Here is an 81254-nt window from a genome sequence, read left to right as displayed (position 1 = left end):
CGCCCCGTCAGACCCGCCGCCCCAAGTACTCCTCGAACGTCCCCTTCCCCACCGCCCGCCCCGGCGTCAGATGGCCGCCCGAGCGGAACCCCCGGTAGCCCTCTCCCCACAGCGGCACGCTCACCACGGCCCGCTTTCGGCCCGTCGCCTTGAGGTACGCGCGGGCCAGTGAATCGAAGGTCCGCACTTCAGGGCCGCCCATGTCCTCCACCCGCCCGGCGGGGGCTGCCAGGGCCAGTTCGGCGAGGCGGTCCGCGACCTCCGCCGCCTCCACGGGCTGGTCCTTCACGCCGGCCGGGAGCAGCATCACGGGCAGCTTGGACAGGATTCCGAACAGCCGTAGCAGCAGGTCGTGGAACTGCGTCGTCCGCAGCACGGTCCAGCCGAGCCCCGACTCCTCGATCAGCGTCTCCACGGCGAGCTTGGTCTTGTAGTAGCCGAACGGCACCCGGTCGATGCCCACGATCGAGATGTAGACCAGGTGCCGTACGCCCGCCTTGCGTGCCGCCGCGATCAGATGCGCCGCCGCCTCCTGGTCACCCCCGCCCGGCGTAGTCGCGCAGTGCACGATCGTGTCCACGCCCTCCACCGCCGCGTCCAGGCCGGGGCCGCCCTTGCGCAGATCGACGGCGTACGGCTGGGCGTGCCGGCTGAGCACCCGCACCTCGTGCCCGTCCGCGCGCAGCCGCTCGGTGACGAGCCGGCCGAGCGTTCCGGTACCGCCGGTCACCAGGATCGTGGTCATGTCGTTCAGTCCCTTCGGACGCCGGGCGCTCCCGGATGGAGCGCCCCTCGTCAGCCTTGACCGAGTACCCGGTGCGGAATGTGACAGACGGCCGTGGAGCCCGTCGTCAAAGGCCCTGCGCCCCGCCCAGCTGACGGCCCGCGAAAGCCAGCTTGTCCGGGTTCACCACGGCTCGGGCGTGCACGACGAGCCCGTCGCTCAGCTCCAGCGCGACCACGCCGAGGAGCGTGTCGCCCGCCCATGCGGCCACCGCCGGCTCGCCGTTGAGCTCGGCCGTCGTGAAGTGGACGCCCTGCATGAACCGCTCGACCAGGCCCACCAGGAAACGGGACACCTTCTCCCGGCCCTCGACCGGCCGCCGGGCCGCCGAGACCTTGCCACCACCGTCACTCGACCAGACCACGTCGGCCGCCAGAAGCTTCTCCAGCCGGGCCAGATCACCGTCCCGGGCCGCTGCCACGAAGGACGCGACGAGTTCTACCTGCCGCTCGGGAGCCGGCTCGAACCGCGACCGCGCCTCACCCACCCGTTGGACCGCCCGCCGGTACAGCTGACGGCAGTTGGCCTCGGTCAGATCCAGCACCTCGGCGATCTCCCGGTGCCCGTACGCGAACGCCTCCCGCAGCACGTACACGGCCCGCTCGGTCGGCGTGAGCCGCTCCAGCAGCACCAGCATCGCCATGGACACGGCGTCGCGCTGCTCGGCGGACTCCAGCGGTCCGAGTGTGCCGTCCGAGGTGACCACGGGCTCGGGCAGCCAGGGCCCGATGTACTGCTCGCGCCGGGCCCTGGCCGAAGTCAGCCGGGTGAGACAGAGGTTGGTGACCACCTTGGCAAGCCAGGCCGCCGGGTGCTCGATCCGCGCACGGTCGGCGCCACTGAACCGCAGGTATGCGTCCTGGACGGTGTCCTCGGCCTCCTCGGCGGAGCCCAGCATCCGATAGGCCAGGCCGAACAGCCGGGGCCGGTGGGTCTCGAACTCGTCGGCGGTCGCGGTCGTCATGCCGTTCACCCTGCCAGAACCACGGGAAGCGGCACCTGGGAGGCCCGGCGGCGGGCAAGGGCCGTCGTCACCGCCGCCGGGCCGTCTGCGCGGGGCTCGGCGGGCTCCGAGGCCCTGCCACCCACCCCGGTCACCGATGTCCGTGCGCTCTCCACTGGAAGAGGCCGCGAAGGGCGACGGGGTTCCCGACCTCCAAAGTCGTTCCTGTCCAGGGAAGTTGCGCCGACCCTAGGGAGGACTAGACCAGTGAGTCAATAGGTATGGACCAACCCTGAATCGGAGAAATCCAGCCAGCCGCCCTGTGAGGCACCCCACAGCATTCGCCCGCATGGACGCGGATCAGGCGTGGCAGACTGGCCGTGTACCAGAAGCAGCGCACTCCGGGGTCGGTGAAAGTCCGAACCGGCGGTTACAGTCCGCGACCCGGTCGCCTCCAGCGGCCGGTTGACCAGGTGAAATTCCTGGACCGACGGTTAAAGTCCGGATGGGAGGCAGTGCGCGGCGGGCGGGCATTCGTGCGCGCCGCCGTACCGGTTCGTCCTTGAGGCGAGCCCTGTCCGGCGTCGCCCCGGTGTCTCTGCTCGTACATTCTGTCGTCATCGACAGCCCCGGAGTCCGTGCCCCTATGCGGCAGGAGGACCCGGGAAGTGTTCACCGGAATCGTCGAAGAGCTGGGCCACGTCACGGCCGTCGAGACCCTCGACGACGCCTGTCGCTTCCGACTGCGCGGTCCCGTCGTCACCGAGGGCGCGAAGCACGGCGACTCCATCGCGGTCAACGGCGTCTGCCTCACGGTCGTCGACCACGAGGGCGACGAGTTCACCGCCGACGTCATGGCCGAGACCCTCAACCGCTCCAGCCTGGGCGTCCTCACCGTCGGCTCCCGCGTCAACCTCGAACGCCCCATGGCCGTGGGCGAGCGCCTCGGCGGCCACATCGTGCAGGGCCACGTCGACGGCACCGGCGAGGTACTGGAGCGCAAGCCCTCCGAGAACTGGGAGATCGTCAAGATCTCACTCCCCGCGGACCTCTCCCGGTACGTCGTCGAGAAGGGCTCCATCACCGTCGACGGCATCAGCCTCACCGTCGTCGACGCCGGGCCCGACTACTTCACCGTCAGCCTCATCCCGACCACCCTCGACCTGACCACGCTCGGCCTGAAGCAGCCCGGCGACCCGGTCAACCTCGAGGTCGACGTCATCGCCAAGTACGTCGAGCGGATGCTGGGCGACCGGCTCTCCTCCGAAGGGGCGACGGCCAAGTGAACTCGCTGAACTCCGAGGCCTTCGCCCTGTTCGGCCAGCACATCCTCTGGTCGGACATGATCGGCAACCTCTTCGGCCTGGCCGCCCTCGCCCTCGGCTGGCGGCGGTCCATATGGACCTGGCCCGTGCAGTTCCTGGCCGGCCTGATCCTCTTCGGCGCCTTCTTCGGCCACCTCACCGGCAGCGCGGGCAAGCAGGCGGTCGTCATGCTCGTCGCCCTGTACGGCTGGTGGCAGTGGCAGCGCGGCAAGGGCCGGACGGCGGACGGCCACATAGCCGTACGGTTCGCGACCTGGCGCGAGCGCGGCGCGATGGTCGCGGCGGCCACCGCCGGCACCGTCGCGGTGGCGCTGCTCTTCAAGGCGTACCCGACCCTGTCCTGGGACCCCTGGCCCGACGCCTACATCTTCGTCGGCACCGTCGTCGCCATGTACGCACAGGCACGCGGCATGGTCGAGTTCTGGTTCGCCTGGCTGCTCGTCGACCTGGTCGGCGTGCCCCTGAACTTCGCCAACGGCTACGCCTTTTCCGGCTTCGTCTACGTCATCTACGGCGCACTCGTCCTGTGGGGCATGCGCGACTGGTGGCTGCGCTCCCGCGAGGACGCGCGGCCCGTCCTGGAAGGAGCGCCGGCATGACCACGGCACCGATTCTGTACAGCACCGACGGCTTCGAGGACCTCACGCTCGACCCGATCGAGCGGGCCATCGCCGACATCGCGGCGGGCCGCCCCGTCGTGGTCGTCGACGACGAGGACCGGGAGAACGAGGGCGACCTCGTCGTGGCCGCCGAGCACGCGACCCCCGAGATCGTCGCCTTCATGATGAGCGAGTGCCGCGGCCTGATCTGCGCCCCCATGGAGCCCGAGGAACTCGACCGGCTGGGCCTCCCGCAGATGGTCGACGACAACACCGAGTCGATGAAGACCGCGTTCACGGTGTCCGTGGACGCCTCGGGGGCGCACGGTGTGACCACGGGCATCTCGGCCTCCGACCGGTCGACCACGCTCCAACTCCTCGCGAGCGGCACGGCGCAGGCCTCGGACTTCGTCCGCCCCGGCCACATCTTCCCGCTGCGCGCCAAGCCCGGCGGCGTCCTCGCGCGCAACGGCCACACCGAGGCCGCCGTCGACCTCGCCCGCCTCGCGGGGCTGCGCCCGGCCGGCGCCATCGTCGAGATCGCCGGCGAGGACGGCGAGATGCTGCGGCTGCCCGAGCTGATCCCGTTCGCCCGCAAGCACGGCCTGACGATCATCTCCATCGAGGACCTGATCGCCTACCGCCGTTCCGCCGAGCCCACCGTCCGCCGCGAGGCCGAGACCCGGCTCCCCACGGCCCACGGCACCTTCAGGGCGTACGGCTACCGCTCCACCGTCGACGGCGTCGAGCACGTCGCCCTCGTGCACGGCGAGATCGGCGACGGCGAGGACGTCCTGGTCCGCGTCCACTCCGAGTGCCTCACCGGCGATGTGTTCGGCTCCCTGCGCTGCGACTGCGGCCCCCAGCTGGACACCTCCCTGCAGCGCATCCAGGCCGAGGGCAGGGGAGTGGTGGTCTACCTGCGCGGCCACGAGGGACGCGGCATCGGCCTGCTGTCCAAGCTGCGCGCGTACGAACTCCAGGAGCGCGGCCGCGACACCCTCGACGCCAACCTCGAACTCGGCCTGCCCGCCGACGCCCGCGACTACGGCGCCGGCGCGCAGATCCTGACGGACCTGGGCATCACCAGCGTCCGCCTGATGACCAACAACCCCGACAAGAGCGACGCCCTCGTGCGGCACGGCATCAAGGTCACCGACCGCGAGCCGATGCCCATACAGGCGGGCGAGCACAACCTCCACTACCTGCGCACCAAGCGGGACCGGATGGGACACGACCTGCCCTGGCTGGACACGGCCCCCGTGTCCACCTGCAGCAACCAGTAGCACTACGAGGAGACACAAGAACGTGAGCGGCAAGGGCGCACCGGAGCTGTCCGTACGCAATGTGGGCGACCTTCGGGTCGCGGTCATCGCGGCGCAGTGGCACGAAAAGGTGATGGACGGTCTGGTCGACGGCGCGCTGCGCGCCCTGCACGACCTGGGGATCGACGAGCCGACCCTCCTGCGGGTCCCCGGCAGCTGGGAACTCCCGGTCGTCGCCAAGGTCCTCGCGGGCCGCGGCTACGACGCGATCGTGGCCCTCGGCGTCGTCATCCGCGGCGGCACCCCCCACTTCGAGTACGTCTGCCAGGGCGTGACCCAGGGCCTGACCCAGGTCTCGGTCGAGACCGGCGTCCCCGTCGGCTTCGGCGTGCTGACCTGCGACACCGAGGAACAGGCCCTGGACCGGGCGGGCATCGAGGGCTCCAGCGAGGACAAGGGGCACGAGGCGGTGACCGCGGCGGTGGCGACGGCGGCCACCCTCCGCTCAGTATCTGAACCCTGGCGCTGACGAAACCGGTACTTGGCATAGGCTGAGCGTCACCATGTCCAAGAAGACGTTCGAGGAGCTCTTCACCGAGCTCCAGCAGAAGGCCGCCGACGGCGACCCAGCCACTTCCCGCACCGCCGAACTGGTCGGCAAGGGCGTCCATGCCATCGGCAAGAAGGTCGTCGAGGAGGCCGCCGAGGTCTGGATGGCCGCCGAGTACGAGGGCAAGGAAGCGGCCGCCGAGGAGATCTCGCAGCTGCTGTACCACGTCCAGGTGATGATGGTCGCCCGCGGGATCTCCCTGGACGACGTGTACGCCCACCTCTGAGCACCGACAACCCGCACACCGTAAGAGCGAACGAAGGAAGCCGACCTCATGCTGCGCATCGCCGTCCCCAACAAGGGTTCACTGTCCGGCCCTGCGGCGGAGATGCTGCATGAGGCCGGCTACCAGCAACGCCGCGAGTCCAAGGAACTGCGGATCGTCGACCCGGAGAACGAGGTCGAGTTCTTCTACCTCCGCCCCCGCGACATCGCGATCTACGTCTCCTCCGGGCAGCTCGACATCGGCATCACCGGCCGTGACCTGCTGATCGACTCCGGCGCCAACGCCGAGGAGATCCTGCCGCTGGGCTTCGCCCGCTCCACCTTCCGCTTCGCCACCAAGCCGGGCACCGTCGGCGACGACCTGACGGACCTGAACGGCAAGACGGTCGCCACCTCCTACGAGGGCATCGTCGCCAAGCACCTCGCCGACAACGGCATCGACGCCTCCGTCGTCCACCTCGACGGCGCCGTCGAGACCGCCATCGAACTCGGCGTCGCCCAGGTGATCGCGGACGTCGTCGAGACGGGCACCTCGCTGCGCAACGCCGGCCTGGAGGTCGTCGGCACGCCGATCATGAAGTCCGAGGCCGTCGTGATCCGCCGCACCGGTGCGGACGGCGAGGAGCCCAAGGTGCAGCAGTTCCTGCGCCGCCTCCAGGGTGTCCTGGTCGCCCGGACGTACGTGATGATGGACTACGACTGCCGCGTCGAGCAGCTCGAGAAGGCCGTCGCCCTCACCCCGGGGCTGGAGTCCCCGACCGTCTCCCCGCTGCACAACGAGGGCTGGGTCGCCGTCCGGGCCATGGTTCCGGCCAAGGAGGCCCAGCGGATCATGGACGACCTGTACGACATCGGCGCGCGGGCCATCCTGACGACGGCCATCCACGCCTGCCGCCTCTGACCCGAGGGGCCGTACACCGATGTCCTCCGAACTGCCCAACCTGCCCGTCACGTTCCGGCCGGGCCGCACCCGGGCCGTCCTGCTCACGGCCGGGATCGCGATCTTCGTCGTCATCACGGCGGTCGCACTCCTGCTGGAGAAGCTCGGCCCGGGCGAGCGTCTCAGCTTCATCCTCACCGGCGCGCTCATGTTCGGCGTGCTGGCCATGCTGGCGCGCGTCAAGGTCGTCGCCGACGAGTCCGGCGTCACCGTGGTCAACATCGCCGGCAAGCGCCGTCTGGAGTGGGCCGAGATCGTCCAGGTGAACCTCCGCCCGGGTGATCCCTGGGTGTTCCTCAACCTCAGCGACGGCACCAGCCTGCCCGCGCTCGGCATCCAGCCGGGCATCGCCAAGCAGCGGGCCATCGCCGACGCGCGCGCACTGCGGGCTCTCGCCGAGGCCCGCGCCATCAACGACCCCGAGGGCCGTCAGGGCTGACTCGGGGGCGTTCACCCTGCCGTAAATCCCCATGTCTTGATTAATCTGTTGGCGGAGGCGTTTTCGTGGCGCCTCCGCCGCTGATGTTCCCACCGGTCTTCAGAGGCCCCCCTGCTACCCGAGGAGTGATTCCCTCCAGCGATGGACGGATCGTCCTGTAGTACCTGCGCCGCCCCCTCCCGACATACCGGGGCGGCGGCATCATGAGCACCCCCTTGCTGCTTCTGGCAGCCGCGTTCCTCCTGATCCTCGCCAACGGCTTCTTCGTGGCCGCCGAGTTCGGCCTGGTCACGGTCGAGGCCACGGACGCCGAAAAGGCCGCGGCCGACGGCGACCGACGGGCCCGCCGGGTCGTCGAGTCACTCAGGGAACTGTCCTTCCAGCTCTCCGGCACCCAGCTCGGCATCACCATCACCTCCCTCGTCGTCGGCATGCTCGCCGAACCGGCGCTCGCGGAGCTGCTGGGCGGCCCCTTCACCGCGATCGGCATTCCCGAGGGCGCTGGGTCCGGGGTCGCCGTGGTCGTCGGCATGCTGCTGGCCTCGGCCGTGCAGATGGTGATCGGTGAGCTCGTGCCCAAGAACTGGGCGGTGTCCCGGCCGATGCAGGTCGCGCGCTTCGTCGCCGGCCCGCAGCACGTCTTCGCGCGCCTGTTCCGGCCGGTGATCGCCGCACTGAACTCCGTCGCCAACCGCCTCGTCCGCGCCATGGGCATCGAGCCCGCCGAGGAGCTGGCCTCCGCCCGAACCCCCGGCGAACTCGTCTCCCTGGCCCGGCACTCCGCGCAGGCAGGTGCCCTGGAGCAGGACACCGCGGACCTGTTCGTACGGACCCTTTCGCTCGCCGAACTGACCGCGCAGCACGTGATGACCCCGCGCGTGAAGGTCAGCGCGCTGCAGTCGTCGGCGACCGCCGAGGACGTGGTGAACCTGACCCGCGCCACGGGCCTGTCCCGCTTCCCGGTCTACCGGGAGAGGATCGACGAGATCGTCGGCATGGTCCATCTGAAGGACGCGCTGGCGATCCGTTCGAGTGATCGTCTGCGCACCCCGGTCGGCCGCATCGCCCGCCCGGCGCTGCTCGTCCCCGAGACCCTGCCGGTCCAGCCCCTCCTCGCCCAGCTGCGCAGCGAGCAGCCCATCGCCGTCGTCGTCGACGAGTACGGCGGCACGGCCGGGGTCGTCACACTGGAGGACATCGTCGAGGAGATCGTGGGCGAGGTCCGCGACGAGCACGACGACGTGCTCAACGAACCGCCCGAACTCGCCGCCGCACCGCCGGAGGACGGCCGCCCCGCCTGGGACGCCGACGGCAGCTGCCGCGTCGACATCCTGCAGCGCATAGGACTCGACGTGCCCGAGGGGCCGTACGAGACCGTCGCCGGCCTGGTCGCCGACCTGCTCGGGCGTATCCCGGCCGTCGGCGACAAGGCGGAACTGCCGGGCTGGCGGCTGTCGGTGCGCCGGGTCGGCCACTACCGGGCCGAACGGGTCCGGCTGGTCAGGACCGGGGCCGTGGTGGAGGTCGCCCGATGAGCGTGCTCCAACTCCTCTTCGCCGCGTTGCTCGTGCTCGCCAACGGCTTCTTCGTCGGCGCCGAGTTCGCCCTCGTCTCGGTCCGCCGCAGCCAGATCGAACCGCTGGGCACGGCGCGGGCCCGCCAGGTCCTGTACGGCCTGGAGCGGCTGCCGCAGATGATGGCGGCGGCCCAGTTCGGCATCACGGTCTGCTCGCTGACGCTCGGCGCGGTCGCCGAACCGACGGTGGCGCACCTGCTGGAGCCGGTGTTCGAATGGATCCACCTGCCGCACGGCCTGATCCACCCGCTCACCTACGTCATCGCGCTCGCCGCGGTGGTCTTCTTCCACCTGGTCATCGGCGAGATGCTGCCGAAGAACATGGCGATGGCGGCGCCCGAGAAGGTCGCGCTGTGGCTCAGCCCCGGCCTGGTCTGGTTCGCCCGCTTCTGCCGGCCGATCACCCTGGCCCTCGGCGCGGTCGCCAAGGCCATCCTGCGGCTGTTCCGTGTCGAGCCGAAGGACGAGGTCGAGGCGGTCTTCACCAGCGAGCAGCTCAACCGCCTCGTCGAGGACTCCGGCCAGGCCGGCCTGCTCGACCCCGAGGAGCAGGAACGTCTGGAGGACGCGCTGGAACTGGGCTCCCGCCCAGTGACGGACGTGCTCCTCAAGCGCGAGTCCCTCATCACGGTCAGCCCGTCGGTCACGCCCGGCCAGATCGTCGCGCTCACCGCCCGCACGGGGTACTCCCGTTTCCCGGTTGCGGCGGAGACCGGCGCCTTCATGGGCTACCTGCACGTGAAGGACGTACTGGACCTGGAGGAGTCGGAGCGGGCGGTGCCGCAGCAGGTGTGGCGCCCGATGACGACGCTGCGCTCGGAACTGCCGCTGGACGACGCGTTGACGGTGATGCGCCGCGCCGCGACACACCTGGCCCAGGTGGCCGACGCGTCCGGCAAGGTGCTCGGGCTCGTCGCGCTCGAGGACGTACTGGAGCTGCTGGTCGGCGAGGTACGGGACCCGGCACACCGGGAGCTGCCGGAGGTGCGGGTCACGGGACCGCGCGTGAGCAGCGGCGAGCCGGAGGAGGCCCTGGCGGGCTGAGCGACGCCGCCGCCCCTGAGAAGCGGGCAGCCGCAAGAACACCGACCGACCGAGACGCGCCGCCCCTTGGCCAAGCGAGCCACAGGGGCGGCGCCCACTCGACGGCGTTTTCATCCCACGCTGCCTGCGGACGTCGTGGGGCTGGGGCGGTGCGCACCGGGCGCGTCTGGATCCCACGCAGTCTGCGCGCCGCCATGCCGCTGGGACGATGCCCACCCGGGCGGTGCCCACCTGTACCTTGCGTCTGAGGGCGGTCGTGTCGGCGGGCGGTGGCCCGTGGCGGCGTCTGCACCCGGGCGCTGTCTGAGGGCGGTCGTGTGGGGCTGGGGCGGTGCGCATCCGGCGGTGTCTGGATTCCGCACAGTCTGCGGGCGGTCATGCCGTTGGGATGATGTCCATTCCGGTGGTGCCCACCTCTGCGTGTCCTGCGGCCTGAGGGCGGTGGTGCCGCCGGGGGGTGGCTCGTGGCGGCGTCTGCATCCGGCGCTGTCTGCGGGCAGCCATGCCGTTGGGACGATGCCCGTCTCGGCGGTGCCCTCTGCGTGCTCTGCGCCTGACGGCGGTCGCGCCGATGGCTGTGGCCCGTGGCGGTGTCTGCATCCCGTGCAGTCTTCGGGCATCCGTGCCGTTGGGCCGCCCGGCTCCCGGCCCAAAGAGGGCGGCGCCCCGCCGGTGCGGGCGAGCGTCCCCACTCCGGCACCGAGGGCTGCCCGACGTCCGTCACATCGCCGACGGATCCTGCGGGCCCCTTCCCGACAGGACCTCCCCGTACGCCTGCATCAGATCCGGCAGTCGAAGTGTCGACAAGTCGTCCCTCGTCAGCGCGCCCGGATAGGTCGTCAACCGCAGATCCCGGTACGCACAGCTCTTCTCGTACAGCGTCCGCAGGAACCGCCCGTTGCCCAACTCGTCGATCCACCCCTGGTCGACGACATGCCCGGCGATCGATCGCAGCTCGTCCAGTGCCTCCTCGTCCCACACGTCCCCGTTCTCCGCGGCGAGCACCTCGCCGATCGAGGTGAGTTCGAGGGGCCGGTAGGACGGGAAGTCGACGCGGGTCGTGAAGCGGGACGACAGGCCTGGATTGGCGGCCAGCAGACGGTCCATGCCCTCGGGGTAACCGGCCAGGATCACCACCAGGTGGTCCCGGTTGTCCTCGGCCCGCTTCAGCAGCACCTGGAGGGCCTCGTCGCCGTAGGCGTCGCCCTTGCCGTAGCCGGAGTTGGAGAGGGAGTACGCCTCGTCCACGAACAGGACACCGCCGAGCGCGGAGTCGATGAGCTCGTTGGCCTTCACGGCCGTCTGGCCCAGATACTCGCCGACCAGATCGGCTCGCTGGGCCTCCACGAGATGGTCGCCGCCGAGAAGGCCGAGGGCGTAGAAGACGCGGCCGAGGATGCGGGCGACCGTGGTCTTACCGGTGCCGGAGGGGCCGGAGAAGACGAAGTGCCGTTTGGGCGGCTGCACCGGCAGACCCTGCCCGGTGCGCAGACGGGCCATGTTCAACTGCGCGGACAGCGCCTTGACCTGGCGTTTGACGGGTTCCAGCCCCACCATGCGCTCGAGCTCGGCGAGCGCCTCCTCGAGTAACCCGGGGTCGGTGGGCCCGGCGGGCAGCGGCTGCCCCGGTACGGCGGTCTTCTCGCGCACCGTCGGATCGACCACCGACGGCAGCGGACCGGCCGGCGGCAGGTCGGGGTCCGGCAGTCTCAGGTCCCGCCCCTCCATGCCGAAGAGCGGATCGAACCCGTCGGGACCGTCGGCCACGTCCTGTCCGACCCCGGTGAGGGTGATCGCCGCGAGGTCGGCGGAGTCGTCGTAGCCGTCGCCCTCGGCGATCGCCGCGAGCCGGGCCGAGGTGTCCATGAAGGCGGGGTCGACGCGGTGCACGGCACGGTAGAGCGGGAGGGCGGCCGCGGACCGCCCCGTGCCCTCATGCGCCCGGGCCAGCCAGTACCGCAGCTCCTTGCGCTGTGGCTGCTCGCTGCGGCAGCGCATCAGCGCGGCCGACAACAGCGGCTCGGCCTGCCCGTACATCTCCAGCCGTACCCGCGCCATCCCGCCGAACAGGCCGGCCTCGATGCCGAGCATGGTGTCGTTGAGCAGCGGGTCGGTGTGCCGGACGAGCTGTTCCCAGTCCTTGACCAGATAGGCGCGGCAGGCGTGCAGGAAGCGGACCTGGTGGTCGGTGTCCACGGGCGGGAGCCCGGCCAGCGCGCGGTCCAGCTCCGGGACGTGCCGGCCGTCCAGCCAGTGCGAGGCGTGGGCCAGCAGCAGATCGCGCGGGCTCTCCAGGACCGGCTGCACCCACCAGCCCAGCCAGTACCAGGAGTTGAGCGTCCGCCGGTGCCGGGTGCGCTGTTCCCCGAAGCGCTCCCGGTGCCGGAACATCCGCAGCAGCGCGGTCGTCGTGTCGACGCGCAGCGCGTGCAGCCCGAGCCAGCCGTCGGCCATCCCGGGATCGATCCGCACCGCGGTACGGAACTCCTCCTCCGCCTGTGGATACGCCCCCATCGTGTAGGCATCCACACCTCGCAGCCAGGCGAGGTCGGCCGGGGCCTCGGGGCCCTGCATGCCGAAGTCCATCACGTCCCCCACAAACCGTGCCCCCGTCAGTTGGCCGACCGGTCGCGCGTCGACCGCCTTGATCGAACCGCCGTGCCGCGGACCGGAGTTGCAACGGTGCGCAGAGCAGCCGTCCGTAGGGCGCACCAAGGGCATCGTACCTGCGCGGGTGTGGCCCGCCCCAGGGTGCCGCACGGGCCGTTTGGCGAGGTGGGAGCAGATCAGGCGCACCGCGCTCGATGACCGAGGGTGAGCGAATCACGTCTCTCGGCGCCCGGAAAAAGGGGGGCAGGGCAGAACGAAGCCCCCGATCACGGGGGAACAACCGGGGGCTTCGCGTGTGTGGGCGGCTTCGAATGGCCGCTCATTGAGAACGTAAGTCCTGTACGGCCCCCGGGTCAAGCCGAGTTGAAGCACTCCGAGAACTTCTCCCGCAAGGCTCTTCACAAGTTCAGCACATTGCCGATGGCCCGTCACTCTGTGTGATGGACTGGTCCGGTCCAACGGTCCCGGCAGGCCCAGGAACCACCTCATATCCCTTGCCGCACTGCCGAACCAGGAGATCGGCGAACGGCCGGGACGGGTCGTCGGCGAAGTGCTTCCGCTCCGCCCTGACCCACCCCTCCCAGAACTCCCGCTGCTCCTCCCCGTCCCGCGAGCGCCCCCGGGTCCACGACTCCTCGCGCGCCAGCTCCATCCACAGCAGCCGGGCGAGATACGGACGCAGTGCGCGGCGGCCGGCGCCGACGCCCTCGATGACGATCACCGGGGCGGGCGGCAGCGCGAGGGGCGGTCCGAAGCGGCGGGCCCGCCAGTCGTAGGGGGTGTAGTGGGCGGTCTCGCCGTGTGCGAGCGGTTCGATCACCTGGGTCAGCAGGCGCTCGGTCCACTCGAACAGCTCGTCGTGGCTGGCGATGTCGTCGAGGCGCAGCACCGGGGCGTCGCCGAGCGCGCGGGCCAACTGCCCGGCGAACGTGGACTTTCCGGAGCCGGCGTGCCCGTCCACGCCGATGAGGCGGACCGGGCCGCAGGACGGGGGAAGGCGGCGGAGCCGCGTGGCGAGGTCTTGAATCGTTTTTTCCTGAGGTGCGGCGCGGGCATATTTCCTTGGAACATTCTAGTAGCGGGTGAATGCGGGTGGTACGGCGGGATGAGAAAAGGTGTCGCTTTGAACTAGCTGCCGGAGGTCCGCAATGCCGCCGAAAAACTCCGGCCGCCACAGCGAAATGTGCGTTCCGGTTGAGTCCCATGCTGAGTAAGGTGCCTGGTGCGCAACTGTGAGGTGCCGTAACGGGGGATGGGCTGGGACAGATGGCCGCGGGGTTATTCGAGGGGCAGTATGTGTGGCATCCGGCGGCCGACGACCGCCTGCTCGCGAGCGTATGCGTCGATGTACGCGCCGGCCGATATCTGAGCGCCCGCGACGCGCTGGCCGAAACCCATGGCGACTTCGGTCTGCGCGCCCACCGCTCTCTCGTGCTCGCCTCCGAGGCCGCCGACTCCGACCTCGTCGAGCGCTGGCTGGCCGAGGAACCCGGCCCCGAGGCGGCGCTGCTGTGGGCGCGGGTGGCCGTGCTGCGGGCACTGCGCGCGGCCGACGCGCGTGACCCCCGGGCCGAGGCGCTGGAGCGGATAGCGCTGGCCGCCTGCGAGCGGGCCGCGACGGCGGACCCCGCCGATCCCACGCCCTGGGTGGCCAAGCTGGCGATGGCCCGACTGCACCGGCTGCGCGACCAGGCGCCGCGCGGGCTGCTCACGGCACCGCCCGGGCCGTGGCGCCTGTTTGCGCACGTCCTCTCGCTCGACCCCTGGCACCGTGAGGCCCACCACCGCTTCCTGGCCTGCTTCTTCACCCGGCACGGCGGCTCCGTGACCGCCGCCTGGGACGTCGCCGCCTTCCTCGGCCAGCGCGCGCCCGCCGACTCGCCGCTGCGCCTGCTCCCGCTGGTCGCCCTGGTGGCGAGCTACGACCCGACCCAACTGCTCGCCGACCGCGTCTGGGAGCAGCCGCAGTGGCGCTCGACCGCCCTGGCGATCCACCAGAACTGGCTGCCCACGGTGGCCGAATACCGCTTCACCCCGGTCCTCGACCTGGCCTACCTCGCCCACGCCCTGGTCATGGCCCGGCGCGAGGAGGAGGCCCGCGCCGTCTTCGCGGCGATGGGGCCGTACGCCTCCCGGATGCCCTGGTCCGCCTTCGGCGATCCGGCCGAGCAGCTCTCCCGGGCGCGCCGCGCCTGCGGTCTGCCCGTGCCGAGCGTCTGACGGACCACAACCCCCCACCGAAGAGAAAGGTCCGACCCGTGTCAGAACGGATATCGGCTCCGCGTGCCAAAGCGCGCGGGGGAGCGGTTCCGATCGCGCTCGACGACGATGCCACCCTGCATGCGATGGGTTATCCGAGAAAACTCACGCGGCGCTTTCAGGCGTTCGACAATTTCGCCATCTCGTTCACCATCATCAACATCATCTCGGGTATTTTCTCAGGCTTTGGATTCGGTCTGAACGCCGGCGGCCCGAGTATTCTCGTCTTCGGCTGGATCGGCGTCTCCGCCATGGTGCTCTTCGTGGGAGCAGCGATGGCGGAAGTCGCCTCGGCCTATCCGACGAGCGGCGCGCTGTATTTCTCCGCCGGAAAGCTCGCCAAACGGCACAAGGGTGCGTGGTCCTGGTACACGGGCTGGCTGAATTTCGTGGGCCAGGTCGGCGGCACGGCCGCCACCGGGTACGCCGCAGCCACCTTCCTCCAGGCGTTCATCGCCCTGCAGTGGCCCTCGTACGAGCCGACGCCGCACCGGACGGTGCTGATCACGGCCCTGATCATCGTGCTCCAGGGGCTCGCCAACACCTACACCGTGCACCTGGTGGCCGTACTGAACCGGATCTCCGTGTGGTGGCTGCTGAGCGGACTCGTGGTTATCGTGAGCGCCCTGATCGTCATGCCCGAACATCATCAGTCGGCCTCGTTCGTCACGCATTTCGCGAACAACACCGGTTTCACGAGCGGGCTTTACGGCGGGATGCTCGGTCTGCTGGTCACCAGCTGGACCTTCACCGGCTTCGACGGCAGCTTCCACATGTCCGAGGAAACGGTCCGGGCGACGGTCAACGCGCCGAAGGGGATCACGCGGGCGATCGGATACTCGGCGATCGCCGGGCTGCTGCTGATGCTCGCATTGGTCTACAGCATTCGTGACTACGACCGTGTGGCGAGCGCCGACGCGCCTCCCGTACAGATCCTGATCGACGGGCTCGGACTGGGGACCGCCAAGGTGGTGCTGCTGATCGTCATCGGCGCCATGCTCTTCTGCGGGCTCGCCAACCTCACCAGCAACACCCGGCAGATCTTCGCCTTCTCCCGGGACGGCGCGATGCCCGGCTCCCGCTGGTGGCACTCGGTCTCGCCGCGCACGCGCACGCCCGTCAAGGCGGTGTGGCTGGCGGTGGCCTGCTCGCTGGCGCTGGTGGTGCCCGGCTGGTGGTCGCACACGGCGTTCACCGCCATCGTCAGCGTCAACGTCGTCGGACTCTTCCTCGCGTACGCCGTGCCCATCCTGCTCCGGCTGCGACTGGGCGACGAGTTCCAGCCAGGGCCCTGGCACCTGGGCCGCTGGGGGCGGCCGGTCGGGGTCGTCGCGGTGACCTGGATCGTGCTGAGCAGTGCCCTCTTCATGCTGCCGCAGGCCTCACCGATCACCGCCCACTCCTTCAACTACGCGCCGATCGCGCTGGCCGTCGTCCTGGCCGCGGCCACGGTGTGGTGGTTCGCCGCCGCCCGCCGCCGCTTCCACGGCCCGGTCAGTTACGGCCGTCCCGACGAGGTCGCGGCCATGGACCTGGTCTGACGACACGTCACCGGTAGGAGCCGTCAGGGTCAGGGTCTCGGCGTACACCGCGGCGGAGGTGTACGCCGAGGCTCAGGCCATGCCAGTGGTCGACACCAATATTGTTGGGCGCGCCAGGGACCGAAGTGCTGGCAGGCGGGACCGCCTGCGGCCATAGTTGGCGGACAGCCGTGCATTGGACCCGCCCGACTCGGACACCTGGGGGTCTTACGCCCATGAGCAGAGCCGAACAGCCGTCCCGCAGAACCGTCCTGGCGGCCGCGGTCGCCGCAGCCGTCGCCGGCGGTGGCAGTGCAGGCCCGTCGGTCGCCGCCGACACCACCGCCGAGGGCACGGACCCCGCGCAGGCCCCGGCCCGCACCGTCGACAACCGCGCCTGGACCACGTACACCGACTGGCGCAGCGGCGCCGCCAACGGCACGCGTGCCGTCGCGGGAGGCCGCCCCGGCATCGTCATCGCCACCCCTTCCGGCACCACCGACTACACAGATCCGCACACCGGCAAGAGCGCCCGCTGGGAGCATGCGACCTGGACCTCGCCCGTCCACCGGCTCTCCGTCCCCTCGACCGAGGCGATCGCCTGCTGGAACGCGCACACCCCCGCGGGCACCTGGCTCCAGATCGAGCTGATGGGGACCTACTCCGACGGCACCGCCACCCCCTGGTACGTGCTGGGCCGCTGGGCCGCCGGCGACCAGGACATCCGGCGGACCTCGGTCGACGACCAGAGCGACGGCAAGAGCAGCGTCTGGACGGACACGCTCGCCATCGACGCCCCGGCCACCGGGCTGCGCCTCACCTCGTACCAGCTGCGGCTGACCCTCTACCGCAAGCCCGGCACGAAGCTCACCCCCACCGTCTGGCGGGTCGGTGCGATGGGCTCCGACGTCCCCGACCGCTTCACCGTCCCGGCCTCCGCCCCCGGCCTCGCCCACGAGCTGATCGTCCCGCGCTACTCGCAGGAGACCCACGTCGGCCAGTACCCGGAGTACGACAACGGCGGCGAGGCGTGGTGCAGCCCCACCTCCTCGCAGATGATCATCGAGTACTGGGGCGGGCGCCTCACCCCGCAGCAGCTGGCCTGGGTCGACCCGGCGTACGCCGACCCGCAGGTCTGCCACGCGGCCCGGTTCAGCTACGACTACCAGTACGAGGGCTGCGGCAACTGGCCGTTCAACGCCGCCTACGCGGCCACCTTCAAGGGCCTGCAGGGCGTGGTCACCCGGCTCGGCTCGCTCTCCGACCTCGCGAGGCTGATCGCGGCCGGCATCCCGGCCATAACGTCCCAGTCCTTCCTGGAGGAGGAGCTGACCGGGGCGGGATACGGCACCGCCGGGCATCTGATGACCGTCATCGGCTTCACCGCCGAGGGCGACGTGATCGCCAACGACCCGAACTCACCGAGCAACGAGGCGGTGCGGCGCGTCTACAAGCGGCGCGAGTGGGAGAACATCTGGCTCAGGACCAAGCGGTACAACGCCAGCGGCAAGGTCGTCTCCGGCACCGGCGGCGTCTGTTACCTCTACTTCCCGGCGTCGCTGACACCGGGACAGCGCGCCGCGCTCGCGGCCGTGGGCGTGCGCTGAGCCGCCGGACGCAGACGCACGCAGGGCCCCGGGAAACCGGGGCCTTTGTGCTGTGAGCAACGTCTCTGCCGCAAAAGCCGTCCCCGCTGGCAAGGTGGGCATATGACCGCGCACTCAGCCACCGCCACCCACGTCCGCACCGGCGGCCCCAAGGGGGACGGCCCGAAGCTCGTGGAGCACGTCATGGGCTGGACCCTCGTGGTGGTCGTCGCGATGCTCGTCACCCAGCTCGGCCTGCTGTGACCTGACACACACCGGACGCTTTGATCGGACATATGCCGACCGTTTTGTCGAGCGTTCCATCAAAGTCGATCAGACTCGAACGAGCAGCTGGTGCACGTCTGCCATACTGCCGATGTCCCGCCGCCCGTTGGAAATCCAGGGTCTAAATTGAATATTAGTCAACAGCGAGACGCGGCCCGTCCCCGGGCCCGCGGCACCGAGCGCTCGGTGGCGCGCCGTGCCGAACTCATCACCATCGGGCGGAAGTTGTTCGCCGACACGTCGTACGACGCGCTCTCCATGGACGACATCGCCCGGCAGGCCCATGTCGCCAAGGGGCTCATCTACTACTACTTCCAGTCCAAGCGCGGGTACTACCTGGCGATCATCCAGGACTCCGTCGCCGATCTGGTCACCTTCGCCGCGAGCGGGCTCGAACTGCAGCCGGTGGACCGGGTCCACCGCACCATCGACAGCTATCTCCGCTACGCCGAGCACAACCAGGCCGCCTACCGCACCATCGTCAGCGGCGGCGTCGGCTTCGACACCGAGGTGCACGGCATCCGGGACGGCGTGCGCGAGGCGATCGTGGCGACCCTCGCCGAGGGGGCGTACGGCCGCACCGACATCGCCCCCCTGGCCCGTATGGGCCTGCTCGCCTGGGTGTGCAGCGTCGAGGGCGCCACCCTCGACTGGATAGACCGCCCCGAACTGTCCCGCGACACCATGCGCGAGCTGCTGGTGAAGACACTGGGCGGCGCCATGCGCGCCATCGAGGAGATGGACCCCGCCTACCCGGCCCCGGAGCCCGCGCGCCGGGAAGACTGACGCGGCAAGGGGCGGAGGCTCGTGGTCCTCCGCCCCAAGTCCCCCGTGGGCCCCGCTACTTGATGGACCTGATCAGCTCGCCGCCCGCGGTGTCCCCGCTCAGCTCCCAGAAGAAGGTCCCGCCCAGCCCCTGCCGGTCCTTGTACTTCATCTTGGTCGCGATCGTCGCCGGGGTGTCGTAACTCCACCAGTCGTCCCCGCACTTGGCGTACGCGGTGCCGCCCACCGTGCCGGTCGCCGGGCAGGTCCGCTCGAGCACCTTGTAGTCCTCGAAGCCGTCCTCGTAGGTGCCCTTCGCCGGACCGGTGGCCGTACCGCCGGGTGCCTCCTGGGTGACGCCGGTCCAGCCGCGGCCGTAGAAGCCGATGCCGAGCAGCAGCTTCGAGGACGGGATGCCCAGGCCCTTGAGTTTGGCGATGGTGGCGGCCGTGTTGTACCCCTCCTCGGGGATGCCCGGGTAGGAGTGGAGCGGGGAGTGGGGTGCCGTGGGGCCGGTGGCGGCCCAGGCGCCGAAGTAGTCGTACGTCATCGGGTTGTACCAGTCGACGTACCGCGCCGCGCCCGCGTAGTCCGCCGCGTCGATCCGGCCGCCCTCGCTCGCGTCGGCCGTGATCGCCGCGGTGACCAGGTTCCGCTTGCCGAACTTGGCGCGCAGCGCCTTCATCAGCTCAGGGAAGGCCTCCCGGCCGCTGGTGTCGCAGGTCAGGCCGCAGGCGCCCGGGTACTCCCAGTCGATGTCGATGCCGTCGAAGACGTCCGCCCACTGGGAGTTCTCGACCAGGTCGTAGCAGGACTGGGCGAAGGCCGCCGGGTTCTTGGCCGCCTCTCCGAAGCCGCCGGACCAGCTCCAGCCGCCGAACGACCAGACGACCTTGAGGTTCGGGTGGAGCTTCTTCAGCTCGCGCAGCTGGTTGAAGTTGCCGCTCAGCGGCTGGTCGGCAGTGTCCGCGACACCGTCCACGGACTCCGCGGCGGTGAACGGCTTGTCGGTGTCCGCCCAGGTGTCGCCGATCGCGCACTTGCCGTCGACGACGTTGCCGAAGGCGTAGTTGATGTGCGTGAGCTTCTTCGCCGAACCGGACGTCTCGATGTTCTTCACGAAGTACTGGCGGCCGTAGATGCCCCAGTCGGTGAAGTAGCCGACCACCTTGGAGCCGGCCGCCTTGCGGTCGCCGTCCTGGTCGGGGCCGCTCTGGTCGGCGGTCGCCTGGCCGGCGCCGGTGAGCAGGGCGGCGGCGAGGGCGGCGGAACAGGCGGCGGCCGGCAGCGCGCGGCCGCGAGCGCGGGAGGGGAGCGGGGTGTGCATCGGGTGTCTCCTCGCGGGGGACAAGAGGGGATCGCACGCCGATTGGCATGAACGCGGGGAAGCGTTGACCCGAAACGGTAGGAGGACTAGACCATTTGGTCAATGGTTCGGACCAATTTCGGAGGGTTGAAAGTTTCTTGGAGTAAGCGGTCGTTAACTGGTGACTCGATGTCCCCGATCGGGCATACTCACCGCAGAGCCGCTGGTCAGCAGCTTCCGCGATCCGGGAGCGGAGCATCGGCCGGTACCCGAGAGACCAGGCGGAGCCGCCCCACCCAAGGTGTGCGACCGCCGATTCCCGAAAGGGAGGAGAGCGTCGCCATGCCCGACCGCGCCCCGCAGCCGGTGGACCGTCAACTGCCCACGGACGAGGCCCGGGATCTGATCTCGCTCGTCCGCGACATCGCGCAGCGCGAGATCGCCCCGAAGGCGGCCGAGGAGGAGGACGCCGGACGCTTCCCGCGCGAGGTCTTCACCCTGCTCTCCGAATCCGGGCTGCTCGGCCTGCCGTACGGCTCCGAGTACGGCGGCGGCGACCAGCCGTACGAGGTCTACCTCCAGGTCCTCGAGGAGCTTGCCGCGGCCCGGCTGACCGTCGGACTCGGCGTCAGCGTGCACACCCTGTCCTCCTACGCCCTCGCCACCTACGGCACCAAGCAACAGCAGGTCGAGCACCTGCCCGCGATGCTCGGCGGCGGACTGCTCGGCGCGTACTGCCTCTCCGAGCCGTCGTCGGGATCGGACGCGGCGTCGCTGCGCACCAAGGCCGTACGGGACGGCGACGCATGGGTGATCACCGGCACCAAGGCCTGGATCACGCACGGCGGCATCGCCGACTTCTACACGGTCATGGCCCGCACCGGCGAGGAAGGGCCGCGCGGGATCTCCGCGTTCCTGGTGCCCGGTGACGCGGCGGGGCTGAGCGCGGCGGCGCCCGAGAAGAAGATGGGCATGAAGGGCTCGCCCACCGCCCAGGTCCACTTCGACGGCGTCCGCGTCTCCGACGAGCGGCGCATCGGCGACGAGGGTCAGGGCTTCGCGATCGCCCTGTCCGCGCTCGACTCCGGGCGGCTCGGCATCGCGGCCTGCGCGATCGGCGTGGCGCAGGCCGCGCTGGACGAGGCGGTGTCGTACGCGACCGAGCGACGGCAGTTCGGCAAGCCGATCGCCGACTTCCAGGGCCTGCGCTTCATGCTCGCCGACATGGCGACCCAGATCGAGGCGGGCCGCGCGCTCTATCTGGCGGCGGCACGGCTGCGCGACGCGGGCCGGCCGTTCGCCAAGCAGGCGGCCATGGCCAAGCTGCACTGCACCGACGCGGCGATGCGGGTCACCACCGACGCCGTCCAGGTCCTCGGCGGGTACGGCTACACCGCGGACTTCCCGGCCGAGCGCTATATGCGCGAGGCCAAGGTCCTGCAGATCGTCGAGGGCACGAACCAGATTCAGCGGATGGTCATCGCCCGTCACCTAGCAGGTCCCGAGGGACGCTGAACTGACCGTGCTTGACCTGCGGCGCCGCCAGCCGGATCCACTCCGGGTCGTGGCGCCCGGGCAGGGTGCGGCCGCGGTCGGCCCAGGTGCGCATCAGCTCGCGGTAGATGGGCGGATCCGGCTGCTGCGGAGGCGCCGGCGGAAGCGTTCCTGCGGGCCGCGGAACGAAGATGCGGCGTTGCGGCTCGGTCGCCGAATAGATGGGGGGCATACCAGGGCAACGCGGAGGTGGCCGGACAAGTCACCGCCAGCTGGAATCGGGCGTGAGTTCACGGACGTCCGGCTCCCTCTCTGGTCAGGTCACGTCGCCTGACGTACCGTCAGGCCACCCGCTTCCAGGGAGGCTTGCCGTGGCCGACGACGACCGCCCGGTACCGCTCGACGAGTACCCGGTGCACCAGGTGCCCCTGTCCATGAAGTACGTCGCGACCAGCGACCGGAACGCCTACGACCGCTGCATCTTCCACGTCCTCGACCACGAGGGGCGTGCCCTGCTGATCCTCGGCCTCGGGGTGTATCCGAACGCCGGGGTGATCGACGCGTACGCGACGCTGCGGGTCGGCAACACCCTGCACGCGGTCCGGGCGTCGGACGCGCTCGGCGAGGACCGGATGCGGCTCGCCGTCGGGCCGCTGCGCATCGAGGTCGGGGAGCCGCTGCGGCGGCTGCGTCTGACGTGCGACGACGAGGCGTTGTCGTACGACATCACCTGGACCGCCGACTTCCCCGCCCTCTGGGAACCCCACCACCTGCAGCGACGCGGTGACCGGCTCAGCCTCGAAGGGCGCCGCTTCGTGCAGGCGGGTGGCGTGGCGGGCGTCGTGCGCGCGGGCGGCGCGGAGTTCCGCGTCACCCCCGCCGAGTGGACTGGCACCCGTGACCGCAGCTGGGGTGTGCGACCCATACCGGGGGAGGAGGGCGGGCGGTTCGCCGAGGAGCATCCGACCGAGGGCTTCCACTGGATCTGGTCCCCGGTGCGCTTCGAGGACCGGTTCCTGATGGTGATCGTCCAGGAGGACGCGGACGGATACCGCTCACTGAGCGAGGCGACGATGGTTCGCCCGGGCCACCGGGACCGCCAACTCGGCTGGCCCCAGGCCGAGATCACCTACCGCTCGGGCACCCGACACCCCGAACGCGCCCTCGTCCACCTCGGTGACGTACGCAAGCCGCAGGAGCTGGAGGTGGAGGTCCTGACCTCGTCCCCCCTCGCCATCGGCGCCGGCTACCCGCCCGCCGACGACTGGCAGCACGGCACCTGGCGAGGGCGCGGCTGGACCGACCGCCGTACCTACGACCTCTCCGACCCCGCCGCCCATCCCCTCGCCGCGTACGGAGTCACCGACCACGCCGCGCGCTTCCGGCTGGACGGCCGGGTCGGGCACGGCATCTTCGAGCACGGCTCGTTCGGGCGGCACGACCCGAGCGGGTTCACGGGCTTCGACTCGGTTGCGTCGTAAGGGAGTTGAGCCCATGGCCGCGGTACCCCGCCCTCGTACGACGACACGCGATCCGGACGAACTCGCCCACCGCCTCACCGCCTGGCTCGGCATACGGCTGCCCGGCGCCAAGGCCGTCGACGTCACCGTCCCCGCGTCGAACGGCATGTCCAGCGAAACCCTGCTCTTCGACATCGAGCCGCCCGAAGGCGCCGGGCACCGCGAACCACCCCTGCGCGCTTGCGCGTTGCGGCTCGCGGCGGATCCGGCGGCGTACACGGTGTTCCCGGTGTACGACATGGCCCGCCAGTACCGCACGATGCGACTGGTCGCCGACCGGTCCGACCTCCCCGTACCGAAGGTGCTGTGGCTGGAGGAGGACCCCGGCCCGCTGGGGGCGCCCTTCTTCGTCATGGAGCGAGTCGCCGGGCGGGTGCCGCCGGACGTCATGCCATACACCTACGAGGGCAACTGGCTGCACGCGGCGAGCGACGGGGAACGCGAGCGCCTCGAGGCGGCGACGATCGGGCTGCTGGCCCGGCTCCACGACCAAGTACCGGCAGCCGAAGTCCAGTTCCTCGCCCTTCCAGGTGAAGGTGACGCACTGCGTCGCCATGTCATGGCGCAACGCGCGTACTACGAATGGGTGGTTGACGGACTCGCCCGCTCACCGCTCATCGAGGACGCGTTCGACCGCATCGAGGAACTGTGGCCCCGCGATCCGGGCACGCCGGTGCTCAACTGGGGCGACGCGCGCATCGGGAACGTCATCTACGACGGTTTCGAACCCGCGGCCGTCCTCGACTGGGAGATGGCGGCACTCGCCCCGCGCGAGGTCGACCTCGGCTGGACCGTCTACCTGCACCGCTTCTTCCAGGACCTGACGGTCGCCTTCGGCCAGCGCGGACTGCCGGACTTCCTGCGCCGGGACCGGATCGAGGCCCGCTACGCCGACCTCACCGGTCACACCCCGCGTGACATGGACTTCTACACGCTCTATGCCGCGCTGAGGCACGCCGTCGTCATGTTGCGCATCGCCTACCGCCAGGCCCACTTCGGTGAAGTCGCCGTACCGGCGGATCCGGACACACTGATCCTGCACCACGGCAGCCTGCGAGCCATGGTGCAGGGCAGCTACTGGGATCGAGCGACGTGACGCCGGCGCTGTGCGCTCAGGCGGCGTCGCGCCGCATGACCGGGACCCTGATGGGGCGCGAGCCCGGGCCGCCGACGTGCGAGAACGGCTGGGTCCGCCAGTCGAGACCCTGAGGGAGCGTCAACAGCAGGGCGGTGTCCTGCTGTTGAGGTTCCGTCGACTCGTCGGCCGAGCGGGCCTCGGAGGCCGCGCGACCCGTACCGGCACAGACCGTGAGGCCGAACGGGTTCCACGGCGAGGCGCACAGCGCGTGCTCCGGCAGGACCTCCTCGTCCGCCAGCAGGGCGATGGGCTGCGCGCAGTCCGGGCAGATCACCCGGTACATCTCGAAGGTGTCGTACGCGTCGAGCTCCTCGTCGTCGAAGGCGTCGGGTTCGACGCCCTCCGGAGCGGGCTCGTCGACCGGCTGGAGCCGCTTGGGTGCGGTACGACCAGGGCGCTTAAGACTCTGCATGGATTTCTCCCCCTCGGGCTGGGCCGTGAAGGCGCTGCGGCCTCGACCACAGCAAGCACTTCCCGTCCGGTCTCGGCGGTAATCACGAGAACATCACGGAGCCTGTTCGAGGCCTGTGGCGTTCGTCACATGCCGCCCGCAGGTGCCCGGCCCGGCCGGTTTGTCCCTCAGTCGGCCCACAGACGCCTCTCTGCCACATCACAAACCGGGCATGACCTGGGCGGCTCAGGTATCCGAGGAGATCAACCGCACTGTAGGTTCTGCGTCATGGAGGAGCTGGACCGACAAATTGTGCAGCTGCTCGTCAAGGACGGGCGGATGAGCTACACCGACCTGGGCAAGGCCACGGGGCTGTCCACGTCGGCCGTGCACCAGCGGGTGCGACGGCTGGAGCAGCGGGGCGTCATCCGTGGCTACGCCGCGGTCGTCGACCCCGAGGCCGTGGGGCTGCCCATGACCGCCTTCATCTCGGTGAAGCCGTTCGACCCCAGTGCCCCCGACGACATCGCGGACCGCCTGGCCGGCGTCCCCGAGATCGAGGCCTGCCACAGTGTCGCGGGCGACGAGAACTACATCCTCAAGGTGCGGGTGTCCACGCCGCACGAGCTGGAGGAGCTGTTGGCCCGGCTGCGCTCGCTGGCGGGGGTCTCGACCCGGACGACAGTGGTGCTGTCGACGCCGTACGAGGCACGGCCACCGCGGATCTGACCGACCTGCGTGCCAGGGGGTGCGCGCCAGGCGCGAGACTGTTCCCCATGAGTGAGCCCACCGCCCAGCCGAAGACCGTCCTGCTCCGCCGAGGAGAGGTCCACAGCCCCGCCGACCCCTTCGCCACCGCGATGGTCGTGGAGCGCGGCCAGGTCGCCTGGGTCGGCTCGGAGGGCGCCGCCGACGCCTTCGCGGACGGCGTGGACGAGGTCGTCGACCTGGACGGTGCCCTGGTCACCCCCGCGTTCACCGACGCCCATGTGCACACCACCGCCACGGGCCTCGCCCTCACCGGCCTCGACCTGTCCGGCGCCCCCTCCCTGGAGGCGGCCCTCGCCCTCGTGCGGGAGTTCGCCGCGGCCCGCCCGCACGACCGGGTCCTCCTCGGCCACGGCTGGGACGCCTCCCGCTGGCCCGGCGGCCGCCCCCCGACGCGCGCCGAGCTCGACGAGGCCACCGGCAACCGCCCTCTCTACCTCTCCCGCATCGACGTCCACTCGGCCGTCGTCAGCACGGCTCTGCTGGACATGACGCCGGGTGACCTCGATGCGGTGGACGCCCCGCTCGTCGCCGGCGCCCACCACGCCGTACGCGCCACCGCGCTCGCCGCGATCACCCCCGCCCAGCGCACCGAGGCCCAGCGCGCCGCCCTGGCCCACGCCGCCTCCCTCGGCATCGGCGCCGTCCACGAGTGCGGCGGGCCGGACATCTCCTCCGAGGACGACTTCACCGGCCTGCTGCGGCTCGCCGCCGAGGAAGCCGGTCCTCGGGTCGTCGGCTACTGGGCGGAACAGGATGTGGAGAAGGCGCGGGAGCTGGGCGCGATCGGCGCGGCCGGTGACCTCTTCGTCGACGGTGCCCTCGGCTCGCACACCGCCTGTGTGCACCAGCCGTACGCCGACGCCGCCCACACCGGCACCGCCTACCTGGACGCGGCCGCCGTCGCCGCCCACGTCACCGCCTGCACCGAGGCCGGCCTCCAGGCGGGCTTCCACGCCATCGGCGACGCCGCCGTGGCCGCCGTCGTGGAGGGCGTGCGCGCCGCCGCCGAGAAGCTCGGCCTCGCCCGTATCCGCGCCGCCCGCCATCGCGTCGAGCACGCCGAGATGCTCACCCCCGAGACGATCGCGGCCTTCGCCGAGCTGGGCCTGACCGCCTCCGTGCAGCCCGCCTTCGACGCCCTGTGGGGCGGCGAGGACGGCATGTACGCCCAGCGACTGGGTGCCGAGCGTGCCCGCTCGCTGAACCCCTTCGCGGCCCTGCTGCGCGCCGGCGTCCCGCTCGCCTTCGGCTCCGACAGCCCTGTCACGCCCCTCGATCCCTGGGGCACGGTCCGTGCGGCCGCTTTCCACCGCACGCCCGAGCACCGGGTTTCCGTGCGCGCCGCGTTCACGGCGCACACGCGCGGCGGCTGGCGGGCGACCGGGCGCGACGACGCGGGCGTCCTGGTGCCGGGCGCGCCCGCCGACTACGCCGTGTGGCGCACCGACGAGCTCGTGGTCCAGGCCCCCGACGACCGGGTCGCGCGCTGGTCCACCGACCCCCGCTCCGGCACCCCCGGCCTGCCCGACCTGAGCCCGGGTCGCGAACTCCCCACCTGCCTCAGCACGGTGGTGGGCGGACGAACGGTCTTCGTACGGCCGGGCGAGTGATCTCCCGGGGTGGCGCGAATCCGATCGGTCCGCACCACCCCGTCGTGCGACCTGCGCATCCTCCGCGCTGACCAGGGGATTGAGCGAATAGCCGCAGGTCAGACGGCTGTTGACAGGCGGAGGCCCGGGGCCGATAGGTTCGGCCGAGTCCACCACCGGACGCCCGACCGGGGAACCGCGGAACTTCCCCGAACCCGTCGCAAAGCCGCTGGGTCAGGGACGGTGTGCCGCACCGGGGCACCGCCACTGGGAGCCAGGCTCAGCGCTCGCGCGGCGACGACGGAACGTTCCGGCCGGTCGGGGAGGTGTGACCCGGGTGGGGCCCGGGCGCTCAGTAGACAACGGCTTTCGGTCGACCCGCAGCCAGCGGGTCCCAGGTCGGCCCGAAGGGCGCCGGGCCCCCATCCGCAGCAGAAGGCGCGCGTCGGCGCACGGTCACACAAAAACCCGTACTTACCCCGCTCTTGTGGAATCGACACCACCATACGAACGTGTGGTCGCGTCAGTGCAGGCCGCGACCACTATGGTGGACGTCTGCGTACGGACATGAAGGGGCAGCAGTGAACGACGGCGACGGGACCCTCGCGGCACAGGATCGGGGGAGGCAGTTCGGGCCGCTCGGCACGGCGTTGGTGATCATTCCGACCTACAACGAGGCGGAGAACATCAAGAGCATCGTCGGCCGGGTCCGCAAGGCGGTCCCCGAGGCTCACGTGCTGGTGGCCGACGACAACAGCCCCGACGGCACCGGCAAGCTCGCCGACGAACTGGCTGTCGAGGACGACCACGTCCAGGTCCTGCACCGCAAGGGCAAGGAGGGCCTGGGCGCCGCCTATCTCGCCGGCTTTCGCTGGGGCATCGAGAAGGGCTATGGCGTCCTGATCGAGATGGACGCCGACGGCTCCCACCGGCCAGAGGAACTGCCCCGCCTGCTGACCGCCCTCAAGGGCGCCGACCTGGTCCTCGGCTCCCGCTGGGTACCTGGCGGCCGGGTCGTGAACTGGCCGAAGTCCCGCGAGTTCATCTCCCGCGGCGGCAGCCTCTACTCCCGCCTCGCCCTGGATCTTCCCCTGCGGGACATCACCGGCGGCTACCGCGCCTTCCGCCGCGAGACCCTCGAGGGCCTCGGCCTGGACGACGTCGCTTCCCAGGGCTACTGCTTCCAGGTCGACCTCGCCCGCCGCGCGGTCAAGGCCGGCTTCCATGTCGTCGAGGTCCCGATCACCTTCGTCGAGCGTGAACTCGGTGACTCGAAGATGAGCCGCGACATCCTGGTCGAGGCCCTGTGGCGGGTCACGTCGTGGGGAGCGCGGGAGCGGGTCGGCAAGCTGATGGGTCGCACGAAGCCGTCGTCGCCGTCGCGGCCGTCACAGTCGTAACCTGCGGACCGTCGGGGCACCGCCCGCGGCGGGCCCGCCAGTCCAGCCGTCACGGCGGTCGGCCCATGACCCGCAGTCACACTTGTCACAGTCGTCACCTACGACCGCACAGGCGGCGTCGGCGTCCCCTTATCCCGCTCTGAGCCGGGCCCAGGCACACTGGACGCATGACGACTGGCGCACCGACCCCCACCTACCCCGCCCGGCCCCGGCGCTCCCGGCTGCGGACTTTCCTGCCGCTGGGCATCGCGGCGTGGCTGGTGCTGGAGATCTGGCTGCTGACCGTGGTCGCGGACGCGGCGGGCGGGCTCTTGGTGTTCCTGCTGCTGCTCGCCGGCCTGGTGCTCGGCTCGGTGGTGATCAAGCGGGCGGGCCGCCGCGCCTTCCAGGCGCTGAACGAGAAGCTGCAGCGCGGCGGCACCCCGGCGAGCGGCGGTGGCAACGGCCTGATGATGCTGGGCGGCCTGCTGATCATGCTGCCCGGCCTGATCTCGGACGCGGTGGGCCTGCTCCTGCTGATCCCACCGGTCCAGAAGGCCCTGAGCGGCTATGCGGAGCGGACGTTCGACCGCAAGCTGCGTGAGGCGACCCCGGGGTCGTTCGGGGATGCCTACCAGCAGTCTCGTATGCACCGTCCCGACGGCAAGGTCGTGCAGGGTGAGGTCATCCGGGACGAGCCGGGGGATGCGCCGGAGGGCCCGCGCCCGCCGCTGACCCGCTGACCCGCTGACAGGCATAGAGGCATAGCGGCATAGAAGGAAACCCGGCGCCACCGAGCGCCGGGTTTCTTTTTTTGCACAGCAATTTTTTGCACAGGAGATTTTGGGCACACCAAACCGCGGGCGCTGTACGTCGACTTCACGTACAGCGCCCGCGGTTACAGGCATTGCCTGGTCAACCCGCCCGAGCCCCGAAGGAGCTCGCAGGGGTTACGCCGACTTGCGGCTGTCCCGGGGATGAACCGCGATGTTCATCGCCCCGGAGCGCAGAACAGCAAGGCGCTCCTCGAGGACCTCTTCGAGTTCCTCACGGGTACGCCGCTCCATCAGCATGTCCCAATGCGTGCGCGCGGGCTTGGCCTTCTTCTCCTCTGGGCCGTCGCCATCCACGAGGAGTGCCTGGGCCCCGCAGACCTTGCACTCCCACTCCGGCGGGATCTCCGCCTCGACCGAGAAGGGCATCTCGAACCGGTGCCCCTTCTCGCATGCGTACTCCACGGCCTGGCGCGGGGCCAGGTCGATGCCGCGGTCCGTCTCGTAGCTGGTCACCACGAGGCGCGTGCCGCGAAGAGCTCGCTCACTCATGAATCGTGCCTCCCGGGCTTGTCGCCCACAGGACAGGTGTCGCTGTCGTCGTCATCCGGTCAACGTCCGGTCGGCGGTAAAGATTCCCGTTCCGTGTCCCGTTCCGGGTGATGCGTCGCCGTCGTAGCCGCAGCCTTGCTGACCAATGTCGTACCCACCGGCGCCCGGTTTGTCACATCTGCTAGCAGATGTGACCCAGCGTTTCGGCATCTTTGACGCGCAGTAACGGTACGCCTGGCAGGCCAAACGCGTACACTACCGCCCTTTCACTCGGAACGCTAAATCGTTGTCGGCACCGGATTGCCCGCGTCGCTGATCGCCCGGCGCACCGGCACCCTCGCGAGCAGGGCGAATCCGATGACGAAGAAGGCCACCAGCGAGATGATCGCGTCCCGATAACTTCCGGTCAGCTGGTAGGTGAGCCCGAAGAGAAGTGGGCCGAGCCAGCTCATGCCGCGGTCGCTCATCTCGTACGCCGAGAAGTATTCGGCCTCCTTGCCCGGCGGGACGAGATGGGAGAACAGGGACCGGGACAGGGCCTGGCTGCCGCCCAGGACCAGCCCGATGCCTGCCGCCAGCGCGAAGAACCACACCGGCGCCCCGGCCGGCAGGAAGTACCCGGCCGCCAGCGTCACCGTCCACGCGACCAGCGAGCCGAGGATCGTCCGCTTCGCGCCGTAGATCCGGGCCAGCCGCCCCATCGCCAGCGCGCCCACCACCGCCAGCACCTGGACCAGCAGGACGGCGCCGATGAGCGTCGACTGCTCGAGGCCCAGTTCCTCGGAGCCGTAGATCGACGCCTGGGAGATCACGGTCTGGATGCCGTCGTTGTAGATGAGGTAGGCGAGGAGGAAGGCGAGGGTCAGTGGGTGGCGGCGCATGTCGCGGACGGTCGCCGCGAGTTGCCGGAAGCCAGGGGCGGTCGGCTTTCTGGCCGCCTCCTCGTCCATGCCGCTCGCCTCCGCCGTGTCTTTCGTGTCTTTCGTCTCCTTGGCGGACCTGCGGTCGCGCAGCCGTCGTAGCGGGATGAGCGCGAAGGCGCCCCACCACAGGCCCGCCGACGCGAGGCAGATGCGGACGGCCATGCTCTCGGAGACGCCGAAGGAGTCGTGGGCCAGATACAGGACCAGGTTCACGATCAGCATCAGCGAGCCCGACGCGTAGCCGAAGGCCCAGCCCCGGGAGGAGACCGCGTCGCGTTCCTCGGGTGGGGCGATCTGCGGGAGGTAGGAGTTGTAGAGCATCATCGCGACCGACTGCGCCGCGTTCGCGACCACCAGCAGCAAGCCGCCGAGCAGATAGCGGTCGCCGTCCAGGAAGAACATGGCCGCGGTGGCCGTGGCACCCACATAGGCGGCGATCCCGAGGAGGGGCTTCTTGCGGCCCGTGCGGTCGGCGGCCGCGCCCACCAGGGGCATGACCAGAACGGCCACGATCACCGACAGGGACACCGAGTACGCGAAGAAGGATCCCGCGCGCACCGGGATGCCCAAGGGGTGGACGAACCCGTCCGCGTCCGCCGCCTCCTCGGCGACCGATGTCAGATAGGGGCCCAGGAACACGGTGAGCACGCTCGTCGAGTAGACGGAGCACGCCCAGTCGTAGAAGTACCAGCCGCGCTGCTCGCGCCGGCGCCCGGCGGCCTCGTCGGCCGCCTCGGTTCGCACGGTTCCGGTGCCCACCCGCGCCCTCGCTTCCCCGTGATGATCCCGCGCGCGGGTGGAGACGGGGACGGGGGTCAGACCCAGACGCCGCGGTCCTCCATGACCTTGCGCAATGTGTCGATGTGATCGGTCATGATGCCATCGACTCCCAGGTCCAGGAGCCGGTGCATCGCATCGGGATCATTGATGGTCCACACGTGCACCTGGAGCCCGCGCGCGTGGGCGGCCCGTACGAAGCGATGGTCCACCACCTGGATCCCGGACTGCGTCTCGGGAACCTGGGCGGCGACCGCCGAGCGGCGCAGCGCGGCCGGTACGCCCCACGAGCGCAGCCGCAGATTGAGCACGCCCCGGGTGCCGTACGACGTCGCCAGGCGCGGTCCGGCCAGGCGCTGGGCGCGGATCACCCGGGCCTCGGAGAAGGAGCCGACGCAGATGCGGTCCCAGGCGCGGGTGCGCTCGATCAGCTCCAGGAAGGGGTGGAGCGCCGGCTCCGCCTTCAGGTCCACGTTCCAGCGCACCTCGGGGAAGGTCTCCAGGAGCTCTTCGAAGAGGGGCACCGGCTCCTTGCCCGCCACGCGCGCGTGCCGTACGTCGTCCCAGGGCAGGTCCGCGATGCGGCCCGCCCCGTCCGTCACCCGGTCCAGGGTCGCGTCGTGGAAGGCGACGATCTTGCCGTCGCGTGTGGTGTGGACGTCGGTCTCGATGTACCGGTAGCCCATTTCGACCGCGCGCCGGAACTGCAGAACGGTGTTCTCCAGTCCGTCCGCCGCCCCGCCCCGGTGGGCGAAGGGGATCGGGCCGGGGTGGTCGAGGTAGGGGTGGCGTATCCGCGTGGTGCTCACGGACGCAGTATCGCGCGCCGGGGTTGCCCGGTGGCAACGACCGTGCTGCCGTCCGATGCCGGGGGAACGGCGAACACGCGCAGGAAGAGCTGGGCGAGCGGGCCGATGGACACCGCGTAGAGGAGGGTGCCGACGCCGACCGTGCCGCCCAGGGCGAAGCCGGTCACGACGACCGCGATCTCGACGGCCGTGCGCATCAGGCGGATCGAGCGGCCGGTGCGCCGGTGCAGCCCGGTCATCAGGCCGTCCCGGGGGCCCGGTCCGAAGCGGGCGGCGATGTAGAGGCCGGTGGCCACGCCGTTGAGCACGATGCCGGCCAGGAGGAGGGGGATTCGTACGGCCAGGGTGTGCGCCTCGGGGACGAGGGCGAGGGTGCCGTCCATGGCGATGCCGACCACGAAGACGTTGGAGACGGTGCCGAGGCCCGGGCGCTGGCGCAGCGGGATCCACAGGAGCAGCACCGCCGCGCCGACGAAGATCGACACGACGCCGATCGTCAGACCGGTGAGCTCGGCGAGGCCCTGGTGCAGCACGTTCCAGGGCTCCAGGCCCAGGCCCGCCTCGACGAGCAGCGCCGAGCTCGCGCCGTACAGCGCGAGCCCGACGTAGAGCTGTGACAGCCGCCGTATGAGATGCCCTTGCGTGAGCCGCTTTGTGGGATGCCCCTGCGTGGACAAGACGTGCCCCCCTGTGGTGGTAGTGGACTGATGCATGACACCCTGCGGCTTGGGAAGCAACGCCCTCCATGGCCAATTCGGGGAAGGTGGACTGGAAATCATGGCGCAGTGGACTTCTGCGGTGGGTGCCGCGCAGCTCGCCCGGCTCCTCACCTCCCAGCAGGACCGCCCCGCCGGCCCCGGCAGCAAGCGCCCGCCCGCGTACCGGGCGCTGGCCGACGGCATCCGGCTGCTGGTGCTGGAGGGGCGCGTCCCGGTCGCCGCGCGGCTGCCCGCCGAGCGTGAGCTGGCCCTCGCGCTGTCCGTGAGCCGGACGACCGTGGCGGCCGCGTACGAGGCGCTGCGCACCGAGGGGTTCCTGGAGTCGCGGCGCGGGGCCGGGAGCTGGACGGCCGTACCGGCCGGGAACCCGCTGCCCGCCCGTGGTCTGGAGCCACTGCCACCCGAGGCGCTCGGCTCGATGATCGACCTGGGCACCGCGGCGCTGCCCGCGCCCGAGCCGTGGCTGACCCGTGCCGTCCAGGGCGCCCTGGAGGAGCTGCCCCCGTACGCCCATACCCACGGCGACTATCCGGCCGGGCTGCCCGCGCTGCGCGCGATGATCGCCGACCGGTACTCGGCGCGCGGGATTGCGACCATGCCCGAGCAGATCATGGTGACGACCGGGGCGATGGGCGCCATGGACGCGATCTGCCATCTGTTCGCCGGGCGCGGTGAGCGGATCGCGGTCGAGTCGCCGTCGTACGCCAACATCCTCCAGCTGATGCGGGAGGCGGGCGCCCGGCTCGTGCCCGTCGCCATGGCCGAGGGCCTGGCCGGCTGGGACGTGGACCGCTGGCGGCAGGTGCTGCGGGAGGCCGCGCCCCGGCTCGCCTATGTCGTCGCCGACTTCCACAACCCGACCGGGGCGCTGGCCGACGAGGACCAGCGGCGGCGGCTGGTGGACGCGGCGCGGTCGGCGGGGACGGTGCTGGTCGCCGACGAGACGATGAGCGAGCTGTGGTTCGACGACGATCTCGAGATGCCGCGACCGGTGTGCGCCTTCGACCCCGCCGGGTCGACCGTCATCACCGTCGGGTCGGCCAGCAAGGCATTCTGGGCCGGGATGCGGATCGGCTGGGTGCGGGCGGCGCCGGATGTGATCCGCTCTCTCGTGGCCGCGCGTGCGTACGCCGATCTGGGGACGCCTGTGCTGGAGCAGCTGGCCGTGAACTGGCTGTTCGGCACGGGGGGTTGGGAGCAGGCGGTGGAGCTGCGGCGCCGACAGGCCCGGGAGAACCGGGACGCCCTCGTCGCGGCCGTACGGCGGGAGCTGCCCGAGTGGGAGTTCGAGGTGCCGAAGGGCGGGCTCACGCTGTGGGTGCGCACGGGGGGCCTGTCGGGGTCGCGGCTCGCGGAAGTGGGGGAGCGGGTGGGGGTCCGGGTGCCGTCCGGGCCTCGGTTCGGGGTGGACGGGGCCTTCGAGGGGTATGTGCGGTTGCCGTTCACCGTGGGGGGTGCGGTGGCGGAGGAGGCCGCGGTGAGGTTGGGGGCGGCGGCGCGGTTGGTGGAGAGCGGGGCGAGTGGGGCGGGGGAGTCTGTGCGGCCGTTCGTTGCGTGACCGGCGTTGCTGCTGACGCGGGGTCGGGTCGCTCGCCCGGCGCCGGCCGGGTGCCGCCTTCTTCGGGACGGGCGCCGCCCCAGCGGCACGACTGCCCGCAGGCTGCGCCGACCTTACGAGGTCTCGGCCGCCACAGCCTCCGCCGGCACAGGCTCCGGCTCCTGTTCCGTCTTTTCCAGTCGTCCCAGCGATTCCGCCTCCACCGGCGTCGTCCGCGCCGGCAACAGGTCCAGTACCGCCTGCCGGTGCGCCTCACTCGTGGCGTCGTCGTACGGGTCCGGGGTGGCCGGGACCTGGAGGCGATGGACCGGGCCCGTGCCCAGGCGGGCGTAGCCGCGGCCGGGCGGGACGTCGGCGACCGGGGTGGTGTGCGGGGGAGCGCCCAGGACCGACTCCAGTTGCTGCGCCGTCGCGGGGCCGAGCACGACACGCGCGCGTGTGTGCTGCCGTACGGCATCGCTGAGCGCGTCCATGCTGTCCCACTGTTCGGCCAGGACCACCGTGACGTTGGCCGCGCGGCCGTGCCGGAGGGGTACCTGGAGCAGGGACTGCGGGTCCTTGCGGTCGTCCGCTGCGGCGAGGTGGGAGAACACGGTCGGGCGGTCCAGGAGGATCCACAGCGGGCGCTTGGTGTCCTCCGGCGGAGGGTTGCCCGTCTGGCGGGCCCGGTTCGTGGCGATCAGGCGCCGTTCCGTCTCGGTGGCCGCCCACTCCAGGCTCGCCAGCGCCCCGGCCAGACCGCACTCGACGGCGAGGACGCCGTCCCGTCCGATCAGGCAGGCGTACTCGCCGGTGCTGCCGCCCTCGACGATGACGATGTCGCCGTACTGCAGGGCCTGCAGGGCGATCGAGCGCAGCAGGGTCGAGGTGCCGCTGCCGGGCTGGCCGATGGCCAGCAGGTGGGGCTCGGTGGAGCGGATGCCGGTGCGCCAGACGACCGGCGGGACGTCGCGCTGCTGGTCGCCGTGGGTGAGGGGGAGTGTGCGCTGGACCTGGGTGGGGTCGGTGAAGCCGAGGACCGTTTCGCCGGGGCTCGTGACGAAGCGCTGGGCGGCGACGCCGGTGGGCAGCGGGGCGAGGACGGTGACGGTGAGCTCGTTGCCCTCCTCGTCCCAGGCGAAGTGGTACTCGCGGCCACGGCCGGACTTCGTGGTCAGCAGGTGCTCGATCCGCGCGCGGGCCTGGGCCTCGCCGTCGGTGAAGTAGGCCGGGTAGCGGACCAGGAGACTGCTGACGCGTCCCGTGCCGTCGAACTCGTACTCCGGGAAGGCCTTTTCCCACTCGCCGCCGTGGGCGTACAGCGGTGCCGGGTCCTCGGCGGCGGAGAAGTACGGGACCAGCGCCTCGTACAGCGACCTCAGCCGCTCCGTCTGCGACTCATCGGGGCCCTTGGGTGTCGACGGCCCCCGGTCGCGGCCCTGCCAGGCTGCCGCCGCCATCAGGGTGATGACGGCGAGCAGCGGCCCGTACGGCACCAGTGCCACGACCAGGATCACCGAAGCCACCAGGAACAGCAGCGGTCCGCGCCTGTCCTTGGAGGTGTCGGCCCACTTGCGCCGCCCGGCCGAGGCCAGCCGGCGCAGTCCGCGGGTGATCGTGATCAACGGGTGGAGGACATCGGAGGCGCTGTCGGCCGCCGTCCGGGCCAGCTCCCGGCTTCGGGCGATCTGCGCCCGGGCCAGTTCGCGGTTCCGGGCGATCTGCGCGCTGCCTGTGCTCAGGATGCGGGGGAGGGGGCGGCGGGCCACTGCTGTCTCCTGGTGGTGCGTACGGGCGGGAGGGGCGGCGTCAGAACTGGATGCCGCCCAAGAGGCTTGCCAGGCTCTCGCCGCCGGCCTTGATGCTCGGGGCGATGGCCGTGCTGGCCAGATAGAAGCCGAACAGGGCCGAGATCAGAGCGTGCGACGCCTTCAGTCCGTCCTTGCGGAAGAAGATGAAGACGACGATGCCGAGCAGAACGACGCCTGAGATGGAGAGGATCATGTGAGCGCTCCTGGTTGGTGGGGACAGTCACCATGAGTACTTCCAGGCTCACAGGATGTATCCATACGATAAAAGGTGCAACTGGGTGAAATTCGTTAGATTTCCGTCGAATGGTGGAGTGTCGCAGATCGGATGAGCGGGGCTGATGCGTCCGGCCGTGTCTGCGATGATCTTTGCCGCGGGCGCATCGGGTCATGTGCGGCGCGAGCCAGTACCCTGGCGAATCACTCGTACGGCCGACACCGCTCGCCGGCCGTACCCGTGCTCCCCGCAGTTCCCGCAGTCCCCGTGTGTGTAGTGAGAGGCGGTCCGGCCGATGACTGAAGCCCCCGACCCCGAGGTCGTGGAGCTGGCGACCAAGATCTTCGATCTGGCCCGGCAAGGGCAGACCGAGGCGCTCGTGGCGTACGTCGACGCCGGCGTCCCGGCCAACCTCACCAACGACCGCGGCGACTCCCTCGTGATGCTCGCCGCCTACCACGGCCACGCCGACGCGGTGCGCGCCCTGCTCGCCCGGGGCGCCGAGGCCGGCCGCGTCAACGACCTGGGCCAGACACCGCTCGCCGGTGCCGTCTTCAAGGGCGAGACGGAAGTCATCAAGGCGCTGCTGGAGGCCGGCGCCGACCCGGCCGCCGGCACACCGTCCGCCGTGGACACGGCCCGGATGTTCGGCAAGACCGAACTGCTCGAACTGTTCGGCGCGAACTGAGCCGAGCTTTCTGACCAGCTAAAACACGGAAAACGGGGGAGGCGGTACAGGGCCGCCGAAATTTCGGTCGCGGCAGATGGAAGTGCCGAGTCATCATGACGTCGTGATTCACGGACACGATGGCTGGGCAGGTGTTGCCGCACCGCGTGGGCCGTGATGCGGTCCGCATGGGCCACCGACGAGAGGCAGAGGAAGATGGTCTACAGCAAGCAGGAAACGGCGGGCGCCCCGACGTGTTGTCACGCGGCCAGGTGAAGCAAGATCCCCGGTTGCGTCGACGCTTGATGTGAGGCTGTTTCCCATGTTCGAACCGGTCATAGCGCCCAGCGGTACGCTGCTCGGCCTGCTCCAGCGGGGCCGCGGCGACGGCACACTGCACGCGCTCACCGCCCCGCGCGCCGAAGCGCTCGCGGCCCTGAACCACTGTGTGCTGCGGGACCCCCGCCACGACTGGCAGGTGGAGAACCGCTCCCTGTACTACGCCCGTCTCTACCTCGACCTCAACGGCGACCTGGACGAGATCGAGGCGCACCTCTTCGACGTCGAGGACGTCTTCGACACCGAGGAGTCACGCACCGGGCTGGCCCTGGCCGTCCTCGGCCACCTCGCCTCCTACGGCAGGCGGGACGCCCTCGAACTGCTGCGCAGGTACGCCGCCTCGGGCTCCAACTGGGCCTGGGCCCTGGACGAACTGGCGCTCAGGGACGACGACGCCGGGCTGCGTGCGCTTGCCGCACCCGTCCTGGCCCGTTTCCCGTCCGATCCCGAGGGCGAGGCCGAGCTGGCCGTCGTCGTACGCGATGCTTTTGAGCCACGGCCGTGGCGGCTGTGGGCCGAGGATCCGCGCGAATCGATCGCCACGCGCGTGCGTGCCGCTCAGGAGGCCGGCTGTTTCGACCGCTGGCAACGGCAGATGCGACCTGCCGGGCCCCGTCCGGGGTGGAGCGTGCAGGCCGTCTTCGAGTGGGCCCAGCAGGGCATCGAGCGCGGTGCCGCGCTGCATGTGCCCGCCGCTCGATGTCTCACCGCTGTCGCAGGTCCCGAGGACCGGCCCGAGATCGTCGCCGCCGCCAAGGACGGCACCGACGGAGCCCGCTGCACCGCCCTGCGCTACCTCGCCGACAGCAACGATCCGGACGCCCTCGACCTGATCGAGGCGGCCGTGGTCACCGGGTCGGGGGCCGTCGTGGAGGCCGCCCTCGACGCCTTCGAACGGATGCGCAGCATCGCCGCCGTCGACCGCGCGCGTGGCTGGGCCCGACGGCCCGACCCGCTCGGCGCCGCCGCCGGACGCATGCTCGCCTGCCGGGGCGGAGCCGGGGACCAGGATCTCGTCCTCGCGGCGCTGCGGGAGGCTGTACGGGGCGAAGGACCCGACGCGCCGACCCTGTGGACGCTCGTCGACGGCACCGGACGGCTCGGCATCGCCTGTGCCGCCCCCGTCCTGCGCCATATCTACCGCGAGACCGCCTCGTCCCATCTGCGCGGCCGCACCGCCCGCGCCCTCGCCGCCACCGACCCCTCCTTCGCGTCCGGCTTCGCCGTCGAGTGCCTCTGGGACTGCGAGGAGTTCACCCGTGAGATCGCCGCCCGGCACGCCGAGACCGGTGACACGCGGGTCGTCGAGCGGCTGCGCCGGCTCGCCGCCGACCCGGCGGAGGAGGCCGAGGTGCAGACGGCCGTACGCAGCCGGATCGGGCCGGATACGACCACCGGCTGATCATCGGGCGGGACGTGTGTTCACGCTGTGAAGGTCGGGGAGATCCGCCCGCCGGGTGAACACGGGATGACCTGCGGGTCAGGCGCGCATGGACGTGATCTGACCCGCTAGGGGGCGCAGCGGAACGCTCATGGGACGTTTGTCGTTCGGAAAGATCCACTTTGACGCGGCCACGTCCAGCACGGCGACAACACCGGTATGCGTGTCGTCATCGTGACCGAATCCTTTCCCCCCGATGTGAACGGCGTGGCCCACTGCGCGCTCCAGACCGCCCGACACCTCGTCGATCGCGGTCACGCTCCCCTCGTCGTCGCACCCGCTCCCGCTCCCGGGAACAAGGCAGCCGCCTCTCTGGCGCCCTGCCCCGTCGTCCATGTCCCCTCCCTTCCGCTCCCCGGCTATCCCCAGGTCAGGGTCGCTCTCCCCAGCCGGCGCCTCGCCGCCGCGCTGATCCAGCACCAGCCCGACATCGTGCACCTGGCCAGCCCCTTCGTCCTCGGCGTCCGCGGCATGGCCGCCGCCGCCCGGCTCGGCATCCCCGCCGTCGCCGTCTACCAGACCGACCTGGCCGGATATGCGCGCACCTACATGGGCGCCGGCGAGGCCGCGGCCTGGCGGCGCATACGGTCCGTCCACTCCGCCGCCGACCTCACCCTCGTCCCGTCCAGTGCGTCCATGCGCGACCTCGAGACCCACGGGGTGCCCCGGCTCAAGCTGTGGGCACGCGGCGTGGACACCGCCCGCTTCCGCCCCGAACTCCGTGACGAGGCGCTGCGCCGTGAGCTCGCCCCCAACGGCGAGATCATCGTCGGCTACGTCGGGCGACTCGCCCCGGAGAAGCACATCGAGCTGCTCTCCGGCGTGTGCGGCCTGCCGGGCGTGAAGGTCGTGATCGTCGGCGACGGGCCGAGCCAGCCCGCTCTCGCGGAGGCACTGCCCGGCGCGGTCTTCCTCGGCCGGCGCGGCGGAGACGACCTCGCCCGGATCTTCGCCTCGTTCGACGTCTTCGCCCACACGGGCCCGTTCGAGACCTTCTGCCAGACCGTGCAGGAGGCCATGGCGAGCGGCGTGCCCGTCGTCGCGCCCGCTGCCGGCGGCCCGCTGGACCTGGTCGACCACGGCCGCACCGGGTTCCTGGTGCCGCCGCGCGACGCCGACGCCGTACGGGACGCCGTGCGGGCCCTGGCCGCCGACCCCGCGCTGCGGGCCGCGTACGGGGTCGCCGCACGCGCCACGGTCGAGGGCCGGACCTGGGCGACCATCGGCGATCAGCTCATCGCCCACTACGAGGCCGTGCTCAAGGCGCGGAGGCCGGCGGTGGCGGTATGAACAGCTCGCCCCGCAACGGTATGAACGCCTCACCTCGGACCGGCACGAACACCTCGCTGCGCATCGTCCGGCTGGCGAACTTCGTCGCCCCCGCCTCCGGGGGGCTGCGCACCGCGCTGCGCGAACTGGGCAAGGGCTTCAAGCTGGCGGGCCACGACCCCGTCCTCGTGGTGCCGGGCGAGAAGTACAGCGACTGCGAGACCGAGCAGGGCCGCGTGATCACCCTGCCCGGCCCGATGCTCCCCGGCACCGGCGGCTACCGCGTGCTCGTCGACAAGCGGCGGGTCGCGGCCCTCCTGGAGGAGCTCGCTCCCGACCGCCTCGAGGTCTCCGACCGCACGACGCTGCGGTGGACCGGCAAGTGGGCCCGCCGCGCCCGGGTCCCCGCCGTGATGGTCTCCCACGAGACCGCCGACGGCGTGCTGCGCACCTGGGGCCTGTCGGAGAACCTGTCCCGGCGTGCCGCCGACGTCCTCAACGTCCGTACGGCCCACACGTACTCGAAGGTCGTGTGCACCACCGAGTTCGCCGAGCGGGAGTTCGTGCGGATCGGCGCCCGCAACGTCGTCCGGGCCCCGCTGGGCGTCGACCTGATGAACCGGCGTCCCACCCTGCGCGACACGGCGCTGCGCGAGACACACGCGCGTGCCGACGAGAAGCTGCTCGTGATGTGCTCCCGGCTGTCCGTGGAGAAGCGGCCCGGCACCGCGCTGGACGCCCTGGAGTCGCTGCGCGGACGCGGTGTGCGCGCGGTGCTCGTGGTGGCCGGAAACGGCCCCCTGCGGGCGCGGCTCGAACAGCGGGCGCAGGAGCGCGACCTGCCGGTGACCTTCCTCGGGCATGTCGCCGACCGCAGCCTGCTCGGTGCGCTCCAGGCCTCCGCCGACATCTGCCTGGCCCCCGGGCCCGCCGAGACGTTCGGGCTCGCCGCGCTGGAGGCCATGGCCTGTGGCACGCCCGTCGTGGCGAGCGCGTCCTCCGCGCTGCCGGAGGTGATCGGCTCCGCCGGGGCCACCGCGGCCGACAACGGGGACGCCTTCGCGGACGCCGTGGAGATGCTGCTCGACCGTCCCGAGCGCGAGCGCCGGGAGACGGCACGCGCGCGTGCGGAGTGCTTCGGCTGGGGCACGGCGGTGGACGCCTTCCTCACCGCGCACGACGCGGCGGTGCCGGTGCGTCCCTTCGTGCGTGCGGAGGGCGCGGCATGAGACCGCTCCGCTACGTCGCCCTCGGGGACTCGCTGACCGAGGGGGTGGGCGATCCCGTGGGGAACGGGTGGCGCGGCTGGGCCGCGCTGCTCGCTGACGGGCTGTCCGAGCCGTCCGCCGCGTTCACCAACCTCGCGGTCAGCGGGGCACAGACGCGGGACGTGCTGGAGAGTCAGCTGCCCGCCGCGCTGGCCCTGCGGCCCGACGTCGCATCCGTCCTTGTGGGCGTCAATGACACGCTGCGCAACACCTTCGACATAGAGAGGATCGCCGAACGCCTGGACAGGGTCTACGCGTCGCTCACCCGACAGGGCGCTGCCGTGCTCACGGCCTGTCTGCCCGATCCGGGCACGATGTTGGGCCTGCCGGGGGTCCTGGGCAACCCGCTGGCCCGCAGGCAGCGGGCCGTCAACACGGTGGTCCATACGTTGTCCGAGCGGTACGGGGCGGTGCATCTGCACGCGGTCGACGACGCCTGGATCATGGACCGTTCGATGTGGAGCTCGGACCGGCTGCATCCCGGGGAGCGCGGGCACCGGCAGATCGCCCTGCGCTTCCACGCGATGCTGGCGCACAGGGGCATCGCGACGGAAGCGGCGCCCTCGCCCGAGCCCGAGTTCCCGCCGCCCACCAAGTCGGCGAGCCTGCTGTGGCTGGCCACCGCGGGCACCGCCTGGGTGATCCGGCGGTGCAACGACCTGCTGCCCCAGCTGCTCCGCCTCGCCGCAACGGAGATGCGGCACCGCGCGAAGGGCACCTGCGGCCGGCTCGACCTGCGCGCGACACAGGCGGCGTCCATGGCGCTGGCCTCGTTGTCGGTGCCGGCGCCGATGCCGGAGCAGCAGTCGGTGCCCGAGTACCGGTCGGTGATTGAGCGTCCTGTGCCTGAGCGTCCCATGCCGGAGCCTCGGCCCCTGGCGGGGCAGTGGCCCCTGCCGGAGGGGCTGTCGGTGCCCGGACAGCGGTCGGTTCCGGGGCACCAGCCCGCACCGGAGGCGGCGTAGCGCACGCAGGGGTGGCAGAGATGGCAGGGGTCAGCGACGGCGTACGGCCACGAAGCGGACCGGGGTGCCCGGCACCGCCTGGGCGGCGGCCGGGAGGTCGGCCGCGCGGACGACGGCGATCACCGGGTAGCCGCCCGTCGTCGGGTGGTCGGCCAGGAACACGACCGGTCGGCCGTCGGGCGGCACCTGGACCGCGCCCAGGACGACGCCCTCGCTGGGGAGTTCACCGGTCAGCGCCCGTTCCAGGGCGGGGCCCTCGGTGCGCAGCCCGATGCGGTTGCTCGCGGGGGAGACGCTGAACACGTGGGCCGTGAAGGCACGCACGGCCTCTGGCGTGAACCAGTCGTCGCGCGGGCCCAGTGTCACGCGCAGGACCAGTTCGGCCGGGGGCGCCGGCTGCGGGGCGACGTCCACGCGTGCGTGAAGCCCTGCCGGCCGGCCCAGGGGCAGCACCGCGCCGTCCGTGAGGGGCGGCGGGCCGAGGCCCGACAGGAGGTCCGTGGAGCGGCTGCCGAGGACCGGCTCGACGGTGATGCCTCCGGACACGGCCACATAGCTGCGTACGCCGGACATGGCCCTGCCGACTTCCAGGAGCGCTCCGGCAGGCACGCGCACCGGAGCGCCCCAGGCGACCGGCCGTCCGTCCACCGTGACGTGGCAGGGCGCGCCGCCGACCGCGACGGTCACCGTCGAACGGGGCCGCACCGCACAGCCGCTCAGCGTGGTCTCCAGCACGGCCGCCTCGGGGGCGTTGCCGACCAGACGGTTGACGAGCCGCGCCGCGGGCCCGTCCAAAGCCCCCGAGCGGGGCACGCCGAGGTGGGCATGCCCGGGACGGCCGAGGTCCTGCACGGTGGTGAGCGCCCCGGCGTGTACGACGGACAGCGCGCGGTCGCTCATGCGTTCCCCACCGGAACGAAGCGCACGCGCGTGCCCGGTGACAGCAGCGCCGCCGGCACGCGCGTGTGGTCCCACAGCACCGTGTCCGTGGTGCCGATCAGCTGCCAGCCACCCGGCGACGAGCGCGGGTACACACCTGTGTAGGGGCCTGCCAGTGCCACCGCACCTGCCGGTACGGCCGTGCGCGGAGTGGCCCGGCGAGGGACGTCGTAGCGTGGCGGCAGGCCGGTGAGATAGCCGAATCCGGGGGCAAAACCGCAGAATGCGACGCTGAATTCGGTGCCCGCGTGGATGCGGGCCACCTCGTGCGGGGTGACACCCCAGTGCGCGGCGACCTCGGCCAGGTCCGGGCCGTCGTAGCGCACGGGGACTTCGACGGCCTCACGCGCGCGTGGGGGAGCGGGAGGCACTTCGGCTGTGGTCAGTTCGGAGGCAAGGCGGGCCGGGTCGGCGAGGCCGTCGAGCAGGACCGTGCGGGCGGCGGGGACGATCTCGCGGACCGACAGCGAGCCCTCCGTACGGCGCTGGAGGAACTCCGCGTGCAGCGCCTGGGCCTCCTCGCCCGAGGACACCTCCACGAGCAGGGCGTCGTCGCCGACCGGCAGGGCCCTCATACGAAGGCCTCCACCCGGACACCCGACTCCTCCAGCCGCGCCCGCACCCGGCGGGCCAGCTCGACGGCGCCGGACGTGTCCCCGTGCAGGCACAGGGAACGCGCGCGTACCTCGACGGGAACTCCGGAGCGCGAGGTGACCACGCCCGAGTGGGCCAGGCCCACCGAGCGCTCCACGACGGCATCCGGGTCGGTGACCACGGCGCCGTCCTGGCCGCGCGGCACGAGCGTGCCCTGCTCGGTGTACGCGCGGTCGGCGAACGCCTCCGTGACGGCCGGGAGTCCGGCCTTGGCGGCCAGATCCAGCAGTCGCGAGCCGGGCAGGCCGAGCACGGGCAGCGTGGCGTCCGCGAGGAGCACCCCGTCGACGACCGCGCCGGCCTGCTCCTCGTCGTGCACGACGCGGTTGTAGAGCGCGCCGTGCGGTTTGACGTACGACACGCGCGTGCCCGCTGCCCGCGCGAAAACCTCCAGGGCGCCGATCTGGTAGGTCACTTCGGCCGCCAGCTCGGCGGGCGGCACGTCCATCGCGCGCCGCCCGAACCCCGCCAGGTCCCGGTAGGAGACCTGGGCGCCGATCCGTACCCCGCGCTCGGCCGCCTGCTCGCACACCCGCCGCATGGTGGCCGCGTCCCCGGCGTGGAAGCCGCAGGCGACGTTGGCGCTGGTGACGACGGACAGCAGCCGTTCGTCGTCGGTGAGCTGCCAGCGGCCGAAGCCTTCGCCGAGGTCGGCGTTGAGATCGATCGAGGTCATGGGTCCTTCGTGTCTCCTGTCAGGTGACTTGGGCTGATTTCAGGCGGCTTTCAGGCGATGCGGTACTGCTCGTCGCGCGCGTCGGTCAGGAACATCTGGCCCGGTGCGTGAGTGAGGGCGAACGGCGGGCGCGAGGCCATCACGGCGGCCTGCGGGGTCACTCCGCAGGCCCAGAACAACGGGATGTCGTCCCGTTCGGCGTCCACCGGATCGCCGAAGTCCGGGCGGCCGAGGTCGGCGATGCCCAGCGCCGAGGGATCGCCGCAGTGCACGGGGCTGCCATGCACCGCCGGGAGGAGGCCGGTCTCCCTCAGCGCCGCCGCCACGTGCTGCGGCGGCACCGGACGCATGGAGACCACCATCGGGCCGTGCAGCCGCCCCGCCGGCCGGCACGGGCGGCTGGTCACGTACATCGGGACGTTGCGGCCCTGCTCGATGTGGCGGATCGGGACGCCCGCCTCGGTCAGCGCCCACTCGAAGGTGAAGCTGCAGCCGATCAGGAACGACACCAGGTCGTCCCGCCAGTGCGCTCGCACGTCCGTCGGCTCGTCCACCAACTCGCCGTCCCGCCACACCCGGTAGCGGGGCAGATCGGTGCGCAGGTCGGCGCCGTCGGCGAGGACCGTGGTCCAGGAACCGGCGTCCGTGACATCGAGGACCGGACAGGGCTTGGGGTTGCGCTGGCAGAACAGCAGCATGTCGTACGCCCAGTCGGCGGGCACCGAGATCAGGTTGACCTGGGTGTGGCCCGCCGCGACCCTGGCCGTGGGGCCCGTGAGGCCCTCCCGGAAGCGGGCGCGTGCGGTTTTCGGGCTCCACGCGTGCGCGTGCTCGTCGACGAGGGTGAGCGGGCGGTCATCGGTCACGAGGGTCGGCGCGCGGTCATCCGTACCGTTCACACCAGCTCCTTCCCACGCGTCTCCGGCAGCCCCAGCAGGGCCAGCGCCGCGATGCCGTAGCCGATCGCGCCGAAGACCAGCGCACCGCCCACACCCCAGCTGTCGGCCAGGAAGCCGACCGTCGTGGGGAACACTGCGCCCACCGCGCGGCCGGTGTTGTACGTGAAGCCCTGTCCCGTGCCGCGCACCGCCGTCGGGTACAGCTCGCTCAGATAGGACCCGAAGCCGCTGAAGATCGCCGACATGCAGAACCCGAGCGGGAAACCGAGCATCAGGAGCAGGGTGTTGGCGCCGTCCGGGATGTTCGCGTACGCCAGGATGCAGACGGCCGACAGCAGTGCGAACAGCCAGATGTTGCGCCGGCGGCCCAGCCGGTCGGTGAGGTAACCGCCGGTCAGATAGCCGATGAAGGCGCCGGAGATCAGGAACGTCAGATAGCCGCCGGTGCCGACGACCGACAGCTCACGCTCGGTCTTCAGATAGGTCGGCACCCAGGTGGCGAGGGTGTAGTAGCCGCCCTGGACGCCGGTGGACAGCAGGCCCGCGAAGATCGTCGTACGCAGCAGGCCGGGCTTGAAGATGGCCGCGAACGAGCCCTTCTCCGTGCTCTGTTCACGCACGGCCACCGCCTCGGGGGCGTCGTGCACCCGGCGTCGCATCCAGATGACGAGCAGCGCGGGCAGCGCGCCGGTCCAGAACATCACACGCCAGGCCAGGTCGTCGCCGGCGAGCGAGAAGACCAGGGTGTACATGATCGCGGCCAGCGCCCAGCCGACGGCCCACGAGCTCTGGATCGCGCCGAGGGTGCGGCCCCGGTGCTTGGCACTCGCGTACTCGGCGACCAGGATCGCGCCGACCGCCCACTCGCCGCCGAAGCCGAGGCCCTGGAGGGCGCGGAAGACCAGCAGCGTCTCGTAGTTGGGCGCGAAGCCGCAGGCGACGGTGAAGACCGCGTAGGTGATGACCGTGATCATCAGCGCCCTGACCCGGCCGATCCGGTCAGCGAGCACGCCCGCGACGGCGCCGCCGATCGCGGACACGACCAGCGTGACGGTGGTGAACAGGCCGGTCTGGCCGCTGTCCAGGCCGAAGTAAGCGGCCAGCGCCACCATGCTGAGCGGCAGGGTGAAGTAGTCGTACGAATCCAGGGCATAGCCGCCGAAAGCGCCCGCGAAGGCGCGGCGGCCGCGCGGTCCCAGGGCGCGCAGCCAGGCGAACGCGCCGTCGTCGGCGGCGCGTTCGTCAGGGGTGGGGTGAGCGTCTGTCAGGGCCTGCGGTGGAGGGGTCGTGCTCATGGGCACCTCGCAGAGGGAGGACGGAGGGTGCTGTGCAGTGAGCCGTGCCGTGCCGTGCGGGAGCGGTCGGCGCCGTGTGGGGGGAGGCGGCGCCTTGCGTAGCACCGTAGAGGATCGTTCAACGATCCCTCAATACCCATGTTGTTTCGTTCTTGTAATCTGCGATTGAATTCCGGCATGGCAGAGCAGCTGAACTCACTCGCCGAGGACCGCGTCCTCCTGGGCCGCACCAGCACCGCGGAGCGGGTCTCGGACATCCTCCGCAGCCGCATCGCCGAGGGGTTCTTCCCGCCCGGCACCCGACTGTCGGAGGACGGCATCGGCGGCGCGCTCGGCGTCTCCCGCAACACACTGCGTGAGGCATTCCGGCTGCTCACCCACGAACGCCTCCTCGTGCACGAGCTGAACCGCGGGGTCTTCGTCCGGGTTCTGACCGTCGAGGACGTTCAGGACATCTACCGCACCCGCGCCCTTGTCGAGTGCGCCGTCGTACGCGGGCTCGGTGAGCCGCCGTACGGCTTGGGCGCGCTCTCCGAAGCCGTCGACGAGGGGCAGCGGGCGGCGCGTGAAGGTGACTGGAAAGGTGTGGGTACCGCCAACATCCACTTCCACCGGGAGCTGGTCTCCTTGGCGGGAAGCGCCCGTACCGACGAGCTGATGCGCAGTGTCTTCGCCGAGCTGCGACTCGCCTTCCATGTGGTGGACGACCCGAAGCGGCTGCACGAGCCCTATCTCGCGCGTAACCGGCAGATCTTGCAGGTGCTGGAGGCGGGCGACAAGGCCGAGGCCGAGAAGCTGCTCGCGGTGTATCTCGATGACTCCTTGGAGCGGGTCGTGGAGGTCTATCAACGCCGGGTGACGAGGGCCCCCTAGGGGTGCGGGGCCGCATCGATATGCGGCTCCGCCGCGTATGCGCGAGCAACCACGGACGACCCGCAGACAAAAGACCACCGCAGTCCCGGCTACCCCGGCCGAGCGCCGTCGTTTGGGTCGTTGTCAGACCGAGGACCTAGTCTGTGCACCGTGACTTCACCCGCATCGACGGACCGTGTTCCGCCCCAGCTCAGCGCGGGGCCGCGCCCTGCTCCGGGCCCGGCCGCCGACGAGGGACTGGCGCGGCGGCTGCGCGCGCTCGCCTGCACCGCGCCGCTGCACGACCTCGACGCGCGCAAGGCCAACCTGGCGGGCGAGTACTCGGTGTACGGCATGGCGGAGGTGGCGCTCGCCGCCATCGACCTGGTCACGCTCAACATGGACTTCGACACGGGCGCCGACCACGACCAGATCGTCGCCCGGCTCATCCCGCGCATCGCCGCCCAGGCCCCGCAGCGCCCCGTCGCCGAGCACGAGCGGGTGGCCTGCTGGGTCCTGGAGAACCTGATCAACGTCGGCAGTGTGGACCGCGGCTTTCGTGCCGTGTACGGCACATTCGCGCCGGATGGTAGTTATGTCCGCCGTGACTATGACTTCAAGCTGATCGAGGAGGTGCCGGGGCCGGGCGGCACGGTGTACCTCCGTACCACCGACGAGGCGGTCAACGTCCTGGTCGGCGCCCTCGACACCGACGTCACCAGCGCGCAGATCGCCGCCGAGGTCAAGCTGGAGGTGCTGATCAACCGTGGCCGGCTCGCCGACGCGCAGCTGGCCGCCGAGCAGGCCCGGTACCGGACCGTGCAGTACTCCGAGACCCTCCGCCGGGCCCTGGACGCGACCCGGCGCAACGTCCGGGCGGTCGACTGGCTGAACGCCGTACCCGACATGATCGCCGAGGCGCTCGACCACGTCGCCGACCGGTACCGCCATGAGAACGCGATCCTCACCAACATCCGCAAAGCGCGCGACGAGACCGAGGACCCGGAGCACAAGCGCCGCGCCGCCGAGCTCGTCGACATCGTCAAGGACTGCATCCGACGGCACACCCAGCTGCAGTCCCGTCTGCTGGAGGCCGGGCCGCTGTTCCGCGCCGAGCAGGACCGGCAGGCCTTCGCGACGCCCATGACGACGTCGGGGACAGACCTGTACGGGCACCTCCTGGCCCCTGTCCTGCCGTTGCCCCTGGAGCAGGCCGTCCGGGTCACGGACGCCTTCTTCGCGCGCGGGGCGGGGATGCGGACGCCGGTGTCCGTGCGGGTCGCCGATCTCGTCGACATACTGCTGACGCCGCCCGTGGAGCGGGAGCACCTGGGCGCCGAGATGCCCGAGCCCGACCTCATCGCGACGCCGGACGACAGCCGGTTCAGCGAGGAGCAGCTGTCCGCGGCCATGGAGCTGCTGGATCTGCCGGCGGACGCGCCGCGGCGACTGTCCGGGCTGCTGGCTCAGGCGCGGCGCCAGGACCCTGAGCTGCCGTACCTGGTGGCCTTGTTGGCGGTTCACGCGGCCAGTCCGCCGGTGGGCACGGCTTATCGGCAGGGCGAGGAGAAGCTGCTGTTCGCCGTGGACGACGGGACGGAGCTGGACGATCCCGAGTTCGGCGGGGCCGACCTGATCGTGGGGACGGCTCTGCTGGACGCGGCGGGAATGGCCGCCGGCAGAACGGAAGCAGCGTGAGCCGCGCCGAGAACCGTACGTACGAGCAACATCGCAGCGTCGCGCCACACCGCAACATCGAGCAACACCGCAACATCGAGCAATATCGCAACGTTGCGCAACACGGCAGTGTCGCGCCACACCGCAGCAAGGAGCCGAAACCGTGACCGAGCACGTCGATCGGAGTGAGCCGGAGGCCGCCGCCCCGTCGGCGACGGCCTCCGTCACCCCCGCCGACGCCGCCGACGCGGCTCGGCTGGTCGCCTTCGGGCTGCAGCCGAAACTGCAGCCCGCGCGGGACCAGGAGTACACGGAGCTGCTGCGGCGCTACCGGGAGGACCCCCCGTTCGCGCGGCTCGCGGACGCCGTGGCCGCCGGTCTTGGACTGGTCGTGCTGGAGGTGTCCCCGCGCGCGGGGATGGCCGTGACGGCCGCCGAGGACTCCGTGTTCGCCGTCCGTATGGGCGACTACTCGCGTCGTACGTCCGCCGACGGCAGCGACCGCTTTCTGCACGGGCTGGCGCATCTCGCCATCGCCGCCATGGCGTTCCCGCGGCCCGAGGACCTGGCCGACGACGGCTACATCGGCCGCGTGACGGTCAACGGTGTCGACGCCTTCGTACGCCAGGCCTGCCGACGGCTGGAGGAGCGTGCCGATGAGCAGGGCGAGAACACCGATCCCGCGACGGACGCGCCCGGCCTTGAGGCCGCCTGGCGGATCTGGGTGAGACGCAGCGCGACCGGCGCCACCAAGGACGCGCGCAGACTCGCCGGTTCGACCACCGGCATCGTCGGCAAGGCGGCCGCCTTCCTCACCGACTCCGGGTTCCTGCAGCGCACCGGCGACGACAGCGGCGGGACGTACCGCACCACGGCCCGCTACCAGCTCCAGGTGCGTGACATGGCGGGCACTGCCGCCATGGCCGAACTGCTGGAGCTGGGCGTGGTCCCGGTCACCGACGGCACGCCGAGCCTGCTGCCCGCCGAGGACACGGAGGACCTGGAGCTGGTGGCCGATGCCGGGCTGCCGTTCCACTCCTCCTGAAGCCCCGAACCTCCCTGATCCGACCAAGACTTAGACGAAGACTTACGAGAGTCCGCCATGTACGAGCTGTCCCGGGTCCGCCTCTACTCCATCGGGCCGGCCGGTGCGCGCTACGCCGACACCGTGCTTGACCTGCGCGGTGTCGGCGGGCCCGTGCCCGACCCCGCGCCGACGCAGGCGGAGTTCTTCGAGGAGGAGCCCGTCGGTCCGCCGCGCCGGCCGGCGCCCGCCGGGGTGCTCTTCCTGGAGAACGGCGGTGGGAAGTCGGTACTGCTCAAGCTGATCTTCTCCGTGATGCTGCCGGGCCACCGCAACACGCTCGGCGGCGCCAGCTCCGGTGTGCTGCGGAAGTTCCTGCTCGCCGACGACTGCGGGCATGTCGCGCTGGAGTGGCAGCACACGCTCACCGGCGAGTGCGTCGTGGTCGGCAAGGTGAGCGAGTGGCGCGGGCGCCAGGTCTCCAACGACCCGCGGAAGTTCGCCGAGGCCTGGTACTCCTTCCGCCCGGGACCCGGGCTGAGCCTGGACAACCTGCCCGTCGCCGAGTCCACCGTCGTACGGCCGCCCGTCGAGGGCCAGTCGGGCGCACAGGGGCGCCGCCGCACCATGAAGGGCTTCCGGGACGCCATCACGGAGGCGGGCAAGGCGTATCCGCATCTGGAGGTGCACTGGGAGGAGATCCACGACCGGTGGATCGAGCACCTCGGCGACCTCGGCCTGGACCCCGAACTCTTCCGCTACCAGCGGGAGATGAACGCCGACGAAGGTGAGGCCGCAGGGCTCTTCGCGGTCAAGAAGGACTCCGACTTCACCGACCTGCTGCTGCGGGCCGTCACGGACACGCGCGACACCGACGGCCTCGCCGACCTGGTCAGCGGGTTCGGCAACAAGCTGGGCCGACGCGCCGAGCTGATCGCCGAACGGGACTTCACCGCCGGGTCCGTCGACCTGCTCGGGCGGATCGTCGAAGCCGCCGAGGCACGCTCACGCGCGCGTGACATCCACGCCGGTGCCGAGCGGCGGACCCGGACGCTGGCCCGGCGCCTGTCCGCGCGGGGTGTCCAGGAGCGAGTGCGGGCCGCGGACCTCGCCCAGCGGGTCACCGCCGCCGCGTACGCCGTGACTCACTCCGAGGCGGCGCGCGAGCGCAGCGCGCTGATCGCCGCCGAACTCGCCTACCGGCACGCCTCGTTGGCGCTCGCGGCGGCCGAGAAGTCGGCAGCCGCGCAGAAGCGCGAGTTCGCCGAGGCGCGCACCCTGCACTCCGCCTGGCAGGCCGCCGAGGCCGTCCTGCGGCACCGCGCCGCCGCCGACCGCGTCGCGCGCGTGGCCGCCGCGATCCAGGAGGCCGAGCGGGACGCGGCCCCCGCGCTCGCCGCCCGTGCCAAGGCCGCCGTCGACCTCGTACGGGCCCTGCACTCGGCCGCGGAGAGCGCCGAGACCCTCGCCAACGAGGGGGAGGAGCGGTCCGCCGCGCTCCAGGAGGTCAGCGAGTCCGCGTACCGGGACTCCACCGCCGCCGCCACGGAGGCGCAGCGGGCCCGCAGTGAGGTCGGGCATCTGCGGCAGCGGCTGTCCGAGGTCGAGCAGGAGACCGCCGAGGCCGTCCGCGCGGGCTGGCTCGACGACAGTGCGCCCGACGCCGACCCCGCCCGCGCGGCCCTCGCCGCGAGCGACGCCGAGAAGACCGCCGTCGCCGCCTGGGACACTGCGCGCGAGGCCTCCCGGCGCGCCTCGGAGCACGCGCGCGAGGCGGCCTCGACCGAGTCCCGTGCGGAGCTGACGGCGGCCCGCGCTTCTGACGCGGCGACCGCCGCGGAGCGCTCCTACGACGCCGAGCGCCGGCTCGCCGAGGGGCTGGCGGCGGAGGAGCGGCTCGCCGAACTGCTCGGCCTGAGCGGCGAGTCCGGCACGAAGCGAGGGTCGGTGCCCGGCCCTCGCACGGGTGACGACAGCGCGGTGAGCACGACCGCGCGCGCAGGCCAGGAGGACGTCGCTTCGAGCAGCCCGGCCGAGGGCGCCCTCACCCCGGAGGAGCTGGACCGGTTCGCCGACGAGCTGCGCGAACTGCTCGACGGCACCGTCTCCGCTGCCGAGCGGCAGCTCTTCGAGCTGCGTACGGCAGCCGCCGACGACTCCCGGATCCTCGGCGCGCTCGGTGACGGCGGGCTGCTGCCGCCCGGCCCTGACGTGCTCGCCACCGTGGAGTTCCTGGGCGAGCAGGGCATCCCGGCGCTGCCGGGCTGGCGCTACCTCGCCCAGGCGGTCGACCCCACCGACCACGCCCGCGTGCTGGCCGCCCGGCCCGAACTGGTCGACGGCGTGATCATCACCGACCCCGACACGCACGCGCGTGCCCGCGAGGTCCTGAGCGACGCCGCACTGCTGCCCCGGTCCGCCGTGGCGGTCGGCACGGCAGCCGCACTGCTCGCCCCGACCCCGGCGCCGGATTCCCAGCACGGCCCCTCTCCTGACGTATTCCTCGTACCGCCGAACCCCGCCATGCACGATGAGCACGCCGCTGACGAGGAGCGGCAGGCGCTGCGCGCCCGGGCGACCGAGCGGGACGAGGAGATCCGCACCCTCGCCGCGCGGCTCGGCAAGGACCGGGAGCTGGCGGCGCGGCTCGCCTCGTGGCGGACCGGCTGTCCGACCGGGCGGCTGGTCGAGCTGGCGCAGGCGGCCCGGGACGCGCGCGCGTTCGCCGAGGAGTCCGAGGCCGAACTGGCCGAGGCGCGGACCCTACGCGCCGAGGCCGACGAAGCCGCCACCGAGGCTGCCCAGGTCCGCGACGAGCGACAGGAGGCCGCACAGAAGGCCCGGCGTGCCGCGGACGCCCTGGCCGGGCTGGCCTTCCGGCTGCGCGAGCGGGCCGGCTGGCAGGTCAAGCTGCGCGAACTCGCCGACGAGGCCACCGAGTCCGAGGCCCGCGCCCAGACCTGCCTGGAGCGCGCCCGCGCCGCCGACGAGGACCGTCGTGCCGCCCAGCGCGCCGCCGACGACGCGCGCCGCACCGCGCGTGCCCTGCGCGCCGAGCGCTCGGAGATCGCGGGCGCCCCCGACGACGTACCGGACACCGACACGGACGCCCCGAGGGCGTCCCTGCCCGCGCTCCGTGAGGCGTACCGGGCCGCCTCTCAGGTGTACGAGAAGGTCGGCGTCGGCGCAGATCTGCGGGCCGAGCAGGCCCGCGCGGAGAGCGACGAGAGTGCGGCGCGCGCGGAGCTGGACCGGCTGAGCAACAAGGTCCGCACCCGGGCCGAACAGCTCCTTCAGTCACCCGACGGCTCCGACGGGCCCTCCCGACAGGCGGCCGTCGCGCGCGCGGAGGAGTTGGTCCAGCTCCTGGAGACCCGTATGTCCAGCGCGAGCGAGCAGCTCGGTCGGCTGCGCGGCGAGGCCGAGCGGCATGCACCTGAGGACGGTGAGGCGCACACCGAGCTGTCCGAGGAACTGCAGCCGCGCGACGCCGAGCACGCGCAGGCACTGCTGCGCACGGCGACTGCCGAACTCGCCTCTCGTACCGAGGCGTTGACGCAGGCCCGCGAGGCGCACGCGGAGCTCCTCCAAGCGCACCGCGCCGCCGAGGACGCGGCGGGCGGCTTCGACGAGGTCGCCGCGATGCTGCGCGACCTGCTGCGCGAGCACATCTCCGAGGAGGAGCAGGAGGAGCCCGAGCCCTACCCCGGCAGCCTCGACGAGGCCCGGCAGTCCGCCGCGGAGTCCCGCCGTTCGCTGCGTGGCTGTGCCGCCGACCTCTCCGCTGCCGAGGCCGCCGTACGCGAGGCGAGTGACGTGCTCGTACGGCACGCCAACTCCACGCGCTACGAGCAGGTCCGCACCCCCGCCCGCCAGCAGATCCGCGAGCTGCCCGCCTCCGCGCTGCCCGAGCACGCGCAGAAGTGGGCGGACGCCTTCGCGCCCCGACTCCGCGTGCTCACCGACGAGTTGGCCCAGCTGGAGCGGAACAGGGACTCGATCGTGGACCGGCTCCGGGGCCTGGTCGAGTCGGCGCTGGCGACCCTGCGGTCCGCCCAGCGGCTCTCGCGGCTGCCCGAGGGGCTCGGCGAGTGGTCCGGGCAGGAGTTCCTCCGCATCCGCTTCGAGGAGCCTGATCAGGCCACTCTCACCGAACGGCTGGGCGAGGTGATCGACGAGGCGACACGGGCGGCGGTGAAGAAGAACTCGGACATGCGGCGGGACGGTATGTCCCTGCTGCTGCGCGGCGTCGCTGCGGCGCTTCAGCCCAAGGGTGTTGCCGTCGAGATTCTCAAGCCGGACGCCGTGCTGCGTGCCGAGCGGGTGCCCGTCGGGCAGATGGGCGATGTGTTCTCCGGTGGTCAGCTGCTGACGGCGGCCATCGCCTTGTACTGCACGATGGCGGCACTGCGGTCGAACGACCGGGGCCGGGACAAGCACCGGCACGCCGGCACGTTGTTCCTGGACAACCCCATCGGGCGCGCCAACGCGACCTACCTGCTGGAGCTGCAGCGAGCCGTGTCGGACGCGCTCGGCGTCCAACTCCTGTACACCACAGGGCTGTTCGACACGACAGCGCTGGCGGAGTTCCCGCTGGTCATCCGACTGCGCAACGACGCCGACCTCAGGGCGGGCCTGAAGTACATCAGCGTGGAGGAACACCTCCGCCCGGGACTGCCGCAGCAGCCCCAGGCGGGGGAAACCGTGCACAGCGAGATCACGGCGACACGCATGTTCAAACGGCCCGCGCCGACACCATGACCGAACTGTCCGCGACCCTGAGTACCGGTTCCGGACGGGTGTTGGAGTTCGAACTCGTCGAAAACCAGGGGGAGTTGACCTCTTCGGTCGTCGTGGCCGAGCCCTCCGGGCTGTGCTCGGCGAGGACTCCCGTCCGGTGCCGCTGGACGAACCAGTAGTAGGCGAAACCGCCGCCCGCGATGACGGCGACGAAGAGCACCGCGCCCCATTGCAGGTACCAGTGGTACGGAGCCGTCGCGTTGTAGACCGAGGCGCGCGGCCAGATCAGGTTGAGCGTCATGCCCGCGCCCCCCACACCACGGCGACGATGTTGACCAGCAGCCCCCACCGTCCCAGGGAGAACTTGCCGTCGCCCGCGGGCTCCCATAGCGGACTCCTCGTGGGCCGGGGAAAGGGGAGGGGACGGCTCGGGTGGGTGCCGGGATAAATGAGACGGGTGGTGAGCGGCTGCTACCCGGGTGTCAGGCGAACCACCCCTGCAGAGAGGGATTGGTCCAGCGCCAGATGTGCTTCGCCACGCGGAATTCGGTGAGCCCCGAGGACCCGAGTTCGCGTCCGAAGCCGGACTGCTTGAAGCCGCCCCACTCGGCCTGCGGCACATAGGGGTGGTAGTCGTTGATCCAGACCGCGCCGAGCCGCAGCGTGGTCACGACGCGTGCGGCCCCTGGCCTCGTCGCTCGTCCGCACGGCGCGGCGAGTCCGTGGATCGTGTCCTCACGTTCAGTCGGTGGAACAACTCGACGGACTTGGAGACATCCGCCCCGGACCTCCTCGCCGAACTCGGCGCCGTGACCGACGTAGTACTGGGCCGCGTAGCCGTCCGTGAACTTCGGAAGCACGTCACGTCTGTCAGTGGGGGCGGATGGTGGCGCAGCGCTGGCACTCCATGAAGTTCTCGACGATCAGCTTCCAGTTGGCCTTCACGTCATGGGTGATGCCTTTGCCGACGGCGAGGCGCTCGGTGCCGTAGTGCTCCATCGCGGTCGCGTCGCCGGGGCATTCGAAGGTGGCGTACACGACGCTGGTCCTCGAAGGAGGCTGGCTCACCAGCCAGGCATGCCCAGGCGTAGCCCCGCCACTCACACAAGGACACATTGATCAACCCGAGCCTCTTGGACGGACTCGTCCGGAACACGAGACCGGATGCGTGCGAGTCGGAGCTGCCGGGGTGGGCAAGGGGCCTCTTCGAGGGTCGTGACGTCGGTCCAGCCGCGCGCTCAGCTCGACGGCGAACAACAGCCGACGATGCCGGCGCCGACGGCGCGCGGGGCCTGCTCGGTCGGGTTGCGGCCAGCTCGCGGGCCGAGGCCAGGGCGGGGACACGGCCCACGTCGCCGAAGGCGCGCTCACCGAAGGCGCACTCGCCGACGGCGCATCAGTCGGCGAGGGGATCCTCGCCCTGCACGAACGGGACGGCAGGACGACTGCCGAACTCTCCGTCGACCTGGTGCCGGGCCGACCGCTGCGGGACCGCTCAACGGACCCGGGGCCCAGGCCAGGGCACCCTGCACCCGGCTCAAGCTGGCTTGGCAGAGCCACTGGGGCCCGTCCGTCAGCCCCCGGTCCTTTGTCGTTCAACCGCGCTCAGGAATGCGACAGCTGGCCGGCCCCGCCCCGATGGCGTATTCGCTCCTGAGCGCGCTCGGCCTCCCGCGTCTGCCGTCGCGCCCGGCGGCGCTCGCGTCGCAGGGCGCGCGCCGTGCTGCTCGGCGTCGAGACCACGCCATTGCGCTGGTTCCACACCTGGCGGGTCACCCAGACGTCGAGCGCGCCCCAGGTGGCCACCACCGTGCTGACCACACTGCTGATCAGCATCGGAAACGCCAGCCACGACCCCGCCAGGGTGCACAGGAAGGCCACCATCGCCTGTATCAGCGTCACCGCGATGATCAGCACCGCGCGCACCGACGCCGTCCGCACCGGATCCGGGATCCGGCGCCGCCGGGCGGGCTCCTCGACCCACAACGGCCGGTACGCCGAACGCACTTGGGCCGCCCAGTCGCGGGCGGCCCCGGCCATGCTCTCGCCAGTCGCCGCCATGCCTTCGGAGCCGTCCGGAACGTTGCGCTCGTCCGCCGTCACCGCACTCGCGCCCACCGGCACCTCGTGGCCGCCCATGGCCCGGCGTCCGTCCGCCGGAATGTCGCGATCCAGCGCCTCGGGGCTGCGCCTCGCCGTCACGCGCGCAGCCGCCCTGTCCTCGGGCGCCTCGCGCCGCTCCGCCGTGCCCATCACTGTGTCACTCCCCACCGCCGGCAGACCGCTTGCCCCGTGTCCGAAGACGCGGCTCCCCAGTGGCTGCCCGGCTTGCGCTGTTTTACGCCGCCCGGGGACTGGATGCGGCTCCTGTGGCTCATTCCGCCCCCATTTCCCATAGAGAAGGACGATCGACGCGTGCCGAAGATTCCCGAGGAAGATAAATTTCTGGCCAACTGGCCTGGGAGACCGGCCGGATCCGTCCTCTGCGGTGTCGCGGGATCACGGGAGGCAATCTCCCGCAATGGCCGGACAACTCCCCATGTCTCGTCGCGGGTGCGGAAGTTCAGGCTCCGGATGCCTCTTCGAGTTACTTGTGCGTCGGTAGTAGGCTCGCGCCAATTGTTGACGCACATGTGTGCCCCCTGACCAATGGGGGTTTGAGCTGGGGGAGGCCATGCGCTTTCGCGGGAAGTCGATCCGCCGGAAGATGGTGGCGCTGCTTCTCGTGCCGCTGGTGTCCCTGACCGCGATCTGGGGTTTCGCCACGGTACTCACGGGGCGAGGTGTGGCCCAGCTGTTCACGGTGTCGTCCCTCGTCGAGAAGATCGGCTACTCCACCGAGGACGCCGTCCGCGTCCTGCAGCAGGAACGCCGCCAGGCCCTCGTCTATCTCGCCGACCGCCGGGCCTCGGACGCGCTGTCCGCGCTGCGGGAAACCCGGAGCGCCACCGACGCCGCAGTCGCCGAGATCCGCAACAACGCCAAGGACCCCGACGTCCGTGACGGGATGGACGAGGGTGACGCCGAGCGCCTCACCGCCGTCCTGGACGCCTTCGACGGCATCAACTCCCTGCGCCGCAGCGTCGAGGACGGAACGGTGACCCGCTCCCAGGCCCTCGGCCTCTACAACCGGCTCGTCGACCCCTGCTACGCCCTGCTTGGCTCCCTCGACGGGATCGACAGCGTGGCGATGGACAAGCAGGCCCGCGCTCTTCTCAACGCGACCCGCGCCCGCGAACTGCTCTCCCGCGAGGACGCGTTGCTGAGTTCCGCCCTGGTGGTCGGGAAGCTGTCCCGCGAAGAGATACGCCAGGTCTCCGACCTCGTCGCCCAGCGCACCCTCATGTACGACATCAGCCTGGCGGACTTGCCCTCGTCCGAGCGTGAACGCTACAGGCGCTTCTGGGACAACGCCTCCACAGCTCCACTGCGCGTCGCCGAACAGGCCGTCATCCTGTCCCAGGCAGGTAGGCCCAGCAAGGTCGACGCCAAGAGTTGGGACACCGCCGCCGGCAGTGTCCTCGACGAGCTCAGCAAGCTCAACGACGAGGCGGGCGCCCGCTATCAGGACCGCGTCAGCCCGGTGGCGATGGGCGTCATCCTGAAGGCCGCCGTCGCCGGCGTCCTCGGGCTGCTCGCCCTGCTGTTCTCTCTCTTCCTGTCCGTGCGCATCGGCCGTGGCCTCATCCGCGATCTTCGGCAGCTGCGACTGGAGGCGCACGAGGCGTCCGGCGTACGCCTGCCCAGTGTGATGCGGCGACTCTCCTCCGGCGAACAGGTCGACGTCGAGACCGAGGTACCGCGCCTGGAGTACGACAAGAACGAGATCGGCGAGGTCGGCCAGGCCCTCAACACCCTGCAGCGCGCCGCCGTCGAGGCCGCAGTCAAGCAGGCCGAACTGCGCGCCGGCGTGGCCGAGGTCTTCGTCAACCTCGCTCGCCGAAGCCAGGTCCTTCTCCACAAGCAGCTTACGCTCCTCGACACCATGGAACGCCGGACCGAGGACACCGACGAACTCGCCGACCTGTTCCGCCTCGACCACCTGACCACCCGTATGCGCCGGCACGCCGAGGGCCTGGTGATCCTCTCCGGCGCCGCCCCCTCCCGGCAGTGGCGCAAGCCCGTCCAGCTCATGGACGTCGTACGCGCCGCGGTCGCCGAGGTCGAGGACTACGAGCGCATCGAGGTCCGTCGTCTGCCCCGCGTCGCCGTCACCGGACCGGCCGTAGCGGACCTCACGCACCTCGTGGCCGAACTCCTGGAGAACGCCACGGTGTTCTCCCCGCCGCACACCGCAGTCCAGGTGCTGGGCGAGCGGGTCGCCAACGGCTTCACCCTCGAGATCCACGACCGTGGCCTGGGCATGGCTGCCGACGCTCTGCTGGACGCCAACCTCCGGCTCGCCGAGACGCCCGAGTTCGAGCTGTCCGACACCGACCGGCTCGGCCTGTTCGTGGTCAGCCGGCTCGCCCAGCGGCAGAACGTCCGGGTCTCCCTGCAGCCGTCGCCGTACGGCGGTACCACCGCCGTCGTCTTCATCCCCGACGCGCTGCTCACCGACGACGTCCCGGACACCAACGGCATCGGGTTCCGTCTCGACCGGCCCACGCCCTCGAAGGAGGCCGAGCTGGAGGAGGCGCGCCGCGCCGCCCTCGCCCACGTGCCCGCCCGCGTGCCCGGCCTGCCTGCCTCGCTTCTGGACGGCCCGGTCGAGTTGGAGCCCCCGGTCGACCTGGACGCGCTCAGCGATTTCCCGGACGCGCTCGACGACGAGGACAGCGAACGAGGCGGCCTCTTCCGCCCACGCCGCGCCCTCACCCATGTGGAGGACGAGGCGTCGGGCTCGCTCGGCGAACACCCGGTCACCGGCATCCATGGCGGATCGGACCGGTCCGACAGGGACGACGAATTGAGCGCCCCGGTCCCGCTGCCCCGCCGTCGGACGCCCAAGCTGGTCAGTTCGCACGGACGCCCGGTCACCGAGCAGCGTTCCCGGCGAGAGGAGGCGGACACGGACCCTTCGACAGGCCCGAGCAGCCCGGAGCCGAACGGCCTCGCTCCGCTGCCGACCCGCCGTCGCGACACAGGACCCCGCGGAGAGCTGACCGGCGCCCCGGACCGGACCGGCGACCGAGCCGACACGCCGACCAGCCACGACCGCGGTGAGCCGTCGGAGCCCGCAGCCCTCCCGAAACGCACACGGCGTGCTGCGATCGCATCGAGCGGCACCGACCGCCCCGTTCCGAGCACGGCCGCCGCACAGCAGGAGAGCGGTTCAGGCTCGGGTCCGCTGCCCCGGCGCGTACGACAGGCCAGCCTGGCTCCGCAGCTCAAGCAGGGCCCCGCTCGGCGCGCCGAGGAGAGCACGGAACTCGCCGAGCGGGACGCGGACGAGGTACGCAGCCGAATGGCCTCGCTCCAGCGCGGCTGGCAGCGCGGCCGCCAGGAGAACGCCGCGGGCGACGACGCCCACAGCGGCACAGCACAAGGAACGACTAAGGGGGACGGTCGATGACCGCACCGAAGGCGACCGGCCACACCGCGACCAACCAGTCCGGCGAGCTCAACTGGCTCCTCGACGACCTGGTGGACCGCGTCGCCAGCATCCGTAAGGCCCTTGTTCTCTCCGGCGACGGCCTGCCGACGGGGGTGTCCAAGGATCTGACCCGCGAGGACAGCGAGCATCTGGCCGCCGTCGCGTCCGGATTCCACAGCCTCGCCAAGGGCGTGGGCCGCCACTTCGAGGCGGGCAACGTCCGGCAGACCGTCGTCGAGCTCGATGACGCCTTCCTGTTCGTGACGGCTGCAGGCGACGGCAGCTGCCTCGCCGTGCTCTCGGACGCCGACTCGGACGTCGGCCTGGTCGCGTACGAGATGACGCTCCTCGTCAAGCGGGTCGGAGTGCATCTGGGTACCGCTCCGCGCACCGATCTGCCCGCAGGCGGGTAGTGGGATGGCATGAGCGCTGACGGTCAGGGAAGAAGCCACTGGTTCGACGACGAGGCCGGGCCGGTCGTCCGTCCGTACGCCATGACGCGCGGCCGCACCACCAGTGCGGCCCAGCACCGCCTCGACCTGATCGCGGTGGTCGTCGCGGAGCCGCACGCGGACGACCCGGAAGCGGACTCGATGCTGGCCCCGGAGCACGTGGACATCGTCGAACTGTGCCGTGATGCCCCGCAGTCCGTGGCCGAACTCTCCGCCGAGCTCGACCTGCCCATCGGAGTCGTACGGGTTCTCATCGGGGATCTGGTGGACGCGGAATTCGTCCATGTGAACCGGCCCGTACCGCCTGCCGAGCTGGTGGACGAGAGTATTCTGCGCGACGTGATCAACGGCCTGCGGGCGCTGTGAGCGGCGTGGAAGCGGGGTAGTGACGTGACAGGCTGGCAGTTCTGGGTCGACCGTGGCGGCACTTTCACGGACATCGTCGCGCGACGCCCGGACGGCCGTCTGATGACACACAAACTCCTCTCGGAGAACCCGGCGCGATACGCAGACGCGGCTGTCGCGGGCGTACGCGAACTGCTGGACGGCTCCCAGGACCACCCCATCGAGGCCGTCCGGATGGGCACGACGGTTGCCACGAACGCCCTTCTCGAGCGCAAGGGCGAGCGGACCCTGCTGGTCATCACCCGCGGCTTCCGCGACGCCCTGCGCATCGCCTACCAGAACCGGCCTCGCATCTTCGCGCGCCGCATCGAACTCCCCGAGCTGCTGTACGAACGGGTCGTCGAGGTCGACGAACGCATCGCTGCCGACGGCACCGTCCTGCACACCCCCGACCTGGACGCCCTTGCCGGTCCTCTGCAGGAGGCGTACGACGACGGGATCCGCGCAGTCGCCGTGGTCTGCATGCACAGCCACCTCCACCCCGCCCACGAACGGGCCGTGGGCGAGCTCGCCGCCCGTATCGGCTTCCCGCAGATCTCGCTGTCCAGCGAGGTCAGCCCTCTGATGAAACTCGTCCCGCGCGGGGACACCGCCGTCGTCGACGCCTACCTCTCGCCCGTGCTGCGCCGCTACGTCCAGCACGTCGCCGACGAGCTCGAAGGCGTACGGCTGATGTTCATGCAGTCCAACGGCGGTCTCGCCGAAGCAGGGCAGTTCCGCGGCAAGGACGCCATCCTGTCCGGCCCGGCCGGAGGCATCGTCGGCATGGCACGCATGTCGCAGCTCGCCGGCTTCGATCGCGTCATCGGCTTCGACATGGGCGGCACCTCCACCGATGTCTCGCACTTCGCCGGCGAGTACGAGCGGGTCTTCACCACACAGATCTCCGGCGTCCGGCTGCGCGCGCCCATGCTGGACATCCACACCGTCGCGGCCGGCGGCGGCTCGGTCCTCCACTTCGACGGGTCCCGCTACCGCGTAGGGCCGGACTCGGCGGGCGCGGACCCGGGACCCGCCTGCTACCGGGGCGGCGGCCCGCTCGCGGTCACCGACGCCAACGTCATGCTCGGCCGCATCCAACCCGCCCACTTTCCCAAGGTGTTCGGCCCCGAGGGCGACCAGCCCCTCGACGATGCCCTCGTCCGTGAGCACTTCACCGCCCTCGCGCGCGACATCCGCGAGCAGACCGGCGACGACCGCACCCCGGAGCAGGTCGCCGAGGGCTACCTGCAGATCGCGGTCGCCAACATCGCCAACGCCGTGAAGCGGATCTCCGTCCAGAAGGGCCACGACGTCACCCGCTACGCCCTCACCACCTTCGGTGGTGCGGGCGGCCAGCACGCGTGCATGGTCGCCGACTCGCTCGGCATCCGCACCGTCCTCGTGCCGCCCATGGCCGGCGTCCTCTCCGCGCTTGGCATCGGCCTCGCCGACACCACGGCCATGCGCGAACAGTCCGCCGAGGCGCCCCTGGAGGCCACCTCCATGCCCGGCGTCCTGAAGACCGCGGACGACCTCGAATCCGCCGCCCGCGCCGAACTCCTCGACGAGGACGTGCCCGAGGACCGCATCAAGGTCACCCGCCGCGCCCAACTCCGCTACGACGGCACCGACACCACCCTCACCGTCGAGCTCACCGAGCCGGACACGATGAGGCGCACCTTCGAAGAACGTCATCGCGCCACGTACTCCTTCACCCTCGACCGCCCGATCGTCGTCGAAGCCCTCTCCGTCGAAGCCACCGGCATTACCGAACCCCCTGATCTCTCCGCTCTCGCCCCCTACGAAGCCACCCCTGAAGGCAGCCCGGTCACCCCGCGGACCGTCCGCCTCCACACGGGCGGCACCTGGCGCGACGTACCCCTCCACCGCCGCGAGGACCTGCCTCCCGGCCAGACCGTCACCGGCCCGGCGATCATCACCGAGGCCAGTGCGACGACCGTCGTCGACGACGGCTGGCAGGCCGCGGCGACCGACGACGGGCATCTGGTCATAGAACGCGCGGCGATTACGCAGAGTTCCGAGATCGACACAGAAGCCGACCCGGTTCGCCTCGAGGTCTTCAACAACCTCTTCATGTCCATCGCCGAACAGATGGGCGCACGCCTCGAGTCCACCGCCCAGTCCGTCAACATCAAGGAACGCCTGGACTTCTCCTGCGCCCTCTTCGACCCGGACGGAAACCTGGTGGCCAACGCCCCGCACATCCCCGTCCACCTGGGCTCGATGGGCACCAGCGTCAAGGAGGTCATCCGGCGCCGCGGCCCCCGGATGCGCCCCGGCGACACCTACGCCGTCAACGACCCCTACCACGGCGGCACCCACCTGCCCGACGTCACCGTGATCACCCCGGTCTTCGACACGGCAAGCACGGAGGGTGACCGGATCCTCTTCTACGTCGCCTCCCGCGGCCATCACGCCGAGATCGGCGGCATCGCTCCCGGCTCCATGCCCGCCGACAGCCGCACCATCGAGGAGGAAGGAATCCTCTTCGACAACTGGCTGCTCGCCGAGAACGGCCGCTTCCGCGAGGAGGAGACCCTCCGCCTGCTCACCGAGGCGCCCTATCCCTCCCGCAACCCGAAGACCAATCTCGCCGATCTGCGCGCCCAGATCGCGGCCAACCAGAAGGGCGTCGACGAAGTCGCCCGCATGATCGAGAACTTCGGCCTCGACGTCGTCCAGGCGTACATGAAGCACGTCCAGGACAACGCGGAGGAAGCAGTGCGAGGCGTCATCGACGCCCTGGACGACGGCGAGTACGCCTACGAGACCGACTCCGGGGCTGTCATCCGGGTACGCGTGCGCGTGGACCGCGAGAACCGCTCCGCCACCGTCGACTTCACCGGCACCTCCGCGCAACTGGCAACGAACTTCAACGCCCCCTTCTCGGTAGTCAACGCGGCAGTCCTGTACGTCTTTCGCACGCTGGTCGCCGACGACATCCCGCTCAACGACGGCTGCCTGCGCCCCCTGGAGATCCTCGTCCCGCCCGGCTCCATGCTCGCTCCCGAACCACCGGCGGCGGTGGTCGCGGGCAACGTGGAGACGTCCCAGGCGATCACCGGCGCCCTCTACGCCGCACTGGGTGTCCAGGCCGAGGGCTCCGGCACCATGAACAACGTCACCTTCGGCAACGAACGCCACCAGTACTACGAGACCGTGGCTTCCGGATCCGGCGCGGGCGACGGTTTCCCCGGCGCGCCCGTCGTCCAGACCCACATGACCAACTCGCGGCTCACCGACCCAGAAGTGCTGGAGTGGCGACTGCCCGTACAGCTCGACGAGTTCGCCGTACGGCGCGGCAGCGGTGGCGCCGGCCAGTGGCGCGGCGGGGACGGCGCCGTGCGCCGCATCCGCTTCCACGAGCCCATGACCGTCTCCACGCTGTCCCAGCACCGAAGGGTCCCGCCGTACGGCATGGCGGGCGGCGCACCCGGCGCGCTGGGAGCCAACCGCGTCGTACGCGCGGACGGCACGACCACCGAACTTGCCGGAAGCGACTCGGCCGACGTCGGCCCCGGCGACGTACTCGTCATCGAAACCCCCGGCGGCGGAGGCTACGGCCCACCGTCGCCCGACCCCCATCAAGCAGGAGAAGAGATCGATGATCTTCGGGCGTTCTGAGCGTGGGAAGCCTCCGGTCGAGCCCGTCACGCTCAAGATCCTGGTGGCCGGCGGCTTCGGCGTGGGCAAGACCACTCTCGTCGGCGCGGTCAGTGAGATCAGGCCGCTGCGCACCGAGGAACTGCTCACCGAGGCCGGGCGCCCGGTCGACGACACGAGCGGTGTGGAGGGCAAGCGCACCACCACCGTGGCCATGGACTTCGGCCGCATCACCCTGCGTGAGGACCTGGTGCTGTACCTCTTCGGCACACCCGGACAGGAACGGTTCTGGTTCATGTGGGACGAGCTCTCGGAGGGCGCGCTCGGCGCCGTCGTCCTCGCCGACACCCGCCGCCTCGAGGACTGCTTCGCGGCCGTGGACTACTTCGAACGGCGCTCCATACCCTTCCTCGTCGGCGTCAACTGCTTCGAAGGAGCCTCCCGTTACCCGGCGGAGGACATCCGGCAGGCCCTCGATCTCGACGACGGCGTACCGCTGCTGCTGTGCGACGCCCGCGACCGGGAGTCCGTCAAGGAGACCCTCATCGGCGTCGTCCAGCACGCGATGGCCTACCAGGCGGACCGCCGTCAGACCGTGACCACCTGAAAGCCGGCGCGAGGGTGCGGCCCGTACCCCCGCCGACCGGGGTACGAGCCGCGGCTCATGGGCACGCGCGCGTGGCTCGAGCGGAACCGCAGGCACGCGTGCACCGATCACGGCTCTCGCCGTGTCCCTCAGGCCTCGCCGTCCTCCTGCCAGCCGAAGCTCTTCTCCACCGCCTTGCGCCAGTTGTGGTACTCGCGGTCACGCACGGCGGCAGTCATGGCGGGCGTCCACTCCACGTCCTTCGCCCAGTGCGCCTTGAGCTCGTCCAGGTCGTTCCACACGCCGGTGGCCAGCCCTGCCGCGTAGGCGGCACCCAGACAGGTCGTCTCGGAGACCTTGGGCCGGATCACGGGCACGTCGAGCACGTCCGCCTGGTGCTGCATGAGCAGGTTGTTCTTCGTCATGCCGCCGTCGACCTTCAGGGTCGTGATCTGCACCCCGGAGTCCTGGTACATGGCGTCCACGACCTCGCGTGTCTGCCAGCTCGTCGCCTCCAGCACCGCGCGCGCGAGGTGCGCCTTGGTGACATACCGCGTCAGTCCGGTGATGACACCGCGCGCGTCGGAGCGCCAGTACGGTGCGAACAGGCCGGAGAAGGCGGGCACGATGTACGCGCCTCCGTTGTCCTCGACGCTTGCCGCCAGGGACTCGATCTCGTCGGCGGTGCGGATGATGCCGAGCTGGTCCCGGAACCATTGGACCAACGCGCCCGTTATCGCTATCGACCCCTCCAGGCAGTACACGGGCGCCTCGCTGCCGATCTTGTACCCCATGGTCGTCAGCAGCCCGCTCTTCGACGGCACCGGCCGGTTGCCCGTGTTGAGCAGCAGGAAGCTGCCCGTGCCATACGTGTTCTTCGCCGTGCCCACGTCGTAGCAGGCCTGCCCGAACACCGCTGCCTGCTGGTCGCCCAGCGCGGAGGCGACGGGCACGCCGGACAGCTGCCCGACAGCGGTCCCGTACACCTCGGCGGAGGACTTGATCTCCGGCAGGACGGCCTCGGGCACGTTCATGGCGGACAGGATCGAGGAGTCCCACTGCAGGCTCTCCAGGTTCATCAGCATGGTGCGGCCGGCGTTGGTCACGTCGGTGACGTGGTGCCCGCCGTCCGTGCCGCCGGTGAGGTTCCAGATCAGCCAGGAGTCGATGGTGCCGAAGGCGATCTCACCGCGCTCGGCGCGGGCCCTGAGGCCGGGCACGTTGTCCAGCAGCCAGGCTGCCTTGGGGCCGGAGAAGTAGCTGGCCAGCGGTAGTCCGGTCTGCTCGCGGAAACGATCCTGCCCATCCGTGCCGCCGAGTTGGTTGCACAGCGCCGCCGTACGCGTGTCCTGCCACACGATGGCGTTGTGCACCGGCTTGCCCGTTGCGCGGTCCCACAGGACCGTCGTCTCGCGCTGGTTGGTGATGCCGAGGGCGCTGAGCTGGTCGGCGCGCAGCCCCGCCTTGGCGATCGCCCCCGCGACCACGGCCTGCACCTTGGACCAGATCTCGGTGGCGTCGTGCTCCACCCAGCCGGGCTTGGGGAAGATCTGGCGGTGCTCGCGCTGGTCGACGGCCACGATGGCGCCGTCCTGGTTGAAGATGATGCAGCGGCTGGAGGTGGTGCCCTGGTCGATAGCGGCGACGAACTTGTCCGTCATGACGTCCCCTTCGTGGGTTCCTTCAGAAGGCTGCGTTGAAGATGAGCCCGGACAGCACCCCGCCGATCAGCGGCCCCACCACCGGAATCCACGCGTAACTCCAGTCCGAGGTGCCCTTGTTGGGAATCGGGAGCAGGGCGTGGACGATGCGCGGGCCCAGGTCGCGGGCCGGGTTGATCGCGTATCCCGTGGGACCGCCGAGCGACAGACCGATGCCGACCACCAGGAACGAGACGATCAGAATCGCGGTGCCGGACACGCCGAGCCCCTTGGTCAGACCGAAGGCGAGGATCGGCAGCACCAGTGCGATCGTTGCGATGATCTCGGTGATGAGGTTGGCCACAACATTGCGGATCGCGGGCGCGGTGGAGAAGATCCCGAGGGTCGGCTGAGCGATGTCCTTGTCGGCGTTGGCCTGGAACTGCGCGAAGTAGACCAGCCAGCACAGCACCGCACCGAGGATCGCGCCGACCATCTGGCCGGCGATGTAGATGTGGACCTTGTCCCATACACCGGTGTCGATGGCGATCCCGATCGTCACGGCCGGGTTGAGCTGTCCTCCGGACAGGGGCGCGGCGGTGTACGCGCCGGCCATCACGCCGAATCCCCAGCCGAACGCGATGACGACCCAGCCCGCGTCCTTCGCCTTGGAATAGTTGAGTACGACGGCGGCGACGACTCCGGCCCCGAAGAGGATCAGGATCGCGGTTCCGATGACCTCACCGAGGAATATGTCTCCGTTGCTCATGGCGGCTCCTAGGCGCTGGCCGGGACGATCGGCCCCGGTTCTCCGTGCGGGGTGCGTTTCCCATGGCGACTTCAGCCGAAGGCAGGGAGGTCCCGCGCCCCGCCCGGGCGTCCGTGACGAGCGTGCCGTCGCAGCCGACTCGCCCGTGGGGGAAGGCAGCCATGGTCCAGGCGGAACCGCGCGGCGCAGTGCGTGGATACGCCGAGAATGTACGGCGATGTCGACCGACACCGGGAAGTGTTCACCGGCGTCCAGGGGGCGTCAAGGTCGCCGACGCCAACGGTTGGGGGCGCACCGACGGGTCACGGACCGTCACCGACACGGCTCGTGGCACGCCCGTTCGGAGGTGGGACGGGCTACGAGGCCCTGCTGAGACCGGCGGGAAGGCCAGTTCCTGCTGAACCCGGCAGGGGTCGAAGACCATGGCTGTGCTGAGGCCGTACGGACGCCCTTCGGCCTCCGACGACCTCGTAGGGGAAAGCGTCTCACCCCCTGCTCGGGTCCGCCACCGCCCACTCGGCCGGGGCCGTCGCCGCCGCCACGCCGCGAAGGATCTCGTGCCCGGACAGCCCCGCGCGGCCCAGCACCCAGCTCGCCCCGCTCAGTGACTTCGCGGCCTTCTTCAGCGGGGCCAGACAGGCGGCCGCCTGCCGGTGGTCCGTCACGCTCCCGGGCTCGCACAGGACCGTTGCCAGGGAGAGCGTGACGGGCCGTCCGCCCGCGGACCAGGGCGCGTCCAGCACGGAGGCGGCCAGCGGATTGAGCCCCTCCGGATCCGCGAGCACCAGGAAGTCGTCCCCGCCGATGTGGCCCACGCGGGTGCTGTCGGACGCCGCGTGCTGCAGCGCCCGTCCGACCGACCGGATCAGCTCGTCGCCCGCCGCGAACCCGGCCCCGTCGTTGACCTGCTTGAAGTGGTCCACGTCCAGCCAACTCAGCGCGAAGGTCCGCCCGTCCGCAATCCGCCGGTCCACCTCACCGGTGATCGCGTCCGAACCGGGCAGCCGCGTCAGCGGATTGAGCGCCGCGGCCTCCTCGACCCGGGTCTCGGCGAGCGCCCGGACGAGATCAGCGAGCCGTACGACGCCTACACACCGGCCGTACCGGTCGACCACGGCCACATCGTCCGAGGTGCGGTCCCGGCCGCCGACCGCGACCACGTCAAGCACCTCCCACGCGGTGGCGTCGACGCCCACCGTGCGCGGCGGATCTCCCAGCTTGGCCGCGGGCCGATCGGCGTACAGGGCATGGCCGTACCGTCCCGACATCGACAGCAGGAACCGGGAGCGGTGCACCGACCGCACCGGGATGCCGTTTCTGTCAACCAACAGCACGCCGGACACGTCCGGCGATCCGGTCAGCAGCGCTCGCACCTGGCCTGCGGACGCGGTGGCGGGCAGCAGTGCGGCCGGCCGCACGAACTCCCGCACCGACGGCCCCGAGCGTGGCGTCACCGCCAGTCCGGGGGAGCGTGGCGGAACGTATACCTCCGCGGCCGGCAGCCGAGCCGGGGGAGCGAACAGCTCCCCCTGAGCCAGCTGCGCACCGGCCGACCGCGCCGACGCGCACTGCAGCTCCGTCTCCACACCCTCGACGCACAGGAGCGCTCCCAACTGCTCGCACAGTGTCCGCATCGCCCGTACCGCCGCCGGTCGCGGCAGCAGGGACGCGTCGAGTTTCACCAGGTCCGGTGTCATGTCGGTGAGCAAGCGCAGCGGTACGTCCCCGTCGCCGATGCCGTCCGCACTGATCCGGAAACCCTGGTCCCGCAGCGCGCCGATCGCCTCCAGCAGTGCGTGCTGGGGCACGTGCGTGTACGGCGGACCGACGTCGATCGTCACCTCCCAGGGCAGTCGCCCCGCCGCGCGCACGGCGTCGTGCAGCGGCGTCAGTCCGCCCAGGTCGGCGAGGGTGCCGGCGAAGACGTTGACGTACAGCGGCAGTAACGTCTCCTTGCGAGCCGCCGCACGGAACGCCAACACGGCGAGCTGGCCGTCGAGTTCGGGATCGCGGCGAGCCTCGGCCAGGACGTCGCCGGTCTCCGGGCGGGCGAGTATCTCCAGCCCCGCGACTCCTCCGGTCGTCAGGTTGACCACCGGTTGGAAAGCGAAGCGGAGAGTATCCGTCCAGGAGGGCACGGGAGCATGATGGCGCCGCCGGCAGACGCCCGAGCCCAGTTCATGAGACGTTCACGCAGGATTCCGGGTGGGTCACACAGCGTAGACAGACCAGACCTTCCTTGGTCGTACAACGATGACACCACGCTCGTACAGCCGAACACTTGCCTCCGTCGCACCACCCCGCATCACCGCACCGCGATCACCGCCGAGCCATGCCCGAACAGCCCCTGATTCGCCGCGATCCCCACACGTGCCCCGGCAATCTGCCGGTCACCCGCGTCGCCCCTCAACTGCCAGGTGAGCTCGCAGACTTGGGCTATCGCCTGGGCCGGAACCGCCTCCCCGAAGGAGGCCAGCCCGCCGCTCACGTTCACGGGTATGCGGCCCCCCAGCGCCGTCACGCCCTCCCGCAACAGCTTCGCGGCCTCTCCCTCGCCGCACAGCCCCAGATCCTCGTACCACTGCAACTCCAGAGCGGTGGACAGGTCGTAGACCTCCGCGAAGGAGAGTTCTTCGGGGCCGATGCCGGCTTCCTCGTAGGCCGCGCGCGCGATCGACGCCCGGAAGGTCTCGGCCGCCGGTTGCACCGCCGCCGCGGAGTCCGTCGCCATGTCGGGCAGATCCAGGACCGTGTTGGGATAGCGCGGCGTCACGGTGGACACCGCCCGGATCCGCACCGGGTCCCGGGCGCCGTGCCGACGCGCGAACTCCATGCCGGCCAGCACCAACGCCGCCCCTCCGTCCGAGGTCGCGCAGATGTCGAGCAGCCGCAGGGGATCGGCGACCACGGCGGAGGCGGCGACCTCCTCGGCGGTGACCTGCTTGCGGTAGCGCGCGTACGGATTGAGTGCGCCCAAGGCGGAGTTCTTCACCTTGACCTGCGCGAAGTCCTCCGGCGTGTCACCGTGTACAGCCATCCGACGGCGCGCGTACAGCCCGAAGTACGCCGGATTGGTCGCACCGAGGACGCGGAAGCGCAGCCAGTCGGGATCGTCGGGCCGGTCGCCGCCGACAGGCCGGAAAAATCCCTTGGGAGCGGCATCGGCGCCCACGACGAGCACCACGTCCGCGAGCCCCGAAAGTATCTGAGCCCGAGCAGTGTTGACGGCCTGCGCCCCGGACGCGCACGCCGCGTACACGCTCGTGACCCGGGCACCCTGCCAGCCGAGCGCCTTCGCGAACGTGGCCCCGGCCACATACCCGGGATAGCCGCCCCGCACGGTGTCCGCACCGACGATCGACCCGATGTCCCGCCATCCCAGTCCCGCATCCGCCAGCGCCGCGCGGGCTGCCGCCGTCCCGTACTCGACGAAGCTGCGCCCCCACTTGCCCCAGGGATGCATGCCTGCGCCGAGCACCGCCACCTCTTCCGTCATGCCGTCACCCCCGTCGGCCGCCAATTCCAGGTCGTCCAGACCGTCTCGGTGTCCTCATGGAGCACACCAGGAACGATCTCCACCTCCATGCCCACCGTCAGATCGGCGACGGTGACCCCGGGAACCGCCTGTCCCAGCACCACGAGGCGCTCGGACTCCAGCTCCACAGCGATCAACGCGTACGGCTCCCACGGAAGTTCCGGATCGGTCACATAGGGTGACGGAGGTCGGTACCGGCTGTCCGTGTACGACCAAATGCGCCCGTGCCGCGAGAGCGGAACTTCCTCCAGATCGCCGCCCGGGCAGCCAGGGTTGCGGCAGTGGGAGTCCTCGCGTGGGAAGAAGACCGAAGTGCAGCTCGAGCAACGGGTGCCGAGGAGCCGGAAGTCGTCCCCGTCACCGGCGAACCACCCGGCGACCACAGGTGTGCGCGTACGTGGCATTGCCCCTCCTGGCGACAGATCTGACGGATCGTCAGAAGTGTGCCACGGCAGACCGGAAAGCGGCAGGGCGGCGCTTTGCGGGCGGAGTGCATCCGATCGCTTCCACGGCGGAACGCGTTCCTGACGGATGCAGCAGACAATGACACGGCTCTCGACCGCGACATGAGTACCGGCCACAGCCCACCAGGCCCTATGTTGCCCGGCGAGAGAGAAGGCACTAGTGACCGACCCCCGGAAGACGCCCTTCCGCTGATCGGATACAGTCCGCCGCGTGTCCGAAACTCAGCACTCCGCCCCCAACTCCGCCGCAGACTCCCACTGTTCGAGCTGCGGCGCGCCCTACGGAGAGGGCATTTCCGGCTGGCCCCGCACCTGCCCGTCGTGCGGAACCGTGGCCTACCGCAATCCGCTGCCGGTAGCGATCGCTCTGCAGCCCGTGTACGACACGAAGGGCACCGCCCTGGTCGTCATCACCCGAACCGTCGCCCCCGCGCGCGGAGGCATCGCCCTGCCCGGCGGCTACATCGACGACCGCGAGGACTGGCGGCAGGCCGTCGTACGCGAACTCAAGGAAGAGACCGGCATCGACGCGGCCGGCCGCGACGTACGTCTCGCCGACGCGATGAGCTCTCCCGACGGGCACCTGCTGCTGTTCGGCCTCCTGCCGGAACGGCCCGCCGATCGCCTACCGACGTCGGCCGCCACGGACGAGACCGAAGGCTGGCACCTCCTGCGCAGGGCGGAGGAGCTCGCCTTCCCGCTCCACACGCTGGCCGTACGAGCGTTCTTCGAGGGACGCTACGTCTGAACTCAACACTGGCCGAGCCCTCGTATGCGCACCGGACGAGGCGACGGGATCACGCCGTCCTCAAGCTCCCGCTCGACGACCAGCTCTCGGCCCTTCCAGCGGCTGACGTAACGCTCGATCTCCGGCTCGTCCCAGCCGTCACCCGCATCCGGCACCACCAGCCCGCCCCCGGTACGCCCCGGGGCGGGCGCCCACACCTCCAGTTCCAGCCTGCCGTCGTCCCCACGCGCGGGGACGACGGCCCCCGAGCGCGCGAGCACCGGGATCCGAGATAGGGGCGCCTCGACGAGAACCTGCCCAGGTCCCTCATACACCCGCTCCGTCGCCGTGTCGTACCAGCGCCCTCGCGGCAGCTGCACCGCACGCCGGTCGGCGCCCGGATCCAGCACCGGCGCCACCAGAAGGCAGTCGCCCAGCAGAAACGCATCCTCGCAGTCGCGCAGCGCGCGGTCGTCGGGCGCCGACCACCACAGTGGACGTACATAAGGCGCCCCTGTGCGCCGGGCCAGATGCGCCAGCGTCACGAAGTACGGCAGCAGCCTCCGACGCTCGACGAGCGCCACGCGTGCGTGCTCCAGCACCTCGGAACCGAACTCCCACGGTTCCCTGCGCCCAGCCCGCAGACTCGCGTGCGTACGGAACAGCGGCAAATAGGCGGCCAACTGGAACCACCGCAGATACAGCTCCGGCGACGGACTCCCGTCGAAGCCGCCGACGTCCGGCCCCGAGTACGGCACGCCGCACAGCCCGAGCCCCATGACCAGCGACAGCGACGCCCGCAGCCCGGGCCAGCCCGTGGCCACGTCCCCGGACCATGTCCCGCCGTAGCGCTGCATGCCGGCCCATCCGGAGCGCGAGAAGACGAACGGCCGCTCCTCGGGCACCAGCTCCCGCACCCCCTCGTAGCCCGCCCTGGCCATGCACAGCCCGTAGACGTTGTGCGCCTCCTGATGATCCCCGCCCCGCCCCTCCAAGGAGTGCCGGGCAGAACGCGGCAGCGTCGACTCCCCGAAGGCGGCGAACGAGGTCGGCTCGTTCATGTCATGCCAGAAACCCGAGAAACCCTGTGCCAGCCGTTCCTCGTACAGGCCACCCCACCACTCCCGTACGCGCGTGTGCGTGAAGTCCGGGAAGACCGCCTCCCCGGGCCAGACCACTCCCCGCACCAGCCGTCCCGAGGCGTCCCTGACGAACGCGTCCTCGGCCGTCCCGCTGTCGTACACGGCGTTGCCCGGCGCGGCCTTGACCGCCGGATCGACGATCGACACCAGGCGGATGCCGTCCCGCCGCAACTCGTCGGCGAGCTGCGGCAGTTTGGGGAAGCGCTCTTGGTCGACCGTGAACACCTGGTGCTCGTCATAGTGGTCGATGTCCAGATGAACCGCGTCCAGCGGCAGGTCCCGCTCCTGGTAACCCGAAACGATCCGCCGCACCTTCTGCTCGCTGCCGAAGCCCCACCGCGCGTGATGATGACCCAGCGCCCACGCGGGCGGCAGCGCCGCCGCACCGGTGAGAGAGGCCCAGACGAGCAGCACCCGCGCGGGCGCGCCCACGATCACCCAGCAGCGCAGTGGACCGCCGTCCATCCGAAGTTCGCTGACCCCCGCCCGGTCATGCCCTGAGCCGGCGCCCTCCTCGCCCTCCCGCAGCGTCACCGTGCCGTCCCACGAGGTGTCGTGGAACACCAGGTGAGTCCCCGCGTCGGCCACCACCAACTGCACCGGCATCGTGATGTACAGCGGGTCGTCGCCAGGACCGAACACGCGGCCGGGGTCGGTGTTCCACAACCGGTACGTTCCGTCCTTGAGACGAGGCCCGGACGCCCGCCCCCCGAGCCCGAAGAAACGCGCGTCCGCGGCCACCTCCGACCGCTGCATCCACCGTGCCGCCCCGCCGCCGACAGGTTCCCACCAACGCGGCGGCAGATCGCGGCGGAGTGTCACTCCACCGGGCGTCTGCACCTCCACGGCACCGTGCCGCGAGATGACGACCGTCACCCGCTCGGCCACGACCCGCCAGCCACCGTCCTTGTGGGGCTCCAGCATCGCCCGGGGATCCGGTTCCGGACAGCGGCCCGCCAGCGCGTACGACGGTTCGGGCGCGGCCCCGTCCCAGCCCCAGAAGACGGCGCCGTTCACGGTGACGGTGATGCGCAGCTCGGACCGGCTGAACCGGATGACACCCCCACCCGGACCGTGCCGCACCTCCTGCACAGGCCCGGGCACCCGAGCGCGCTCGGCACCCCGGGGCGGCAACCCCGCGGCGTCGGCACGCCTCCTGCGCCACGCCGCCCGTACGGTACGCAACCCCTGGGCCGCTCCCACAGAACCGACCACCCTCATCGAACGCACCAGGTCACGACCGTCCATGCTGCTCAGCCTGCCATTGTCCGCCCCACACGCGCGTGCCGTTCAACTGCCGTTCACCCGTGACGGGACCACATCTTCACGACACGGACTATGTGGGGCGCACCCTGGTGCAGAAGTCGATCACATGGCATCGTCCGTGTCATCCGCGTCACGCGCACACCCCGCCGTGCGCGGATGACGCACACGACGCGCACAGTCCGGGAGCCGCCCCATGTCGACCGTGAACCCCCAGCCGCTCTGGCAGCCAGATCCGCAGCGCATCGCCCAGGCTCGGGTCACCAAGTTCCAGGCCTGGGCCGCCGAAAACCACGGCGCCCCCGCCGAGGGTGGCTACGCGGCCCTGCACCGCTGGTCGGTCGACGAGCTGGACACCTTCTGGAAAGCCGTCACGGAGTGGTTCGACGTACGCTTCTCCACCCCCTACGCGCGCGTGCTGGGCGACCGCTCGATGCCCGGCGCCGAGTGGTTCCCCGGCGCGACCCTGAACTACGCCGAGCACGCCCTGCGCGCCGCCGCGACCCGCGCCGACGAGCCCGCCCTCCTGTACGTCGACGAATCCCACCAGCCCCGCCCCGTGACCTGGTCCGAGCTGCGCCGCCAGGTCGGCTCCCTCGCCGCCGAGCTGCGCGCCCTCGGCGTACGCTCCGGAGACCGTGTCAGCGGATACCTCCCGAACATCCCGCAGGCCGTCGTCGCCCTCCTCGCCACCGCCGCGGTGGGAGGCGTCTGGACCTCCTGCGCCCCCGACTTCGGTGCCCGCAGCGTCCTCGACCGCTTCCAGCAGGTCGAACCCGTCGTCCTGTTCACCGTCGACGGCTACCGCTACGGCGGCAAGGAGCACGACCGCCGCGACACCGTCGCCGAACTGCGCCGCGAACTGCCCACCCTGCGCGCCGTGGTGCACATCCCCCTCCTCGGCACCGAGGCTCCAGCAGGCGCCCTGGAGTGGTCGGCCCTCACCGCCGCCGACGAGGAACCCGTCTTCGAGCAGGTGCCCTTCGACCACCCCCTGTGGGTGCTCTACTCCTCCGGCACGACCGGCCTACCCAAGGCCATCGTCCAGTCCCAGGGCGGCATCCTCGTCGAGCACCTCAAACAACTCGGACTGCACTGCGACCTGGGCCCCGAGGACCGGTTCTTCTGGTACACCTCGACCGGCTGGATGATGTGGAACTTCCTCGTCTCCGGCCTCCTCACCGGCACCACGATCGTCCTCTACGACGGCAGCCCGGGCTATCCCGACACGGGCGCCCAGTGGCGAGTCGCCGAACGCACGGAAGCCACCCTCTACGGCACCTCGGCCGCGTATGTCATGGCCTGCCGCAAGGCCGACGTGCGCCCCGCCCGCGACTTCGACCTCACCAAGGTGCAGTGCGTCGCCACCACCGGATCACCACTCCCGCCCGACGGCTTCCGCTGGCTGCACGACGAGGTCCGCGACGACCTGTGGATCGCCTCCGTCAGCGGCGGCACGGACGTGTGCTCCTGCTTCGCGGGAGCCGTGCCCACACTGCCTGTGTACGTTGGCGAGCTCCAGGCCCCCAGCTTGGGAACCGATCTGCAGTCCTGGGACCCCAGCGGCGAACCCCTCGTCGACGAGGTGGGCGAGCTCGTGGTCACCAACCCCATGCCGTCCATGCCGATCTACTTCTGGAACGACCCCGACGGCAGCCGGTACCACGACAGCTACTTCGACACATACCCCGACGTATGGCGCCACGGCGACTGGATCACCGTCACCTCACGCGGCTCCGTCGTCATCCACGGACGCTCCGACTCGACACTCAACCGCCAGGGTGTGCGCATGGGCTCGGCCGACATCTACGAAGCCGTGGAGCGCCTCCCCGAGATCAAGGAATCCCTCGTGATCGGCATCGAGCAGCCCGACGGCGGCTACTGGATGCCCTTGTTCGTACACCTGGTCCCCGGAGCAGTGCTCGACGAGGCCCTCCTGAGCCGCATCAAGCAGACCATTCGCGAACAGCTCTCACCACGTCACGTTCCGGACGAGATCATCGAGGTTCCTGGCGTCCCGCACACTCTTACCGGAAAGCGCATCGAGGTCCCGGTCAAGCGCCTTCTCCAGGGCACACCACTGGAAAAAGCGGTCAACCCGGGCTCCATCGACAACCTCGACCTCTTGCACTTCTACGAGGAGCTCGCCCGCAAGCGAGCCTGACCGACGCCCGGCCTCGGACCAACCGAAGCACGGCGAATCCGGGGCCGGCCGCCGCCGACACCACGCCTCCGACCTGCAGGAATACGCGCCTCTCCCGGCCCACAGTCACCTCAGCCCGACGCCATTGTCAGTACCGCCGATTACTGTGAGTGAGCATTGATCGACTGCGCACAGGGGGAAACATGGTGCACACCGACCACCAGACGATGCGACGCGTCCTGCGCCGCGAGATCGCCGGCACGATCGGCCTGCTGACCGACGAGCACGATTTCCGTGCCATGCGGCGCTACCGCAGCTTCACCTTCGACGACCACAAGATCTATCTGCAGCAGATGGAGGCCCTCCTCAGGACACGGGCCTCCCAAGGCAGCCATACGACGATCGCCCTCTTCGACCCGGAGGAATACGCCGAGTTCTGCGCGGAAATGGGCCTCGACCCCGACATCCCGTCGAGCCGCACCCGCTTCACCGCTGAACTCGCGACCACCGGGCCCACCGTCCCCTACCAGGGCCAGCCCCTGGCAGACCTCGTCCCCGCCCTCGTCGACGAAGCGGTCCGACAAGCCACCTGGGAGTACGCGTCCACACTCCTGGCACGCCTCGGCGCCTGCGCCACCTGCGGCGAGGACATCGGCCGCGCGGGCTTCACCCGCGCCTCGAACCTCCTCGTCCGCATCCTGGATACGGCGCAGCCGGGCAACCGACACCTCGTCTGCAGCGTCACGGGAACCCCGGAACCCCTCACCGCCGTCCTGCACGCCGACGAAGACGCCCAAGGTGCCACCCACCTTGACGAGGCCGAACTCCTGGAATTCACGACCGTCCTTGCCCTCGGACTCGCCACCAAGAGCCCCGGCGGACTCGTCATGCGGACCAGCGCCCCCGACACATCCGACCAGATCTACGGATGGCGCCTGCGCGGAGACAGGCTGGAGCCCCTCACCGCAGGCGAGGTCTTCGACGCCTACTGCACCGACATCGAATCCGGAGACCTCATCTCGCCGGAATCAGGTGTCGACTACTGCATGCCGCCGGATCTCGGAGGTGAGGGAGCGCCGCCGGGACACCACCACTGAACGCAGCAGGGGCGCTCCACCCACAGGTGGAGCGCCCCGCACGAACGACGTGGAGCCGTTTCGCCTTTTCTGCTACTCGCCGGACAGAACCGCCTGAGCGGCGTTGCGTGCCTCCTCGGCGCTGTCCGCAGCCCGCGCGGCCGCAGCGGCACGCTCACACTGCGCCAGCGTGTACTTCGCCAGCGTCGCCCGGACGTAAGGAATCGATGCCGACCCCATGGACAGGGAGGTGACACCCAGACCGGTCAACACACACGCCAGCAGCGGATCGGACGCCGCCTCACCACAGACGCCACAGCTCTTGCCCTCGGCCTTCGCCGCCTCGGCGGACATCGCGACCAGGTCGAGCAACGCGGGCTGCCACGGGTCCTGCAGCCGGGACACCGCACCCACCTGACGGTCCGCGGCGAAGGTGTACTGCGCGAGGTCGTTCGTCCCCAGCGACAGGAACTCGACCTCCTGCAGGATCGAACGCGCCCGCAGCGCGGCCGACGGAATCTCCACCATCGCCCCGAACTTCGCCTGGAGCCCGGCCGCACGGCACGCGTCAGCGAACGCCTTCGCATCGGCACGGTCCGCCACCATGGGGGCCATGACCTCGAGGTAGACAGGCAGCCCCTCCGCCGCCTTCGCGAGTGCCGTCAGCTGGGTGCGCAGCACTTCGGGGTGGTCCAACAGCGTCCGCAGACCACGCACACCCAGTGCCGGGTTCGGCTCATCGGCCGGCGTCAGGAAGTCCAGCGGCTTGTCCGCGCCCGCGTCCAGCACACGTACGACGACACGCCCCTCGGGGAATGCCTCGAGAACCTGCCGATAGGCCTCGACCTGCTTCTCTTCCGAGGGTGCCTTCTTGCTGTCGTCGAGGAAGAGGAACTCGGTACGGAACAGACCGACACCCTCAGCGCCCGCCTCGACGGCGGCCGGGACGTCGGACGGACCGCCGACGTTGGCCAGCAGCGGCACTTTGTGCCCGTCGGCGGTGGCACCCGGACCTGTCGACGCCGCGAGCGCCGCCTTGCGCGCGGCGGCAGCTGCCTCCAGCTCCGCCTTCTTCTCGTCGCTCGGGTTCACGAAGATGTCGCCGGTGCTGCCGTCCACGGCAATGAGCGTGCCCTCGGCGAGCTCACCGGCACCCGGCAGCGCGACCACGGCGGGCACACCGAGCGCCCTCGCCAGAATCGCGCTGTGACTGGTCGGCCCACCTTCCTCGGTGACAAAGCCGAGAACGAGGGCCGGGTCCAGCAGCGCCGTGTCGGCCGGGGCAAGGTCGCGAGCGACAAGGACATAGGGCTCGTCGCTGTCCGGGACACCCGGCATCGGGACCCCGAGCAAGCGAGCGACGATACGATTCCGCACGTCATCGAGGTCGGCCACACGACCCGCCAGGTACTCACCGGCACCCGCCAGCAGCTCGCGGTACGCGGCGAAAGCGTCGTACACGGCACGCTCGGCCGTGCTGCCGACGGCGATACGGCGGTCCACATCCGCCATCAGCTCGGGATCCTGGGCCATCATGGCCTGCGCCTCGAGCACCGCCTGGGCTTCGCCCCCCGCCAGATTGCCGCGCGCCATCAGGTCGGCTGCCACAGCCTCCACGGCCTTGCGGGCACGCCCCTGTTCGCGCTCCGCTTCCTCCGCCGGAATCTGCTTGGCAGGCGGCTCGAGTACCGCCGTTCCCATGTGCCGAACCTCGCCGATGGCCACACCGTGGCTCACGCCGACGCCTCGCAGCGTTGTCTCCATCTCACCCGTCTCCGATAGTGCGGCGGGTCCCGCCGCCGCGGTGGTTGTCGTCCCTACTTGCCGTCATTCGACACTTGCCGTTATTCGACGGCGCCGATGTCACTTCCAGACGAAGAGACTGTCGCCGGCCTTCACATCACCGTCGTCACGAAGATCGGAGAGAGCCTCGGCCGTGGCCTCGAGGGCCACGATCGGGCACACCGGGGACTTACCGGCTGCCTCAACGGCTACCGGGTTCCAGCGCACGATGCCCTGACCGCGGGTAACGGTGTCGCCCTTGCTCACAAGGAGCTCGAAACCCTCGCCGTTGAGCTGCACGGTGTCGATACCGAGATGAGTGAGCACACCGTGCCCCTGATCGTCGACAACGACAAAGGCGTGCGGATGGAGAGAAACGATGACCCCATCCACGGGCGACACGGCCTCGGAGGGCTCACGCACGGGGTCGATCGCGGTGCCCGGGCCGACCATGGCCCCGGAGAAGACCGGATCCGGCACGGATGCCAGTCCGACGGCGCGTCCTGCCAGTGGGGACGTCACGGTGGTCATGGGAAGCCTCCCAGGGGTGGAGATCGATATGGGCCGTCGCTGCCTGTGCCGGACGGCGCACTGTTCAGCAGGGTATGTCACATGAAGTGCAGGTTCCGTGCGAGCACTTCGGAGTGGTCTAGACCATACCCCAAGTCGATTTGCCCCCGCCTCACGGCTGCGTGTACAGTCGTACTCCTGCTTGGGGTTGAGCGACGCAACTACGCGTCCTGGCCCGGCAGCACCCAACTTGTCAGATCCTATCTCGGGGTCGTCTCCTGCATGCTCGCAGGACGGTGGTCAGAGAGTCGGAAAAACACTGATAGAGTTTGGAACACCGAAGGGAAGCGCCCGGAGGAAAGCCCGAGAGGGTGAGTACAAAGGAAGCGTCCGTTCCTTGAGAACTCAACAGCGTGCCAAAAATCAACGCCAGAT

66 protein-coding genes, 2 pseudogenes and 1 riboswitch are annotated in these 81254 nt (G+C 70.9%); of the genes and pseudogenes, 40 read left to right on the top strand and 28 right to left on the bottom strand.

Annotation, left to right across the window (positions count from 1 at the left end):
• Window positions 1–7: 7 nt before the first annotated feature.
• Window positions 8–745, bottom strand: coding sequence for an SDR family oxidoreductase (locus ADL12_RS22585; protein ID WP_062704500.1), 738 nt, complete (start codon window positions 743–745; stop codon window positions 8–10).
• Between the two features lie 106 nt (window positions 746–851).
• The gene (locus tag ADL12_RS22580; protein WP_062704499.1) at window positions 852–1748 is read right to left on the bottom strand and encodes an RNA polymerase sigma-70 factor; all 897 of its coding nucleotides are present in this window, start codon (window positions 1746–1748) and stop codon (window positions 852–854) included.
• A 371-nt stretch (window positions 1749–2119) separates the two neighbouring features.
• Window positions 2120–2250: riboswitch (FMN riboswitch) on the top strand.
• A gap of 145 nt (window positions 2251–2395) precedes the next feature.
• On the opposite strand from ADL12_RS22580, the gene ADL12_RS22575 reads away from it, so the two are divergent.
• The 9 genes from ADL12_RS22575 to ADL12_RS22535 all read left to right on the top strand — a co-directional run bounded on the left by ADL12_RS22575 (window position 2396) and on the right by ADL12_RS22535 (window position 9750).
• Window positions 2396–3013, top strand: a complete 618-nt coding sequence (locus ADL12_RS22575; RefSeq protein ID WP_062704498.1) for a riboflavin synthase — start codon at window positions 2396–2398, stop codon at window positions 3011–3013.
• Window positions 3010–3651, top strand: a complete 642-nt coding sequence (locus tag ADL12_RS22570) for a nicotinamide mononucleotide transporter family protein (RefSeq protein ID WP_062704497.1) — start codon at window positions 3010–3012, stop codon at window positions 3649–3651. Before ADL12_RS22575 ends, ADL12_RS22570 begins: the two co-directional genes overlap by 4 nt.
• Window positions 3648–4937, top strand: coding sequence for a bifunctional 3,4-dihydroxy-2-butanone-4-phosphate synthase/GTP cyclohydrolase II (locus ADL12_RS22565; RefSeq protein ID WP_062704496.1), 1290 nt, complete (start codon window positions 3648–3650; stop codon window positions 4935–4937). Before ADL12_RS22570 ends, ADL12_RS22565 begins: the two co-directional genes overlap by 4 nt.
• 22 nt (window positions 4938–4959) lie before the next feature.
• A complete protein-coding gene (ribH, locus tag ADL12_RS22560) occupies window positions 4960–5445 on the top strand; it encodes a 6,7-dimethyl-8-ribityllumazine synthase (RefSeq protein WP_062704495.1) in 486 nt (161 codons plus the stop codon).
• A gap of 34 nt (window positions 5446–5479) precedes the next feature.
• The gene (locus ADL12_RS22555; protein WP_062704494.1) at window positions 5480–5752 is read left to right on the top strand and encodes a phosphoribosyl-ATP diphosphatase; all 273 of its coding nucleotides are present in this window, start codon (window positions 5480–5482) and stop codon (window positions 5750–5752) included.
• 48 nt (window positions 5753–5800) lie between these two features.
• Complete coding sequence (gene hisG / locus ADL12_RS22550; RefSeq protein WP_062704493.1) at window positions 5801–6652, top strand: ATP phosphoribosyltransferase; 852 nt, start codon at window positions 5801–5803, stop codon at window positions 6650–6652.
• A 19-nt stretch (window positions 6653–6671) separates the two neighbouring features.
• Entirely contained in the window at window positions 6672–7130 is a 459-nt protein-coding gene (locus ADL12_RS22545) for a PH domain-containing protein (protein WP_062704492.1), read from the top strand.
• 203 nt (window positions 7131–7333) lie between these two features.
• Window positions 7334–8665: a hemolysin family protein gene (locus tag ADL12_RS22540; RefSeq protein WP_062704491.1), complete on the top strand. Its 1332-nt coding sequence runs from the start codon at window positions 7334–7336 to the stop codon at window positions 8663–8665.
• Complete coding sequence (locus ADL12_RS22535; RefSeq protein ID WP_062704490.1) at window positions 8662–9750, top strand: hemolysin family protein; 1089 nt, start codon at window positions 8662–8664, stop codon at window positions 9748–9750. The genes ADL12_RS22540 and ADL12_RS22535 overlap by 4 nt, the downstream gene beginning before the upstream one ends.
• Window positions 9751–10470: 720 nt before the next feature.
• On the opposite strand, the gene ADL12_RS22530 is transcribed toward ADL12_RS22535, so the two are convergent.
• Together ADL12_RS22530 and ADL12_RS22525 are read right to left on the bottom strand one after the other, a co-directional pair.
• On the bottom strand, window positions 10471–12336 hold the full coding sequence (locus ADL12_RS22530; protein ID WP_062704489.1) for an AAA family ATPase: 1866 nt from the start codon (window positions 12334–12336) through the stop codon (window positions 10471–10473).
• Between the two features lie 430 nt (window positions 12337–12766).
• Window positions 12767–13387, bottom strand: coding sequence for a uridine kinase family protein (locus ADL12_RS22525; RefSeq protein ID WP_062704488.1), 621 nt, complete (start codon window positions 13385–13387; stop codon window positions 12767–12769).
• A 239-nt stretch (window positions 13388–13626) separates the two neighbouring features.
• On the opposite strand from ADL12_RS22525, the gene ADL12_RS22520 reads away from it, so the two are divergent.
• The 5 genes from ADL12_RS22520 to ADL12_RS22505 all read left to right on the top strand — a co-directional run bounded on the left by ADL12_RS22520 (window position 13627) and on the right by ADL12_RS22505 (window position 18796).
• Window positions 13627–14580, top strand: coding sequence for a hypothetical protein (locus ADL12_RS22520; RefSeq protein ID WP_208614595.1), 954 nt, complete (start codon window positions 13627–13629; stop codon window positions 14578–14580).
• 125 nt (window positions 14581–14705) lie between these two features.
• A complete protein-coding gene (locus ADL12_RS22515; protein ID WP_062704486.1) occupies window positions 14706–16160 on the top strand; it encodes an amino acid permease in 1455 nt (484 codons plus the stop codon).
• A gap of 215 nt (window positions 16161–16375) precedes the next feature.
• Window positions 16376–17746 (top strand): peptidase C39 family protein, encoded by a 1371-nt coding sequence (locus tag ADL12_RS22510; protein WP_062704485.1) that lies wholly within the window; start codon window positions 16376–16378, stop codon window positions 17744–17746.
• 102 nt (window positions 17747–17848) lie between these two features.
• Window positions 17849–17989 carry an SCO1431 family membrane protein gene (locus tag ADL12_RS52920; protein ID WP_107119989.1) on the top strand — a complete coding sequence of 47 codons (141 nt, stop codon included), beginning with the start codon at window positions 17849–17851 and terminating at the stop codon, window positions 17987–17989.
• Between the two features lie 147 nt (window positions 17990–18136).
• Window positions 18137–18796: a TetR/AcrR family transcriptional regulator gene (locus ADL12_RS22505; RefSeq protein WP_062704484.1), complete on the top strand. Its 660-nt coding sequence runs from the start codon at window positions 18137–18139 to the stop codon at window positions 18794–18796.
• A 55-nt stretch (window positions 18797–18851) separates the two neighbouring features.
• Here ADL12_RS22505 and ADL12_RS22500 read toward each other — a convergent pair whose 3' ends face one another.
• A complete protein-coding gene (locus ADL12_RS22500) occupies window positions 18852–20102 on the bottom strand; it encodes a glycoside hydrolase family 18 protein (RefSeq protein ID WP_062704483.1) in 1251 nt (416 codons plus the stop codon).
• A 321-nt stretch (window positions 20103–20423) separates the two neighbouring features.
• On the opposite strand from ADL12_RS22500, the gene ADL12_RS22495 reads away from it, so the two are divergent.
• From ADL12_RS22495 to ADL12_RS22480, 3 genes are all read left to right on the top strand, one after another.
• A complete protein-coding gene (locus tag ADL12_RS22495; protein WP_062704482.1) occupies window positions 20424–21596 on the top strand; it encodes an acyl-CoA dehydrogenase family protein in 1173 nt (390 codons plus the stop codon).
• A 350-nt stretch (window positions 21597–21946) separates the two neighbouring features.
• Window positions 21947–23056: an Rv3169 family protein gene (locus ADL12_RS22485; RefSeq protein ID WP_482262293.1), complete on the top strand. Its 1110-nt coding sequence runs from the start codon at window positions 21947–21949 to the stop codon at window positions 23054–23056.
• A gap of 13 nt (window positions 23057–23069) precedes the next feature.
• Window positions 23070–24191, top strand: coding sequence for a phosphotransferase family protein (locus ADL12_RS22480; protein ID WP_062704480.1), 1122 nt, complete (start codon window positions 23070–23072; stop codon window positions 24189–24191).
• A gap of 16 nt (window positions 24192–24207) precedes the next feature.
• On the opposite strand, the gene ADL12_RS22475 is transcribed toward ADL12_RS22480, so the two are convergent.
• Entirely contained in the window at window positions 24208–24645 is a 438-nt protein-coding gene (locus tag ADL12_RS22475) for a hypothetical protein (protein ID WP_062704479.1), read from the bottom strand.
• Window positions 24646–24912: 267 nt separating this feature from the next.
• Here ADL12_RS22475 and ADL12_RS22470 point away from each other — a divergent pair, with 267 nt between their 5' ends.
• The 4 genes from ADL12_RS22470 (at window position 24913) to fxsA (ending at window position 29106) form a co-directional block, all read left to right on the top strand.
• Window positions 24913–25353 carry an Lrp/AsnC family transcriptional regulator gene (locus ADL12_RS22470; protein ID WP_024887321.1) on the top strand — a complete coding sequence of 147 codons (441 nt, stop codon included), beginning with the start codon at window positions 24913–24915 and terminating at the stop codon, window positions 25351–25353.
• Window positions 25354–25400: 47 nt separating this feature from the next.
• On the top strand, window positions 25401–27005 hold the full coding sequence (locus tag ADL12_RS22465) for an amidohydrolase (RefSeq protein WP_062704478.1): 1605 nt from the start codon (window positions 25401–25403) through the stop codon (window positions 27003–27005).
• Window positions 27006–27565: 560 nt separating this feature from the next.
• Window positions 27566–28384, top strand: a complete 819-nt coding sequence (locus ADL12_RS22460) for a polyprenol monophosphomannose synthase (protein WP_062704477.1) — start codon at window positions 27566–27568, stop codon at window positions 28382–28384.
• Between the two features lie 167 nt (window positions 28385–28551).
• Entirely contained in the window at window positions 28552–29106 is a 555-nt protein-coding gene (gene fxsA / locus ADL12_RS22455; protein ID WP_062704476.1) for an FxsA family membrane protein, read from the top strand.
• 207 nt (window positions 29107–29313) lie between these two features.
• Here the strand turns inward: fxsA and ADL12_RS22450 are convergent, their stop codons facing one another.
• The 4 genes from ADL12_RS22450 to yczE all read right to left on the bottom strand — a co-directional run bounded on the left by ADL12_RS22450 (window position 29314) and on the right by yczE (window position 32910).
• On the bottom strand, window positions 29314–29688 hold the full coding sequence (locus ADL12_RS22450; RefSeq protein ID WP_003977404.1) for an RNA polymerase-binding protein RbpA: 375 nt from the start codon (window positions 29686–29688) through the stop codon (window positions 29314–29316).
• Window positions 29689–29966: 278 nt separating this feature from the next.
• The gene (locus ADL12_RS22445) at window positions 29967–31370 is read right to left on the bottom strand and encodes an MFS transporter (RefSeq protein WP_062704475.1); all 1404 of its coding nucleotides are present in this window, start codon (window positions 31368–31370) and stop codon (window positions 29967–29969) included.
• A gap of 56 nt (window positions 31371–31426) precedes the next feature.
• Window positions 31427–32197 carry a glycerophosphodiester phosphodiesterase family protein gene (locus ADL12_RS22440; RefSeq protein ID WP_062704474.1) on the bottom strand — a complete coding sequence of 257 codons (771 nt, stop codon included), beginning with the start codon at window positions 32195–32197 and terminating at the stop codon, window positions 31427–31429.
• Window positions 32194–32910 carry a membrane protein YczE gene (gene yczE / locus ADL12_RS22435; protein WP_208614594.1) on the bottom strand — a complete coding sequence of 239 codons (717 nt, stop codon included), beginning with the start codon at window positions 32908–32910 and terminating at the stop codon, window positions 32194–32196. The genes ADL12_RS22440 and yczE overlap by 4 nt, the downstream gene beginning before the upstream one ends.
• A 64-nt stretch (window positions 32911–32974) precedes the next feature.
• Here yczE and ADL12_RS22430 point away from each other — a divergent pair, with 64 nt between their 5' ends.
• A complete protein-coding gene (locus tag ADL12_RS22430; protein WP_062704473.1) occupies window positions 32975–34474 on the top strand; it encodes an SCO1417 family PLP biosynthesis transcription factor in 1500 nt (499 codons plus the stop codon).
• Between the two features lie 113 nt (window positions 34475–34587).
• Here the strand turns inward: ADL12_RS22430 and ADL12_RS22425 are convergent, their stop codons facing one another.
• Window positions 34588–36222 carry a hypothetical protein gene (locus tag ADL12_RS22425; protein ID WP_062704472.1) on the bottom strand — a complete coding sequence of 545 codons (1635 nt, stop codon included), beginning with the start codon at window positions 36220–36222 and terminating at the stop codon, window positions 34588–34590.
• Window positions 36223–36262: 40 nt separating this feature from the next.
• Window positions 36263–36457, bottom strand: a complete 195-nt coding sequence (locus ADL12_RS22420; RefSeq protein WP_004002760.1) for a hypothetical protein — start codon at window positions 36455–36457, stop codon at window positions 36263–36265.
• A gap of 316 nt (window positions 36458–36773) precedes the next feature.
• On the opposite strand from ADL12_RS22420, the gene ADL12_RS22415 reads away from it, so the two are divergent.
• The 5 genes from ADL12_RS22415 to ADL12_RS22395 all read left to right on the top strand — a co-directional run bounded on the left by ADL12_RS22415 (window position 36774) and on the right by ADL12_RS22395 (window position 42427).
• Window positions 36774–37166 (top strand): ankyrin repeat domain-containing protein, encoded by a 393-nt coding sequence (locus tag ADL12_RS22415; protein WP_062704471.1) that lies wholly within the window; start codon window positions 36774–36776, stop codon window positions 37164–37166.
• Window positions 37167–37467: 301 nt separating this feature from the next.
• Complete coding sequence (locus ADL12_RS22410) at window positions 37468–38886, top strand: HEAT repeat domain-containing protein (RefSeq protein ID WP_062704470.1); 1419 nt, start codon at window positions 37468–37470, stop codon at window positions 38884–38886.
• 198 nt (window positions 38887–39084) lie between these two features.
• On the top strand, window positions 39085–40215 hold the full coding sequence (locus ADL12_RS22405) for a glycosyltransferase family 4 protein (RefSeq protein WP_062704469.1): 1131 nt from the start codon (window positions 39085–39087) through the stop codon (window positions 40213–40215).
• On the top strand, window positions 40212–41423 hold the full coding sequence (locus tag ADL12_RS22400) for a glycosyltransferase (RefSeq protein WP_079052205.1): 1212 nt from the start codon (window positions 40212–40214) through the stop codon (window positions 41421–41423). Before ADL12_RS22405 ends, ADL12_RS22400 begins: the two co-directional genes overlap by 4 nt.
• Window positions 41420–42427, top strand: coding sequence for an SGNH/GDSL hydrolase family protein (locus tag ADL12_RS22395; RefSeq protein ID WP_062704468.1), 1008 nt, complete (start codon window positions 41420–41422; stop codon window positions 42425–42427). The genes ADL12_RS22400 and ADL12_RS22395 overlap by 4 nt, the downstream gene beginning before the upstream one ends.
• A 30-nt stretch (window positions 42428–42457) precedes the next feature.
• Here ADL12_RS22395 and ADL12_RS22390 read toward each other — a convergent pair whose 3' ends face one another.
• The 5 genes from ADL12_RS22390 to ADL12_RS22370 are packed head-to-tail and all read right to left on the bottom strand — an operon-like array spanning window position 42458 to window position 46890.
• Window positions 42458–43327, bottom strand: a complete 870-nt coding sequence (locus ADL12_RS22390; protein WP_062704467.1) for a 5-oxoprolinase subunit C family protein — start codon at window positions 43325–43327, stop codon at window positions 42458–42460.
• Window positions 43324–43941 (bottom strand): 5-oxoprolinase subunit B family protein, encoded by a 618-nt coding sequence (locus ADL12_RS22385; protein WP_062704466.1) that lies wholly within the window; start codon window positions 43939–43941, stop codon window positions 43324–43326. The genes ADL12_RS22390 and ADL12_RS22385 overlap by 4 nt, the downstream gene beginning before the upstream one ends.
• Window positions 43938–44696, bottom strand: coding sequence for a LamB/YcsF family protein (locus ADL12_RS22380; protein ID WP_062704465.1), 759 nt, complete (start codon window positions 44694–44696; stop codon window positions 43938–43940). The genes ADL12_RS22385 and ADL12_RS22380 overlap by 4 nt, the downstream gene beginning before the upstream one ends.
• Before the next feature lie 50 nt (window positions 44697–44746).
• Window positions 44747–45595 (bottom strand): putative hydro-lyase, encoded by an 849-nt coding sequence (locus ADL12_RS22375; protein ID WP_244188009.1) that lies wholly within the window; start codon window positions 45593–45595, stop codon window positions 44747–44749.
• Complete coding sequence (locus ADL12_RS22370; protein ID WP_062704464.1) at window positions 45592–46890, bottom strand: MFS transporter; 1299 nt, start codon at window positions 46888–46890, stop codon at window positions 45592–45594. Before ADL12_RS22370 ends, ADL12_RS22375 begins: the two co-directional genes overlap by 4 nt.
• A 177-nt stretch (window positions 46891–47067) precedes the next feature.
• On the opposite strand from ADL12_RS22370, the gene ADL12_RS22365 reads away from it, so the two are divergent.
• From ADL12_RS22365 to ADL12_RS22350, 5 genes are all read left to right on the top strand, one after another.
• Window positions 47068–47763, top strand: coding sequence for a GntR family transcriptional regulator (locus tag ADL12_RS22365; RefSeq protein ID WP_062704463.1), 696 nt, complete (start codon window positions 47068–47070; stop codon window positions 47761–47763).
• Between the two features lie 150 nt (window positions 47764–47913).
• Window positions 47914–49440 carry a hypothetical protein gene (locus ADL12_RS22360; RefSeq protein WP_062704462.1) on the top strand — a complete coding sequence of 509 codons (1527 nt, stop codon included), beginning with the start codon at window positions 47914–47916 and terminating at the stop codon, window positions 49438–49440.
• Complete coding sequence (locus ADL12_RS54145) at window positions 49437–49586, top strand: hypothetical protein (RefSeq protein ID WP_159053243.1); 150 nt, start codon at window positions 49437–49439, stop codon at window positions 49584–49586. The genes ADL12_RS22360 and ADL12_RS54145 overlap by 4 nt, the downstream gene beginning before the upstream one ends.
• A complete protein-coding gene (locus ADL12_RS22355) occupies window positions 49583–50464 on the top strand; it encodes a hypothetical protein (protein WP_062704461.1) in 882 nt (293 codons plus the stop codon). Before ADL12_RS54145 ends, ADL12_RS22355 begins: the two co-directional genes overlap by 4 nt.
• 57 nt (window positions 50465–50521) lie before the next feature.
• Window positions 50522–55204, top strand: coding sequence for a hypothetical protein (locus ADL12_RS22350; RefSeq protein WP_062704460.1), 4683 nt, complete (start codon window positions 50522–50524; stop codon window positions 55202–55204).
• Here the strand turns inward: ADL12_RS22350 and ADL12_RS56645 are convergent.
• The 3 genes and pseudogenes from ADL12_RS56645 to ADL12_RS22335 all read right to left on the bottom strand — a co-directional run.
• Window positions 55179–55570 (bottom strand): annotated as a pseudogene (locus ADL12_RS56645) (hypothetical protein); the annotation flags it as partial. The gene ADL12_RS22350 and the pseudogene ADL12_RS56645 sit on opposite strands and share 26 nt — an antisense overlap.
• Window positions 55571–55665: 95 nt before the next feature.
• Window positions 55666–56309, bottom strand: a pseudogene (locus tag ADL12_RS58540) (aldehyde dehydrogenase family protein); the annotation flags it as partial.
• A 479-nt stretch (window positions 56310–56788) separates the two neighbouring features.
• A complete protein-coding gene (locus ADL12_RS22335; RefSeq protein WP_062704457.1) occupies window positions 56789–57436 on the bottom strand; it encodes a hypothetical protein in 648 nt (215 codons plus the stop codon).
• A gap of 421 nt (window positions 57437–57857) precedes the next feature.
• Between ADL12_RS22335 and ADL12_RS22330 the strand changes: the two genes are divergently transcribed.
• From ADL12_RS22330 to ADL12_RS22310, 5 genes are read left to right on the top strand one after another with little or no spacing between them, the layout of a single operon-like run.
• Window positions 57858–60698: a nitrate- and nitrite sensing domain-containing protein gene (locus ADL12_RS22330; protein ID WP_062704456.1), complete on the top strand. Its 2841-nt coding sequence runs from the start codon at window positions 57858–57860 to the stop codon at window positions 60696–60698.
• Entirely contained in the window at window positions 60695–61132 is a 438-nt protein-coding gene (locus tag ADL12_RS22325) for a roadblock/LC7 domain-containing protein (protein ID WP_062704455.1), read from the top strand. The genes ADL12_RS22330 and ADL12_RS22325 overlap by 4 nt, the downstream gene beginning before the upstream one ends.
• Before the next feature lie 9 nt (window positions 61133–61141).
• Window positions 61142–61537 carry a DUF742 domain-containing protein gene (locus tag ADL12_RS22320; protein WP_062704454.1) on the top strand — a complete coding sequence of 132 codons (396 nt, stop codon included), beginning with the start codon at window positions 61142–61144 and terminating at the stop codon, window positions 61535–61537.
• A gap of 24 nt (window positions 61538–61561) precedes the next feature.
• Window positions 61562–65203: a hydantoinase B/oxoprolinase family protein gene (locus ADL12_RS22315; protein WP_062704453.1), complete on the top strand. Its 3642-nt coding sequence runs from the start codon at window positions 61562–61564 to the stop codon at window positions 65201–65203.
• Window positions 65184–65789 (top strand): GTP-binding protein, encoded by a 606-nt coding sequence (locus ADL12_RS22310; protein ID WP_062704452.1) that lies wholly within the window; start codon window positions 65184–65186, stop codon window positions 65787–65789. Before ADL12_RS22315 ends, ADL12_RS22310 begins: the two co-directional genes overlap by 20 nt.
• 128 nt (window positions 65790–65917) lie before the next feature.
• On the opposite strand, the gene glpK is transcribed toward ADL12_RS22310, so the two are convergent.
• From glpK to ADL12_RS22285, 5 genes are all read right to left on the bottom strand, one after another.
• A complete protein-coding gene (gene glpK / locus ADL12_RS22305; RefSeq protein ID WP_062704451.1) occupies window positions 65918–67429 on the bottom strand; it encodes a glycerol kinase GlpK in 1512 nt (503 codons plus the stop codon).
• 22 nt (window positions 67430–67451) lie between these two features.
• Window positions 67452–68177, bottom strand: a complete 726-nt coding sequence (locus ADL12_RS22300) for an MIP/aquaporin family protein (RefSeq protein ID WP_062704450.1) — start codon at window positions 68175–68177, stop codon at window positions 67452–67454.
• Window positions 68178–68662: 485 nt separating this feature from the next.
• Window positions 68663–70315: a GGDEF domain-containing protein gene (locus ADL12_RS22295; RefSeq protein ID WP_062704449.1), complete on the bottom strand. Its 1653-nt coding sequence runs from the start codon at window positions 70313–70315 to the stop codon at window positions 68663–68665.
• 167 nt (window positions 70316–70482) lie between these two features.
• Window positions 70483–71673, bottom strand: a complete 1191-nt coding sequence (locus ADL12_RS22290; RefSeq protein WP_062704501.1) for a lipid-transfer protein — start codon at window positions 71671–71673, stop codon at window positions 70483–70485.
• A complete protein-coding gene (locus tag ADL12_RS22285) occupies window positions 71670–72095 on the bottom strand; it encodes a Zn-ribbon domain-containing OB-fold protein (protein ID WP_062704448.1) in 426 nt (141 codons plus the stop codon). The genes ADL12_RS22290 and ADL12_RS22285 overlap by 4 nt, the downstream gene beginning before the upstream one ends.
• Before the next feature lie 292 nt (window positions 72096–72387).
• Here ADL12_RS22285 and ADL12_RS22280 point away from each other — a divergent pair, with 292 nt between their 5' ends.
• Entirely contained in the window at window positions 72388–72924 is a 537-nt protein-coding gene (locus ADL12_RS22280; RefSeq protein ID WP_062704447.1) for an NUDIX domain-containing protein, read from the top strand.
• A 2-nt stretch (window positions 72925–72926) separates the two neighbouring features.
• On the opposite strand, the gene ADL12_RS22275 is transcribed toward ADL12_RS22280, so the two are convergent.
• Window positions 72927–75293 carry a glycoside hydrolase family 31 protein gene (locus ADL12_RS22275; protein WP_062704446.1) on the bottom strand — a complete coding sequence of 789 codons (2367 nt, stop codon included), beginning with the start codon at window positions 75291–75293 and terminating at the stop codon, window positions 72927–72929.
• A 211-nt stretch (window positions 75294–75504) separates the two neighbouring features.
• On the opposite strand from ADL12_RS22275, the gene ADL12_RS22270 reads away from it, so the two are divergent.
• A complete protein-coding gene (locus tag ADL12_RS22270) occupies window positions 75505–77472 on the top strand; it encodes an acetoacetate--CoA ligase (protein ID WP_062704445.1) in 1968 nt (655 codons plus the stop codon).
• A 182-nt stretch (window positions 77473–77654) separates the two neighbouring features.
• Window positions 77655–78548: a hypothetical protein gene (locus ADL12_RS22265; RefSeq protein WP_062704444.1), complete on the top strand. Its 894-nt coding sequence runs from the start codon at window positions 77655–77657 to the stop codon at window positions 78546–78548.
• 72 nt (window positions 78549–78620) lie between these two features.
• On the opposite strand, the gene ptsP is transcribed toward ADL12_RS22265, so the two are convergent.
• Window positions 78621–80291: a phosphoenolpyruvate--protein phosphotransferase gene (gene ptsP, locus ADL12_RS22260; protein ID WP_062704443.1), complete on the bottom strand. Its 1671-nt coding sequence runs from the start codon at window positions 80289–80291 to the stop codon at window positions 78621–78623.
• 99 nt (window positions 80292–80390) lie between these two features.
• Complete coding sequence (locus ADL12_RS22255) at window positions 80391–80840, bottom strand: PTS sugar transporter subunit IIA (RefSeq protein WP_062704442.1); 450 nt, start codon at window positions 80838–80840, stop codon at window positions 80391–80393.
• Window positions 80841–81254 lie beyond the last annotated feature (414 nt).

It is taken from the genome of Streptomyces regalis (assembly GCF_001509475.1).
In the GTDB taxonomy this organism is placed as follows: domain Bacteria; phylum Actinomycetota; class Actinomycetes; order Streptomycetales; family Streptomycetaceae; genus Streptomyces; species Streptomyces regalis.
This window is presented reverse-complemented; position numbering and strand designations above follow the sequence as displayed.

What these genes read in the sequence shown, in the direction of transcription:
- ADL12_RS22585 (WP_062704500.1), bottom strand. Translation starts at nt 745, where the DNA reads ATGACCACGATCCTGGTGACCGGCGGTACCGGAACGCTCGGCCGGCTC.
- ADL12_RS22580 (WP_062704499.1), bottom strand. Translation starts at nt 1,748, where the DNA reads ATGACGACCGCGACCGCCGACGAGTTCGAGACCCACCGGCCCCGGCTG.
- ADL12_RS22565 (WP_062704496.1), top strand. Translation starts at nt 3,648, where the DNA reads ATGACCACGGCACCGATTCTGTACAGCACCGACGGCTTCGAGGACCTC.
- ADL12_RS22555 (WP_062704494.1), top strand. Translation starts at nt 5,480, where the DNA reads ATGTCCAAGAAGACGTTCGAGGAGCTCTTCACCGAGCTCCAGCAGAAG.
- hisG (WP_062704493.1), top strand. Translation starts at nt 5,801, where the DNA reads ATGCTGCGCATCGCCGTCCCCAACAAGGGTTCACTGTCCGGCCCTGCG.
- ADL12_RS22545 (WP_062704492.1), top strand. Translation starts at nt 6,672, where the DNA reads ATGTCCTCCGAACTGCCCAACCTGCCCGTCACGTTCCGGCCGGGCCGC.
- ADL12_RS22540 (WP_062704491.1), top strand. Translation starts at nt 7,334, where the DNA reads ATGAGCACCCCCTTGCTGCTTCTGGCAGCCGCGTTCCTCCTGATCCTC.
- ADL12_RS22535 (WP_062704490.1), top strand. Translation starts at nt 8,662, where the DNA reads ATGAGCGTGCTCCAACTCCTCTTCGCCGCGTTGCTCGTGCTCGCCAAC.
- ADL12_RS22530 (WP_062704489.1), bottom strand. Translation starts at nt 12,336, where the DNA reads ATGGACTTCGGCATGCAGGGCCCCGAGGCCCCGGCCGACCTCGCCTGG.
- ADL12_RS22520 (WP_208614595.1), top strand. Translation starts at nt 13,627, where the DNA reads ATGGCCGCGGGGTTATTCGAGGGGCAGTATGTGTGGCATCCGGCGGCC.
- ADL12_RS22515 (WP_062704486.1), top strand. Translation starts at nt 14,706, where the DNA reads ATGGGTTATCCGAGAAAACTCACGCGGCGCTTTCAGGCGTTCGACAAT.
- ADL12_RS22510 (WP_062704485.1), top strand. Translation starts at nt 16,376, where the DNA reads ATGAGCAGAGCCGAACAGCCGTCCCGCAGAACCGTCCTGGCGGCCGCG.
- ADL12_RS52920 (WP_107119989.1), top strand. Translation starts at nt 17,849, where the DNA reads ATGACCGCGCACTCAGCCACCGCCACCCACGTCCGCACCGGCGGCCCC.
- ADL12_RS22500 (WP_062704483.1), bottom strand. Translation starts at nt 20,102, where the DNA reads ATGCACACCCCGCTCCCCTCCCGCGCTCGCGGCCGCGCGCTGCCGGCC.
- ADL12_RS22495 (WP_062704482.1), top strand. Translation starts at nt 20,424, where the DNA reads ATGCCCGACCGCGCCCCGCAGCCGGTGGACCGTCAACTGCCCACGGAC.
- ADL12_RS22480 (WP_062704480.1), top strand. Translation starts at nt 23,070, where the DNA reads ATGGCCGCGGTACCCCGCCCTCGTACGACGACACGCGATCCGGACGAA.
- ADL12_RS22475 (WP_062704479.1), bottom strand. Translation starts at nt 24,645, where the DNA reads ATGCAGAGTCTTAAGCGCCCTGGTCGTACCGCACCCAAGCGGCTCCAG.
- ADL12_RS22470 (WP_024887321.1), top strand. Translation starts at nt 24,913, where the DNA reads ATGGAGGAGCTGGACCGACAAATTGTGCAGCTGCTCGTCAAGGACGGG.
- ADL12_RS22465 (WP_062704478.1), top strand. Translation starts at nt 25,401, where the DNA reads ATGAGTGAGCCCACCGCCCAGCCGAAGACCGTCCTGCTCCGCCGAGGA.
- fxsA (WP_062704476.1), top strand. Translation starts at nt 28,552, where the DNA reads ATGACGACTGGCGCACCGACCCCCACCTACCCCGCCCGGCCCCGGCGC.
- ADL12_RS22450 (WP_003977404.1), bottom strand. Translation starts at nt 29,688, where the DNA reads ATGAGTGAGCGAGCTCTTCGCGGCACGCGCCTCGTGGTGACCAGCTAC.
- yczE (WP_208614594.1), bottom strand. Translation starts at nt 32,910, where the DNA reads ATGCATCAGTCCACTACCACCACAGGGGGGCACGTCTTGTCCACGCAG.
- ADL12_RS22430 (WP_062704473.1), top strand. Translation starts at nt 32,975, where the DNA reads ATGGCGCAGTGGACTTCTGCGGTGGGTGCCGCGCAGCTCGCCCGGCTC.
- ADL12_RS22420 (WP_004002760.1), bottom strand. Translation starts at nt 36,457, where the DNA reads ATGATCCTCTCCATCTCAGGCGTCGTTCTGCTCGGCATCGTCGTCTTC.
- ADL12_RS22415 (WP_062704471.1), top strand. Translation starts at nt 36,774, where the DNA reads ATGACTGAAGCCCCCGACCCCGAGGTCGTGGAGCTGGCGACCAAGATC.
- ADL12_RS22410 (WP_062704470.1), top strand. Translation starts at nt 37,468, where the DNA reads ATGTTCGAACCGGTCATAGCGCCCAGCGGTACGCTGCTCGGCCTGCTC.
- ADL12_RS22405 (WP_062704469.1), top strand. Translation starts at nt 39,085, where the DNA reads ATGCGTGTCGTCATCGTGACCGAATCCTTTCCCCCCGATGTGAACGGC.
- ADL12_RS22400 (WP_079052205.1), top strand. Translation starts at nt 40,212, where the DNA reads ATGAACAGCTCGCCCCGCAACGGTATGAACGCCTCACCTCGGACCGGC.
- ADL12_RS22395 (WP_062704468.1), top strand. Translation starts at nt 41,420, where the DNA reads ATGAGACCGCTCCGCTACGTCGCCCTCGGGGACTCGCTGACCGAGGGG.
- ADL12_RS22390 (WP_062704467.1), bottom strand. Translation starts at nt 43,327, where the DNA reads ATGAGCGACCGCGCGCTGTCCGTCGTACACGCCGGGGCGCTCACCACC.
- ADL12_RS22385 (WP_062704466.1), bottom strand. Translation starts at nt 43,941, where the DNA reads ATGAGGGCCCTGCCGGTCGGCGACGACGCCCTGCTCGTGGAGGTGTCC.
- ADL12_RS22380 (WP_062704465.1), bottom strand. Translation starts at nt 44,696, where the DNA reads ATGACCTCGATCGATCTCAACGCCGACCTCGGCGAAGGCTTCGGCCGC.
- ADL12_RS22370 (WP_062704464.1), bottom strand. Translation starts at nt 46,890, where the DNA reads ATGAGCACGACCCCTCCACCGCAGGCCCTGACAGACGCTCACCCCACC.
- ADL12_RS22365 (WP_062704463.1), top strand. Translation starts at nt 47,068, where the DNA reads ATGGCAGAGCAGCTGAACTCACTCGCCGAGGACCGCGTCCTCCTGGGC.
- ADL12_RS22350 (WP_062704460.1), top strand. Translation starts at nt 50,522, where the DNA reads ATGTACGAGCTGTCCCGGGTCCGCCTCTACTCCATCGGGCCGGCCGGT.
- ADL12_RS22335 (WP_062704457.1), bottom strand. Translation starts at nt 57,436, where the DNA reads ATGGGCACGGCGGAGCGGCGCGAGGCGCCCGAGGACAGGGCGGCTGCG.
- ADL12_RS22330 (WP_062704456.1), top strand. Translation starts at nt 57,858, where the DNA reads ATGCGCTTTCGCGGGAAGTCGATCCGCCGGAAGATGGTGGCGCTGCTT.
- ADL12_RS22325 (WP_062704455.1), top strand. Translation starts at nt 60,695, where the DNA reads ATGACCGCACCGAAGGCGACCGGCCACACCGCGACCAACCAGTCCGGC.
- ADL12_RS22320 (WP_062704454.1), top strand. Translation starts at nt 61,142, where the DNA reads ATGAGCGCTGACGGTCAGGGAAGAAGCCACTGGTTCGACGACGAGGCC.
- ADL12_RS22310 (WP_062704452.1), top strand. Translation starts at nt 65,184, where the DNA reads ATGATCTTCGGGCGTTCTGAGCGTGGGAAGCCTCCGGTCGAGCCCGTC.
- glpK (WP_062704451.1), bottom strand. Translation starts at nt 67,429, where the DNA reads ATGACGGACAAGTTCGTCGCCGCTATCGACCAGGGCACCACCTCCAGC.
- ADL12_RS22300 (WP_062704450.1), bottom strand. Translation starts at nt 68,177, where the DNA reads ATGAGCAACGGAGACATATTCCTCGGTGAGGTCATCGGAACCGCGATC.
- ADL12_RS22290 (WP_062704501.1), bottom strand. Translation starts at nt 71,673, where the DNA reads ATGACGGAAGAGGTGGCGGTGCTCGGCGCAGGCATGCATCCCTGGGGC.
- ADL12_RS22275 (WP_062704446.1), bottom strand. Translation starts at nt 75,293, where the DNA reads ATGGACGGTCGTGACCTGGTGCGTTCGATGAGGGTGGTCGGTTCTGTG.
- ADL12_RS22270 (WP_062704445.1), top strand. Translation starts at nt 75,505, where the DNA reads ATGTCGACCGTGAACCCCCAGCCGCTCTGGCAGCCAGATCCGCAGCGC.
- ADL12_RS22265 (WP_062704444.1), top strand. Translation starts at nt 77,655, where the DNA reads ATGGTGCACACCGACCACCAGACGATGCGACGCGTCCTGCGCCGCGAG.
- ptsP (WP_062704443.1), bottom strand. Translation starts at nt 80,291, where the DNA reads ATGGAGACAACGCTGCGAGGCGTCGGCGTGAGCCACGGTGTGGCCATC.
- ADL12_RS22255 (WP_062704442.1), bottom strand. Translation starts at nt 80,840, where the DNA reads ATGACCACCGTGACGTCCCCACTGGCAGGACGCGCCGTCGGACTGGCA.